Origin of the sequence: Alkalimonas amylolytica (assembly GCF_900107845.1) — a bacterium.
GTDB classification, from domain to species: domain Bacteria; phylum Pseudomonadota; class Gammaproteobacteria; order Enterobacterales; family Alteromonadaceae; genus Alkalimonas; species Alkalimonas amylolytica.
In genome coordinates this window covers 445,198-560,540 of record NZ_FNRM01000002.1, presented here as the reverse complement: position 1 = coordinate 560,540, position 115,343 = coordinate 445,198, and the positions used below count along the sequence as shown (strand labels likewise).

Here is a 115,343-nt window from a genome sequence, read left to right as displayed (position 1 = left end):
GAGGGCTCATCCAGTCAGCAAACCCAACAAGCGCTGGATGAAATGGAAGCCGCGTTAATGCGGGCCAATGAGCGGCTCAAATCGGAATACAATGCCGATGTGATTCAACACCGCTTGGTATTTTTAAACAGCGATACCCGCGGCCAGATGGTACTGGAGCTGGAGAAAAGTGAAGGACGTGAAATTGATGGCTTTGAAATTGCCCGTATCTGGCGTGAAGAAATGCCAGAGATTGCTGGCTTGCGTTCATTTAACATCAATGCTTCGACCGGCGCTGGCGGTGGTGGTGCCGACATTGCACTGCAAATCCGCGGCGATAATCTGGCCATGCTGGAAGCTGCAGCTGAAGAGTTGAAGCGGGCGCTGGAGCAATACGAAGGGGTGTACGATATCCAGGATAACTTAAGTGGCGGCAATGACGAGGTGGTGCTGACACTGAAACCAGAAGCCGACTTGTTGGGGCTGACGCTGGCCGATGTGGCACGCCAGGTGCGCTATGGCTTTTACGGTGCTGAAGCGCAGCGGGTGCAGCGCGATGGCGAAGAAGTCAAAGTGATGGTGCGCTACCCGAAAGAGGAGCGTAACTCACTGGGTAATCTGGAACAGATGCGGATCCGCACGGCCGACGGTGGCGAGGTGCCCTTTAGCATGGTCGCCAGTTATCAGTTGCAACCGGCTTTTAATGCCATCAATCGGGTCAATGGCGAACGGGCGGTCACTATTACTGCAGCAGCCGATAAAGATCGCATCGAGCCCGGCCGGGTGGTGCGTGAAGTGCGTCAGGGCATTATGAAAGAATTGCCACACCGCTATCCAGGGGTAACCACAGCACTGGAAGGCAGCAGCCAGGATGAAATGGATGCGCAGCGTGATATGCTCAAAGCCGCCGTGCTGGCGCTGTTTTTGATTTATGCGTTAATGGCAATTCCGCTCAAATCCTACAGCCAGCCGCTGATTATTATGAGCGTGATCCCCTTCGGCTTGATTGGTGCTGTGGTCGGTCATATGGTGCTGGGGCTTAGCATGAGCATTATGTCGGTGTTTGGCCTGATTGCCCTGGCCGGGGTGGTGGTGAACGACAGTCTGATTATGGTGGACTTCGTCAATAAAGCCCGAGCGGCCGGGCACAGCATTCGTCAGGCAGTGGAGGAGGCGGGTACCATGCGTTTTCGCGCCATTGTGCTGACCTCGATGACCACCTTCCTGGGCTTAACGCCCATTGTGCTGGAGCGCAGCCTGCAAGCGCAAATCGTGGTACCGATGGCGGTATCACTGGCTTTTGGTATTTTGTTTGCCACCGTGATCACCCTGATCCTGATCCCGGCGCTTTATGTCATCCTCGAAGACGTGAAGAACTTATTTCGCAGCAAAGAACAAAAAATCGACACCCGGTTAGGTGAACTTAGCTAAATACAGCCAGTACAAAAAAGCCCCTGCTGTCAGGGGCTTATTTTTAACACTCAATAATATTCACGGCCAGACCACCGCGTGAGGTTTCCTTGTACTTGGTCTGCATGTCTTTACCGGTGTCCCACATGGTTTTAATCACTTTATCCAGCGATACCTTGTGATCGCCACTGCCACGCAGCGCCAGCCGTGAGGCATTGATGGCTTTCACCGAGCCCATGGCATTGCGCTCAATGCAGGGTACCTGCACCAGGCCGCCGACCGGATCGCAGGTTAAGCCCAGGTTATGCTCCATGCCAATCTCTGCCGCATTTTCTACATGGCTGACGGTACCGCCCAGGATCTCCGTTAAAGCCCCGGCAGCCATCGAGCAGGCAACGCCAACTTCCCCCTGACAACCGACTTCAGCACCAGAGATGGAGGCATTTTTCTTGTACAAAATACCAATGGCGGCGGCGCAAAGCAGATAGCGCATGGCGATCTCTGGTGTCACCGGCTGAATAAACTTGTCGTAGTACATCAGCACGGCAGGGATAATGCCAGCGGCACCATTGGTTGGTGCGGTAACGACCCGGCCACCGGCGGCATTTTCTTCATTCACAGCCAAAGCAAATAAATTCACCCAGTCTATCACCTGCAAGGGATCCGAACTTTTTTCGACACTCAGGCGACGATACAGCGAAGGAGCCCGTCGTCTAACTTTTAATCCACCGGGCAAGATACCTTCGGTACGGATGCCACGCTCGACGCAATCCCGCATGGTCTGCCAGATATGAAACAGTTCATCTTTGATTTGCTCTGGCTTACGCAGGACTTTCTCGTTCTCCAGCATCAGGCTGGAAATCGATAAGCCATGCTCTTTGCAAAGCGCCAGTAGTTCAGCCGCACTTTCAAACGGATAGGGGGGCGGGTTATCGGCGGCGAACTGACTGGCGGCCTCTTTTTCTTTGGCGAAATCTTCGGCTTTAACAATAAAGCCACCGCCGATGGAAAAATACACTTCACGCAGCAGTTCGTTGTCACCGTCCCAGGCTACTAACTCCATGCCATTGGAATGCTCTTTCAAGGTTTTGCGCCGATGAAAGGTAATGGCACCCTCACGCGGGAATTTAACGGGCTGCTGCTTTGCCAACAGCAGGCTCTGCTCGGTATGCACCTGATGCAGCAGTTCAGGGATCAGATCCGGATCGATGTTTTCTGGCAAATAGCCGCTCAGCCCCAGGATCACAGCTTTGCCGGTACCGTGGCCAATGCCGGTTTGCCCAAGCGAACCATAGAGCTCGACCTTAATACGATTGACGGATTCAAGTTTACCCAGTTGTTTCAGCTGTTCGGTAAACTGGTGGGCAGCCCGCATGGGCCCGACAGTATGTGAGCTGGAGGGGCCTATACCGATGCTGAACATATCAAAAGCGCTGATAATCATAAGTTAAATAAACTGATTAAACCAAGATAGATGGATTGTATACCAAAGCTGGGCAGGCTGTAAGTGCGGTTGGAACTGGTCAGGTCAGGTTTCAGCTGCAACCCCTGTCAGTGCTGTATCTAAAGATTTACATGAAATTTTCTAAGGGAAAAGGCTGCCGTCCAGTCTCGGCTGAACGGCAGTTGGTACCATAAGTAGGTGGTTAGTACTTGGCTGCTGCCTCGACGGCACGCATCACCCGCAGCACATTACCAGACCAAAGCGCACGAATGTCATCTTCACTGTAACCACGGCGCATTAGCTCCCAGGTGACGTTGATGGTTTCAGTGGCATCATCCCAACCTTCCACGCCGCCGCCGCCATCAAAATCCGACACAATACCAACGTGCTCAATGCCAATGCGATCAACGGCGTAATCAATGTGATCAACAAACTGCGCCAATGTTACATCCTGATAAGTACGGCGCAGCTCGGTCAGGCCAGTCATGTAAGCTTTCACATCGGCATCGCTGGCGCCACCCCAGCCAGCCGCTAGGTATTGCTGGCGTAACGCTTCCTGGCCTTTTTGAATGCGTGGGTCAACGGTGGCAACATAACTGCGAAAAGCCACCATTTGCGCTACGCCACCATTGGCCTTGATGGCATCCAGCTGTTCATCGTCCAGATTGCGCAGGTTTGGGTGCACGCCGGTTACACCAGAGTGCGAGGCGATAACAGGCGCACGCGACAGCGCCATGGCTTCCAGTGAGCTGCGTTTACCGACATGCGAAATATCCACCATAATGCCGTAATCATTCAGTGCCTGCACCAACTGCCGGCCAAGGTCGGTTAAACCCTGATTGGGTGTATCGCCCTGATCCAACCGTGGGTTGGAGCTGCCGCCAAACTGATTGTTGCCCATATGGGTAATGCTGGCGTAGCGGACACCACGCTCCGCCCACAGCGGAATCTCTTCCACGCTGGTACCCAGTGGGTAGGCGTTTTCCATGCCAATTAACGCCACCAGCTTGCCCGCGGCATGCAGTGCTTCCACTTCATCAGCGGTGCGAGCCAGGCCAATTTGCTCCGGATAAGCCCGGGTCATGCGTTTAATGGCCTGGTAGCTTTCTTCGGCCCGCTGCCTTGCATTGGCATAGCCTTGCTCCGTCATGGAGCCCTGGCCAACGTACACAATGAAAAAGGCCGCATCCAAGCCGCCAGCACGCATTTTCGGCAGATCCACCTGTGCGGTGGTAAAACGGCCTGGATCCAGCAGATGGGTGGCATAACCGCGACCAATATCAACATGGGTATCTAAGGTCAGCACCCGGGAATGGACTGCCCAGGCTTCGCGTTCGCTGACATCGCGGGGCTGGCGCTCGGCCAGGGCAGAGCCCATCAGCAGCAATGAACCGGCTGCAAGGGCGCTGATTAGTTTGGACATGGTGTGCTCCTGTTCCTGAGGTATTTTCTTAGTATATGTTCGCCAACAGGATAACGGGCCTGCAGCCAAAGTACCATCCTCTTTATCCTCAGAATCAGGGCATTAACAGCAAGGCTAATGATTCATCTGCCGGGCAGCGAGGGTAATCGCCAGAATTACAAAACCAACGGCCAGGCCAAAATAGAGGGTTTCCAGCGTGGCGCCAATCTCCACCGCCTGTTCCAGAAACAATATCACCAGAATGACAGAGGCAACCTGCATCAGGGTGATTTTCAGATCATGAAAATTTTTAATATCCAGCGCTTTTAACAAGCCTTTGTCTTTGCTTTCTTCCTTGGTCAAAAATAAACGATAGAGCGCAGAGGCGATAATCTGAAAGGTCAGGGCGATCAGCAAAGTATCCAGTACTTTTAGCAGCTTCACCGCCAGCCGTTTGCCTTCATCGGCTTTGACCGGGATATTCAGCACCGTCTCAAGGGTAATGCCATAGATGATGGCAACACTGGATGCATACAACAGGCAAGCTGATGCTGCGCACACCACAATGGTGAGGATCACCAAGATACGACTGCTTTGCAGAATTTTTTCCAAAGCGGCTCTCCCAAAAATGCAGCAATAAATTGAACAATTTGAACCCGGCCCACCTGCTTGGTTCCCAGGCTGGCTCGGTTTTTAACCAGGCTGCCCGAGTTGCTGCTTTAACCGGTGCAGGATGGCGGCAGTGGCGCCCCAAATCAATTGCTGGCGCCAGTGCAGAAAATGCACCGGGTACTGCCGGCCCTGATGCTGCCAGTTCCATTGCTGCCAGCGCTGTTCTTGCCATAATTCTTCTAAAGGTGCGTGAAAGATATCGGCCACTTCATCCAATTGCAATTGCCAGCGGGGTGGGGCATGCACCAGCCCAAGCCAGGGTTCAATCACAAAGCCGGTGCTGGTAGCCTGTGGCGGCAATTGGCCCACAATGGTCACATCACTGGGATTAAGCCCAACTTCTTCTTCGGCTTCGCGCAGCGCTGCCATTTTACTGCTTTCACCGGCTTCAATACGGCCACCAGGAAAACTGATTTGGCCGGGGTGATGTTTTAAATGCGCGGCACGCTTGGTCAGCACTAACTCCAAACCCTGAGGGCCTTGCAAAAAAGGCAGCAGCACCGCAGCGCGTTGTGCTCCGCTCTGGTTTTGCAAGGTTCGCGCCGCCGGTGGCGGCAAATGGGTGTTAAAGCGGGCGAGCAGCCAGTCGGGTGAGTAAATCATGGGCTGATTCTGTAGAAGCTGGCTGTTGTGGCGACTTGCATGGTTAGCACCATCATTTAGTGATGCTCCCTGGTATGCCATAGCCTGAGCAGGTAAATGGTTGCATCCTGGATTTCGTAGCGAACCTCATACTCTGCCACAAAAATTCGCCTGACTTCGCGAGGCTCGAACTGAAAAATCTGCTCGCCAAGGCGGGGATTGGTTCGTAAACAAGTGGGTGCTTTAGTCAATGACTGAACTGCCCGTGCCGCAGCAAGCGGATTGGTTTGCGCCAGAAAGTCATACAGCCGCACCACATCCGACAGCGCCTTACTGGTCCACTTCAGCTCCATCATCGGGGCAGTGGCAAAGGCTGCTCAGTAGCAAGGCTTTTAGCCCAGGCTTGCACCGCCTGATGATCAACCAGCCGGCCAGCATCTACATCCGCCAGTGCCTCGCGTGTCAGACGGTCATGCTCTTCTTCCTGCGCGACCCAGGCTGCTAATGCTTGTTTGATGATCCAGCCGCGCGAACGCTCCAGCCGGTTTGCCAGTTGGTCCACTTTCTCGGCCAGCGGTAAGGGCACATGGGCAGTCAGCACCTTGGTTTCTGATGGTGAGCTATTGTTTTTCATAAGGCATGCCCCTGCTGATTAATTCTGATTCAAAGTTAATCATAGTGATTCATTTGCTGTTGTTCAATACGCCCTGCTAAAAACAACCTCACCGTAAGTTGGGAAGTATTTTGGACACTTTATCCAGTACTCGCTGTGGCGACGATGTCGCTGCAGCCTGCATGACTGGACGACGATGCTTGTGTGCTTGGGCCTAGTGAAAAAAATCATAACTTTATCATTTTAGGCATTATGCAACTCCTCATATTTGAGCAAAAATTAAAGATGCGGTGCAATCTACTCCTAAAATTTTGGTCAGAAGGTCTTCGATTTAAGTTTGCATTGGGAGGCGTCTATTTATTAACGTTAAATGGAGACTTTAACTATGAATCCCAAATATTGGATGATTTCTAACCGGAGTGAACCAAAACGAGTACGGATTGGTTCAAGAGGAAACAACCTGTTAGGAGAAAAAATTGCCCAAGATCTCTCTTATTGGGTTGCTGAGAAAGGGCCGCTCGATAAGATGTCAGCATGGCAGAAAGCCAGTTATAGAGATTTCAAGAAAGCTCTTATGGAACAAGCAAATTCGTTTCCTTTGATCTCTGATCTTGCTGACCATGATGTTCAGAAACATGTGACCCTGTTTGTTCATGGGTATAACAACACCTGGGCTAGCGCCGCACGAAGATATGAAAAGCTATGTGCTGATTTATTTCTTAGCAAAAAAAACCTAGGAGTTTGTGTGTTGTTTACCTGGCCTTCAAATGGGCGCCGAACTAGTTATTATCCTGATCGGGCTGATGCTCGCCGCTCAGCCATTCATTTATCAGAGGTCTTAAATAACTTATACGATTATCTGCTGATGAAACAGAACGAAGTCGATGAGGAAAGACGTTGCCGTGCTAAGACTTCAATCATTGCTCATAGTATGGGAAGTTATGTTTTGCAAGAGGCGTTAAACCTAACATGGCAACATAACAATCAGCCTATGTTAGTGAGTTTAATTAATCAGCTGGTATTAGTGGCGGCTGATGTTGACAATGACTTGTTTAAGAGTGGAGAGAGTGTTGATTTAAGCCTTGGTGATGCGATGGCCCAGCTTACATATCGCATTACTTCCCTGTATACCGGTCGGGATCAAATTTTAGGCATGTCAGCAGGTTTTAAGCACTTTGGTAAAAGGCGGTTAGGAAGAAGTGGCATCGATCGTCGTTATGATGTTCCGGACAATGTGTGGGATATTGATTGCAGTGAGCTCATCGCAAAAAATGAAAAAAACATTCATTCAGCGTATTTTGAAACAGAAACGGTGATTAATTTAATGGAGAAAATCCTTCGAGGTGTTGACCGCCATGAGCTCCTCCGGCAGGGGACAGTTCACAGAGATAATGAACCGATTTTAGCAATTTCTCATTTGACAGCAATACCGCCTCTAAGCACCTAGGTACTAGCAGATAGCACCCAGGCGATAACAGAAAGCAAGTAACGTTTAAGCTGTATGAATTACTTGATTACAACAGAACGGGCAGAATTTTGTGCACTTTATCCAGCGTTTCCTGGTATTCGCTGTTGACTTCGGAGTCGGCAACAATGCCACCACCGGCCCAGCAGTGCAGCTGGCCGTTGCAGGCCACCAGGGTACGGATGGCGATGTTGGTGTCCATATCGCCGCCATGGTCGATGTAACCAATGGAGCCGCAGTACACCGAGCGACGATGAGGCTCCAACTGCTCAATAATGGTCATGGCACTGATTTTTGGTGCGCCGGTAATAGAGCCGCCTGGAAAAGCCGCTAGCAATAAGTCGGTGGCATCGGCGTCGGCTCTAAGGGTGGCGGTCACAGTGCTCACCAGATGGTGCACCGCCGGGTAGCTTTCAATGGCAAACAAATCCGGTACCCGCACACTGCCAGGCTCGGCCACCCGGCCTAAATCATTGCGCAGCAAATCAACAATCATCACATTTTCGGCGCGGTCTTTTGGCGAGTTGCGCAGTGCTTCGGCCGCCTCAGCATCCAGTGTGGCGTCGCTGTGCCGTGGTTTGGTGCCTTTAATCGGCTTGGTTTCTACCTCGTGGCCGTGTAGTTGCAAAAAACGCTCCGGCGAAATACTCAGCACGCAGCCTTCGGGCAAGCGCATAAAGGCAGAAAAAGGCGCGGCATTGGCGGCGCGCAGTTTCCGGTAGGCTTGCCATTCACTGCCCTGGTAGCTGGCACTAAAGCGCTGCGCCAGATTAATCTGATAGCAGTCACCAGCCAATAGGTGTTCATGCACCTTATCAAAACGGGCCTGGTAGCCAGCCTTGTCCATATTGGCCTGCCAGTCGCTGGTTAATGCAAAGGAGGCGGCTTGTTCCCGATACTGACTAAGCCGGTTATTGAGCTTGCTCCAGTTTTGTTCGGCATCGCCGCGATAATCCAGGTACCACAGCTGCTGCTTTTCTTTATCCAGCACCAAAGCCCAGAGGTAAATGCCGATGGCCATATCGGGCAATGGCAAATCCTTGGTTGCAACATTCGGCATCTGCTCGCTGTAGCGGCCAAGATCATAACCGAAGTAACCCAGAGCACCGCCCTGAAAGGGCAAATCGAGCTTGGGAGCAGGTTCAGGAAAGTAGCAGCGCAGCGCTGCTTTAAGCACCGCAAGTGGATGCTGCTGATAGTGATGGGTGCCTTTGTCATCGGTCAGTACCGTATGGCCGTCTTTGGCTTCAATGGTGCAAACCGGCTCTGCTGCCAGCACATCAAAGCGGTTGTTTTTACCCACCGGCCCGGCCGAGTCCAGCAAAATCGCCCAAGGTTGCTGTGCCAGCGGGGCAAAGTAATCCAGCAAATTGGTTGGGGCGTCGCCACTAATATGGTAATGCTGCATGTAAATACCCAAGGTTGCGATCAGGGAAGGTGTATGAAACTCTGGCCGCTGTTTTTGATGCGTTGTATGATATACCCAGTACACCCGCCGGACAAAAAAGTTTGAACGACTGCCTGTGCAGTTACTACGACAGAGGACCGATTCCAGATGACCGTGATCCGCCAGCAAGATTTTATCGACAGCATCGAAGATGCGCTGCAGTACATTTCCTATTACCACCCGCTGGATTTTATCCAGGCGCTGGAAAAAGCCTACCACAAAGAGCAAAACAAGGCGGCTAAAGATGCCATCGCACAAATTCTGATCAACTCCCGGATGTCGGCTGAAGGCCACCGGCCTATTTGCCAGGATACCGGCATTGTCACCTGCTTTGTCAAAGTGGGTATGGATGTAAAGTGGGACAAAACCGACTTGACGGTACAGCAGATGGTGGATGAAGGCACCCGCCGTGCCTACAACAACCCGGATAACCCGCTGCGTGCCTCCATTGTGGCCGATCCGGCCGGTGCCCGTAAAAACACCCGCGACAACACTCCAGCGGTAGTGCATCTTGACCTGGTGCCAGGTGGCGAAGTGGAAGTGATGATAGCTGCTAAAGGCGGTGGCTCTGAGAATAAAACCAAGATGGCGATGCTCAATCCATCCGACTCCATCGTCGACTGGGTGCTGGAATCCCTGCCGAAAATGGGGGCTGGCTGGTGTCCGCCGGGCATGCTCGGCATCGGCATTGGTGGCACCGCCGAGAAAGCGGCGGTACTGGCCAAAGAATCGCTGATGGATCCGGTCGATATTCAGCAGCTGATCGATAAAGGCGCGGAAACGGCCGAAGAGAAACTGCGTCTGGAGCTGTACGAGAAAGTCAATAATCTGGGTATAGGTGCCCAGGGCCTGGGCGGCCTGACCACCGTAGTGGATATCAAAATCAAAAGCGTGCCGACCCATGCTGCCTCCTTGCCGGTGGTGATGATCCCCAACTGCGCCGCCACCCGCCATGTGCATTTCCATCTGGATGGCAGTGGTCCGGCTGATATCAAGCCACCCAAACTGGAAGACTGGCCAGAGGTTACCTGGGAGCTTGGCAGCAATGTGCGTCGGGTCAACCTGGATTCCGTAACACCTGAAGAGGTTCAGAGCTGGCAAGCCGGTGAAACCGTGCTTTTAAGCGGCAAGATGCTGACCGGCCGCGATGCCGCCCATAAGCGCATTGCCGATCGCTTAAATAAGGGTGAGGGCTTACCAGAAGGCGTTGATTTGAAAAATAAATTTATCTACTACGTAGGTCCGGTCGATGCGGTTGGCGATGAAGTAGTAGGCCCGGCAGGCCCAACCACAGCGACCCGGATGGACAAGTTCACCGAGATGATGCTGTCGCAAACCGGCTTGCTTGGCATGATTGGTAAATCCGAGCGCGGTGATGCTACTGTGGAAAGCATCAAACAGCACAAAGCAGTGTACTTAATGGCGGTCGGCGGTGCTGCATATCTGGTATCCAAAGCCATCAAAAAGGCTCGTGTGGTGGCCTTTGAGGACCTGGGGATGGAAGCCATCTACGAGTTTGAAGTGGAAGACATGCCGGTCACCGTCGCGGTAGATAGCCAGGGCAATAACGTCCACAAACAAGGCCCGGCCATCTGGAAAGTAAAAATCGAAGAAATGGCTGGCGCAAAGTAAAAGCGCAGCAAAGCATCCAAACCTGCAAGCCATGCTTGCAGGTTTTTTTTAATCAGGGGAAGCATGCTATGAAAATTAGTTCCTTAACACTCTCAGCCGTGCTGATGGCAGGGTTAGGCGCTCACGCCAGTGCCAAAACGCCGCTGCAGGTGGAGCATCTGGCCCAGCTCAATCAGCTGAGCGACATCGTGCTGGCACCGGGTGGCAATCAAGTGGTATTTGCGCAAAAAAATGGTGGCGTTCAGCCTGCCGATAGCAGCCACGATCTGTACATCATGGATTTAACCACCAACAACAGCATTCGTCGGCTCACCCAAAGCAGCAGCCGTGAGCATCAGGTACGTTGGTCGGCCGATGGCAGTGCCATTTACTTTCTGGCCGACCGTACCGGCTCCAATCAGGTATGGCGGCTAAGTCTTAGCGGTGGCGAAGCCATGCAGCTTACCGACTTACCTCTGCCGGTGCAGGGCTTTCAGGTGTCACGCAATGGCCAAAAACTGGCACTGGCGCTGCAACACAAGCCAGGTTGCGGCGATATTGCCTGCACGCTCAAAGCCAAGGCAGCCGATGCTGCGCGCAAAGATACGGCTATGGTGTACGATCAGCTGATGGTGCGTCATTGGGACCGCTGGCTCGATGGCTACCGTAACCATTTGTTTGTCGCCACCCTGGGTGATAAGCCGGTGACCGATGCGCGGAATTTGATGCCGGATTGGAACAGCGACATTGCTGGTATCAACGAAGTGGCCTTTACGCCGGATCAGCAGCATCTGGTATTTAGCGCCAAAATGCCGGGCGTGGATGAAAGCTGGCACACCAACTTTGATATTTTTGAAGTGAGTATTCAGGGGGGGGAGAAGAAAAACCTCACCGCCGACAACCCAGCCTGGGACTCGCACCCATCGTTCTCGCCGGATGGCCGCTTTATGGCGTATCTGGCGATGCAAACCCCGCAGGCCGAGTCTGACCGACGCCGGCTGGTATTGCTCGATCAGGTCACCAATCAGCGAACGGTGTTAACCGAAGACTGGGACCGCTCTATCTATTCCTATCAGTTTGGTTCGGACAACCGCACCATCTATGTGACGACGCAAGATGTAGGACAGGTCAGTATTTACGCCATCAATACCAGCTTTGGTGATGTGCGCAAGATCTATGGCGATGGCACGGCTGGCCATTTGAATGTGGCGGGTGAGCGCATTGTGTTTAGCAACCACCGGCTGAATCAACCGACTGAAATGTATCAAATCCAAACCGATGGCAATCGGCTGCAGCAACTGACCAATGTCAACGGCCCTTTGCTTGAGAACATTGCATTCGGTGATTTTGAGCAGTTCAGTTTCTCTGGTTGGGACGGTAATACCGTCTATGGCTATCTGGTAAAGCCGGTTAACTTTAATGCCAATCAGCGTTATCCACTGGCCTATCTGGTGCATGGTGGCCCGCAGGGCAGCTTTGGCAATATGTTCCATTATCGTTGGAATGCCCAACTATGGGCAGCCCAGGGCTATGCCGTGGTGATGGTCGATTTTCATGGCTCCACCGGTTATGGTCAGGCCTTTACCGATTCCATCAGCCGTGACTGGGGCGGTAAGCCGCTGGTTGATTTGCAAAAAGGCTTTGAGTACGTGCAAAGCGCCTACCCATGGATTGATGGCAACCGCGCCTGTGCACTCGGCGCTTCCTATGGCGGCTACATGATGAACTGGTTTGCCGGTAAATGGCCGGATGCTTTCCGTTGCCTGGTTAACCATGCTGGCCTGTACGATATGCCAAGCTTTTACGGCAGCACCGAAGAGCTGTTTTTCCCGGAGTTTGATTTAGGCGGTACCGCCTGGGATGAGGATGCCGATTACCATAAATTCAACCCGGCAGCTTATGCTGATAACTGGCAAACACCGATGCTGGTGATCCACGGTTTAAAAGATTACCGGGTGCCTTACGCGCAGGGCCTGGGTGCCTTTACCAACCTGCAGCGCAAAGGCATCGAATCGCGGCTGGTGATCTTCCCGGATGAAAATCACTGGATCCAAAAACCAGAGAACCGGGTGCGCTGGTACAACGAAGTGTTCGACTGGATGAAGCGTTTTACCGCCGAGTAAATCAACCGGTCCATTAAAAAGGGCGCTCAATTGAGCGCCCTTTGTGTATTAACGCCGGGATATTCTTTTACGGAACCACGGCATCAGCAGCAATCCGGCAAACAATGATATGCTTGCTGGTTCTGGGATGCTGGTTACACAATTACCCTGGCCGACACTGATGCAGGCACCCTGAACATTAAGCGGTAAACTCAGGCCATCGCGGCCTACCACATTGCGTTCAAAGTTTGGATCAGCCCCAAAGGTGACCCAGCTAAAGCCATCGGTCAAGGCTTCAAAAGTGAGTGTAAATAAAAGCACAGGTCCGGTTTGCAGATCGAACAGTTCATCATCCAACAGGAAGGAGGTCATAAAACTGTTGACCGAACTGGCCTGCAATTCACTGTCGTATATCGCATCCCAATCTGGATCGAAGGTATAGTTCGACAGGGCAAACTCAAGATTATTTGCTTGCAGGATCAAGCCACTAAAAAGTAACTGAATATCCCAGCCTGCAACAATTTCATCGTTATCGCTCAGGCCACTGACCAGCACATCAATCGATACCAGCTCACCAACATTAACATGTTGGCTGGAAGGCGACAGGTACAACAGGCCTGCCTGTACCGGGGACAATGCCAGTACCAGCAGCAGGGACATCATGGGTAGTATCGTTTTCATCACAGTATCCTCATTTTTCAGCTCAGGCTAGGGTGTGGCACAGCGAGGCAGATCACACTTCATAGTGCACAAGCGCACATCATTCACCGTAATAAGTCCATCGTTGTTCTGGTCTCGTAAATCACCTGGTAAAGCTGCCTGACCAACCGCAGCACGTACCAGGGCAACATCCAGCAAGTCAGTAACGCCATTGCCATTGATGTCGCAGCCCATCACAGCGCCGGCAATGGTCAGATCGAACAGAATTGGCGAGTTGCCGGAGTCATTTCCATTCAGCCGTGTTTGAACCTGCACAAAACGACCTGAGATCCCAAGTGGTGAGGCATTGGCTGTCGGAACATAAGGAAGTGCTGTCAGATTATCGGCTGAGTCGGAAGCCCTGGCAGAAACCTTAATCGAGGTGCCTGCCGGCACGGACTCAGTCCAACTTATGGCATCCCACTCCATGCCGGCACTGTTGCTGTCATAAATAACAGTCCAGGTGCCGGTTGGGCTGGTCACATTTCTCGCAACCAGGCCGGTCGCATCGCTGTAGGTATAGGGCATATTGCCAACCGGAAAGATACCTAATGGCGCCCCATCCGAGCCCCGGTACTTTTGAATGCGTCCGGCACTGGTAAAGCCAATTTGCAGCACATCGTTGTTGGCATCCACCTGGATCCCAACGGATGAACTGCCGCCTGCCTGCAATGGTGCTTGCCATAACAAGCTTCCATCCGGCGCTACTTTGCGGATGGTGGATGAGCCGGCAATAATATTGCCACTGCCATCGGCAACGATACCCGCTGAACCAACGGTCATGTTCGGGATGGCCTGAAACGTATTGGTGGCAGGGTCAAATACCTGATTGCTGCTGCCCAGATACACCTTGTTATTGGCCAGAGCGATGCCGTAATTAAAGTTCCCGCTGAAAGAAGCCACCTGATATGGACCGGTATCGCTCTGAGTATTGGTAATTTTCCCCAGAATGCCACTGAGGGAAGCGCTCCAGAGGGTACCATTGCTGTCAATCAGGCAGCCATAAGGGGTCCAGGAGCCGACGCTCGGCTGGCCCGCAGTTGGCACTGTAGAGATGGGGCCAGCCAGGGTGGAGCCATCCGCAGCACTTACTTTGTAGTAGGTACGGTCATTAAATAAACCTACCCAGAGGTTGCCATCGGTGCCAATACAGAGCGCTCGGCCAAGCACACCGGTTGGCCGCAGTGGCGCACCAATGCCATCTGGCACACGTTTTACCCAAGCAATGCGTTCATCGAGGATTTCATTGTCATCAATAATGCCATTGCCATTTAGATCCGCCAGCGGCATCATCTCACTGGCATCAATGATGCCATCGTCATTGGCATCGAAGGAGGTATCCATAACGCCATTACCATTGCGATCGATAAAGCCTTCCGCCAGAATTTTAATCAGTACGGCTGCACTTTGCGTACCCTGGCTAAAATGCCGGTTTAACACATAAGCATTGCCCTGAATATCGACCGCTGTGCGCGAAGGGGCTGCACCGGCGTAAGCATTGCCTAAATGGTTAAAGTGCCCAGCTTGGCCGGCAGGGCCAAACCAGGTACGGTAACGGGCGATTTCCCGGTTGCTGTTGGTATCAAACTTAGACACCGTATCCTCACCCGCATTGGCAATCCAGGCAATCGGGAAGGTGGTACCTACCTCATTCAGCTGCAATTGATTACTGTTGGGGGCATTGTAGTTAACACCATCTAAAATGCCTAAGGCAAAGTCGGCATCCAGGGTGTAGGTTTTACTGCTGGCAACAGCGGCACTGGAGCAAGCCAGCACCATGGCAAGCGCCAGATGCCGGGCCAAAGATACAGTCCCTGTTGTGTGGTTAGTCGGTTTCATGACGCATTACTCCGTGTAAGTCAGATGCCGCAGTGTGCAGGAACAACACTGATGCAGGCTGTGGTACCTGATCCATATCGTGGAATTGGTTGTTGGTTAGCCGCCCGCTTTGCTGGCTGGGTAGATGGAACGTCCAGAGCTGGGCCGTACCGGTTCTCAGACTCATAAAAACAATGGTCTGATTGTCTGGCATCCATTGCGGATTAAAGTCCTCCCCAGGATGCTGGGTCAGGTTGCGAACAGCCGTGCCATCGGCGTTCATGACGAAAATGTCCATGCGTGTTTTGTCTGGATCATCGCGTGAGCTGGCAAAGGCCAGCATCGACCCATCGGAAGACCAGCGCGGTGTTTCATAGGCCGCCGGATACTCGGATGTCAGGTTGCTGACCTCCCCTGTTACCAGATCTGCTTTCATCAGCGCAGAGTGGCCTCGCATATCGGCGATAAACGCCAGATAACGCCCATCGGGCGACAGTGCTGGCTGGGCTTTCTTGCGTGACGATACCGCTGTACTGATGGGGGTTAAGCCAGAGCCATCGCTGGCGACCAGCCAGATCTCGCTGGAACCGCCCTGGTGGTCACCAACAAAAGCCAGGTATCTGCCATCGTTCGACCATACCGGGGCTCCAGGCCCTTTATCGTAGCCATCTTGTGCCAGCACGGTAAGGTGACCATCGACGACGTCGACTGCATGGATAGCAGCACCAGGCTGATCTGGCGTACTGGCAATAAAGGCGATAGTACGGCCGTCAGGGGACCAGGAAGGGGAGGTCTGCCAATCCGAAGTCGCATGCAAGCGCGAAGTGCTTTTCTGTGCCAGATCCAGCAAATAAATAGCCGACACACCATCCCGTACCGAACTAAAGGCGATGTGGCGGCCATCAGGTGACCACACGGGTTGCAGGTCATTGTATTGCCCTTCAGTTAATGCTTGCTCTTTACCTATACCTAAGGTGGTAAAGATCTGCACATGCTCGTGCCGCATTGAGATGAAGGCAACCGGATGATCCAATAGGGAGGCCTCTGTGCTCAGGACACAACCAGGCACCAGCCCTGTCGAAATAGACAGAAGCACTAGGTAACGAAGCATGGTTAGTCTCCTGCCGGCCGCACCAGCACCAGAGTTGAAGTGATAAGCTGATGTTGCTCATCAAACATCAACACCCGGTAAGTCCCTTCCACACTGGTGTACAGCTGGAAATTGGTACTACCATCCGCACCGACCTCAATCAACTCGCTGTGTGAGCTATCGTCGGAGTGCACTTCAATCCGTAACGAGCTGTTGAGTGGGAGGTGGTGGCCTTTCAGTTGGACAATATCGCCAGCAACCGCTTGGGATGGGCCTGATAAACTTGGTGTTGTCGCCAGTACCATGCTGCTGAATACACAGCTGATGGCGATGGCAAGGGGCTTTATGCAGCCCATACTGATTCGAGTGTTGTGTTTAGGTTTCATCGCTAAGTTTCTCCTTTTAACAAAGCAGAAACCCGCATTAATGCTGAATATGCAGGTAATTACAGCAGTTGCTAATAAGCATCAAACGCGCCAAAGTGATAACCAATTGCTTTTGATAGACTTATTGACAGCGAGGGACAGTTTAGCGGGGGCTTATGTAAAGCAAGCTGACATGCGAAAGTGGCACAGCTGCTAAGCAGTTAAGTAAAAATAGTTCATTTTCAAGGGTTTGAAATAAACACAGGCTGCGCCGTTAGCAACAGCCTGTGTCAATCAATGGCTAGTAAGCCTCGGTATGCACGTCGCGCACCGCACGGCCGGATGGATCGGTCATTTCCGCCATTTTGGCATCCCAGGCCAGGGCTTCCGGTGTGGAGCAGGCCACCGATTTGCCACCTGGTACACAGGCAATGGCACCTGCATGCGGGAAATGCTCTTCAAAGATCACCCGGTAGTAATAGCCTTCTTTGGTATCCGGTGTATTCACCGGGAAGCGGAAGCTGGCCGTGGCCATTTGCTGATCGCTGATTTCATGCTCGGCATGGGCTTTTAAGCTGTCAATCCAGCTGTAGCCTACGCCATCGGAGAACTGCTCTTTTTGCCGCCATAAAATTTCATCCGGCAATAAGCCATCAAAGGCCTGGCGCAAAATGTGTTTTTCCATTTTGCCTTTGCCACACATCTTCGCTTCCGGGTTCAGGCGCATCGCCACATCCATAAAGGTTTTGTCCAAAAACGGTACCCGGGCTTCAATACCCCAGGCCGACATCGCCTTGTTGGCGCGGTTGCAGTCGAACATATGCAAGCGGCTGATTTTGCGCAAGGTTTCCTCATGGAACTCTTTGGCATTCGGTGCTTTATGGAAATACAGGTAGCCGCCAAAGATTTCATCCGAGCCTTCACCCGACAGCACCATCTTAATGCCCATGGCTTTGATTTTACGCGCCATCAGGTACATCGGGGTAGAGGCCCGAATGGTGGTGACATCGTAGGTTTCCAGGAAGTAGATCACATCACGCAGTGCATCCAGGGCTTCCTGTATTGTAAAGTGTACCGAGTGGTGCACCGTACCAATGGCATCGGCCACTTTTTGCGCGGCTACCAGATCCGGTGAGCCGGGCAGGCCGACCGCAAAGGAGTGCAGCCGCGGCCACCAGGCTTCGGTTTGGTCGTCATCTTCCACCCGGCGCTTGGCAAACTGCTGGGCAATGGCAGAAATTAAAGACGAATCCAGGCCGCCGGATAACAACACGCCGTAAGGCACATCCGACATCAGGTGGCTTTTCACACTTTGTTCCAGCGCTTTACGCAGCTCTGTTTCATCGGCCGGGTTGTCTTTCACCGCATCAAAACTTTGCCAGTCACGCTGGTAGTAGGATTCGAGCTTGCCCACCTTGCTGTCAAAAATATGCCCTGGCGGGAACTCTTTAATTTGCTTACAGACCGGCACCAAAGCCTTTAGCTCGGAAGATACAAACAGCTGGCCATGCTCATCGTAGCCGTAATACAGCGGAATAATACCAATGTGATCGCGGGCAATCAGGTAGCGCTCTTGCTCGGCATCGTACAGCACAAAAGCAAACATGCCGTGTAGCTTATCGACAAAGTTTACACCATGCTCTAAGTACAGTGGCAGAATGACTTCGCAATCCGACTTGGTTTTGAACGGATACGGCGATATCAGCTCTTTTTCCAACTGCTTATGATTATAGATCTCACCATTCACTGCCAGAATGTGATTTCGTTGCTCATTAATCAGAGGTTGGGCACCATTTTCAGTATCTACGATGGCCAGGCGCTCGTGCGCGAGGATGGCATTATTGTCATTCCAGATCCCAGACCAGTCCGGACCACGATGACGTAACAACTTAGATAACTGCAGCGCCTGCTGGCGCAATGCTTTCACATCAGTTTTGATGTCAAGCACCCCAAATATCGAACACATGTTCACCTCTGTAGAATTAGTTTAATTTCGTTTGGCAGTATGTACGGCTATCCGTACCCCCTGAATGTGCCATGCCCAGCACAAAAAGCAAGTGCTTTTTGCAGCTTTGTTTCATGGTAAACTTTCAAAGCAAACGACAACAAAGTGAGCTTATGCAACCGACCCGAATAAAACCCCGTTTTAGCCCACCGGCTTATTGGCAAGCGGAGCTGTTTCAAAGCAATCCAATTTTCCAGGACTTGCAGCAATTATTTCAACCCGGCAGCTGCCGCGACTGGCCTGAGCCAGATTGGCTGAATACCTTGCGTAGCAGCACCGACTTTTGCTTTGTCGCCAACGAGCTGCTGGAGCAGGATGGCCGTTATTACGAAGACTATATTTATGCAACGCAGCAAATTCCCACCCGGGCAGAAAATTGGCATGATTTATTCGGTGCCTTGATCTGGTGTTTATTCCCAAACACCAAGGCGTTGCTCAATCAGCTACATATTCAGGAGATAGCACGGGCAGGGCATAGCCCGCGCACGGTACTGCGCAATAAAATCACCTTGCTCGATGAATGCGGCGTACTGATTGCCTTCACCCCATCCCAGCGCAGCATGGTGCAGCAGCTGCAACAGCATCAGTGGACCGGCGCTTTCTGGCAGCAGCGAGCGCAGTGGTGGCAGCAAATCCGCCCTGTGGTGTTTGGCCATGCCATTTATGAAATGGCCACACAGCCTTTTATCGGTTTAACGGCCAAGTGTTGGTTTATCGAGGTGCCGGAAGACTTTTGTCACTGGCCGCTGTGCAAAAGTTATGCATTTTTGGATCAGCAACTGTGCCAGCAAATCAGTCAGCAATCAGAGTACTTATTGCAAAAGACACAGCTGACACCACTGCCACTGCTTGGTGTGCCAGGGTGGCATGCGGACAATCAGCAGCTGGCGTTTTACAGCAATACCGATTATTTCCGCCCAAAAAGGCAACACTAGCGCAATAACAGCGAGCGTCGGCAAAGCCCCATTGGCTGGCCTCTATAACGGGATTGAAGTAATAATTTTTTTGCTTAAATGCTTCAATTGAAATATCATCGATTTTTTTTGTTAATGATTGGTTTTTTCGGCTTTTAGGGAGTTTTTACGTGAAAAGGAGCTTCTGAATGAACAGAATCACCCTTACTGAGACAGCACAAACAAACCCACATTACCTCTGACAGAGTTCAAAAAATGAATATAAACATATCTTTATCAACTCCTGCCATGATGCTGTTGGGGGTTTTTACTGGCTTCATCTTTATTGGCTGCAGCGATGCCAGTTTTGACAACTACGAGCCGGACAGCGAAACATCAGCTTTTATTGATGATGACTACCATTGGGAACTGGATGGTCATCCAGATGATACAGCGGTGGTACCTGATGCAGCAGGACCATCGGCTCAGCAGTTAGTGCAGCAACACGATATCCAGCGCACCCACATGCTGTATTTCCCGCTTGATTCTTTCAATACCACGGACCCCATGCAGTTGGCCCAGATGTCGCATCATCGTCTCAATAGCCTCACAACCAATACGAATGTGATTGAGCAAATAAAACTCTGCCATAAAACTGCGATGCAATCGGATGGAATAATGGCCAGCACCTATTTGCATGGTTCGAAGGATGCTGAGGATGAAGCCACCCGGCAGTATGGGCAACAACTCTATCAAGCTTACCTAAACAAGTATGCTCCTAACAAAGGACAATCGTTAGAAAATGATCTGCATCTGTATTACATAGAGTTGGCGCCCAACTTCAGCTTCGACAGTAATGGACGGCTTGATGCTTTGTACGATGCCTTTTGGCAGTGGTGCATCGCATTACCCAATACGCATTGGACCGGTCGCTATCAGGATAACCCGATACAGCAGCTGTAATGTCATACGAGACCAATAGACGATACGCTGATGGCACATTCCACTTGGTTTTTTCTGGTTATTTTACTGTGGAGCTCAGGGGCATCTGCACCCTGTTTTTTGCGCGATGGGGCTATACCCAACGTTGTCGTCTTTAATGCCTACGAACAAACGCCGAAACTTACGGAATCGGCTTTGCAAAAGGCAGGGATTTTTATTCAAGGCGATGAAACGGATATTTATGTCCGTTTGCAAAACAGGTCAGGTGAGCAGGTCGACAGCTGGATTGGGCAAGACCCAAGGCGTGAAGACCCGTCGTTGTTGGACGCTTTTTATAGCCAGGTTTGTCAAAAGGAAGTGCTGGTACTGGTGATCCAAAAGCGCATCAATACTGCCATCACCAGCGGCAATAGCTACTTCAATGCATTATTTGATCCTGGATCTGGTGGCTGGATCGCGACCCTTCGCGGTGCCAAAGTGAAAGACAAGGAAACTGACGAGTGGTTTGTCGACAGTCAAAAGGCGTTGTTAGCAACCTTAGCAACCGGTATGGAGTTGGACTGCTCGCTCTTACCAGCGGAAAGATAATATCTATTTGGGGTAGGAAATTCGGATAATGCCATTCGCTATGTCACGATAAGTTATCAGGCACACAGTACAAACAACCCTATGAGCCGATCATCTACCAACAGTACTTTTTGATTACAATGGCGATGGTAACTGGCAACGTAACACCATACGCTGGACCAGATAAGCAGGGCTGTATCTTCATAGCAAAACCTTTTTAACCGCAGTAAAAGGCAGCCTCTAAAATCTGCTTACATTTTTGCAAGCGGAAAACGTCGAAAGCAAATTGCTATTCATTCGCCCCTCTTGAATAATACAGTCTCGTTTTATGACTGGATTGAGCAAGCTTGCTGTGCCAGCTGAAGCCAGTCATCATTGCTTCATCATTATGACTTTACACCCCAGAAGGACTCGAGGATGATCGAAATTAACAACCTGGCCAAGGCCTTTGCGCTTGGTAAGGGATCCAAACTGTCTGAAAGTGAAAAGCAGGATGTTCGATACAGTAAGACGGCCTTTCATTCGGTACGTGATGTCAGCTTTCATTGCGACCAGGGTGAGGTGCTTGGTTTGCTTGGACCCAATGGGGCCGGTAAAACCACCACTTTGCGCATGCTCTCCACCGCCTTAAAACCAGATGGCGGTACGGTCCTGATCAATGGTGTCGATGTCCTGAAACAACCCCTGAAAGCACGCCAGCAAATTGGTTTTTTATCCGCTGATACTGGCCTGTATGGCAAGTTAACGGCATTTGAGAATATTGCTTACTTTGGCCGCTTGCACGGCATGAAAGAGTCCGCTTTGCGCCAGCGCATCGATGAGCTGTTCACGTTGCTGAACATGCATGATTTTGCCAATCGCCGCGCCGACAATATGTCCACCGGCATGAAGCAAAAAACCGCCATCGCGCGGGCTGTGGTACACAGTCCCAAGGTGGTGATTCTGGATGAGCCGACCACCGGCCTCGATATTATGACGGTGCAAACCGTACTGGATTTTATTCAGTCACTTAAAGCACTGAAAACACCGGTTATCTTCTCAACCCATCACCTGGACGAAGTGGCTGCCCTGTGTGATCGGGTGGTGGTGATTGATAAAGGCATCAGCACCTTTTCCGGCAGCATCGAAGCCTTCCGGCAGTGCACTCCCAGTGGCGATCTGCGCGAAGCCTTTTTATCTGTGATTAATCAGCCGGAAACAGCAACGGCACAAGGAGTAGCCTGATGTGGCAAGTGTATTTTAAAGAACTCACCGAGCTAATGCGTGACAAGAAAACACTGATTTTTGTTATTTTGCTGCCAATCCTGATTTTCCCGGTGCTGTTTGGCGTGATGGGGCTGGTGCTCAGCACCACCACCAGTAAGGCGATGCAGGAAGAGCACCGCTATGTAATCGTCAATGCCGATCAGGCACCGCAGTTTGCTGAAGCGCTGTTTTACCATAAAAACTTTCGCCGGATAGAATCCGACCTGGCTGAACCGAGCCAGCTGATTGCGGCAATCCGGGCCGGTGATTTTGATATGGCGCTGGTGATCCCGGCTGATTTTAAACAACGTCAGTCTGCGGTAGAGCAAAGCGAGTGGCAATTGATTTACAATCAATCCTCGCAGCTGGACTTTATGTTTCAGTACTTTAATGAGCTGATGCGTAAATTTACCGAAGATCTGCAAATGACCAACCTAAGTCAACTTGGGGTGGATCCGGAACGCTTACAAGCCATTTTAAAGCCGGTCGAAGTGCGCCGCATCGATACCGCGGATACCCGAGAAAACATCGGAGAGAAAATCGGCGCCTTTATTGCCTATATTCTGATCCCGATTTGCCTGATGGGTGCTTCTTATCCGGCCATTGATATGGGCGCTGGCGAAAAAGAGCGCGGTACCCTGGAAACCTTATTGATCTGTCCGGTGAGCCGAACGGCCATTGTGCTGGGTAAGTTTCTGACGGTATTGACCACAGGTTTGGCGACAACCCTGATTACAGTCGTCAGTCTGGGGGTCTGGACAGCGGTGATAAGTTCTTTTGCTGGCCTGGATGTAGTGGCTAATGTGATGTCGAGTATCTCTATCACCGATTTGCTGCTGATCTTCCTGATGCTGCTGCCCATCTCGGCTATTTTTGCTTCTTTACTACTGGCGATTTCCATCTATGCCAAAACCTTTAAAGAAGCACAAAATTACATGAGTCCCTTGTCCTTTATCGTGTTAATGCCATTGGTGGCTGCTATTTTGCCAGGTGTGAATTTGACCACTACCACAGCCATGATTCCACTGACCAATGTAGCGCTAGCCATCAAAGAGTTGATTAAAGGCACTGTTGATTATGGTTTGCTGATGATGATCTTTGCATCCACCGTGGTACTGGCCGGCGCTTTAGTCGCTTTCTGTGTCCACTGGTTTCAGCAAGAGAAGGTGTTGTTTCGGTAACTCTGCCCCTAACCCCCTCTTTATGAAAGAGGGGGTGATTTATCACAAACAGAGAACGATGAGAGCTTCAATCGATAAATACTATTGATAATAGTTATTAATTAGATTATGATCACCCTATCAACTGAGGAGTGATCCTATGTACGTTTGCCTGTGCAAAGCTGTGACCGACAAAGCCATTAAGCAACATGTTGCCAATGGTGTGCGCTCGATGCGTGAACTGCGTGCCTGCAGCGGTTTAGGCAGCCAGTGCGGTCAGTGTACCTGCCAAGCCAGTCAAATTTTGCATAATGAAACTTTGCTACACACACAGCAAGATTTTGACTTAGCTCACGAAGTTGCCTAGTAATACAGCTTTTTTTGGCTTAAAATTCTTTTTTTCTGCATTTTTATTCTTTTCTTTTTGCGCTGGTTCTCAAGCCAATGCTTTTGCGGCATACTGCATAACATCTTAGTAAAGCGGAGTTTCTTATGCAGCCTATCCAGCAAGTGGCCATCGTTGGTGGCACTCATGGTAATGAGTTTTCCGGTATTTATTTAATCCGTCAGTACCAGCGCCAACCTGAGCTTCTGCAACGGCAGAGCTTTCATGCCTGGACACTGTTTGCCAATCCACAAGCGCATAGCGCCAACAAGCGCTACCTGGATGCTGATTTAAACCGCCAGTTCCGCCGCGAAGATTTGGACAACCCCAGTCATAGCAATTACGAGCAAAGCCGGGCCAAAGTGATTGATGCCGTGCTTGGGCCCAAAGGCAATCCGAAAGTGGATCTGGTGATTGACTTGCACAACACCACCAGCAATATGGGGCCGGTGCTGATCCTGACCCAGGCTGGTGATTTTTACAACCAACTGGCCGGTTACGTCAAAATGAAAATGCCGGAAGCGGTGATCAGCTGTGACGAAGATCACTTGCCCGCTGAAGAGCATAAACTGCTCTGCACTACAGGCCGCTATGGCGTCATTGTCGAAGTGGGGCCGCAGCCACAGTCAGTACTTCGGCAAGACGTGCTGGAACAAATGCACAGCATGACGCAACACATTCTGGATTTTACCGACTTATACAACCGCCAGCAGTTGCCTGAGCTGCCTGCTGCAGTAGAAGCCTACCGTTACCTGCACAGCATCACCCTGCCGGTCAATGAGCAGGGCGAGCGTCTTGGTATGGTGCATAAAAACGTGCAGGACCAGGATTTTAAACCGATCAAACCGGGTGACCCCATCTTTAAGCTGTTTGATGGCCAAGAGCTGGCCTATGAAGGGCAGAGCGAAGTTTACCCAAGTTTTATCAACGAAGCAGCCTATTACGACAACAACCTGGCGATGTCGTTGAATGAGAAGATTATACTGCAGGTAGCGCCTGTGCGACCCTCGGAATGACGTCAGCTTTGCTGCCTGATAACCATCTGGCGTTGCCAGCGTCATGACGAGGCTTTACCTGTGGTAACCAGAGCCGTTGGCGCCTTATCACAGCAAGTTACTTGTCAGTAGCTTGCTCCAGCTCCCTGCGAATCGCCGGCAAATCCGGCCGGCACAACAGGTAGGTCAGTGGCCGGGTAATGGCCGGATACACAACAATCAGCGCAATGGCGTAGGGGATAATGCGCCAGTCATTGGCCTCTGCCATCATCAGAAAGAACACAAACAAAATCACCAGCTTGATAATATTTAGTAGCAACTTCTTCGGTACCGGCAAGCGATCGGCTGCTGTACGCATCACCTGCATCCGCTCGGCAAAGTTCAGCCCTTCAAGTTCGGGAATACGTTGACTGTTAAAAAACATCTGGGACCTCATTTTGATGCATTGCTACCGGAACATATGCTCTTTACACTAAGTGTTAGTTTATCAGATGGGATACATGCTGTCGTGTCTGGCACTCTGTTGTGATACTTCACTACATAAATTGTTTATAATTGTTGCAGCTATACTGGCAACTGGATTTGATACTGGCATCAATGAAGTTGAAGTGATACTATTTTTGCACTGTTCTGGACGCCAGATAAACCCCTATAAAAAGCTCAGACTGCGGTTGCTAAGCGGCAGTTTATGCTTAATGAAGATGGATTTTATGCACAACACCCGAACCAGCTTTTTGCGTCTGCTGCTGATAGCTGCAGCCGTCTCGGTAAGTGCTGCCTGTGTCAGCACCAACTCAAACAGCACTTCTGTGCTGTCAGCTGACTCCATTGCAGCGATGCCCTTGTTACCAGCCAGCAGTTTTTCGGTGTTGGCGCTGGCCAACAGTGGCGATCAACTGCAATTAACAGAATCACCCTGGGGCAACCCGGTACAGGCGACGGTAAGAGATCGCTATATTTCAGCCAGCAACCGGCTTTGCCTGGCGCTAGACCTTGCTTTAGCGCAGCGCAGTGAAACCGCGCTGGTTTGCCAGAATGAAGCGCAACAATGGTACCAGAGCAGGGCTTTGGCATTCTGAACAAGGTAGAGAAACTTTATGCCTGCTTCAGGCACGGCAGCAAACGGATGAACACGATGAAACAAATTTCTTTGCGCCTTGGCCGGTTTGCTGTGGCAGCATTTGCCGGCTTTTTATGTTGCAGCACTATGGTACTCGCTAACTCCTTTGCTGATCAGGCTCAACAAGCTCAGATACGGCAGGCTCAAGCCATGCAAGCGCAGCAGACACTTCAAGAGCCGGTTTCAAGCGTCAATTGGCAGCAAGGCGGGTATGGCCCTATCCCCACTATGGCGCAGGGTGCAGGCAAAGACATACGCCCGTTTGGTGCTGAGTTATTCAGTGGCGGTTTTCGAGGTACCCGAGCCGATGGTCTGAACCCAGATTATAGGATTCTTCCCGGTGATCAGATCACCTTACGTGTGTGGGGAGCCATCGATATTGATCGTATTTTGCCGGTGGATGCGCAAGGCAATATTTTTATTCCCAGCATTGGCCCGGTGCAGGTGCAGGGGGTCAGTCACAATCAGCTCGATAGTATTGTGCGCAATGCCGTTCGCAAAGTCTATCCGGACAATGTGTATGTATACACCAACTTGCAGGGTGTGCAGCCGGTGGCAGTGTTCGTCACTGGCTTCGTCAATAAGCCGGGCCGTTACGCTGGCGTTCCTAACGACTCCATTCTTTATTTCCTTGACCAAGCGAGCGGCATTGATGAAGAGCAGGGAAGTTATCGCCGCATTCGTTTGCTACGTAATGGTGAAACCCTGGCAAAAATGGATTTGTACGATTTTTTGCTTGAAGGTAAGTTAGAACATGCCCAGTTACAAAATGGTGACACCATTCTGGTGGAACGGCGGGGGCCCCAGATTGCAGTGCATGGTCAAGTTGGCAGGGCATATTACTACGAGCTAAACGATGACGTGCTCTATGGCGCCACTCTGATGCAACTGGCACAACTGGATGCCGGGGCATCCCATGCCTTGGTGCGTGGCCAGCGTGCCAATGGCCCCTATGCCAATTATCAGGCTTTGGAGGCTTTTGCCGAACTGACTATCGCCAATGGCGATGAGGTGGTTTTTGTCGCCGATCGTCAGGCTGATACCATCGTTGTGCAACTGGAAGGCAGTTACTATGGGCCATCCTTCTTTATTTTACCGAAAAATGTCACTTTGCATCAGTTGTTGGATAATATCCCGGTTGATCAAGTGATTGCTGAAACCCGCAGCATCTCCATTCGTCGGGTCAGTGTAGCCGAGCGTCAGCGTGAATCCCTGCTCGAGTCTTTACGGCGGCTGGAAACCACCTACCTTGGAGCCTCGTCATCAACGGCCGAAGAGTCTGCCATTCGGGTACGTGAAGCCGAGCTCATCAGTGCTTTTGTGGCCCGCGCCCGCGAAGTAGAACCCAATGGTCGCCTGGTCGTTAGCCATCGTGACCAACTGTTGGATGTGCGTTTGCAAGATGGCGATATAATCACTATCCCGGAGAGGTCGGATTCTATTTTAGTCAGCGGCGAAGTTTATATCCCGCAAGCCTCGATTTTTGTTCCGAGTATGAGTGCCTGGGATTACATCGAAGCTGCTGGTGGATTTAGCCAGCATGCCGACAAACGACGTGTTCTGATTGTGCGGCAAAATGGCGAAGTGAGAAATGCGCGTGATGTTGAATTGCGTGCGGGTGATGAGATCTTGGTGTTACCAGCCGTCACCACCAAGAATTTACAACTGGCATCGACACTTACGCAAATTATCTATCAAATTGCTATTGCTGCCAAAGTGGCGCTGGACATCTAACGGAGCAGGCAGCAAACCGATGAAAGAGCGCAGCTCAGCACAGGTCACCTTGCATGTATGGTATGCACTCTTTATGCGTGAAGCCATGGCCAGAATGTCGGGCGATCGCTTTGGCTGGACCTGGATGCTGTTGGAGCCTGTAGCGCACATTATGCTGATGATTGCCGTGCGCGAATTTATGGGACGGATCCGTTTTATTCCCGGAGCTGACTTTATTCCTTATCTTATCGTGGGCTTGATGGGCTTTTTCATCTTCAGAGATGCAGCCACACGCTCCATGTCAGCCATCAATGCGAATAGCGGTTTATTCGCTTACAGACAGCTTCACCCTGTTGATACCGTCGTCGTTCGGGCTGCACTGGAGGGAGTCCTCAAAACCATCGTATTCATGTTGCTGGTGTTAGGGGCGGCTTTCGTTGGTTTGAATATTCTGCCAGTAGACCCTTTAGGAGTGATGGTTGCCTGGATAACGCTTTGGCTGCTTGGTCTTGGTTTTGGCCTGGTGTTCTCGATTGCTGTGACACTGGTGCAGGAGTCTGAAAAAATCATTCGTATGATGATGTTCCCCTTGTATTTTTTGTCTGGTGTCATTATTCCTGTCCAACTCATGCCATACAGCGTGCAGCAGGTACTTATTTACAACCCCATATTGCATGCCGTTGAAAGCATGCGCTATGCATTTTTTCCGGCTTATCGGAGCATCCATGGCATAGAGTTGGTGTATCCGATGGCATTAAGTCTTAGTATGATTCTGCTTGGCTTGATGCTGCAGATCCGTCTTAAAACTAAGTTGATGGCACGATGATTGAAGTTCGTAATCTATACAAGCGATACCATGGTCCTTTTGGCGGGGATTGGGTATTGAAAGATGTCAACTTTGTGATTCCTCAAGGTGTCAGTGTCGGTTTGATTGGGCGTAATGGAGCTGGGAAGTCCACGCTGTTAAAGCTTCTGGCCCGAATGGATGCACCGGATAGAGGTGAAATCATCACCAATAGCAAGATATCCTGGCCTATTGGCTTAAAGGGTGGTTTTCAAGGCAGCATGACCGGCCGGCAGAATGTGAAGTTTGTGGCCCGCATTCATGGCGGTGAAGATAGGATGCAGCACATTATCGATTATGTTGAAGACTTCGCGGAAATAGGCAAGGCTTTTGACCAGCCAATGAAAACCTACTCCAGTGGTATGCGTAGTCGGTTGGCTTTCGGTTTATCCTTAGCCTTTGATTTTGATGTGTATATTTCCGATGAAGCAACTGCAGTTGGTGATACCGCGTTTAAAAAGAAAGCCAAGAAAGCTTTTCGTAGTCGTATTGGCAAGTCCAGCTTGATTATGGTTTCACACAGCGTAGGAATTTTACAAGATTTGTGTCAGGCCGGTATCTGGTTGCATCAAGGCCAGGCAATTTGGTTTGATAAACTGGACGATGCATTATCAGCTTACAATGAGAGTATAGATAAATGAATAAACTTCAACAACACCCGCAATGGGGCGTTGCGCTGGTAGTCATCTTGGTATCATTTTTTTATTGGATGCTGCTCGCAACTGATCGCTATGTATCAGAAGCGAATATTGTGCTGAAAAGTCCGGAAATATCACCGGCCAGTCTGAATTTCTCTTCTATTTTGTCTGGCACATCCGGAGCTGGTGATCTGTTGCTGTTGCGCGACCACATGTTGTCGGTAGATATGCTGAACGTGTTGGAGGAGCGTCTGCACATTCGTCAGCATTTCGCCAGCAAAGACATCGATCGCTGGTCGCGCCTTAGCAGTGAGGATGCCCCGATAGAGAAATTTCACCGCTATATGCAAAAGCGTATTGATGTTCACTTTGACGATTATGCCAATGTGCTTAGGCTTCGGGTTCAGGCCTATACTCCTGAAATGGCACAACGTATTGCGAAAACCTTATTGCAAGAAGGTGAGTTGCATATGAACCGGATGGGTCAACGCCTGGCAGAAGAACAGGTTGCCTTTATTGAGGGGCAGGTGGAGGTGTTGGAGAGACGATTGTACAGCGCCCGTGAAGCCTTACTGACCTTTCAAAATACCCATGGCCTGGTGTCGCCTACGGGCTCGGTGGAAAGCATTATGATGATTGTTGCCCAGCTGGAGGCGCAAAAAGCGCTGCTGGAAGCTCAGCGTAAAGCAAGCAGTAGCTTTCAAAGCTCCAGTTCGCCGGAAATTTTGCGGTTGGACAGTCAAATTCAGGCATTAAATACGCAAATTCAGCAAGAACGAAATAAGATGGCAACAGCTGATGGCGATGCATTAAACCGCATTTCTGCGGAGTTCGAAACTCTTACCTTGCAAGCACAGTTTGCACTTGAACTGTATTCTAACTCCTTGTTAATGCTTGAAACCACCCGGGTTGAGGCTGCACGCAAACTCAAACAGGTATCGGTACTGCAATACCCTACGATGGCACAATATTCGGTAGAGCCGCGGCGTAGCTATAACTTCGCTGTAGTCTGCTTTTTTGTTATCTTGCTGGCCGGCATCGCTCAATTAACGCGAGCCATCATTCGTGATCACCTGGACTAACGGTATAGCACCATTGAACTTATCCACTGCCGTTTTGCAGGAGCAAACCAGTCGGGCTGATTGGACCTTGCTGACTGCCGCGCCTGCTTTCAGTCGTGCTTTATCCGGACCGGCCGAAGCACTTCTGTACTGGCGAGAGCAAATCAAGGTACCACTCTCTGCCAGCCAACACAGCCAAAGTCTTGCATTTATAAAGCTGTGGCAACAGTTTGAGCTGGCGGTTAGTAACTATTTAAAGCCGCCAGAGTGCCCTCTGGCCCCGTACCAGTTAATTTTAATTGACAGCCAATGCAGTGATCAGCTGTTTTACCAGATGCTGGAACAGGCCGTGACTTATCCGGAGCCGATCCTATGCCTGGCATCGGCTCAACAGAGTGAACAACAGCGCTTGCTGCAATTGCAACAGCAAGTCGCTCAGCATACTGCTGCAAAGTCAGCTTCAGAGCGGTTGCACTTTCAGACCGCCTGTCACACCGCGAGTTTGATGCAAACAGCCCCTCGGGTTTTTTGTAGCCGCTCATTGTTGGGGTTGGAAGCATTACTTTGGCAAAAACCACTGTATTGCCAGACCGACTCACCGTGGGTCAGCTGCACCCTTAGCCAGGGGGTATTTAGTGCTCAACACATAGCCAACGTGGAGTTGGCGGCTTTTGTGCATTACGCCATTCTGGCAGGGGAGCAGGCTTTGCATCCAGAGCGACAGCTACCCTGCGATGTTGCTGATTTGCTGGCATGGGCTGGCTTACAACATAGCACGCGCATGGCCTTGCCTGGGCGCCTGTATGCCGTTGGCTTTTCACGATTCTGGCGCAAAACACTTCAGTGCTTTGTACAGGGCCGCACGATTACCTTTTTGAACAAAGAAGCTGTGTTGCCGAAACAGGGGACTATCTTGGTCTGGGGACGAAGAGCCTTGCCGGTTGTTCAGGCTGGCTTAAGGCTGGTTAGGCTAGAAGATGGTTTTATTCGCTCGGTAGGGCTGGGTGCAGAGTTTGCTCAGCCTATGTCGTGGATCTTTGATCAGCACGGCTTGTACTTTGATGCCACTCAACCATCGGATCTGGAACTGCTATTGCAACAGTTGATATTGTCTGATCAACAGCGTGAGCGGGCTGAGGCGTTACGACAGCGCATTTGCGAACAAGGTGTTACCAAATACAATGTTGGTGATTCCGGTTGGCAGCGCCCAGATACCAATAAGAGAGTCGTGCTGGTACCTGGCCAGGTGGAAACAGATGCATCCATTGAGTTTGGAGCTCACCAGATACGCTCAAATCTGCAATTATTAATGCAGGTACGTCAGAAGAACCCGGATGCCTGGGTGATCTACAAACCACATCCGGATGTGCATTCGGGCGCCAGAGCCAAAGGGGTCGGTGAAGATGACGTTAGCACATACTGCGATGAGCTGGTACTCGATGTCGGCATGGCAGTGCTGCTGGAACAAGTTGATGAAGTGCATCTGCTCACGTCACTCACCGGCTTTGAGGCATTGCTGCGTGGTAAAAAAGTGGTCTGCTATGGCTGGCCATTTTATGCTGGTTGGGGCTTAACCGAAGATACAGCGCCGCCACCCCGGCGAGGTCGAACCTTGGATCTGGCGACTCTTGTTTACGCCACATTGATCGCCTATCCGCGCTATATCAGCGATGTAACGGGTGGTTTCAGCACACCGGAACAAGTTTTAACGGAAATAGAGCAACGCCGGCAGCGATTGCCTACCATAGCAGGTAAGATCATGCTGCGGCTTGGTAGGTGCCTGCGAATGGTGCTGAATTTGTTGTTTGGAAAAAAATGATGCAGCAAAGCGATAACAACCAAGCCGTTGGCGGTCATAGCAAGCGTATCGCTGTGGTGGGCTCATTGACTCAGGCCATGCTGAACTTTCGCAGTGATCTAATTTCTGAGCTGGTGTCTGCCGGTCATGAGGTGTATGCCTTTGCCACCGACTATTCCGAACACAGCCTGAGAGCGGTTCGAGAGCTTGGCGCTATTCCGGTGCCCTATCAACTCAACCGTTTTAGCTATAACCCTTTTAGTGACTTATTGACCACTTGGCAACTCTATCGCCTGTTCAAACAACTACGTATTGATATCAGTTTCTGTTATTTCGTCAAACCCGTTATTTTTGGTACCCTTGCCGCCTGGTTGGCCAAAGTACCCTTTCGGGTGGCGAAAATTGAAGGTTTAGGCAGGGCTTTCATCGAGCCACCCCAAGGGGCAGGACTGCGTTGTCGTTTTGTCCGGCGAGTTCAGGTGGGTCTCTACCGTTTTGTATTACCCAAAACACACCAGGTGTTTTTACTCAACCCAGATGATTATCAGGATCTTATTCATCAGTATCGCATTGCTATCCCCAGGCTGACTGTGCTGAGCGGTATCGGTACCTGCTTGCACCGTTATCCTTACCATCCGCCGCAATTAAAGCCAATACGCTTTATCTTTGTTGGTCGCTTATTGCAGGAAAAAGGTATCCGCTATTTTTTGCAAGCCGCTAAAGAAGTAAAAGCAAAGCACCCGGAGGTAGAGTTCCTGGTGGTCGGTGAGCCAGACACTGCCAAGGGGTCCATAAGCCGTCAAGAGTTGGATGATTGCGTTACAAGTGGATTGATTGTCTATCCAGGCTTAGTGACTAATGTGGTGGATTGGCTGGCGCAATCCAGCGTTTTTGTTCTCCCTTCTTATTACCGCGAAGGGGTACCACGGAGCAGTCAGGAGGCTATGGCTGTGGGGTTGCCGGTCATTACCACCGATATGCCAGGCTGTCGGGAAACGGTCGAGCCAGGGAAAAATGGCTTTTTAATACCACCACACGATGTCGGTGCTTTGGTGAAACAAATGTTGTACTTTATTGACCATCCCCAGCAAATTGATGGCATGGGCCGATATAGCCGGCAACTGGCCGAGCAAAAATTTGATGTGGTGAAAATTAATAAGCAGATTATGGATGCTCTTGATTTAACGAACACATCGACAGCAGGGCCAACAGAGGTTAACAGTATTTGAGCATGAGTGAACGTATTTTGGTGACCGGTGGAGCCGGCTTTATTGGTTCTGCGTTGGTGCGTTATCTGATGAATAGCACCACGCATCAGGTGTTGAATGTCGATAAGCTAACCTATGCTGGCAATCTGACCTCCCTGCAATCTATTGCTGATAACCCACGATATCAGTTTGTGCAGGCAGATATTTGCGATCAGGTTAGGATGGAGCAGTTGTTGCTTCAGTTTCAACCAGATATCATCATGCATTTAGCGGCAGAAAGCCATGTCGATCGCTCCATTGATGGCCCGGCCGCTTTTATCCAAACCAACATTGTGGGTACCTGTAGCTTGTTGGAAGCGGCCCGCAGCTATTGGCAAGGGCTGCCACCTGCAGCCAGGGCGCGTTTTCGTTTTCACCATGTATCTACCGATGAAGTCTATGGCGACCTGGAGCAGACCGACGCGCTCTTTACCGAACAGACACCCTATGCACCAAGTTCACCATACTCGGCCAGTAAAGCCAGCTCGGATCACCTGGTACGAGCCTGGCAGCGAACCTATGGCTTGCCGTGCGTGATCACCAACTGCTCCAACAACTATGGTCCTTACCATTTTCCGGAGAAGCTGATCCCGCTTACCATTATCAATGCGCTGGCAGGCAAACCCTTACCGGTGTATGGCAATGGCAAGCAAGTCCGTGACTGGCTCTACGTCGAAGATCACGCCAAAGCTTTACTTTGCGTGGCAACCAAGGGCCGGGTAGGGGAAACCTACAACATTGGCGGCCACAACGAAAAACAAAACATCGAAGTGGTTAAAACTATCTGTACCATTCTGGAAGAATTGGCGCCCATTCAACATTCAACACTCAACATTCAACACTACGAAAGTTTGCTAACTTTCGTCAAAGATCGCCCCGGCCATGATCTGCGTTACGCCATCGATGCCGGTAAAATAGAGCGGGAGCTGGGTTGGACACCGCAGGAGACCTTTGAAACTGGTCTGCGTAAAACGGTGCAATGGTATCTGGCGCGTAAGGACTGGTGGATGCCGCTGGCAGCGAAGTTGCAATAACTGACAGGCTTTGCCTGCAGGAACGGGTACTTTTCGAAGAGATCGCTTAGTAGGAGCGTCACTTAACCGTCACTGGCGTCTTTCAGTGACAGCACGTATTATAAAGCCGCAGATAACTCAGGGAATGAATACCATGTCGCCATTAAAAATTGCCATTGCCGGTACCGGCTACGTTGGCTTATCAAATGCGATGTTGCTGGCACAGCATCATCAGGTCGTGGCTTTGGATATCCTGCCGGACAAGGTAGCCATGCTCAATGCCGGTCGGTCCCCGATTGAAGACCGGGAAGTTGCGGACTTTCTTAGCCGTAAGGCACTGAACTTTACTGCGACGACAGATAAACGTCAGGCTTACCAAGGTGCTGATTTTGTGGTGATTGCGACACCAACCGACTACGATCCTCAGACCAATTATTTTAATACCAGCAGTGTAGAAGCTGTCATAGCTGATGTTATGGCGATTAATCCGGATGCTGTGATGGTGATTAAGTCAACAGTCCCGGTTGGTTACACCGCCTCGATAAAAGCAAAGCTTGGCCTTGAAAACCTGTTGTTTTCACCAGAGTTTCTGCGCGAAGGCAAGGCCCTGTATGACAACTTACACCCATCGCGTATCATCGTTGGTGAGCGCTCAGAGCGTGCCAGTGTATTCGCGGCTTTGTTGCAGCAAGGTGCTGTCAAGCAAAACATTCCGGTACTTTTTACCGACAGTACCGAAGCTGAAGCGATCAAGCTGTTCTCCAATACCTATTTAGCGATGCGGGTCGCTTTCTTTAACGAGCTGGACTCCTATGCAGAAAGCCATGGACTGGATAGTCGCCAAATTATTGAGGGGGTGGGGCTGGATCCACGTATTGGCAATCACTACAACAATCCCAGCTTTGGTTATGGCGGGTACTGTTTACCGAAAGATACCAAGCAATTGCTGGCAAATTATCAGAATGTACCCAACAACATCATCCAGGCCATTGTGGATGCCAACCAAACACGCAAAGACTTTATCGCCAACTCTATTGTCAACAAAGATCCCAAAGTGGTGGGGATCTACCGGCTGGTAATGAAAGCCGGGTCGGATAACTTCCGGGCTTCCGCCATTCAGGGCATTATGAAACGAATCAAAGCCAAAGGTATTGAGGTAGTGGTGTACGAGCCTGAGCTGAAAGAAACGCACTTCTTTCGCTCTCGCGTGATGAAAGATTTGCAAGAGTTTAAGCAAATTTCGGATGTTATCGTCGCCAATCGCCGGACAGAAGCGCTGGCGGATGTTGCAGACAAGGTCTATACCCGTGATTTGTTTGGCAGTGACTAGCTTGCACCGCAAGCGGTAACGCGGCGACATACTAGCCAAAGGAACCAATGAAACTACTACTCACCGGCAGCTCAGGCCAGGTTGGCACCGAGCTAAAACAACAACTGGCAGGGCAGGCTGGGCTACTCATGCCCTCCAGAGCCGAGCTGGATTTAGCCGATGAGGCGGCCGTGCAAGCCTACCTAAAGCAGCATCAGCCTCAGGTGATTCTCAATGCAGCCGCTTATACGGCTGTGGATTTGGCAGAAACCGAGCAGGCCGCGGCCCTGGCATTAAATGCGCAGCTGCCAGCGTTGTTAGCCCGTTACTGCGCCAAAAGCGGTGCTTACCTGCTGCATTATTCCACCGATTACGTCTATCCGGGCACTGGCTCCGAGCCCTGGCAAGAAGACAGCCCAACCGGGCCGCTGAATTACTATGGACAGACTAAGCTGCAAGGTGATCTGGCTGTACTGGCGCAATGCCCGGCTGCCCTGATCTTTCGTACCAGCTGGGTGTACTCGGTTCATGGCAAAAACTTCCGCAACACCATCCTTCGCTTAGCCAAACAGCAAGCCGAACTACGCATCGTCGCGGATCAAATCGGTGCGCCCACAGCTGCCAGCCTAATTGCTGCCATCAGCCTGCAAGCATTGCAGCGCTTCCAGCAAGGCCAGCCCATGACTGGTGGTGTCTATCATCTGGCGCCACGGGGCTATGGCAGTTGGTACGATTTTGCTCAAGCCATTGTCAAGCAGGCCATGAAGCAAGGGGAAGCTCTTGTGTTGCTTCCAGAGGCCATTCAGCCAATCCCCAGCAGCGATTATCCAACTCCGGCCCAGCGACCACTGAATTCCCGGCTATGTGTCGATAAATTAGAGCGCGCCCTTGGTATTCGTTTGCCAGAATGGCAGGAACTTCTTGCGTTTAAGACGCAGTAACTAGCCGTTTCACGGCGGTCACTAGCTGGCTTCACCAGCGGTAACTAGTTGCCTGCGGCAACGGTCACTAGCCGTTTTTCGGCGCCAGCCGTTTAGCATTTTCTTTAGGTTTGATCACCGAAGGCCAGGTATGGATGGACATGATAGAAAGCCGTAACCGCACGGTTCATACCTACGAAGCGCGTGTGCTGGAGGAAGAGTTTACCAAGGTCCAACAGCTGTACGCACCAGCCTTTACTGCTTTTGCTGTTAAAATGCAGGAATACCTATGAACTTTGGTTTGCCTGCTGATACAGTTCAGCGCATGCAACAGGTATTCGCCCGCTACCCGGAAATCGAAGAAGTCGTTATTTATGGCTCTCGCGCCAAAGGCAATTTCCGGCCTGGTTCTGACATCGATTTAACGCTGAAAGGGCCAAAGCTTGATGCGACACTTTTAAGCAAGCTTCTTGCTGATTTAGATGAGTTAAACACCCCTTACCTGATGGATGTATCGATTTATCACCAGCTGCAAGCGCAAGGCTTGATTGAACACATTCAAGCTTTTGGTCAGGTGTTTTATCGGCGTAATTAGCTGGCTGTGCCCTTAGGGCTTTGCCCGTCATAACAGCAGCTCTGCTGCCCAGTCACCAGCACCAAAGCGCGTCATCACTGCGACAAAGTCGCTCTTGCTCTTTCCCCCCAAAAATCCTAAACTGCGCTTTTAATTTTTCCCGATTATTTAACGGGCAGAGGGCATCGTTTTGCGCAAAGGTATCGTACTGGCAGGAGGCTCTGGTACACGCTTGCATCCTATCACCCTTGGGATCTCCAAGCAGTTATTGCCCATTTACGACAAACCGATGATTTACTATCCCATCTCGGTGCTGATGCTGGCAGGGATCCGCGAGATTCTCATTATCACTACGCCAGAAGATCAACCAGCCTTTCAACGTTTACTCGGCAGTGGCGAGCAGTTTGGTGTACGTTTTGACTACTGCATTCAACCCAAACCAGAAGGATTGGCTCAGGCATTTATTCTGGCCGAAGATTTTTTACAGCAACAGCCTGTGTGTATGGTATTGGGCGATAATATTTTCCATGGTCAAAGCTTTAGTGCGCAGTTAAAGGCTGCCAGCTTGCAACCGCAAGGTGCGACCATCTTTGGTTATCAGGTCAAAAACCCTGAGTGTTTCGGCGTGGTTGCTTTTGATGACGATGGTAAAGTGCTATCCATCGAAGAAAAACCAAAACAACCAAAATCCAATTATGCGGTGACTGGCTTGTATTTTTATGATGCTCAGGTCAGCCAACTGGCCCGACAGCTCACACCATCCGAGCGTGGCGAGCTGGAGATCACCTGCCTGAATAACCTTTACTTAGAGCAAGGTCAACTTCAGGTAGAGCGCTTTGGCCGTGGTTTTGCCTGGCTGGATACTGGTACCCACGATAGTCTGCTGGATGCTGCGCATTACGTGCAAACCATCGAGCAGCGTCAGGGGTTAAAAGTGGCTTGTCTGGAAGAAATCGCCTGGCGACAGGGGTGGGTGGACGATAAGCATTTGCTCAAGCGTGCCCGCGCCTTTGCCAAAACCGGCTATGGCGCCTATTTGCGTCATTTAGTCGATTAATCCCTATTTCAGGAAGAAACTAAGGAATTCGTATGAAAGTCACCAAAGCAGTTATTCCGGTTGCCGGGCTTGGCACCCGCATGTTGCCAGCCACCAAAGCCATTCCGAAAGAGATGCTGCCGGTGGTGGATAAGCCATTGATTCAGTATGTAGTGAATGAATGCATCGCAGCTGGTATCAAAGAAATTGTCCTTGTGACGCACTCATCAAAAAACTCCATTGAAAACCATTTCGATAAAAGCTTTGAGCTCGAGTCCATGCTGGAAAAGCGGGTCAAGCGCCAGCTGCTTGATGAAGTTCAGGCCATTTGCCCGAAAGATGTCACCATCATGCATGTTCGTCAGGGGGAGGCCAAGGGCTTGGGCCATGCGGTGCTTTGCGCTTATCCATTGATTGGAGATAACCCTTTTGCTGTGGTGCTGCCGGATGTGTTGATTGATCATTACGACTGCAATCCTAAGCAGGATAACCTGGCTGAAATGATCACACTATTCGAACTCGATGGCGTCAGCCAGGTCATGGTTGAACCGGTACCAATGGAGCAGGTAAGCAGCTACGGCGTAGCCGATGTTGAAGGGCATCAGATGCAAAGTGGTGAGTCGGTGAAAATGACCGCTATTGTTGAAAAACCTGCAGTCGAAGATGCACCTTCCAATTTATCGGTCGTTGGGCGTTATGTTTTCTCCGCTGATCTCTGGGAAGCTTTGCAATATACCCCGATTGGGGCAGGCGATGAAGTGCAGCTAACCGATGGCATTGCCATTTTAATGAAGCAACAGCCGGTCAATGCCTATCATATTAAAGGGCGTAGCCACGATTGTGGCAATAAGCTGGGGTACATGAAGACTTTTGTTGAGTTCGGTTTGCGCAGTCAGGTTCTTGGGAGCGATTTCAATGCGGCTATGCACGAACTCATGGCCAGATACCCAAAAAACTAAGCGGATCGCTAAGCTATGCACATAGAGAAAACAGCCATTCCTGAGGTATTGTTGATAAAGCCCAGAGTATTTGAAGATGAACGGGGTTTTTTTCTGGAAAGCTTTAATCAGCGTCAGTTCGAGCACGCCTTGGGCAAGCAGGTGAGCTTTGTACAGGATAATCACTCCAGGTCCAAAAAAGGTGTACTGCGTGGTTTGCATTACCAGATAAAGCAGCCACAGGGCAAGTTGGTAAGGGTGGTGCAGGGCGAAGTACTGGATGTCGCTGTGGACCTTCGTTGTTCATCGCCCACCTTTGGGCACTGGGTCAGTGCGCGTTTGTCCGCAGAAAATAAGATGCAGATGTGGCTGCCCCAAGGCTTTGCGCATGGCTTTGTGGTGCTCAGTGATACCGCCGAATTTGTCTACAAGGCTACGGACTATTATGCCCCTGAGTTTGAGCGAGCCATTCGCTGGGACGACCCAGACCTGGCCATCGACTGGCAGTATGAAGCTTTGCCAGACTTATCAAAAAAAGATCAACAGGCGATAAGCTTTGCAAGTGCTGAGTATTATCGATGAAACATCCATGAAGCACGAACTTTAACAGACCAAGCCAACAGGGCTATGTTACAATTCGATGGCAACCGGAATTCATTCCGGTTTTTCAATTGTCAGCACAGGCACTCGGATCGCAGTCAGGAACTCAGGCATGAAAAACATCATTACGTATGGCACCTTCGACCTTTTTCACATTGGTCACTTAAACTTGCTAAAGCGCCTTTCAGAAATGGGTCAGTTAACAGTGGCTGTATCGACCGATGAGTTTAACGAAGGCAAAGGTAAAAAGACCATCATCCCTTTTGAACAGCGCATCGAAATTGTTCGTGGTTGTCGTTATGTGCACCAGGCGATCCCGGAAAGCAGCTGGGAGCAAAAAATTAATGATATTCAAACCTACCATATCGATACCTTTGTGATAGGTGACGACTGGCAGGGCAAGTTCGACTTTTTGCAAGAGTACTGTGAAGTGGTGTATTTGCCAAGAACGGAAGGGATCTCCACCACCCAACTGAAAAAAGCGCTCAGTGCTTTTTCCAGCATCAACAAAGAAGAATTTATGCGGGCCTTTGAAATTCTGGAAATGCTAAAAGCCGACTTAAACTAATAGTTGCAGGAACGAATGATGAAAGTACTCAAGCACCTGCTGAAGAATAATTATGAAAAAAAGAAGCTGCAGCAGCAGCTCGATCTTATTCGTAACAGCGATTATTTTGATGCCAACTACTATCTCCAGCAGAATCAGGATGTGGCAGCGGCTGGCATCGATCCCGCTGAGCACTTTCTGAAGTTTGGCGGTTTTGAAGGCCGCCAGCCGAGTGAGCGTTTTGATCCAGAGTTCTACTTACAGAAGTACGAGGATGTGGCAGAAAGCGGCATGAACCCCTTACTGCATTTCATACAAAGTGGGGCAGAAGAAAACAGGGAACCGTTGTCTGCTTCGGATGTAAACAAAACCGAGGTTGCCGTAGATAATGAGCAGATCGATTGCGGCCTGCAATTACTGCAGCTGCTATTGCTGCAAGGCAATTATGCCGATTTCGATGCACTGATGGCACAATTGCAGCTCAATCAGCTTACCGACCAACCCAATCATGCATTAGCATTGCAGCAGTTACAGCTGGAACGTTGGTTGGCTGCAGGGGAGGCCACAGCATGTGCTTCCTGGTTAAAGAAACATCAAAGTCATGACTTTTACTGGTTTTATCAGGCCAAGCTACAGCTGTTTGCTGGTGATTATCAGGCCGCTTTAAAGGCCGCTCAGAGCTTTCTGTATCGGCAACCTATCGTGGATGAGGGTTTTTATCTGCTGGCTGATGCTGCCGTTGGTCTGAATGAGCCGGAGCAAGCCTGGCAAAGTGTCAATCAATCCATTGCCCACACCAACAGAGCTCGAAGCTTTCAGCATTTGGCGCAGCTGGTACAAACGCCGTCCTCGCTGGATGGCTATTTGACCACGCTTCGGCAATGGTGTTTAAAAAAGCCTAACGCCAAGTACGAACCCGATATTACGGTTGCCACGGCATTGGCTTGCTGTCAAGCTGGGAATCTGGCGCTGGCTAAACAAGTACTGCACGACTGCATTGCCTTTCATCAGAGTCGGAAACATGGCTTTGCGCAGCTTCGGCAGCTCCTGGTAAGTTTTAGTGAGCATCCGCACCTGCCGCTATGGCCCCAGCCTTTCCAGCAGTTACCGGTTGCTAAAGCGCTGGATTGCCAGCGTCGAATGCAACTGGCCCTGCATGAACTTTATCGGCTGACAGAACAGCATTCGCAGCCGCCTTTTTTATTGCTGCACAGTTTACAGGCCGTTTTGCTTGGAACTGGCTTTGATCCCGAGCGATTACTGACGCTAGGGATAGCACCAGAAGCTGATCGTGTTGCGCTCGTACAGTTATTGCACAGCAGTTCGTCCTTTCGTGTGGTGGAGCACAATGATCAACAGCTGCGGTTGCAGCACAGCAACGGTATTGTGGTTATGCTTTACTACCATCAGCAACAGGACAATGGCTGGCAGTTTTGCGATCATGGTGTCCGTTGGCTCAGCCCGGCTGTGCAAGTGCAGGCGCACCCATTGGCAGAAGGTTTTGTTTTTATTCCCGCTGCGGCCGGGGAGTACCTGGCTCACTTTTATGAAGACTGGGCCCAGCCTAAGCTGGATTTTGTGGTGCAAAGCCGCAACCGCAAACTGGTTAATCAGGATCAATACAGCATCTATTGTTACCGCCGCCTGCTGACAGCACTGATGGCAGAGGATGGGCAGACGGAAGTACTGATGCTGCGTGAGCTCAGCCACTATGAAAGTAAGCACAGCTACCAGCAACTGGTGGGCAGCAATTACTGTATTCCAACCTTGCAGAAAATTAAAGCCGATGGTATTGAGCTGGTGCTGTATGTTACCGGGCTGGAAAAAGTCGCTTATCAGGGCAATATGTGGATCCCCGTATTGGAGCAGTTAGCTGTTAAATCCGCCATTGTGATCCGGGAAAAGCAAACGGCACAAGACTTAGTCAAAACCAGGCTGCCGGTGTATTTTATGAATACCATGCGGGAGCTGGAATTGCTGGACCAAGCGGGTGTAAAAACCATTTTGTATCCGGCCAATACCCAAAAAAATGTACAGACCCTGCGCTTTCATTCCATGAATCACTTTTTTATTAATCATGGTGATAGCGATAAAGTCGTTAATCAAAGCAAGTTTTTAATGGCCTACGACAAGCTGCTGGTGGCAGGCCCCTTGGCTGAGCAGCGAATACGTTGCGCTGGCTTACCAGTGCGTGAAGGCCAGATTGAGCATGTAGGTAGGCCCCAGGTAGAACTAATGCTGGAGCGAACCGATGGCGTTTGCCGCAGCATCAAAACGATTTTGTATGCGCCGACTTGGGAGGGCTTCGTAGAGGAGGCCAACTACTCGTCAGTGAATGAGCTGGGCTATGCCATGCTGCAGCAGTTGCTGCAGCATGGTGGCTATAAAATCCTGTTTAAGCCACACCCTTATACAGGTTTCAACCAGGCAGGTGACTGTGGTCTTTACCTTGAAAGAATGCGCGATCTAGCCACACAGTATCCACAATTCGAGCTGGTGGATATCGACAGTGGCATTCACCCCTGGATGAATGCCTCTGATCTGCTGATTACCGATATTTCCAGCGTGCTTAATGATTACCTGCACACGCTGAAACCTATCATCTTAATGAATCCTAAGGGGTTTTCTCAGCAAGAGTTGGCTGGCCAATTTCCCTCCAGTGCTGCTGCGTACCCGTTCAATCGCGAAGCTAATGTACTTAGCTTGCTGCAGCAAATTCAGCAAACGGATGATAAAAGAGAGGCGCGTATACAAACGTGTAAGCTTGCGTTGGGGGACTTTCCAGAGGGAGCTTTGCAGCGATTTTCTCAGGTTGTGACCAGGAGTTTGTCGCTGAAAAGCCGGTAAGGTGCTTTGCTTCGCATACAGCCAAAGCTTACCGAGCCGGATACAGGGCTATGATGTGTTTTTCAGCCACTTTGCATAAGAGCCTGCGTGAGCAGGCCTTTGAAAGACGTGAATTAAGTATGGGGAAATGAAGTGTGTTTTTTTACAGCATAGATGCGTTGAGCCGTGGTTTAACCAATTCATTAAGCAAAATTATTACAAGGGAATGCCGTGATTAATTTTAACCTAACCTCTTCTAAGAACTACATTGGTGTTCAATCACAACTGAACAAACTTATTCAACAGCACTTACCAGCAGGCTCATATACAGAAACAACACTTGAGTATGTCGAAGGTGCGCTAAATTTTACAATGTTTGTAAGGCAGCAGGCCGATGTATTGATGTCGCATGGGGCTGCTGATAAGAATTACCATTGGAAGAAGTACCTTGATAAGAGCTTCGTCAACGAGCAGACACGCAGAAAGCACTTGTTTGTGCCGGGAAATCTGCTCGTTGACCGGATCAGCCAGTCCAGGAAATTACCCAGCTTCAATCGAACGAACGTTCACAGCGTAGGCTGGCCGCGGCTGGATGCGTTGATTGCCTTGCAAAACGAGTACGATAAAGATAAACCTGCAGCAAGAAAAAAAATGTTCTCTGGGCACCAACGCATGATTACAACCGCAAAGGTGTAAATGAAGATATTATATCTTCCTATCCTGATTTTGAGCCCTACCTGGAACAGCTAGCCGCACATTATGATGTGCACGTTTCACTGCACCCACGCAACCGCAAAGACAAAAAGCCCACCTATCAACAGTTGCTGGAAGCCGATGTGGTGATTTCAGATCTTGGCACCATGGTTTGGGAAGCCTGGGCTTTAGGAAAAACGCTTATATTTCCGGATTGGATTATCAAAGAAAGAATGCTCAAGCATAAGAAGAACTCCGCAGAATGGCGGATTTTTGCCGAGGACTATGGGCTTCACGCTTCAAGCATTGAGCATATGAAGGATTTGATTGCAGAATCACCGGCAATGGATACTCGTACCAAAGAGTTCTTTGAATACTACTTAGATCCGAAGTACTTAGGTTGCAGTGGCAAGCGGATTGCTGACTTGCTTTTAGCTTTGGATAAATAATTTTAAGGTTATGGGGTTTTTATGAGTTTTTATATTGAGCGGCATAAACGTGAGTTGGCTGCACTAAAAAGTAACTATCAGGTACGAGACGATATCATTACCATTGATGGCAAAATCCCACTGACGTATTGGATTAATACGGAAAACTTTGGTGACTTATTGTCTCCCTGGTTGTACGAAAAAATGACTGGGCTTCCGGTCGAGTACAGTCCTGGTGACTGTCCTTCATACATTGGTATTGGTTCAATTCTTAAGCGCACAACCGATCATAGTATCGCCTGGGGTACCGGATCTTTTGGAACCGAACCGCGAAAGCAGGTTGCTGTAAAAGCCCGTTATTTAGCGGTAAGAGGACCATTAACACGTGCCCGGATAAGAAATACTGGCGTAGATTGTCCGGCTGTTTACGGTGATCCAGCGCTATTAACGCCGATGTATTACTGGCCTGAAATAGAGAAAAAATACGAGTTAGGCATTGTACTTCGTTGGTCTGAAAAAAAATGGGTGAACAGGGATTTTGGCCCAGGGGTAAAAAAAATCTACCTAAAAACCACCGACATAGAGGGCGTGCTGGATGATATGCTCAGTTGCAAGCGCATTATCACCTCTTCACTGCACGGCTTAATTATCTCAGACGCTTATGGCATTCCCAGCGCCTGGCTTGACTCCCATACGCCAAAAGGGGGAGAGTTTAAATTTTATGACTATTTCTTAACAGTGAACAAAGTCAGGCATGCGCAACGATACGATTTAAGTGACGGGTCTATCGAGTTAATTGATTTGTTAGCGGCCTTTGAATTTGATAGCAAAATCATTGATTTTGATTACGAAGCTCTGCTAGATGCATGCCCACTGTTGTCAAAAATACCTTAACCAGTGATCGTCTTGAAAAGCCGGCGCTAGCGAGCCAGGAAAAACCGCACTTTTCCTGGCGACTCCGCAAAACGTCATGGATGCCGCATCAGGATGGAAACAAACGATCGAGCTATATGTTTAAATTGGTTTCGGGAAAGCCGTGCTGCAGGTGGTCAATTCAGCAACAGCAAATAGCGATTAACAGGTAACCTTTATGAAAAAAATTCATATCAATATCAACGATACCAAGAATTACCACAGTGTTCAGCAGCAGGTGGTCGATGAGATTTGTGGTTATCTTCCAGATGGTGAAAACACCAGCCGCTCCATCAATTATAACCGTCCGGGAGCGGTCAATATCAGTCTCTTTGTGCGCCATCCCGCCGAGGTCTATGTAGGCCATAATCTGGCAGACAAAAACTACCTTTGGTCGAAAACAGACACCGGTGATCGCTTTATCAATCAGTTTGAGCTGGTGTTTGTGCCCGGGGCCTGGCTGAAAAAGCGTCTGCTGCAAAGTAAAACTGTGCGTTTGCACCCCAGTCAGATTGTAGTGGCAGGCTCCCCCCGGGTGGACTACTTAAAGCGCCTGCAGTCACAAATGCCCGCAGTATCCGGCAAGCTGCGAGTCTTGTGGGCACCGGGGCATGATAACTGGAAAGACAAAGATGGCTCGGCCATGGGCAGCTACCCACAATTTCAGGGCTATCTGGATAAACTGAGGCGGGACTTTGAGGTGACCTCGGTAGTACACCCCCGCAACCGCAAAGACAAAACCGCCATTACCGAAGCTTTGTTGCAAGCCGATGTGGTGATTTCAGATTTCAGCTCGGTGATCTATGAAGCCTGGGCACTGGGTAAGCCCGTGATTTTCCCGCGTTGGCTGCTTGGTGATAAGGTATTAAAGCGTGCCCCCACTTCGGCCGAGGCCTATATTTTCGCTGAAGGTCTTGGCTATCATCCTCAGAGCATGGAGGAACTGATTCAGATTCTGCAACAGGGGCCAGTCATTTGCGAGCGCACCCAGCAGTTTATTGAAGAATACATTTATCAGGACGACCACCTGAGTGCCGGGCAAATCATAGCGCAGCATGTCATCAATCTTGCCGATGCCGACAGCAAAGCAGGGCGTGCTACTCTGGAAGCAACCGCTACCAGTTTGCTGCGGCAAAAAGAGTGGCTGCAAGCGGAGCAAGCTTACCGCCAGCTTATAGAGCAATCCTTAGGGCAGGCCGACTACTATCGGCAACTTGCCCTGTGTCTGAACCGGCAAAACAAAACCTGGCAGGAAGTCGAAGCTTTAACCGCGGCCCTGGCCATTGAAAATCTGGATGCGTTGCTGAATATTCAGCTTGCCCAGGCACAGGAAAAAATGCGGCGTTACCGCGAGGCAGCACAATCCTTTGCCAAAGCCATTGAGCTGGATCCTAAGCATCAGGATGTCAGCTTGTGGTATTTTCAGCAAGCCGCCGCTTTGCAGCAATGCGGTGAGGCAGCTGACGGAATGTCGATCAGGCAATTACAGGCGCAGGCTATCGCCAGTGATAAAATGCTCAACAGTGCAGAGCTGGGGCTAGGCATCTTTTATCAGGCATTAGAGCGTTGGCACGAGGGCTATCGGACCTTTGTTGCCGAGATCTCAGCCAAACCCGGCCATGCCGTCTTGCATGCGCACGCTGCCTATTGTGCCATGCGCAGTTATCAATGGGCAGATGCAGTGCAACACTGGCAATTGGCGTTAGCCATGCAGCCCACTCAAGCCGAATGGCACTACCGTCTGGCCATTAGCTATGAACAATTGGCCAGCTTGGCTGAGGCTGCCGATGCCTTTGCACTGGCTGTTGCGTTAAAGCCAGAGCAGCGGTACTGGCATTATCGTTATGCCCGTTGTTTAACCGCTCAGCAGCGTTGGCAAGAAGCCCTGCAGGTGTTTGCAGCCATGCCGGCTGCAGTGCTAACAACCACCGAAGATAAAGCTACCGACGCCTTGGTACTGGCCGCCGTATCGCCCGCCCGCCAGCTGCCCGCCAACCAGCATCTGTTATCCATGCCGGCCAACCCGGCCTGGCAGCAAAAAGCCACCGCCGCTCGTGATCTACTGCGCCAGCAACTGCAGCAGGATACGGTGTCGGCTGAAGTCTGGTTTGGTTTGGCGCAGGCCCATGCCGTTTTGGCCGAATGGCCAGAGGCCGCCGAAGCGGCAGCACAGGCCATCGCCCGTTCGGCAGAGCACCAGCCGCTTTATTTTGAGTTGCTGGCAGCCTGCCAGGCGAAGCAGGGGCTGCAGCAGCAGGCCTGCCACAGCTACCTGCAATGTTATAATCTAGAGCCGCCGTTTGGCGATGAGCCAGCCAGCACCCCACTCAGTGCCACCGTCTCGTTGCTGGCGCGTTATGCCCATTACCGGGAAACCTTGCCGCTGCAGCCGCGCTGCATTGTGTATGAAAGCTTTAACGGCAATGGCATGTCGTGCAATCCGTACGGCCTCTTTGTCGAGCTGTTGCAAAGCGAAGACTTTGCCCATTACACCCATGTCTGGGTGATCAACGACCTGGCGCGGATCCCGCAGCAATACCGGCAGCAGCCGAACATTGTCTTTGTGCCCAAAGCCAGCGATTTGTATTTACGTTACATTGCCAGCGCCGCTTATTTGATCAACAACAGTGGCTTCCCGCCGTACTTCTCTACCCGGCCGGATCAGCGTTATCTTGCCACCTGGCACGGCACGCCATTAAAGACCCTTGGCAAAGAACAAAAGTACAAGTTTTTTGATCACAAGCGAACGCAGCGTAACTTCCTGCAAGCGACGCATCTGATCACGCCTAATCCTCACACCACCGGCATCACCATCAACAGCTACGACTTAAAGCCGTTGTTTCAGGGCAAGCTGGCAGAAACAGGCTACCCGCGCATTGATCGCACCCTGAATCTGACGGAGCAGGAAAAGCAGCAGCTAAAAATCAGCCTTGGGTTGCAGCCGGAGCTGCCGGTGGTGCTCTATGCCCCCACCTGGCGCGGCACTCTGACCGATGTGCGCTTCGATACCCGTAAACTGGCCGATGACATGACCCTACTCAGCCAGCAACCCTGCCAACTGCTGTTTCGCGGACACAGTCTGATGGAAGCCTTGCTGGCAGAGTCAGCGCTCAATTGCCAGGTGGTGCCGGAGTCTATTGATACCAATGAGTTGCTGGCCATCGTCGATGTCTTGATCACCGATTACTCCAGCATTTTCTTCGACTTCCTGCCCAGACAAAAGCCGATCCTTTACTACGCCTATGATCTGGCTGAATACGAACAGGAGCGGGGCCTGTACTTTGGCATGGAGCAAATGCCTGGTGCATTGTGTCAAAGCATTGATGAACTTAGCCAGGCACTGCAGCAAGCGTTAGCGCAGGGGCTGGCTGACCAGGAAGCCGCCTTTGCTGCCGCCAAAGCCGAGTTCTGCCCGCATGAAGATGGCCGGGCTGCCGTCAGGGTGATCGACTTCTTTATGCGCGATCAGCATCAGGCTGTGCAGTACGATGGGGCGCAATGGTCGCAAAAAATTGCACTGATTTGCCCGGGATCTTTTGCGCCCAATGGCATTACCAGTTCGTTTCAGAACCTGCTCGCTGCAACCGGGGATTCTGATTACCAGCTGGTGATCCCATTTTTGCCACACTCCATTGAGTCGGTACCGGCCAACCTGGAAAAGTTTTATGAATTTCCGCAGACACTCAGTTATCTGCCCCGCTATGGCAGCGTGGTGATGACCCTGCAGGAGCGCGAAGTTCGTTTACGGGCAGAAAAACAGTATTATCAGCACCTGACCGAGCAGGAATGGCGCATTCTGGCCGGCATGTATGCCCGCGACTTTACCCGTATCTTTGGTCCACGCCCCATTGATGTGGCCATCCACTTCTCTGGCTACGATTTGCTCTGGGCGAATTTGTTTGCTTTTGGTCAACAGATTAAGCAGCGGGTGATTTATTTGCATAACGATTTGCATGCTGAGTGGCAGGCGCGCTTTCCCTACCTGCAAAACATTTTCCATTTGTACCGCTTTTATCACAAACTGGTCTCCGTATCCGAGCAAACCAGCGCGTTAAACCAACAGAATCTGGCCGCTGCCTTTGGCCTGGACCCGGCACGTTTTTGCTTTAGCAACAACCTGCAAGATCCGGAGCGCGTCAAGCGCCTGGCAGCGGAACCCTTTGAACTGGCCAGTGATCAGGCGCTGTTCCGTCCCGGCTGCACTACCTTTATCACCATGGGGCGCTTATCGGTCGAAAAAGACCACCACAAGTTGATCGAAGCTTTTAGCCAGCTGCACGCCCGTTATCCGGCTACCCAGCTGATCATTCTTGGCAGTGGCCCTCTGCAAAGCGAGTTGTCACAGCAGATCCTGGCGAAGAAACTGCAAGGATCGGTGCATTTGCTGGGGCAGCGGAAAAATCCATTTCCACTGCTCAAAGCAGCGGACTGCTTTGTGTTATCGTCCAACCACGAAGGCCAGCCCATGGTGTTGTTTGAAGCCATGATCCTGCAAAAGCCAATACTCTCCACCGATATCACCGGTTCGCGCAGTGCGCTGCAAGGCCGTACCGGCACCCTGGTAGAAAACTCCGTGGCTGGCCTGTTGCAGGGCATGGAGCTTTTTTTAACCGGTCAGGATCAGCAGGAGCTGTTCGATATTCAGCATTATCAGCAGGAAGCACTCGCTATGTTTTACCGCACCATCGCTGAAGATAGCGATGCTTCGGAGTGAGCCATGACTAGCAAATCCCTGATCTTTGCAGGCCAGGCCGGTGTCGGCTACTACCCGCAAAACAGCCTGGAAGCCGCTGCTTTTAGTACGGCCCTTGGCGTCGATGGCATTGAGATTAGCGTGCAGTGGACGCGCGACCAGCAGTTGGTTTGTCACCAGCATCAGCGACTGGACCCGGCATTTACCCGCTCGCCGGATGGCTGTTGGCTGAACCAGGCCGAGCAATGGCCAATCGGGCAGCTTAGCTATGCCGAGCTGATGGAGTTTCGTCTTGGCGAGCTCAATCCCGAGCGGCAAGACCAGCGCAAACCACGCCGGCAAATGGCATTGGCGCATCCGATCCCGTTACTCAGTGACATGCTGAGCCAGCTAAGCCAGCAGTCCAGCGGCCAGCCCTTGCAACTGTTAATCCACTTGCCTTCGTTGCTGGATGAAATCGCGGTGGAGCCTGCCCTTATCCGGGCGGTGCTGCAGCAGGTGCTTGATTATCGCACCCGTCTGCACATTATATTCACCAGCTACGATTGGCGATTGCTGGCATTGATCAAACAAGCCGAGCCAGCGCAAATCTGTTGGTACCGGCTGCATCCCCCAGCCTGGTATCATCCGGACTGGGGGCAGCCCGTTTCGTTAAGCGAACCACAGTCGCAGGCACTGCTAGTGCAGCAAGGCTGGCACCAGCAGCAGCTGCCTTGGCTGGATGGGCTAAGCCCCGTTGATTACCATGATTTGATTGCGCAGGCGAAAGGCCGCGGCTGGCGTTTGTACTGCCATCACACCGCCTTGCCGTATCTGTCTGATGCGTCCGATGTCGCCCTTTGGACCGAGCAGCAGCACCAGCCAGAGATCTGCCAGCTGCTTGCGAACACAGCAGCTTATGCCGTGGTTAGCGACAGCCCCTTTAGTTACAGCCATCTGGCAACAGCAAAGTGTCGTGAACTGGTTGCTTTTGGTAAAGCTTGCCTCGAGAAAAAAAAATGGCAAGCCTTGATCGATAGTTATCTGCCAATAGTGCAAAGCAGTCAGGCGCGCTGCCATTTTGAGCTGGTGTATCGCCTGGCCATTGCACTACGACGTGAACAGCGCTTTAACGAATCGGAGCAGGTGCTGCAACTTGGCTTGAAAGCTTATCCGCACCATCACAATTTGTACATTGAGCTGGCCGCTCTGGAAAATCAGCGCGAAAACTGGAGCCAGGCGCTCAATTATTGGTACAAAGCTTTTCATATCGCGGAAGGTTTCTCGGTAATGAGTTATCAGCGCTTAACCAAAGCCATCATCATGAGTACCGAACAGCGCCCTGGTTTGCCAAAGCGTTTTATAAAGCCAGCAGCACAGCGCACAGCAACCCGTATTTTTCGGCGTATTTTTCCTATTTCTTAGTGACTCATCAGGTGCCGGATGAAGCTTTAGCGGCTGCCATCGACAAGCTCAGTGCCATGCAGGCGTCGAATTTTCTGTACCAGTACGGTGTGCCACACCTATACCAATTGCAGCAGCTGCGTTTACGTCAGGCCTTGCTGCAAAATCCACAGTTGCCTCAGCAGCCAGCGGCCTGGAACGAGCTGCTTAAAACCGACAAGCCAACCCGTCTGATGCCGCAGGATATCGCCAGCCTGACGGTGTTGCTGGAACAGTTATCGGATGCGAACGCCCGGCCATTCTACCAGGCGGTGTTGCAGGCCATTGAACCGCTGCAAGGCATGGCCAAACGCGCTTTAGTCAACCTTTGTACTGGTGATGCCAGCCAAAATCCAGAGGTGATGGCAACGGTTGAGGCATTATTGCCAGCCACAGCCAGCCAGCTGCAGGCGCACTGGCTGCCGGAGCAAGCCTGGTTGATTCTCAGCAATATTTTGCTGTTGCGTTTTCAGATTGCCGCCGCTTATCGTCTGCGCCAGCTGGCATTGGCTTGCCATCAGCAAGACAAGCAGCAACAGGGGCTGGCAGCCTTGGTGCTGGAGTCCACCAGTCCGGTCAGCGCCTTGCCAGCCGGCTGTGATCGCAAGCAACAGCAACAGCATGCCCTGGCGCAACTGCTGCGCGGTCAACCCGACCCATTCCGGCAAAGCTTTGCTTACCTGCGCGACCCGGCCTTTGCCGCCGCCATTGCCGGCAAGCGCATTGCCCTGGTAGGTCCGGTCGATGTGGGCGAGCGGCAAGGCGAGCTGATTGACCAACACGATTTGGTGATCCGACTGAATTACCAGTTGCCAGCCTACTGGGACCCGGCGCAGGCCGGTAGCCGCACCGACATCAGCTATTACGCCAATGACCTGATCAAAGGCGAAGACACCGATGCCGCTCTGGTGCAGGGCATGCAGCAATTGCAGTGGGTGGTCTTCGATACCCAAACCAGTCTGCCGGCCGGGGTCAAATTGGCCCGCGCGCGCTGTCAGCTGCCATACCGAGATTGCAACCCGGCTTACAAGGGCTATGTCAATGCCATCCAGAAAGTGATACTGGATTTACTGCTGCATCAGCCGGCCAGCATTCGCGTGTTTAACACCAACCTGTGGCTGGCCGACAGCACCATTGCCGGCTATCATACCGGCCACAAGCGCAACCAGGTGTCCCGCTTTATCTGGCACGATCCGGCCAGCAATTTCCGGTTTTTAAAGTGCTGCTTGCGGCATGGTTACATTCAGGCCGATCCGGTGTTAAGCCGCATTTTGCAACAAGATGAATCCGATTACATTCAACAACTGGATACCGTGATCCAGGCTCAGGAAGCTTCATGAAAAAAGTACGTATTTTAGGCGATCATTCCAATCTGCACTGCGGCTGCCAGGCTGTCATGGCGTATTTGCATCAGCTGCTGGATGGCCGTTATCAGCGGGTTGGTGATGGTGAGGACTACGATATCCTGCTGGTGAATGGCGAAGGCTCCATGCACGACAATGCCAAAGATCACAAAACCAAGCTCAATGCCATCAAAAGCGCGCAGGACGAAGGCAAGCAGGCATTTCTGATCAACAGCGTTTGGCAGAACAACAACAAAAGCTACAACAAGGTGCTGCAACAAATCCCGTCTATTGTGGTCAGAGAAGCTGCCAGTCAGCGCGATTTGCGCTTAAATCATGGCATTGAAAGTAGGGTGCGGCTGGATTTGTCCTATGCGGCAGCGGTGGATGCCAGTGCCAAAGTGACCGATTACGCCGGTGCTCAGTTGATCACCGATTTTTACTCAAAGGATTTTGGCGGTTGGGTCAAGTTTACTGCCGGCGGTGCCGGCAAAGCCCGCTCGCCGTACATTGATATGAAAAAATTCAGCTGGAGTGAACTGGTACGCTCCATGCAAACGGCCAGCTTATTGGTCACCGGCCGGCATCATGCCGTGTTTGCTGCCTGCAAAGCCAGGCTGCCTTTTGTCGCGCTGGAAAGCAACACCCATAAAATTTCTGGTTTTGTCAGCATGTCGAAATTGCCGGTACCTGTGTGCGATAGCCCAAGGCAGTTGAACAACGCCATCAAGTGGGCCAAAGAAAACCCGGCCGTGTACCAGGAATTTTTTGACTTCCTTGACGAGCAGCCAAGGTTTACACTGGCCGATATTGGCCTCTAAATACAACATGATCCAACAACGCAATGAGATACTGCCAGCATGTCTGAGTTAACGGCAACACTGATGGAAAGCTTTCACATCCCGGCCGAGGATGTGCAAAAAGCGCTGCAATACCAGCAACGCAATGGCGGCCGGCTGGAACAAATTCTGGTGCGGATGGGCGCTTTTTCCACCGAGCTGCTGCCTGCCTATTATGCCCGTTTGTTGCAGCTGTCCTTGCTAAGCGATAGTCAGTACCAGCAGTTATTGGACGATACCGACTGGCCGACACGTACCCGTCAGCAGTTGTCGTCGCAGCAACTTCACGCACTCCTGGAAAAGCATTGGCTGCCGGTGTACGCCAGCTGCCTGAATGGCGACACAGCCTTAACGCTGTTAAGTGCCAGCCCGGCAGAAATCGATGGCCTGGAGCGTGTAAGCCTGCTGTTTGGCGATGCGCTGCCAGCCATGCTGGTAGCCACCGAAGAGCAATGTCTGCAATTGCAGCAACGGCTGCAGGATGAACCCAGCCAAAGCAATGATGGCGATCTGAGCCTGCTGGAAGAAGATCGGCTCAGGGAACTGGCCAGCGAGGCGCCCACCGTCAACCTGCTGAATAATCTGATAGCCAAAGGCTTGCGCCGCCGTGCTTCCGATATGCATATCGAGCCGTGGAAAGGCAAGGGCCGGGTTCGTTACCGCATCGATGGCGTGTTGCAAGAAGCCGACAGCATCCCGATGAACCTGCTGTTGCCGGTGGTGACCCGCTTAAAGCTGCTATCCAAAATGGACATCGCCGAAAAGCGCCGGCCGCAGGATGGTAAAATCGAAATGCGGGTCGATGGCCGCACCGTCGATATCCGGGTATCGGCCTTGCCGGTGGGCGAAGGCGAAAGCGTGGTGATGCGTTTCCTGTTGCAGGATGCCTTGTCGTACGACATTGGCACTTTAGGCATCGAGCCCGATATCGAACAACTGCTGCTGCAGGACTTGCAGGCCACTTCGGGTGTTATTTTAATGACTGGCCCTACCGGCTCCGGTAAAACCACCAGCTTGTACTCGTTTTTATCGCGCCGCAACGAACCCGGTGTCAAAATCATCACCATCGAAGATCCGGTCGAATACCAACTCGATGGCATCAATCAGGTGCATGTTCAGGCCGATATCGGCTTTACCTTTGCCAATGCACTGCGCAGCGTGGTGCGCCAAGATCCGGACATCATCATGGTGGGGGAGATCCGCGATAAAGAAACCGCCGGTATCGCGTTGCAATCGGCCTTAACCGGTCACCTGGTGTTCAGTACCTTGCACACCAACGATGCCCCCTCCGCCTATACCCGCTTGCTGGATTTAGGCGTCGAGCCCTTTTTGTTAAGTGCCGCCGTCAAAGTGGTGTTAGCGCAGCGGCTGGTGCGTCAGTTGTGTTCACACTGCAGCGTGCCGGATCCCGAGGCGGCAGCAAAAGCGGGGCTCTTGGGGCTTGACTGGCTTGCCGGGCAGCAGGGCATTACCCCGGATTACCGCAAAGCCCAGGGTTGCGAGCACTGCAATCACACCGGCTACCGCGGCCGGGTCGCCATTATTGAGTACCTGCGCTGCGACAATGAATTACGTGCCTTGCTCGGCCACAGCAACTTTTTAATGGAAGCGGCCCGGTTAAACCGTGAACGTGGTTTTCGTAACTTACTGGAAGATGGTGCGCTAAAAGCCATGCGCGGCCAAACCAGCTTAGAAGAAGTGATCAGGGTGGCCGGCTGATGCAGCGCTTTGTCTACACCGCCTACAACCGCTCCGGGGTCAAACAGCAAGGCACCCTGGAAGCTGCCAGCGAAACCGAGGCACGGCAGCGCCTGCTGGACGACCAATTGCTGATTGCCGAACTTAGCCTGCAGCAAAGCAGCGCCGGAGCTCCATTGCTTGGCGGTAGCCGTCTTAGCACGCAGGACATCGAGTTTTTTACCAGCGAACTGGCGCTGCTGCTGCGCTCAGGTTTAAAACTGGATAAAGGCCTGGCAATTTTGCGGCACAATGTGCAAAAACCGGCCTTGCGCGACTTATTAAACCGCCTGTTGCAAAAACTTAAGCAAGGCGAGCAGCTGTCGGCTGCTTTGGATGGTGAACCCGGCTTTAGCAGCCTTTATGTTGGTCTGGTGAAAATTGCCGAGGAAACCGGCGATCTCACCGGCGTGTTCGAGCGCCTGTCCGGCGAACTCAAATACCAGCTCGAACTCAGCGGTAAAATCAAGCAGGCGCTGGTGTATCCATCGGTGATCCTGGTGGTCTGCCTGTTGGCACTGGCTTTTATTTTTAATTTTGTCATTCCCAACCTAAGCAGCATGTTCCGTGAGGGGCAGGAGCTGCCAGGCTATACTCAGGCGCTACTGGCTATCACCCACTTTATGCAAAGTTACCAGTGGTATCTGTTGGCGGTGCTGTTGCTGGGCGGTTACCTGCTGTGGCAGCAGCGTCAGTCCCCCTGGGTGCAGCAGTTGTTAGAGGGGCTGCGTGAAAAAGCACCGGTCTTTGCCAGTGCCAATTTGCTGGTCGAGCGCATTCGCTTTAATGCCGCCCTGGGCACCATGCTGGCCTCGGGCGTTGCCATCGACCGGGCACTGCGTTTTGCCTGCCAAACTCTGCGCACCCGCAGCTTGCAATACGAAGTACAAAGTGCTCAGGAACAGATCCGCCGCGGTAATGGCCTGGCCAAAAGCCTCAGCGAAACACGGCTGTACCCGCCATATTACGCTGCCTTACTGGCCATCGGAGAAGAGAGTGGTGCCCTGGCCGGCGTGTTTCAGGAAATCGCCGATCGTTCGCGCAAGGTGTTCTACGAATGGGTAACCCGTTTCACCAACCTGCTCGAACCCTTGTTGATTATGTTTATGGGCCTGGTGGTGGGCAGCATTGTGGTGGTGATGATGCTCAGCATTACCGCCGTCACCGATATGCCACTATGAATTTGCCATGAGAAAGCGCGGCTTTACCCTGATAGAGTTGTTGATAGTGATGGTGATAGGCGCCGTCTTACTGAGTTTTGTCGGGCCGGTCGGTTTTCACCAGTATCAGCGTAGCCAGCAGCTAAAAGAGCGCGAGCAGCTGTACCGCATTCTCGATCACAGTCAGTTCGAAGCCCAGCTTGCGCGCAGCCCCCGCCAACTGCTGCTTGAAGACAACCGGGTAAAGCTGCTTGATGGCGACAACAGCCGCGAATGGCTGTTTGAGCATCTGCTGTTTGAACCCCAGCAATTGCGGGTCAACGGCAACGGCTTCTGGCAACAACCGGCCTTGTACTGGAGTGAGCACGACCAGCCCTGGCGTCTGCAACTCAATCCATCGTCGATCCAGCATGAGCAGCTCATCAGCCGGCCTGTGGGCGAACGCTTGCCAGGCCATGCCGGGAAACTGCCATGAATCAGCGTCTGCACCAGGGAACAGGGTTTACCCTGATAGAAATTCTGATAGCGCTGACCATTTTGTTCAGTGTCGTTACCACCGGTTTTATCGCTTATCAGACAGCCCTGGCGGCCAGTGACCGCGCCAATCAAACCACGGTGCTATTGACCGCCTTGCCTTTTATACAGCAACAGATCCGCAACGACTTATTGCAGCAACCTACCCAAGGTGAGGGTCAGGGGACTATGCTGCTGGTTGGCTACCGTTTTCGCAATCAGGCTGGCGAGCTAACCGCTGCCCCTGAATTTGCCGATGAGCTGGAGATAGGTGCTGAGCCACACCGGCCACGTTTTCGCCTGCATCACATCGAGCTGGAGCTTAGCTACCAGCAGCAAGTGCGTACTTTTTCATATCGGGAGCTGACATGGATCGAGTAAATCCTCACCCATGCAGCCCCACCAGATGCCGGGCAAACTGCGCCACCAGAGCAATCAGAGCACAGCGTGGTTTTACCCTGATTGAAGTGCTGCTAGCCATTACCCTGCTCAGCCTGTTAATGCTTTCTGCCGTCATGGCCTATGACTTTATGCAGCAAAACTGGCAACGCAACCAGGCCAGCCAGCAGCGCAGCCAGCAGCATCATGCGCAGTGGCAGCTGTTGTACGATGTACTGGTGAATACTTTCCCTAAGCTGGTGCAGCAGCAATCGCTGCAAAGCCAGCGTGGTGACAGCGGTGCGGTCGGTTTTTACTTTTTGGGCCGTGAGAATGGTTTTACTGCCGTCAGTGCCACCAGCATGCAGGACCCAGCCAGCGCAGCAGTATACCGCTTGTTTAAAGAGCCGGATCCGGCTCAGCCGGGTTTATGGCAACTGGTGTACGAAGAAGCCTTGCTCAAAGAGCAGCTGCTGGCTTACGCCGAGCAGGAACTGCCGTTTGCCTTTCGCCGGGTATTGCTGACAGGCCAGCAGCAGCTGGAGTTTGCCTATCGGGGTTATGCATCGTTGCAACAAAAACTGCAGGCGCAGGATGATCCAGCAACATCTTTATCCTGGCAGAGCGAATACGACGGTATACAAGCACTGTTGCAGCCTGAGCAATTGCACATAAGCAGCGATAGCTGGCAATGGCAGCAAAGGTTTGATCACAGCGGCAATGAGCAGTTGTCGCAACTGGATGGTGGCTTATGAGCATGGCCAGTGCAAGTGTGCAAAGGGGCATCGCCCTGTTTCAGGTGTTGCTGATGACGGCGATTTTCAGCATGCTGTTATTGCTGATGGTGGCCAGTGTGCAGCAACACCAGCGCCAGGTACAACAGCTGCTGGATGCCAGTACGCAGCAACTGGCGTTGTACTCGGCTGCTAATACGCTTAGTTTTGCCTTACTAACCGAAGAATGGCAGGGGCCTGACAGCGGCGAGCAGGCGTATGGCTGGAATTTTTACAGCTATCCATTCGACTGGTTTGTCCCGGCCAGTTCAGAGGGTAGCCAGGACAATCACAGCCAGGCCGTAGTAGCGATAGAAGCCCGGTTACAGGATCTGAATGGCTTGCTGGATTTGCGCTTTCCATCCCCGCTGCATCAACAATGGTTGCAACAACAAGGCATCGACAGTTTGTCTGCCAGCCAGATGGTAAACACCCTGCGCGATGCTCAGCGGTCAGAGCCGGCCGCCCGTTTGCCGTTTGCAGCACCAGGCTTTCACCTGCAACATGCCAGTGAAGCCATTGCCTTACCCGGCTGGCAACCAATGGCAGACAGCCAGCTGTGGCAGTACACCCGAGTGCTGGGCGACGAGTTCAACTACCTGACGGCACCCGATCCCATTCTGGCTGCGTTGCTCCCACCTGCACAGTTCGATATACTCCGCCAGTGGCGACAGCAGGGCAGGGTTGATAGGTTTCGCTTTAGCGAACTTACCGGCATCGAACCGGATGAAGGAGCCACATTTTTTGCAAGCCGCGAACTTATCATGGTGCTGCGCTTGGGCCAGCAACAACGCCAACTGCAACTGCGTATTGATGCCGGGGCCGATATCCCGGTGCTTATCCGTCAGCAGCACCGTGGGGCCCGGTAATGCAGCCCCGGCAATCGGCGCAATGGCCAGCTCAGTACACAGGAGAGAGCAACACGTGAATCCAAGGGGAACCATTATGGCCGGGAGCCAACCGTATGCCTGAAACGCACACTGCCACTACCCCTGCCTATGTGCTAAAGGCGCCAGCCTGGCTGCAAAGTCAGCTGCAGTACCTGGCCCGGGATGGTCAGCGTTACAGCTGGCAACAAGGCCAGCTGCAGCCAGTGCAGCGACCGGTTGGCTCTGTGCTGGTGTTATCGCGCCATGGCTACGACGAGCAACACGAAAGCTTTCAGATCGCCTCTCGCAGCGCTTTGAAAAAAATTCTGCACCAGCGCGATCAGGGCCGGCTGTGTTATCATTTGATTGGTGACTTGCACCATGGCCAGCGCCGGGTGGTAAGCATCACGCCAAAAGCCGAGCTGGCGGATAGCTGCCGGCAGGCCCGGCTGGTACTGCCCATCAGTCTGTTGGTGCATGCCAGCCGCCAGCCAGGCTTGCACAGCCTGGCTATGCCCGATGGCCATTTTTATCAGTTCAACCAAAACAATCACGAATTCAGTTCCTTGCCAGCCAATGCCCTGGTTGCTACCGAAGAGCGGGCTTTGCAGCTGCTGGGTGGTCATAGTGCCGTGCCCAAATACCAGTGGGCCGGGCCCGGGCTAGCCAGGCTTTGGCAGTTTGTCTTGCGGCTGCCTGCCAGTAGCTGGTTGGATTGCCGCAATAGCCGGGCGGGCAATCAGTCATTGCGTGCCTGGCTGCCTTTTGCTGGGTTAAGTGCGGTGTTGGCATTGATGTATCTTTATGGCAGCACCGCCTTGCTATCGCAGCAGCTTGAGAGCCGCCAACAGCAATTAAACCGGCTGAACACCGAGGTGGCCAGTGTGCTGGATGCCCGCTCGTCCTTGCAGCAGGCCGAAGCTCTGGTGCAGGCACTGAGCCGCTACCAGCAAGATAACCTGGCCGGTGAAGGGCTCTGGACCCTTGTTGCCCTGGCCCAACTCAACAACATCAACCTGACCCTGGTAGAAGGCGACAGCGAAGCCTTGCGTCTGCAGGGGCATGCAGCCAGTGCGACCGATTGGTTGCAATTGCTGTTAAGCACAGAAGAAGTGCAAAGTGCCGACTTTTTTGCACCGGTACGCCGTGATACCCAGGGCCGGGAGCAATTTTCCATTGTGCTGGAATTAAAGCCGGTGCAGGCGCTGTCTGCAGAGCCCGCGGCTAGCAGCAGCGCTGACCTAACTGAGGAAGCAACAGTGGTGGAGGCGCCATGACCAGCAGCAAACAACAGGCTTTACTGGCTATCGCCGCCGTACTGGCCCTGCTGCAATTTGTGGTGGTGCCCAAGATTCAGCAACAGAACCAGTTGCAGCAAGAGCTCAACCAGGTCAGCCAGCAGTTGGCCAGGGTGCAGGCGATGGTGGCCAGTGAAGCCGAGCTGCAACGCGCACTGGCAGAACTGCCCGCCCTGCAGCAGCAGTTGGCCAATCGCTATCCGCAGCAACAAGCCGGCCAGTCGATGGGGCAGGTGCGGCTTAATTTGCAGCAGCAGTTGCAGCAGCAGCTGGCCAGCCATCAGCTGGAGCTCACCGTGTTTGACTGGGTGGGGCAGCGCAGCGAAGCGGATTTAGGGCTGGAGCTCAACCAGGCCAGGCTGCTGGTGCGCGGCCAGCCCGTCCAACTGATGCAGGGGTATCTTGCTTTGTTTGGCGGTCAAAACGGGTTATCCGTTCAGCACGCAGAGCTGCGTACTACCGCTGCCAGTGGGCAGCGTAGCCAGCCCGAAGCGACTTTAACCCTATTGGTGCAAGCCATTGTGCTGCAACCAGCGGCGCTGGATGCAGCCTTGCCGCAAGGAGATGACTAATGGGCGCTGTACTCAGGCAGGCCTGGCAAAGCCTTAGCGCGCAGCCGGCCAAAACCACACTGGTGCTTGTGCTTACCCTGCTGCTGCTTGGTAGTGATTTTCGCAGCCGTTTATACACCCCCATTGATCTTAGCAATCAGCAGGGCTTTGCATCGCTGCAATTGCCAGCGACTGCCACCGCACCACGCCAGAGTGAGCCTATGCAGCGTTGGCTGGCACAAAGCAGCGCCCATCATGCCCAGCAAGCGGCAGAGGCAGAAAGCACGGCAGAGGCCAACAGCAGCCAGGTTGCACTGCCCGGTGCTACCGAGCTGGATGATAGCCGTTTGGTGGTACGAGCTACCTTTATATCCCGCTCGCTCAATCAGCGGCTGGCATTGATCGAACTGCAACAAGGCGATGGACCGGCCCGGCTTATCACCGCCCGCGAGCAGGATACCTTTGGCCGTTTTCAATTAACGCAGATAGGCGTGCATCAACTGCGCTTTACCGACCCGGCGAAGCCGGATCAAGCCGCCATCATTGCCCCGGTGTTTGCCGGTGCTTCTACTTTGCAACAAGGACCGAACGATGCATCTGAGAACTAACCGTGCTTTTTCATTGTTGGCTGGCTTTTGTCTGCTGGCGTTAACCGGCTGTGCTACCCAGTCGGTCAACTACCCGGTCAATCCATCCCGCATGGCGGCACCGGCACCGGAATACCAGGCGGAGGATCTGCCCGAGTCCGATGCGATGGATGTATCTGCTGGCTTTACCCGCTTAACGCCATTGCCGGCCGATACCAGGGCTTTGCAGCAACAAACCGATTTGGCGCAGCAATTCTCCAGCCGCGATCAGCATCAACTGGCGCTCAATCAGTTGCCGTTGCCGGAATTTATTCAGCAGGTATTTGGCGAAGTCCTTAAAGTCAATTATGTGATTGCCGATCAGGCGGCCAGCAGCAAGCGACTGAACCTGAATGTGCAGGAGCCCATCAGCTCACGCCGTTTATTTTTACTGACCAGCCAGCTGCTGGATGAGCAGAACCTGCAGGTTTCCCAGCGCGAAGAGGTATTTTACATTCACCCCAAAGATCGCCAGAGCACCGCCAATGTAGTGATAGGCTTTGGCCGCCGGGCCGGCGATGTACCCGATACCATTCAGCAGGTGCTGCAGGTGGTGCCGCAACGTTATGGCATTAAAACCAGCGTGGAGCGCACCTTACGCAGTTTAACCAGTGCGCAGATTACCGCCGATTTTGAGCAAAATGCCTTTTTTATTCAGGGCAGCCGCTCGGAAGTGCTGCGGGCCCTGGATTTACTGTCGTTGTTGGATACGCCGTCGAGCCGAGGCCGTTACGTTGGCCTGATGCAGCTTACCTACATCACACCAAACGAGTTCAACAGCCAACTGACCGAGCTGATGCAAGCCGAGGGCTTTAATGTCAGCACCAGAGCCGCAGCTGGCCCGGCCCTGTTGTTGGTGCCCATTAACCAGATTGGTGCCATCGCACTCTTTGCCGGCGATGCCTTTGTGCTGGACAGAGCCGAGTACTGGGCCAGTCAAATCGACCGGCCAGGCCGCGGCAACGATAAACGCTACTTTCTTTACCACCCACGCTACGCCCGGGCCTCGGATCTGGGCCAATCGGTGGCCCCCTTAATTGGTGCCAGCTTGCCCGGTACCGGTAGTAGCCGGCGTGATACCCAAAGTGCGCAGCAGGGCATGGAGCAAGGTACTCAGGGCCGCGAGAGCCGCGCTCAGAGTGGGGCGGCTTCCGGCAGTACGGCCGATGGTGATATCCGTTTAACGGTGGATGAGCGCTCCAACACCTTGTTGTTCTATACCACCGGCACCGCTTATCAGTCGTTGCTGCCGATTATTGAGCGGCTGGATGTACTGCCCAAGCAAATTTTGCTGGATGCCACCATTGCCGAAGTGACCCTAACCGACGAGTTTGCCCAGGGCTTTGAATTTGCCTTTCGCAGTGGCCGCTTAACCGGCGGCACCCGGGGCGCTTTTGGCACCCTCGGTATGGGGGGCTTTGCGCTCAACTGGGGCGATGGCGTCTCGCAAATCCTGGCCCGGCTTTCGGCCAGCAGCAGCCTGGTCAATATCTTATCCAACCCCACCCTGGTAGTGCGGGATGGCGTTGCTGCTACCATCAATGTTGGCGAAGAAATCCCTACCGTAGGCAGCACCAGTGTCAACCCCAATACTGGCGCCGAGACGGTCTCCATTGTCTATCGTAAAACCGGTGTTAAGCTAACAGTAACGCCGACCATCAATGCTCAGGGCCTGGTGGTGCTGGAAATTGATCAAAGCATTTCCAATACCAGTCCTGGCGGGCCGCAGCTGGCCGGGACCTCCAGTATTTTTGACCGTAGCATTCAAACCGAGGTGCTGGCACAAAGCGGTCAGACCGTGCTGTTGGGCGGGCTGATTTCAGAGCGCAACACCGAAGGCAGCAGCCATGTGCCGGGCTTAGCGCGGGTTCCGTTGCTGGGTCACTTATTTAAAGGCCAGGAGCAGGGGCAGGTAAAGACCGAACTGGTGATATTTATTACGCCCCGGGTGATCGACAGTGTAGACGACTGGCAGCATATCCGTGCTACAATAGCGGAAGGCTTGACAAACATCCGGCTTTCGGATTAAAAAGGGCAGGCTCACTGTCGGGTTTTTTGACAGTGTTGGTTTTGGGACAGCGCAAACACACTATTTGGGGAGTTTTGCTGCAATTTTCGGCATTTACTTCTGGTTTGTCGTTCTATAATAAAAAATTGCTTTTTATTTGATTGACATAGTAAAAAGCATTCATGATAATCAATTCGCACCGTTCTAGAGCGGTTGTTTTTACTAAAGAGAAAAAGGGCACGAAGCCTGAAATCTCAAATTTCATGAAATTGGAGAAAGACATGACAAACATGTTTAAGAAAACCTTAATTGCTTCAGCGGTGCTGGCATTTGCTGGTGCAGTTCAAGCAGCTGAGTTGAGTGGTACCACACATGAGGTCACTGCACCGTACCTTGCGTCAACTGGTGCAAACCATACAGCAGCAAGTTTTACTATTGAGCTGGGTGCTGATTATATACCCTGAATGATACCCTGACACTGACCTTTACTGCGCCAGTAGCAACTGCATTACCAAGCAGCTTTGTAGCAGCGACTGGTACCACAGCAGCTGTAACCTTCAGCTTAATCTCTGGTGGCGCAGCAAACAGCACGTCAGCGACTTACCGTGTAACCGCTATTGATACTTCCAATGGCAACAGCAGCATTGGTTCTGTTGGCACTATCCCTGCACTGGAATTTGCTAAGTCAAATCTGGCCGCTGGTGCTACAGTGCATTTTTCTGCAAAAACCAATACAGGTCTTGATCTGGACACTGGTGGTACTAATGACGAGCGTAAGGTTGATCTGGTAAAAGTAGTTTCTCAGTTCACAACAACTGCTCCTTCGTTTGCACGGGTGATCGATGTTGAGCAGCAACGTCGTCGCTTTACAGACGCAGATGCACCGAATGGTGATTACACTGTTGATGGTCAGTTCAACATCGTGTCTTTAGTGACTGGTGGTAATGTCTACGCCCGTCCTATTACTGGTGTTAAGCACACTTTAGCCGGTGACTTCAGCTGGGTACGTGATACCGATGCTAACACTGCTGGCATTCAACCTGCAGCTGGTGTGTTCGTAGTAGATCCTGCAACCTGCCCTGGCTTGGCCAACTTAACAGTTACTGTTAATGCAGTAAGCTTTGAGTGTACTGCTGTCGCAGCTAACACCACGTTGACTATCGATCCAGAAGCCAACCGTACTGCAACTCACAACCCAGTGCTGCCTACTCAGACTTTCAGTGCAACGTCTGAAGTAACTTACTCTGGCCCAGTTGCTACTGGTAAAGTGTTTGATGCTGTTGGTGCTGGCAGCTGGACCCTGAACGGTTCTTCAGTCTACATCCCGTACATGCTGTACGGACCGACTGCTGAGCAAACCATTCAGCTGACCAACAAAGGCAACCAGAATGGTGATATCTTCGCTACTGCAGTAGTTGGTGGTAACACTTTGGATCTGGGTAAAGTTGGTACTTCGAATGCTCGTACTGTGACCTCACTGAACGCAGCTATCCGTAATGCTATGGTTGCTAAAGGTGTGAACCTGGCTGGCCCGGGCAACTTCGCAGTAGGTCTGACTCTGGTAACCAACGTTCCAGAGCAAGACGTAACTGTGTACTCTGCTTACCAGCGTGGCAACGGCGACCGTCTGGTTGTTGTAAACGATTCTAACGGCAAGTAATTGCTGCTTTAGTTTCACGCTTTTAAAAACGCCCTGCGGGGCGTTTTTTTATGCCTGCAAGGCTGCACGTTGCCGCTTAAACGCAGCGATAGGCTGTAAAAATAAGGCAAAGCACCGTACAATAGCCTTTTCTGTTTCCGGGGTTCTTGCATGACGCTGTACCTGCATATTGGCAGCCATAAAACCGGTTCTACCTCGCTGCAGCGCTGGCTGAATTCACAGCGCAGCTGGCTGCTGGACAATGGCCGGCACTATTACCGTGGCCTGCATTTTCCGAACAACCACATTGAATGTTACCTCGCTACCATGCGGCCAAACCGCGACTCTTTTGCCCGCCAGGCGATAAAAGCATTTCCGGCCGATTACTACAGCCAGGTAAAACAGCGGCTGGCTGCTTTTGCTGCCGAACAACCGGGGCTGGATAAGGTGATCAGCACCGAGGGCCTGTCTTTGCTGCGCTTTGAAGACGAGCTGGTGCTGCTAAACGATCTACTGGCTGCAGTGAGCTGCGAGATTAAGATTGTGCTGTACCTGCGCGATAAAGCGCAGTATCTGGCGTCCTACCGGGCGCAGCTGGCGAAAAAACCGGGCCGGCGGCCATCCAAAGATTATTGGTCGGCACTTTATGTCGAAGACGATACCTGGCTGACCGATTACGATGCGCTAATTGCTGCTTACACCGCGGCCTTTGGCCCGGAGGCCATCACCATCATCGATTACGATGCGCAGATGCAGCAGCAGGGCGATATTATTCCGTCTTTTATCCACTGGCTGGGGCTGGATGCCAGCGACGAGCTGCGCGATAGCATGCAGGCCTTTCAGTTAAACCGAACCTTGAGTGCCGGCTGATGCATGCATCCCATCTTGCTGTACTGGAAAGTGAAGCCATCCATATCTTCCGCGAAGTAGCGGCCGAATTCGACAAGCCGGTGATGCTGTACTCGGTGGGCAAGGACTCCTCCGTATTGCTGCATCTGGCGCGCAAAGCCTTTTATCCGGCAAAAATTCCTTTCCCGCTGCTGCACATCGATACCACCTGGAAATTTGCGGAGATGATTGCCTTTCGCGATCGGATGGCGCGTGAGCTGGGTTTTGAGCTGCTGGTGCATACCAATCCGGATGGGCTGGCGCAGGGCATAGGGCCTTTTAGCCATGGCTCGGCCAAACACACCGATGTGATGAAAACCCAGGCACTGAAACAGGCGCTAAAGCAGCATGGCTTTGATGCTGCGTTTGGCGGCGCGCGCCGGGATGAAGAAAAATCCCGCGCCAAGGAGCGGGTATTTTCGTTTCGTGATAAGCAGCAGCGCTGGGATCCCAAAAACCAGCGGCCGGAGCTGTGGTCTATTTACAACACCAGGGTTGATAAAGGCGAGAGCATCCGGGTGTTTCCGTTATCCAACTGGACCGAGCTCGATATCTGGCAATACATTTACCAGCAGCAGATCCCGATCCCGGAGCTGTATTTTGCCAAAGAGCGTCCGGTGGTGGCGCGCGATGGCGGCTGGATCATGGTCGATGACGAGCGGATGCCGCTGTTGCCGGGGGAGACGCCACAATTGAAAAAAGTGCGTTTTCGCACCCTGGGTTGCTACCCGTTGACCGGCGCTATTGCATCAGACGCCGATACGCTGCCGGCCATTATTCAGGAAATGCTGCTGACCAAAACTTCCGAGCGTCAGGGCCGGGTCATTGACCGTGATAGCAGTGGCAGCATGGAAAAGAAAAAAATGGAGGGGTACTTTTAGTACTCAAAGCACCGATGAGCCATGCATCCCCGTTGATTGAACAGGATATTCTGAGTTATTTGCAGCAGCATGAACGCAAACAGCTGCTGCGCTTTATTACTTGCGGCAGTGTCGATGACGGCAAAAGCACCCTGATTGGCCGCTTGCTGCACGACAGCCAACTGATTTTTGATGACCAGCTGGCAGCTATTACCGCCGATAGCAAGAAAGTCGGCACCCAGGGCGATGCGCTGGATTTGGCGCTGCTGGTGGATGGCTTGCAGGCAGAGCGGGAGCAGGGCATTACCATCGATGTGGCCTACCGTTATTTTTCCACCGATAAGCGCAAGTTTATTATTGCCGATACACCGGGCCATGAGCAGTACACCCGCAACATGGTGACCGGTGCATCCAATTGTGATCTGGCCATTATTCTGGTGGATGCGCGTTATGGCGTACAGGTGCAGACCCGCCGCCACAGTTTTATTTGTTCCTTGCTGGGCATTAAACATGTGATCGTAGCGGTGAATAAAATGGATTTGGTGAACTATTCGCAGGCACGGTACAAAGAAATTCAGCAGGATTACCTGCAGCTGGCAGGCGCACTGGATATTCCGGACATTCGTTTTGTGCCTATTTCGGCGCTAAAGGGCGACAATGTGGTACACCCGAGTAAGGAACTGGGTTGGTTTCGTGGTTCTACCTTAATGACTTATCTGGAGCAGCTGGATGTAAGCAGCAGCGCGACACCGCAGGACTTTCGTTTGCCGGTGCAGTTGGTATGCCGTCCCCATGCCGATTTTCGTGGTTTTCAGGGCCGTATTGTCTCGGGCTCGGTGCGGGTAGGGGATACGCTGCGGGTATTGCCGGCCGGTACCGTGAGCCGGGTGCAATCCATTCTGACCTTCGATGGCGAGCTGGCGGTGGCCGAAGCCCCGCAGTCGGTGACCCTCACGCTGGCGGATGAAGTGGATGTCAGCCGCGGCTGCATGCTGGTGGCGAAAGATGCCTTGCCGCATCAGGCCAGTCGTTTACGTGCCCGTATGGTATGGCTGCACCAGCAGGCACTGGAACCAGGCCGTGAGTACTGGTTTAAGTTTGGCTGCAAGCTGACCAGCGGGCAGGTGGAGACCGTGCACTACCGGGTGGATGTGAACTCGCTGCAGGAAACCCCCGCCAGCACCCTGGGCTTGAATGAAATTGGCCAGCTGGATGTGCAGTTGTCTGAAACCGTGGTGTTTGATGCCTATGCCAGCAACAAGCAGACCGGTGCTTTTATTGTGATCGATCGTTTAAACAACCAAACTGTTGGGGCGGGCATGGTGGAGTCGGCATTGCTGCAGCCGGATGAGCCGCAACAGCACACCAGGCTGGTGGCGCTGTCGCCGTTCGAGCAAGAGGTGATTGCCCTGCTGCGCAAGCACTATCCCGAGCTGCGCAAGCCCACTGCCGCAACGGATAAGTCCTGAGTCCATGAGCATATCAGCCTATGGGCTGCTGGCCTTGATGCTGTTGTTGGTAGCCAGCTTGATCCGCTGGCCACAGCGCGCGGTGACGGCTTTTGGTGTGGTATTGCTGCTGTTGTTGCTAAGCGGTCTGATTGATGCCGCCACCTTGCTGCAAAGTGCCAGCAACCCTGGCCTGGCCAGCCTGGTGCTGCTCCTGCTGATTGCGGTGGCGCTGGAAAAAACCAGTGTGCTACGCCGGCTGTCCCGCTGGTTAATTACTGGCTCAGCCAGGGGCTCGCTGGCACGGGTGCTGGGCTTTTCTGCGTTGTCCTCTTCGATGCTCAATAACACGGCTGTGGTGGCAGCCATGCTAAGCACCATTCAGGCCAATACCCGCCAACCCGCCAGCAAGCTGCTGTTGCCGATGTCGTACGCCGCTATTTTGGGCGGCACCCTGACGCTGATTGGCACCTCCACCAACCTGATTGTGCACAGCATGCTGTTGGACAGAGGCCATGCTGGTTTTGCTTTCTTTGATTTCACGCTGATTGGCCTGGCATTGGTACTGGCCTGTGGTCTGGTACTCTTTGTACTGGCACCCTGGTTACCGGCATTGAGCCAGGCGAAACAGACAGCACCTGCCAGCCTGCTGGAAGCCCGTGTATTGCCGGGCTCTGCACTGGCTGGTAAAACCGTGGAACAGGCCGGTTTGCGCCATTTGCAGGATCTGTTTTTGCTGGCGATTGTCCGCGCTCAGGAGCGGATTTGCCCGGTGGCTCCGCACGATGTGCTGGCGGCAGATGATCGGTTGATGTTCAGTGGCGATGTCCGCCAGGTGCAGCTCTTGTCGCAGTTTGATGGCCTGGTTTTGTACGCTGAGCGAACCGGCTTATCCGCCGATGCCATGACCGAAGTGATGGTCAAGCAGGATGCGGCCATTGTGGGGGATACCTTAAAAAGCGCTGATTTTCGTGCCCGCTTTGATGCCGCTGTGGTTGCTATTCGCCGCGATGGTGTGGCACTGCAAGCACGGCTTGGTGAGATTGAGTTGCAGGGCGGCGATGTGCTGTTGCTGGCCACCGGGCCGGACTTTTCCCGCCGGCACAACCTGGCACGCAACTTCTTTATCCTTTCCGGCCTGCGTCCACACTCGGTGCTCAGTGGCTGGCGTGAGCAGCTGGCCTGGTGGGGCTTTGCGGCCATGGTCGTTGCCACGGCAGTGCTGGGTGTGCCGTTATTTACGGCAGCAGCTACGTTGTTGGCTGCGTTGCTGCTCACCGGTTGCCTGAGTGCGGCTGAGATAAAGCGGCGTTTCCCGACAGACATTTGGCTGATTGTGACAGCGGCGCTTTGTCTGGCCAGTGCTTTGACGGGCAGCGGACTGGCGAACAACATCAGTGAGCTGGCCGCGCTGCACCTGGGGCAGGGCTCTGCCTGGCTGGCGTTTGCCGGTGTCTTACTGCTAACCTATTTGTTGACGGAGCTGATCACCAACAATGCGGCGGCTGCTCTGATGTTTCCGGTGGCGTACAGCCTGGCGCTTGGTATGGGCATCGAGGTGATGCCGATGGCGCTGGCGGTTGCCTTTGCTGCTTCTGCCAGTTTTATCACACCTTATGGCTATCAGACCAATCTGATGGTCTTTAACGCGGGATCGTACCGCCTGCGGCATTTTGTGCTGACTGGCTTGCCGGTAGCTGCGACCTATTTGCTGGTTTGCCTGCTGTTGATCCCGCAGTTGTTTCCTTTTTAAAGCGAATAGAGGCTTTGTATGCAAACGAATCTGGTATGGCATCCGACAGCGGTTCAGAGCCGGGAGCGCCGGGACCTTTATGGACATCATCCCTGCCTGTTGTGGTATACCGGTTTATCAGCGTCAGGTAAATCAAGCATTGCCAATGCAGTAGACCGTATATTGTTTGAACGCGGCTGCGCTACCTATTTGTTGGATGGTGATAATGTGCGCCATGGCCTCAATGCAGATTTGGGCTTTGATCCTGACTCGCGCAGTGAGAATATTCGTCGTGTGGGCGAAGTGGCCGCTTTGATGCTGGATGCTGGTCTTATTGTCGGATGTGCCTTTATTTCACCCTATGCGGCTGAGCGTCAGCGTGTCCGCGCTTTGGCCAAGGGGTACTTTGTGGAAGTTTATGTCGATACGCCGCTGGAACTTTGTGAGCAGCGCGATCCCAAAGGCATGTACCGACGGGCCAGGGCTGGTGACATTGCTGATTTTACCGGCATCAGTGCGCCCTACGAAGCGCCCGGCGCACCGGAAATTCATCTGCAGACAGCGTCGTTAGCCATTGATGAGGCTGCCGCTCGAGTGGTGCAGTGGCTGGAGCAGCATCAGCTAATTCCTGCTATTGAAACCGAATAGGGCCTTGGAACCTTCGGGGTAAGAGCCCGACGTGTGTTTGTATAAGTTGCCATAGCACCGTAATAGGTGCATTCCAGGAGTTTAAATGCAATTGATTGCCCACCGTGGTTTTGCTGGCCTGATGCCGGAAAACAGCCTGGCTGCTTTTCAGTTTGCCCTGCAGCAGCCTGGCTGTGTAGGGGTTGAGTGCGATCTGCGCCTCACCGCCGATGGAGCCCTGGTGCTGCATCACGATGGCCGGTTGAACCGGGGCTTTTGCCGCCACCAAGACGGCGATTGGCTGTCTGAGCAAGGCCCAACGCCGGCCATTCATCAGCTAAATTACAACGAACTGCAGCAGTACCGCATTGGTGAGCAAAAGCCGGGCAGCTTGTATGCGAATGCGCATCCATTGAAGGCCGATATTGCCGAGGCGCGTATTCCCTTGTTTCGTGAGCTGCTGGCACTGTGCCGGCAGCGGGCTGATTTTTTGTGCGTGGCCGAGCTAAAAACGCCGGTGCCAGAGCGTGAGGCGCAGGCCTGGTTGCCTTTGGCGCGCAAGGCTTTGGCGGAGATTGCGAACGAGCAAGCCGCAGCGCACACCGTGTTTTGCAGTTTTCATTGGGATGCATTGAACTGGCTGGGCCAGCACAGCAGCTGTCCGCGCTGGTACACCACCCACCCATTGCCCTGGCTTGGGCTGATGCCAGCCAATCCGCATACCCCGGAGCCCTCCCTTCGCCGGCAACAGATCCTGACTGAGGCGGCGAAGCTTGGCGGTGGGCTTTGGCCGGTGGCCCATCATCCAAAGCAGTATCCGGGATCGGCTGCAGAGCGGTTGGCGGCGGCGATTGCCAAACAGGGGGGCCGCGGCTGGTTTATGCACTATAGCGATGTGAATGAGCAGACCGTGGCTGCCTGTAAGGCGGCCGGAATTTTGCTTTGCGCCTGGTCTGGCGGTGTGGTACCACAACCCGTGATACTGCGTTTGCAGCACTGGGGTGTGGCTTATTTTTGTGGCGATGATGTGGGTGCTGCGGGGCGTTGAGCGCCCCTTAGTGTAAGCACAATGCTGTGCATTGCGTGTTGGTCACTGCTTAGCGGTAAACAATATCGGCGTCATCGCCTTCGCCGCCTTCACGCCCATCTGCGCCAAGGCTCTTCAGACTGTACTGATTGTTGCTGATGCGCTGATACACATAGGGGTTATCCCAGGGATCCAGCGGTACTTCGCGTGGCAGGTAAGGACCATCCCAGTTGCGGGCATCGGAGCGCAGCAATTCATCCAGCCGCTCCGGGTAGCGGCCAACGTCGAGCCGGTAGGCATCCAGCGAGGTAGCCAGCATCTGCATCTGGGTTTCTGCGGTATTGCGCTTGGATGAGTCGACTTTCGAGAACATCGCAGGCGCGACCAGGGACGCCAACAAGCCTAAAATGACCATCACTATCAATAACTCAATCAGGGTAAAGCCCGATCGGACACCATGGTTACGCATAAAATAGACCTTATCTCAACAACAATGCGGGTATTTTACATGAATCCTGTGCTATCGTAACCCCCGCTTTAGCTTGCTGCCGTTTGTTTATTCTGCCAGCGGGCAAAGAGGGTGTTCGTCTTTTTTGTTGAGGTTGTTTTGAGCTTGGATCCTGATCTGGCGTCTTCTGAATACGAGTTTCTGCACTCGGGTATCTCACTGCCACGCATCGAGCTGCTGCGCCTGCCTGATTTGAAGGGCTTGCGTGTATTGCATCTGATGTGTGGTGATGGCCTGTTGTGCGGCTTTGCCCATTTTTCAGGTGCATCCCGGGTGCTGGGGACTGATCCTTCGGCCGGGTGCATCACCCAGGCGCAAGCCAGCTATCCGGACTGTGAGTTTCGCCAGCAAGCACTGCAACAACTGCCGGATGAACATTTTGATGTGATTGTGCTGTCATCCCTGCATCATGCCAGTGGCAAAAAGCAATTTATTCAGCAGTTGATGCAGCGTCTTAGCAGCTCCGGGGTGTTGGTGCTGGAGCAGGGGATCGCTGCGGGTCGGCGGCGCTGGAGCACACTGAATATCGCTGGGCAGGCATTTCGCTTTCCAAGCCAAAAAGGCCTGGAGACTTTGCTCAGACCATATGCCTGGAAGTTGCAGGGGACGGGGTTTATCCGCTCTTCCGATCCAGTCAGACGTTTTGTCGTGCATGTGCAAAATCTGAGGCCCTATGCCTACTTGTTGTTGCAACCGCCAGGTTTTGGCAAGACCACACTGGCACGACAGGCTTTCTCGCCATCGCGGGCAGTGCTGATTTCCGGTGACTTGCTGTACAGCAAGGTGGCTCGCGGCCGGTTGCAGGCACCTGAGGCGTTATCGGCTTTGATTTGTGCCCGCTATCAGGAGTATCAGTTTGCCGGCGAAACCAAGCGCCAGTACGATTGGGCCGATGTGACACAGCGTATTATCAGTGCCGGTTTATTGCCTGAGTTGGTTGATTTCTGGCTGGCCGAACATGGCGTGACCGATTGCGTGATCGACTCCTTTATCCCGGCAGAACATCACCAGACTGTGCAAGAACTATTGCAACAACGTGGCTTTGTCGCTGTATTGATGCACTGGCAGGTAGAGCAAACACAGCTCAATGTAGCCGATGGGCGTGAGCAACTCCTGCAGTTTCAACAAACACGGCAGGGCATGAGTCCTACCCCTCGCTTGAAGCTCTTGCAACGGCTTTTACAAAGGCTAAAACTTAAGAGTTGAGAAAGTAATGTTGAGTGATGAATGTTGAATGTTGGGTTTTAGTGGGAATTCTTTTCTTTTTTTTGCAGCTCTGCCTTGTTGATCTATAATGTACCTACAATATCTTATTTGGGGGTACATGTATGCCGGTGACTACAGTAACCAGTCGGGAGTTTAATCATGATGCAGCGGCTGCCAAGCGGGCCGCAAAGTCAGGGCCTGTGCATATTACCAACCGTGGTGAGTTGGAGGCGGTGCTGTTATCTGCAGAGGACTATCACAAACTAACCGCTAAAGTTGAGCATATTACTGATTTATTGACCTATCCTGCTGTGGCTGAAATTGATTTTGAGCTGGTTCGGAGCAAAGACAAAGCAAGAGAAGTGCATTTCTGATGTATTTGCTGGATACCAACGTCATTTCTGAACTACGCAAATCGGGCACAGACCGGCTTGATCCCTATGTCAGGCAGTGGGCGCAAACGGTTGCAGCGGACGATCTTTTTATATCAGTGGTTACGTTGACTGAGTTGGAGATTGGTGTGTTGTCATTAGAACGCAAAGATCCAACTCAGGGAGCGCATCTACGAACCTGGCTGGACCACTATGTAAAAGTGCATTTTCATGGTCGGATACTGGATATAACGGCAGCTGTGGCATTGCAGTTTGCCAAAATGAATGTACCTGATCGCGTTGCTGTGATGGATGGCCTGATTGCTGCTACGGCTCAGGTGCATAACATGATGGTTGTTACCCGAAATGTGGCTGATTTTAGTGGGGTGGCTGCGGTTAATCCTTTTCAATGTCAATTATGAATGTTGGATTGTGAATGTTGAATGTTGAATGTTGAATTTTGAATTGTGAATGTTGAATTGTGAATTAAGAGCTGGCTTGGCTGCTTTTGACTATTTTTGTGAGGATTTTTATTAGCGTTCGCTTTGCGAAAGCCCAGTCAATTGTCAAGGATCTGTTCATAAATTAAGCCTCTATTTCGACTTGCTTGAGATTTGGGTATAGAATGTTGGAAAAGGATTGGCAGCCAGAGGTAATCAAAATGTACGCAGTTGAGTTTGAAACTGATATTCAGGGAGGGATTATCCGCATTCCAGAAGAATATCGCAGATTGCAAAACAAGCACGCAAAGGTTGTTATTCTGATTCAAGAAAACACTGTTGATGTGGAGCTTCAGGCTATTTCAAATCACTCTGCAGGCACGGTTGAGGAATGGAGGGATGCTGAAGAGGATGAGGCATGGAATTAAAGCAAGGAGAGCTGGTACTTTGTAAGTTTTATTTCTCTGACTTGCAAGAAAGCAAGTTAAGACCTGTCATCGTTTTTAAAGACAACTTGCCATTTGATGACTTTGTTGGCATTCCCGTCAGTAGCAAAATTGGTGTACTTCATGGAGATGAATCTTTGATTGAGCAAGCCGACTTTTCGTCAGGGTCTTTGCCAAAAAGCTCTAAAGTTATGGTTAGAAAAACTTTTGTCATTTCAAAGCAGGTCGTTATCAAGTCTTATGGTGCGTTAAATCAAAAACGATTTCAGCAACTACAGCTGGACTTCTGTCGCTACTTTGGTTGCGATTGTTTAGCCAAAACAGCTGGCTAGGGTTCTGAGTTTTTTTGAATTTTGAATTGTGAATGTTGAATTGTGAATTAAGAGCTGGCTTGGCTGCTTTTGACTATTTTTGTGAGGATTTTTATTAGCGCTTTGCTTTGTGCAAGCAAACTGAGTACATGAGTTTTGAGTTTTGAGTTTTGAGTTTTGAGTTTTGAGTTTTGAGTTTTGAGTGTTTAGTTTTTGGTGGTGAATTATTGGTTGCTGATGTTTCATTTATGATCTATAAATAGTGCTTTGTATTGAGTTGATGGGGCTTTGGATGCCGGTTGAGTCAAGCAGGGTGCTGAGCAAGTCTTTTGATTTTGCTGTTCGGGTTGTTAAGCTTTATCAGTTCTTGACCAAAGAACACAAAGAATATGTCCTCTCTAAGCAGCTGCTTCGCTGCGGTACTTCCATCGGTGCGAACATCAACGAGGCTCAGGCCGGTCACTCGAGAGCGGATTTATCGCCAAAATGAGTATAGCCAGTAAAGAGTCCAGAGAAACCAAATACTGGTTGGAACTCTTGTGTGTAACCGGCTACCTCGATAACAAACAACCACACGTAGCAAGCTTGTTAGAGCAAACCGATGATCTCGTTAAGCTATTGACCAAAATAGTAAAAACCAGCCAAGCCAACTCAAAACCAAACTAAACACTTAAAACTCAACACTCAAAACCAAAAAAGGCAGACAGGATGTCGACAACCACCAGCTTCCCCAGCTTCCTCCACCACGGCGCAGTAGACGGCGTAACAGGCTCATGCCATCAGTACCAGCTGCGGGATGATTACAGTGTGCTGATCGATTGTGGCTTGTTCCAGGGCGATGAAGCCGGGCCGGGCGGTTCGGCCAGCGAGCCATCGATTGACTTTCCGCTTGCTGGGATCCGCGCTTTGCTGGTTACCCATGTGCATATTGATCATGTCGGGCGGATTCCGTACTTACTGGCCGCCGGTTTTCGCGGCCCTATCTTCTGCACTAAAGCGTCGGCCTTGCTGTTGCCTCTGGTGCTCGAAGATGCACTGAAAGTGGGCGTGACCCGCGACCAGGCTCTGATTGAAACTTTTTTATCCTTATTGCAGCAGCAAATTGTGGCGGTGGATTACAAAACCTGGTTGGATTTGCCTGTGGCTGAGGGGATGCAGGTACAGTGCCGCTTTCAGGTAGCGGGCCATATTCTGGGCTCGGCTTATGTGGAGATCCGCCATCGCACAGTGCCAGCCAGGCGCTGGTTTACCACGGTGTTTTCCGGAGATTTAGGTGCGCCTTATACGCCCTTATTGCCGGCACCTAAGCCGCCTGTTGGAGCCGATATTGTGGTGATTGAGAGCACCTATGGCGATAAAAACCACGAGAACCGTAAAGCACGGACCAAGCGATTAAAAAAAGCGCTGCTGCACTCGTTGCAGGATAATGGCACGGTGATTTTCCCGGCCTTTAGCATTGGCCGTACGCAGGAGTTGCTGTACGAGCTGGAAAGCTTAATCCACCGATTAAAAGGCCAGTCTATTCATCAGCATTTACGCTGGGATGAATTAAAGGTCATAGTCGACTCCCCCTTGGCGGCTCGTTTTACCAGTGCTTACCGCCAACTTAAAGACAGCTGGGATGATGAGGCCAAAGCCAAGGTGATTGCGGGACGGCACCCGCTGAGCTTTGCACAGTTAATTACGGTGGACTCGGCTGCTGAGCATCTGCAGTTGGTACAGCGGCTCACCCAGACCAGGATGCCGGCCATCGTGATTGCTGCCAGCGGTATGTGTCAGGGCGGCCGGGTGGTTAATTACTTAAAGCAGATGTTGCCGGATCCGGTGCATCAGGTGATCTTCGTCGGTTATCAGGCACGCGGCACACTGGGGGCGCAATTGCAGCGTTTTGGCAACAAAGCAGGTGCCTACGTCACCATCGATGGTGAACGGGTTGCGCTCAGGGCGGAAATTTTATCCCTGGGGGGATACTCTGCCCATGCCGATCAGCAAGGCTTATTGAATTTTGTTTGTCGTATGCGGCGCAAGCCGAAGCAGGTGCGGATTGTGCATGGCGATCCGGATGCGAAGCAAGCGTTGCAACAGCAGTTTACAGCGCGGGGTATTGCGGCTGTGGTGGCAAAGTAAGCGAAGTCGTTGCGGGTTGATTACCTGGAGCCGGAAATTTGCTAAGCTACCCAGTCTTTACTAAAAAAGTAGTCTATGGCTGATAAGCGCACTTTTCGCCGACGTGATTTTGTCAAGCTGCTGGGGCTGGTTGCCGCTGCGGCAGCTTTGCCCTATGTGGCCGGTAAAGTTCGCCAGCCGGTGTTTTGGGGCAATCCCTTTCAGTTGGGGGTAGCCAGTGGCTCACCGGATGCAACTGGCTTTGTGCTCTGGACCCGTTTGCATAGTGAGCAATTGACGGATGATGATGTGCTGGTGGAGTGGGAGCTGCTTGATGCGGATGAGCCTGCCAAGGTGGTGCGGCAAGGACAGGCGGTGGCGCTGGCAGCGCTGGCGCACTCCGTTCATGTCGAACTGGATGGGCTTAAAGCGGATCACTGGTACCATTATCGTTTTCGGGTAGCGGGATATCAAAGCCGGCTCGGTAAGGCCAGAACACTTCCCGCCACCGGGCAAGCACTGAGCAGCTTTAGGTTGGCGTATGCATCCTGCCAGCGCTATGAGGATGGCTATTACACGGCCTACCGGCATATGCGTGAGCAGCAGCCGGATCTGGTGTGCTTTGTCGGCGATTACATCTATGAGTACCGCAGCCGGGCTGGAGCGCCCAGGCCACACAGTTTAAGGCGTATTCGGACTCTTGATGACTACCGTGCTCGTTATGCGCTTTATAAGTCCGATCCGGACTTGCAGGCGATGCATGCCGCTTGCCCCTGGTTGGTGACCTGGGATGATCACGAGGTAGAGAACAATTATTTTGGCCAACAGTCGACCGAGGGCCGCGGCGATATATCCAGGTTGCGTGCCGCGGCTTATCAGGCGTTCTATGAGCATATGCCACTTCGCTCCGACAGCCTGATTGCCGGTATTGAAGGCTTATTAAAACATGGCTCCTTGCAGCTGTATCAGACATTGGCTGTCGGCAATCTGGCAAGGCTTTATTTGCTCGATAATCGTCAGTACCGGGCGGCACCCTATTGTGGTGACTCACCTTCGGATGGGGTGGCGGCTGTCTGTGCAGCAGCAGAACCTTACCGCTCTATGCTCGGTGAGGCGCAGGAAGGCTGGCTGGAACAGGCGATGCTCTCTGAGCAGGCACAGCAGGCCCGCTGGCATTTGGTGGTGCAGCAAACCCGCTTTACGCCGGCCAATTACCATGCCGGAGCCTTGCGACATATGAACCGTGATAGCTGGGATGGTTACCCACAGGCCAGAGCCAGGCTGTTGCAGTTGTTTGAGCAAAGCAGCCATGACAACCTTATGGTGCTGGGTGGTGATATTCACCAGAATTGGGTTGCCAAAGTGCATGCGGAGCCTTACAACAACGAGTCGAAAGTGGTGGCCACCGAGTTTACCGGCACCAGCATCAGTTCACGCAGCAATGCAACAGCTGCCGGCATGCGTCGGCATCTGAACCGTAATCCACATCTGCTGTATGCCAATGCCGAGTATCGCGGCTATGGCCTGGTAACGATTCAACACAGCAAAACTGACGTGACCCTCTTTGCCGTTGAAGAGAGTACTAAACCGGACTCAGTGGTGTCGGTATTGGCCAGTTTTTCGGTGCCAGCCGGAAAGCCAGCAGAGTTAAGGCAATTGAGCTAACCGAATGAAATGACAGGACAGACCATGGGAAAACATATTGCAGTTTTAGGTGGTGGTAGCTTTGGTACCGTAATAGCCAATATCATGGCTGCCAATGGCCATCCGGTTCGTTTGTGGTTGCGGGATCAGCATCGGGCTGATGCGATGAATCAGAGCAAAGAAAATACCCGCTATTTACCCGGTTATGCTTTGTCTGACAATCTGGTTGCAGGTACCGATTTAGAGTGGGCTGTGCAGGGCGCTGAAGCTGTCTTTGTTTCCATTCCCAGCAGCAACTTTCGTCAGGTTGCTGAGCAAGCCAAAGCCTTTGTGGTACCATCGCAGCTACTGATCAGCACCACCAAAGGGGTCGAGGCCAGCACCTTTGCCCTGATGAGCGATATTTTAACCGAGCTGTTTCCGCACAACCCCATTGGCGTGCTAAGCGGGCCTAATCTGGCTAAGGAAATTGCCGCGGGTCATATCACTGCATCCGTTATTGCCAGCAAAAATGACGCTTTATGCCAGCGTGTGCAGCAGATTTTATGCAGCAAAACCTTCCGGGCTTATGCCAGTGACGATGTGTTTGGCGTAGAGCTGGGTGGCACTTTGAAAAACATTTATGCCATTGCTTCGGGTTTGAGTGCGGCCCTTGGGGTGGGTGAGAATACCCGCAGCATGCTGATTACCCGCAGCCTGGCCGAGATGAGCCGCTTTGCCGTCGCGGAAGGGGCCAATCCGATGACCTTTTTAGGCCTGTCGGGCATTGGTGATTTGATTGTAACCTGCTCGTCACCGCTCAGCCGCAATTACCGGGTGGGCTTTGCGCTTGGTCAGGGTAAAAGCCTGGCAACGGCTGTGGAGGAGCTTGGTGAAGTGGCTGAAGGGGTCAATACCTTAAAGCAGGTGCGGCAGCAGGCCATTGAAAAAGATATTTATATGCCTTTGGTGATGGGGCTATACGAAGTGGTCTTTAATCAGGCTCCAGTCCGCGAAGTGATTGCCGGTATGATGAGCAATCAGCCGAATGTGGATGTAGAGTTTAGTGCTTCGAATTGATGCTTGCTTCCTGACACGGATTGGTTGATGACAATAACGAAAGAGCTACTGGCAAAACTGACAGCAACCCACTTGTTTGAACCTGACTGGTATGGCCAACAAGCAGGGTTGATGTTTGTGGATGCCGCTGCTGCCTGGCAGCATTATGACGGACAGGGTTGGCGGCAACAGCTGGAGCCCAGTCGTTATTTTTCCACAGCCTGGTATCTTCAGCAGTACCCGGATGTGGCCACTTCCGGGGGTAACCCCATGCTGCATTATCTGCAATTTGGCATCCACGAAGGGCGCAAGCCCAGGCCAGAGCTGCGGCATGTCAGCTTGGATGCCAGTGATCAGGCGTTCATGCAGGGAGACCACGAAGCTGCCGGAAACTTGTTGCAGCAGGTGCCACGGCAAGATGCCGAACTGCAACTTGCTTGCCGGTTTCGCCAGGCTCGTTTGCTGTTTTACCGTGCTGATTATGACCGCTGCCTGGAGGTATGCCGACAGTTGCTGGCTGAAATCAATCGTTATGTTTACCCTGAGTGGGTCACGGAGCTGTGCCGCTACCAGCTGTTTTGCCTTACTGAGCAGGGCAACTACGCAGGGGCCCGCCAGATGGTGATGCACCAGTTTGACCAGCTGCAGCACTGGTCGGTTGGGGTAGAGCTTTACCGTTTTGCGATTGATGATCGCAAAGCATTGGCAGGCTACTGGCAGCTGCTGAAATCTTTTATCAAAAAAGGCAATGAACAGGCGGCCCAGGCGCTGTTCTTGTATGCTATTGCTGCCCGCAAAATTAAGGCTTACCCCGAGGCCCGGCGTGCTTTAACTCAACGCTATCATGCAATGCTGACCCACCCGGATCGGTTTAAAAAATCTGTGGCGGCAGAAAGCCCAATCGACTGGCAGCAAAAAGCGCAGCTTGCCTTGTCGTGTTTGCAGCAGGATTTTCAGCGCATGGGCCAGCAGTTCTTTCTGATTAGCGGTACCCTGCTTGGCTGTATTCGCGAAGGCGGTATTCTGAGCCATGATAAAGACATTGATGTGGGGGTAATGGACCATGTACCGCTTGATCGCCTGGCTCAGGGGCTGCGGCAAAGTGGCCGCTTTTTAGTGCAGCACAGTGCGCATGATAAAGTACTGCAGGTACGCCACGCCAATGGGGTACTGATTGATATTTTTACCCACTGGTTGCAGGGGGGGTTATTGCACCACAGTGGTCAGAAAACCGCTTGGACCAATACACCTTTTAGCCTGACAGAAACGGAGTTTCTTGGTGGGCGCTATGCCATTCCGGCTGAGCCTGAGCGGTACCTGGAGGAAAACTACGGCGACTGGCGCACTCCAAAAACAGAGTACGACACCTTCAGTGATACGCCCAATATGTATGTCACCAATCCGGATGAATTGCACTGTTATTATCTGCGGATGCTGCCAGAGTATTATGTCGCTGGCAAAAGTGTGCAGTACCGTAACTTGTTTGCTGCTTGCAAACAGCGCTTTCCGATCCCCTGGCGTTTGCGCTTTCGTCACTGGCTTAGCCTGCGCCAGCCGTGGGAGCCAGAGTAATGTTGGATGCAATGCGTGCCTTGTTTGATGCCGCCTGGTACCTGCAAGCCAACCCGGATGTTGCTGCTGCCGGTATGGATCCCTGGCAGCACTTTTGCCGCTTTGGTCATACCGAAGGGCGCTTACCCTGCCACCTGCAAGCGGCTGAGCTGGAGCAACACCTGTGGTTTCAAACCGACGACAAAGCAAAACTCAGGTTGGAGCAATTACTGCAGGCAGACAGTACTCCGGAGCAAGCTTTTGCTGCCTGGGCTCTGGCTCGTTGGCATGGCAGTTACCAGCGTTGGCCGCAGGTGCTGGAGGTTTTGCAGCCCTGGTTAAACAATGCATGGCGTCAGGCTTTGCCTGGTCACCATGGCTGTTGGCTTCTTTTGGTGCGCGCTTTGCAGCAGTGCGGTGAGCAAGAGCAAGCACTTACGCGCATTGGGCAGGCGATTGCTGAGCTCGGTGAGCTGCCGGATTTGTTGCTGGCCAGAGCATCTTTGCATAGCGATACGGCCAAATTGCAGGATATCAACCGGGTATTTCGGCAGGCTGGTTTGGCAGAGCTGCTGCCAGTGCCAACCTTGCAGCTGGATCAGCTTCAGACAACACCGGTAGCTGCTCAGCAGCGCAGTGGCTGGCATCGCTACCTGCCTGCCCGCTTGCCTTTGGTTTCGGTGATTATCCCTTGTTTTAATGCGGCGCAAACTTTAGCCACAGCGCTGCGTAGCCTGCAGGCTCAAAGTTGGCCGGCGCTTGAAATTCTGGTGGTTGATGATGCTTCCACCGACAACTCTACTGTGGTGGCTGAGCAATTTGCAGCTGGCGATCGGCGCATCCGTATACTGCGCCAGCCCGAAAATCAGGGCGCCTATGCTGCCCGCAACGCAGGGCTGGCACAAGCGCGCGGCCGTTTTATCACCACCCACGACAGTGATGACTGGTCGCATCCACAAAAGATTGAACAACAGGTGCGGACACTTGAAGCCAACCCTAAAGCCATGGCGTCTATCTCGCATTGGGTACGCACTTTGCCTGAGCTGGTGTTTGAGCGTTGGCGGCCAGAGCCGGGTTGGATCTACCGCAATACCTCATCGTTATTGTTTCGGCGCCAGGTGGTGAAAAGCATCGGTTTTTGGGATCGGGTGTCGGTGAATGCCGATACCGAGTATCTGGAACGCATCCAGGCGGTGTTTGGTTCGCGCGCTCTTGTCGATGTATTGCCTAGTATCCCTTTGTCGTTTGGCCGCAGCGATGTTGCCTCCTTAACACAGCAAAGTGCGACCCATTTGCGCACTCAGTTTGTCGGCTTACGCCAGCGTTATCTGGCATCAGCGCGGCAATGGCATCAAACGGCAAGCAGTGCAAAAGCCTTGTATCTGCCGCAGCTGCCACAGCAGCGGCCTTTTGCGGTGCCTGCGCGTATGTGTCGGGGAACGGCTAAGCAACGAGCACATCGTCAGCTGCAGTTGCTGCGACAAAGTGAGCTGTTTGAGCCCGAGTGGTATGTGACGACGTATCACGATGTTGCCAAAGCGGGCATGGATCCTGGCCTGCACTATCTGCACTATGGCGGCCAGGAAAACCGGGATCCCGGGCCGAACTTCAGCAGCAGTGGCTATCGTTTGCAACAGCGTATTGCAGCCAACCTTAACCCACTGATCCATTATCTGGAAAGTCTGGAACAGGAAGCCTGCCCGCAAGACTATGGTTGCGTGCAGTTAGTGGGGGAGCATGCCATCTGGCCCGGGCGCCCCTGGTTGCTGATCGCTGCTCATGCAGCTGGGCCTGAACTCTATGGCGCTGAGCGCAGTCTGCTGGATGTGTTAAAAGCGCTACAGTCTTTGCAACTGAATGTGCTGGTAACACTACCCGGTGTGCGATCGCAGAGTTACTTAGTGCAACTACAGGCAGTGACACAGCAGCTGGCGGTATTGCCTTATCGTTGGTGGTACCGGGGGCGTCAGGAGTGTGAACAGACCATTGGTCGCTTTAAAACCCTGATGCAGCAGTACAAGCCGGAACTGTGCTATTGCAATACCCTGGTGTTGTCCGAGCCTTTGCATGCTGCACGCCAGTTACTGATCCCGGGCATTGTGCATGTGCGGGAATTGCCCGGCGCTGATGAAGCACTGTGCATGGAGCTGGGCGCGGATGCCAGCCAGATCCGTAGCCATGTGTTGGCGCTGGCCGATGGCTTTATCGCCAACTCCAGGGCCAGTGCAGATTTTTTGACAGCTCCAGAGCGGACCAGGGTGATAGCCAATGTGGTGGATGCAGAGCGCTTTGCACAGATCCCGCAACGAGCTGGGGATTTGCCACTGCGGCTTGGTATGATCAGCAGCAATTTGCCGAAAAAAGGGCTGCAGGATTTTATTCGGCTTAGCCAATTGCTGGCGGCAAAGCAGTTGCCTGTTGAGTGTTGGCTGATTGGGCCGGATAACGACCATACCGCCCAGTTAAAAGCGGAACACGCTGCAGGCCGTCTCCCGGCTTCGTTGCATTTTGCCGGTTATGCTGCATCGCCCGAAGAAGCGCTGGCGCCGCTGGATATGGTGGTGAATTTGTCGCACTTTCAGGAGTCTTTTGGCCGTACCGTGCTCGAAGCTATGGCCGCCGGACGTGCGGTGCTGTGTTATCGCTGGGGCGCTTTACCCGAGCTGGTACAGCACGAACATACCGGCTTGCTGGCAGATTTTGGTGATATTGAGGCGATGGCAACGGCTGCTGAGCGGCTGGTGGTGGATAAACCGCTCCGGCAGCGTTTGATTGCAAACGCTTATCAGCAGGTGACGTCCGCTTATAGTGCAGCAGCCCTCCAGCAACAATTGGCACACTGGCTTGTTGCTCAGGGCATCACCCAACAGGAAGAATTATGACGCAAACTGCGGTCAGCATGCTAAGAGGTGCGGTTTGTCGGGTGCACGCTGCCAGCTGGCAACCGGCGACTGAGAGCTGGCTTGGGGATAGCTCAAGCCGGATTGAATTGAGTGGTCAGCTGGCCGGACGCTGGCTGGCGTTGTCAGGATCTATCCAGGTGCTGGATGGTTCTGCTGAGTTGCAGCTGTGTTTTTTAACACCGGCTGGTGTCGTGCAGCTGCCAGTTCCTACCAGCTTAAAAGGTACTTTGGCTGAAGTGTTTTGTATTCCAGCCGGCACCAGCCAGGCCTGGCTTCAGCCGTTAACCCAGCCGGGACGCTTTGTGCTGGACGAGCTGCAATGGCGAACACTTAGTTTTTGGCAATACCAATGGCGTTTATGGCGACGCATTGCTTTGTTTTGCTGGCGCACCGCCAAACCTAAGCGCCGGCAGGCCGGGATTGATTGGCAGCTGGCGTGGCGTGCGCCTGCTGAGTGTTACCGCCGTATTGGCCAGTTACGCGCCTGTGCGCCAGAAATGGATTATCGGGAATGGCAGCAGCGCTTTGAGTGTCTGACCGCCAGGCAACTGAAAACGGTTCAGCAGCGTTTGCCTGCGCTGCTTGGTAAGCATCGGTTAACCTTGGTAATCGTTGGCCAGAAAGGAACGAGTGAAGCCTGCTGGCAAAGGTCGTTAACCAGCATTGAACAGAGCTTGGGCCTAAATGCGGTGGCAGTGTCCAGCTTGCATTGTTTGTTGCTGGCTACTGGTCCGGAGAAGGACGCACCTTGCCGTTTACCACGACAACCATGCAGCCCAGACAACTTTCAGCAGCACCTTGCTGCGTTGGACCCGGGCCAGCCGGTGTTGATTATGCCTGTCGGTGTTGTGTTGGCACCCATAGCGCTGTGTTGGTGGCTGGAGGTATTTGATGCGTCTGCATCCGGCTGGATCTATAGCGATCATGATCAGCTCGATGACAATGGTCAGCGGACAACTCCGCATTTTAAACCCGATTGGAGCCTGGAGCTGGCACGCTGCAGCCATTATATTGGTGATACTTTGTTGGTGAAGGCTGGCGTTTTGCGGCAATCCGGTTGGCCGGTTGCGAATGGGCAGGGACAGCCTCCATCCATGCAGCAATTGGTGTTGCAGCTGGCAGAGCTGCCGGACTGCAGCGTTGCACATATCCCGGCCATTTTATGGCATCAATCCAGCCAGGCCGCAGGTGCTATGTCAGAGCTAAGAGCTGATGTAGTCGAACAGCATTTACATCGTCAGGGCATTGCTGCCCGGGTGGAGCCAAACGTACATGGCTATCTGGATATTCACTACGCTCCAGCAAGCCCGGCACCTTTGGTGTCGGTGGTGATTCCAACTCGCGATATGCTGCATCTGCTGGAACCCTGTGTGGAAAGTGTACTGAACAGGTCCGATTATCCTGCGGTTGAAGTCTTGATTGTCGATAATCAAAGCTGTGAGCCGGCTACTTTAGACTATTTTACCAGGATCGTACAGGACGCCCGGGTGCGGGTGCTGCGTTACGATAAGCCTTTCAATTATTCGGCCATTAATAACTTTGCGGTGCAGCAGGCACGGGGAGAGCTAATCTGTCTGCTGAACAATGATACCGAGGTGATTCGCCCTGATTGGTTGTCGCAAATGGCAGGGCAGTTAACTCAACCCGGTGTAGGTATTGTCGGTGCTCGTTTGTTGTTTGCTGATGAACGTGTGCAGCATGCCGGCGATGTCATTGGGGTGGGCGGTTGTGCCAGCCATCTGCATTTCCGTTTACCTGCCAGTGCGCCTGGTTACATGGGGCGGGCAGTGCTGTCACAGGATCTATCGGCGGTGACCGCCGCATGTTTACTAACCTGGCGTGCACTCTACCTGGAGTTGGGCGGATTAAATGAAACTGAGCTGACGGTTGCTTTTAACGATGTGGATTACTGCTTAAAAGTGCGTGAAGCTGGGTGGCGGGTACTGTATACCCCGTTGGCGCTATTGTATCATTACGAGTCGGTATCGCGAGGCAAAGACGATAACCCGGTTAAACAACAAAGGGCTGCTTTGGAAGCGGCCTATATGCGTGCGCGTTGGGCTCGGCAGATGCAAGGCGATCCCTTTTATAATCCAAATTTAAATGGTACTGCGGCCGATTTTCGCTTAAGTGCCGCTCCACGGGTATCCAAGCCATGGCAGCCTTGAAACTCAGTCGTATTTTTGTGGTGGAAGAGCGTTCTAATCCGTCTACGGATTTTTTTGTCGCGCCAGAATTGAAGCAAAGTGAGCTGGATGTTGAGCATTTTGGGCTGAACCAGTTACCGCAACTGGTGGCCGGTGAGCAGGTTGCGGTGGTTTTTGTTCGCTATATCAGCAAGCTCTGGCAGCGCTGGATCCGGTTGCATGCCAACCAGGTGCAACGTCTGATCTATTTTATGGATGATGATCTCTTTGATCTATCAGCATTTAATGGCTTGCCCTGGCGTTACCGTTACAAGCTCGCCCGGATGGCCTATACCCGAAAAAAGTGGTTGCAACAAAGCCAGGCCGAACTCTGGGTGTCCACGCCCTACTTGCAGCAAAAGTATCTGGCGTGGCGGCCGCGTTTGGTTCAGGCCTGTCTGCCACCAGCCACTACACAGCAACTGACTCTGTTTTATCACGGCTCTGCGTCTCATCGCCATGAAATCGATTGGCTTAGGCCGGTGGTTGAAGAGGTATTCAGGGCGGAAGCTGGTGTCAGTTTTGAAATCATTGGTGGTGCAGAGGTAAATGTGATGTACCGGGGGCTGGCACGGGTGCATGTGCTGCATCCGATGAGCTGGCCGGCTTACCAGGCGCTGTTGTCCCGGGGGCAGCGTGATATTGGCTTAGCGCCTTTGCTCGGTGGGCGTTTTAACCAGGCACGATCCTACACCAAGTTTTTTGATATTACCCGGGCGGGTGCTGTGGGGATTTATAGCGAAGGCAGTATTTACAGTGAAGTTGTCAGTCATGGTGAGAATGGTTTGTTGCTGCCAAACCTGCCTCAAGTCTGGGCCGATACGGTGGTAGACCTGGTCCGTAAACCTGACTATCGTCAGCAATTGCACCAACAGGCGGTTCGATCATCCAGCCAGTTGGAACGTGTGGTGTGGGACGAATAATGCCAGCATTTTCTGTGGAGCAGTTATCCGCTAAAAGCAGACTGTTGACCTTGTCGCCGGTATTGGCAAAGTTGCCTTATTTATCGCAGTTTTTACAGGGGGCTGCTGTGCATCGGACGGGCCGGCTTCACGTTCGATCCGTTTCGGCAGATGCGGTCCTGGTCTGGGGCAAGAAACCATCGGCAGTCAAAGGCGAGCGTTATGCTGTCAGGCACAAGTTGCCTATCATGCGACTGGAAGATGGCTTTTTGCGCTCGCTTGGGCTGGGCTTGCATAGCCCGCCTTATTCTGTAGTACTGGATGATGAGGGGATTTATTACGATGCCTCTGGTCCATCGCGGCTGGAGCGTTTGATTCAGCAACCGCTATCCAAAACGCAGGCTAAGCGTGCCAGTGCTTTGATGCACGCATGGCAGCAGGGCAGGGTATCTAAGTACAACCATAACCGTGACTTGCTAAAACTGCCTGCAGTGCCTTTTGTGCTGGTGGTTGATCAAACCTATGGTGATGCGTCCATTCGTTTTGGCCTGGCCGATGCTGAGCGCTTTTGGCAGATGCTGGACGCTGCCTTGAGGCAGTATCCGAATCATCCTATTGTGCTGAAAGTGCACCCGGATGTACTGACAGGTAAAAAGCGGGGACATTTCGATGCCTTAGAGCAGCGCTTGTCTGCAACGGATAGGGCCCGGGTGCAATTGCTGGCAGAAGATGCACACCCAGCCAGTTTGCTGCAGGCAGCCACTGCCGTTTTTTGTGTCACCTCGCAAATGGGGTTTGAGGCTTTGCTTTGGCAGAAGCCCGTGTACACCTTCGGCATGCCCTTTTATGCCGGCTGGGGGTTAACAGTGGACGCTATGCCGGCACCGAAGCGACGCTGTGCTATCTCGTTGCAGCAGTTGATCCATGCTGCTTTAATTGATTATCCCCGTTATCTTGATCCGGAAACGTCACAAGCTTGTGAAGTGGAGACTTTGCTGGATTGGTTGGCGTTGCAGCGCGCTCAGCGCGAGCGCTTTCCACGGTCGTTGCAGGCTTTACGCATGCCTCGCTGGAAAAAGCCTGTGCTCAGGCAGTTTTTGCAGGGCAGCCAATTGAGCTTTATTGCGCAGGCAGCTGAACGTGATGCCAATCAGCCTCTGGTTGTTTGGGGAGTAAAGAGTAGCCAGCAGCTGGCGGCACCATTGCTGCATGTGGAAGATGGTTTTATTCGCTCGGTTGGCCTGGGTGCTGATTTGATTCGACCTGCTTCCTGGGTGTTGGATGATGAAGGCATCTATTACGATGCAACCCGTCCGTCGGCTCTGGAGACCATGCTGCGTGAGCAAGACTTTTCTGCCGGGTTGCAGGCAAGAGCACAGCAACTGATTGCTATTTTGCTGCAAAGTAAGGTCACCAAGTACAATCAGGGGCAAAGTTGTTGGCAACGCCCTGACGGACAGCTGCGGGTGATTTTAATTCCGGGCCAGGTCGAGTCCGATGCGTCCATTCAATTGGGGTCACCGGTGCTGAAAACGAATCTGGCATTGATTGAAGCGGTCAGAGCTGCCAACCCGGATGCCTGGCTGGTGTATAAGCCACATCCTGATGTGCAGGCAGGGCTTAGGGTTGCAGGCAGCGCTGAACAACAAGCCGGCATGGTTTGCAACGAGGTGGTCCTTGCTGAAGATATGGCGCATTTACTGACACAAGTGGATGAGGTGCATACCCTAACCTCATTAACCGGTTTTGAAGCATTGCTGCGTCAGCGGAAAGTGGTGTGCTATGGCCAGCCATTTTACGCAGGCTGGGGCCTGACAGAAGACAAGTATCCACCTGCCCGCCGGGGGCGGCAGCGCAGTTTAGCGGAGTTGGTGGCCGCTGCATTGATCCTCTATCCGTGCTATCTGAGCCATCGGACCGATGCCTATGCCACGCCGGAATTGGTGATTGCCCAGATGCAGCAGCAACGCCAGCAACGTGGCGATGCCGCCCCCTGGTGGCGTGTATTGCTTCGTAAATTGATTTCATTGAATAAATTTTAGGAGTAGCTGCAGTTGACGCTTTGGCAAGCTGTGATAAAACGAAGCCTGGATCTGCTATTGGCCCTGCTGGGTCTGTTGCTGCTGGGCTGGTTACTTCTGCTGTGCTGGCTGATTGCCAGCATTGAAACCCGCAGCAATGGTATGTTTGCTCAGCAGCGTATTGGCCGTTTCGGCAGGCCATTTCGGGTGTATAAGATTAAAACCATGTTTGATGCCAGCGGTGAACGCAGCTCCATTACCGCCCATTGCCAGCAAGCGATTACCAGAAGTGGTCGCTTGTTTCGCCGGTTAAAATTGGATGAGCTACCGCAGCTATGGAATGTGCTGTGGGGACAAATGAGCTTCGTAGGCCCAAGGCCTGATGTACCGGGTTATGCCGATTGTCTGCAGGGCGAGGAGCGGTTAATTTTACAACTTCGCCCAGGCATAACAGGGCCTGCATCGATCAAATACCGCAACGAAGAGGCCTTGCTGGCTGCAGCCAGTGATGCCAAAGCATTCAATGATGGGGTGATTTGGCCGGATAAAGTGCGTATTAATCTGGCCTATTATCATCATTACAGTGTCTGGCGTGATCTGGGATACTTGCTGGCTACCTTGGTGCCATCATTCGCCAGCCGACTAGAACGTAGGAGCCCGCCATGCTGAACACCGAATTAGCTCCCTGGCCATGCTATTCAGAAGAAGAAGCAGAAGCCGTGAAGCAAGTGTTGCTATCTAACCGGGTGAATTACTGGACCGGAGAGCAAACCCGCTTGTTTGAGCAAGAGTTTGCCGCTTTTGCCGACTGCCGTTATGCCGTGGCTGTGGCCAATGGGACTTTGGCGCTGGATGCTGCCTTACAAGCCTTACAGCTGGGCCCCGGCGATGAAGTGATTGTGCCACCTCGTACTTTTATCGCAACGGTGTCGGCGGTGGTGAATGCGGGGGCCACGCCGGTATTTGCTGATGTGGATTTGAACACCCAGGCACTTTGCGCTGAGACAATCGCACCTTGTCTGACTACAAAAACCAAAGCCATTGTGGTGGTGCATCTGGCCGGTATGCCTGCGGAGATGGATGCGATCATGGCGCTGGCGAATCAACATGGTTTGTGGGTAATTGAGGATTGTGCCCAGGCGCATGGAGCTCGTTATCATGGCCGTTCGGTTGGCTCACTGGGCCATATAGCTGCATGGTCATTTTGTCAGGATAAAATTATGACCACGGGTGGTGAAGGCGGGATGGTTACCACCAATGATGAAACCTTGTGGCAGCGGATCTGGTCATTAAAGGATCATGGTAAAAGCTATGATGCAGTTTATCATCAGCAACATCCGCCGGGGTTTCGCTGGTTGCACCACAGTTTTGGCCATAATTGGCGGATGATGGAAGTGCAGGCGGTCATAGGCCGTATTCAGTTACAGCGAATGCCAGCATGGAGTGCCAGACGTCGGCAATTGGCAGCACAACTGGATGCCGTCGCCGCCGATTTCCCAGTGCTACGCCGGGTTTTGGTACCCGAAGGTGTGGTACATGCGCAGTACAAGCATTACTTTTTTATCCGGCACGAATGCTTGGCTGCCGGCTGGAGCAGGGATAGCATCTGTCAGCAGTTGATGGCGAAGGGGGTTCCCTGTTATCAGGGAAGTTGCGGTGAAGTTTACCTGGAGCAGGCTTTTGAAAACACCACTTTTCGGCCAGCAATGCGATTGCCACAAGCCAAAGAACTGAGTGAGACCAGCTTGATGTTATTGGTTCACCCTAGTATCACAGAACACCAAATGGAACTTTGCTGTAACCAATTGGCAGAGGTTTTGCAACGGGTGGGACAGCCTTGTTAACTCAGGAAGCACGCTGCTCTGGCCTACACGTGTAAAGCTTAATTAATACGTGTGAATGCGCTATACTGGTTCAAATTTGACTGTGGTATCTCTGGTCAGTCTCGTTAAGGAATTTTCATGTTAGCTTGGCTTCTATCCTTACCCAGGCCGGTAAAGCGTTTTTTTTCGGTAATAGCCGATATTATTTTTCTGATTTTTGCCATGGCCTCGGCTTATTTCCTCACCCAGAATGGTGTGCGCGGACATATACCTGAAATTGCGCTGGCTTTTGCACTGACGGTGCCGTTGACCTTACTCACTTTTACTAAGCTGGGGTTATACCGGGCCGTTATCCGTTACATAGGGCAACATGCTTTTGGGGCTGTGCTGGCTGGCATTGTCGGTAGTGCTTTGGTGATTAGTGTGCTGTTTGCCCTGTTTGGGGTAGAGGATAAAGGCAATCTGATTTTTGTCTACGCGCTGTTAGCGATGTTGCTGTGTGCTGGTTCACGTTTGCTGGCACGTATGTTTCTTGTTCAAATGAATAACTCATTGAAAGAGCGGGTGCTGATTTATGGTGCCGGCTCTTCTGGTCGGCAACTGGCGCAAGCCTTATTAAACGGTGATCAGTATCACCCGATTTTGTTCGTGGATGATGACAGCACCTTGCAAAAATCCACCATTCTGGGCATGCCGGTTGGAAATCCGCACAACATAGCTTTGCTAATCAAGACTCAAAATATTCAACGGGTTTTGCTGGCATTGCCATCCGCCAGCCGGGTGCGCCGGCGTGAAGTGTTGGATGCTTTAGAATCCTTGCCGGTACCGGTGCAATCGGTACCCGGCATGAATGAACTGGTCAATGGCGATATGCGCATTGACGAGTTGCAGGATGTAAAAATCGAAGATTTGTTGGGGCGCGATCCAGAAGCACCCAAGCTGAAACTGATGCATGCCAATATTCATGGCAAGGTGGTTATGGTCACCGGTGCTGGTGGCTCGATTGGTTCTGAGCTGTGTCGCCAGATCCTGAAAAATGAACCAACGATGCTGGTTTTATTTGAGTTGTCTGAGTTTGCTGCGTACAGCGTGGAGCAAGAGCTGCGATTATTGGTCGAGCGTGACAAGCTCGATGTGGAATTACGAACCATTCTGGGGACGGTGCAGGATCAACAACGAATGCGCACCGTGATGCAAAGTTTTGCTGTACAAACGGTTTATCACGCGGCTGCTTATAAACATGTGCCTATGGTCGAATTCAATGTGGTGGAAGGGGTGCGCAACAATGTGTTTGGTACCTGGTACGCTGCCGAAGCCGCTATTGCTGCCAAAGTAGAGACTTTTGTCCTTATTTCGACCGATAAAGCGGTCCGGCCAACCAATGTGATGGGCGCATCCAAACGCATTGCGGAGCTGGTGCTGCAGGCCATCGCGAAGCGACCCGGTGCCAAGACTTGTTTCAGCATGGTGCGTTTTGGCAATGTGCTGGGCTCATCGGGATCGGTGGTACCTCTGTTTCGCGAGCAAATTCGGCGTGGTGGGCCAGTAACGGTGACGCATAAAGACATCATTCGTTACTTTATGACCATTACCGAGGCCGCTCAGCTGGTGATCCAGGCTGGTGCCATGGGGAAAGGTGGTGATGTCTTTGTGTTGGATATGGGCGAGCCGGTTCGTATTGACGATTTAGCACGGCGTATGATCCACTTGATGGGGCTGGAAGTGAAAGATGCTCAGCATCCGGAGGGGGATATTGAAATTCGCTATACTGGTTTACGGCCGGGTGAGAAGTTGTTTGAGGAATTGATTATTGGTCAGAATATCCGGGAAACTGCGCACCCTCGTATTTTGGCGGGTGACGAAGCCAGTCTGGATTGGGCGGCGGTATTAAAATTACTGGGCTCGCTGGAGGCCAGTTGCGATGCATTTGCGGTACAGGATCTGATAACCTGTATGAAGGAAGCACCAATTGACTTTAGCTATCAGGATAAACTGTGCGATCTGGTGCTGGAGGCTCAGCAAAACAACCGCACCGAAGTGGAGCCAACCCCGGTTTCCAGGCTATTGGTGGATACCGCGGCAGCTGTTAATCAGTTGTCTGCCTGATGCTGCCATCAGTTTAATTATTTCGTGGTTTTGCCACAAAGTACTTGCTGGCAAACCTATCTTCGGTTAACCTCATGCATTGAGAGTCTGTTAAGGGAAATAGAGGGATTTCTATGAAAAAGCTTTTAGTAGCAGCCGCAATGGCTGCACTTTTCTCTGGTACTGCCGTTGCTCAGGAGCAAGCTGGTGGTTCTAGTGCTGGTGCTTTAGGTAATGTAAATGGCGAGCACATCGTTGCTGGTGCTGTAGGTCTGGCTGTCGCTGCTGCTATTATTTCCAATAGCCGTGGTACTACGATTGATCCAATTCTTCCACCGCCACCACCACCACTGAGCTGTCAGGGTGATGATGAAATCAACGATGATGGCTTCTGTGTAGGCAGCACCACCATCGTGACCGGTACTGGTGCAAACACCTTTACCCAACTCGTTACCTTTACTTACGCCCCAAGCGCTCAATAATTGTATCGTTGTTGACAAAGCCGCCTGATGGCGGCTTTTTTGTGGAAAAATCGACTGAGAGATGCCATGAATTATTGTCGCCATTTTGTTGTTACCGCTATTCTGGCCTGCTCACTGATTGCTTGCAGTTCAACCCAATATGCTCTGTTGGATACCATCCGGCTTGGTTTTTCTGCCACAGAGGATGTGACCTTGACGCTGGAGGAAGTTGCCGGCTCTGAGTTTGACCTGATTTACATCCAACCAGATAACGGACCAAGAGCCACGATGGTGCTGGCTGAGCTGGAGCATGGTCAGCACAAATGGTTATCGGCCGATAATGTTATGCTGGTGTTGGAACATGGCCGGATCGTGCGTTCGCTTGGTCTGAACAATGATTTAACCTATGTGAGTAACACGGCAGCGGATCCGCTGCGACAGAAGGCCTCACTGGATACCAATGCAGAGTGGCGCCGCCTGACGGACTGGCAGTATCGTCAGCAAAGTGGCTATCAATTGGCCTCTGTTTTTGGCCTGGAGCAGGCTGAAATCACGGTTTTCGAACGAGTATTCAGCACCCGGTTGATACGCGAGCAGGTGACAGTTGCACAGACGAAGGAGACATTTGAGAACCTATTCTGGTTTGATGAGTCTACAGGAGTGTTGCTGCAAAGTCGGCAACAACTGGCACCACATAGCCCGGTATTTCATATCATTTACATCAGCCAGGCGGCTCGTCTGATCAAGGCCAGTACCGCCGCAGTCAGGGATTCGATGGACACCTTATGATGATTTCTGTTCGCTCTCTTTTGCTTGCTGCCACAGCTTTGTTTGGTTTTCAGTTAGTGGCAGCCGAGCCTGTTGTGGTCGTGCAGATTAAAGCCGGTTCAGAGTTATGGCACGCTTACGCTGAGCCCCCTCGCCTAAGTCAGTTGCTGGCAGAAGTACCGCACCCGGAGCAGCAGTACTGGCCTGCGGCAGCACTTTATCGTCAGTCTGAGCACCTGCAGCAGCAAAAGCAGGATTTGCTTAGCCGTTTACAACGATTAGAGCAACACTGGCAGTTACGGAACCATACGCAGAATATCCTGGTGTTGCAATCCATTCGTCAGCAAGTCAGTGGCTGGCAACTGGCGGAGCGACAGGCTGTTCGTATTGATTATGATCTGGCTCGTATCAGCCAGACTGCTAATCCCAGGCTGGACCCTGGTCATTACATTCTGCGATTGGCTCCGAGGCCAGAGCAGGTGTTGTTTGTCGGTGCCATCGCAGAAGAGCGTGGTTTGCTCCATCAGGGGGCAGCTTCAGTGCATAGTTACCTGAAAGCTTTGCCTTCATTGCAACGCACGGACCCGAGTTGGTTATACGTGGTGCAGGCCAATGGCCAGATTCAACAAGTTGGACGTGCTTACTGGAATCGTCAGCATCTGGAGCTGCAGCCCGGCAGTCAGGTGTTTCTGCCTTTGCACCCCCGCATCTTACCGAAAGAATTTCGCAGCCTGAATCAGGAACTTGTTCAGTTAGTCGCGCACAGGATTTTGCTATGAGTTTAGTTGTCAACAAGCGGGGCCCTTTGTTACGCCTGTCGTGTATTGCCCTGGCACTTGGGGTGATTGCGCCTCTTAGTTACGCCCGGCAAGGCTTCCCAACCAAAGCAGAGTCGCTTCATTATAGCCAGGGCAGTCATGGTGGGGTAGGCTTGATCCAGCTACCCACCGCCCGCATGGCTGAGGAAGGCCGCTTGGTTCTGGGGTACAGTGATAATGATGAATACCGCTTCTGGACTGCCAGCCTGACATTGTTTCCCTGGATGGAAACGACCATTCGTTATACGGACATTCGCAACCGTTTATACAGTCCTTTTCCTGGTTTCAGTGGTGATCAGACCTATAAAGACAAAGGCATTGATGCCAAGTTTCGTTTATTGCAGGAGTCGTACTGGTTACCTGAGCTGTCGGTGGGCTTTCGCGACTTTGGTGGTACCGGTACTTTTGAGAGTGAGTTTATTGCCGCCAGCAAGCGGCTAGGCCCTTTGGATCTGCATCTGGGCATGGGTTGGGGCTATCTGGGTGCTGCAGGCAATACCCGTAATCCCTTTTGCGATCTGCGTGATTCATTTTGCCAGCGCCCAACGGGTTTTTCTGGTCAGGGCGGTAAGATTGATTACCAGCAGTTTTTTAAAGGCCCTGCCTCGCTATTTGCTGGCGTAGAATACCAAACCCCATGGCAGCCCCTTCGTTTAAAACTGGAGTATGAGGGCAATGATTACAGTCGTGACAGAGCTGGGATTGAGATCATTCAGCGAAGCCGATGGAACGCCGGTGCTACCTACCAGTGGGGAAACTTTGATTTGAATGCCAGTTACCAGCGTGGCAATACCTTTGCCTTTGGTGTGAACTACAGCTTTGACCTGCACTCAATCAGTCAGATTAAACTGGATCCTCCACCCCGGGAGGTACCCGAGCAATTAACACTGACTTCTGATCAGATTGCCCGCCAGCAATTGGCTGGAATGTTACGTATGGAAGCAGGTTTTGTTCTGCGCCATATTGAGTTGCGTGATGATGAAGTTGTTGTGACTGGCAATCAGCTCGCCTATCGCAATCAGGATGTCGCGATTGAGCGAATTAGCCGGGTGCTTGCCACTGAACTCCCACGGACAGTAAAACAGTACCGGATTGTTGAGTTGGATGGCAACTGGCCTATGGTCGAAACAGTGGTCGATGCCCCTGAGTTTATTGCTGCTGTCACCTATCAATCCCTGCAGCCAGAAGTAAGGTCCAGCTACCGGCGCATAGAACCAGAGTCTGCTCGTGACTGGCATGCGCGCTCGCGTTTTCGCGGCCATTATTATGGTGCTGAAGCATTCTGGATCCAGAGTTTCGGCAGCCCTGAAACCTTTTTTATGTACCAGGCTGGTTTATTGGCTTTGGCTGGGTATCAGTTTGGTTCTGGCATTGCATTCAATGGTACTGCCAAGCTGACACTGTTTGAAAACTTCGATAAATTTAATTTTACTGTTGATAGTCAGGACACCCCTTTACCGCGGGTGCGTACCTATGTGCGTGAGTACGTGACCCGCAGTACTCTGACCATGGAAAACCTCTATGCCAGCTGGCAAGCTAATCCGGCAGCCAGCTGGTATGTTCAGGCTTACGGCGGTTATCTGGAGTCGATGTTTGGTGGGGTGGGTACTGAGGTGTTGTACCGTCCGCTGGACAGTAATCTGGCCGTAGGCTTTGATATCAACTGGGTTCGTCAGCGCTCTTTTGAAAACAACTTTGACTTTATGGATTACAGTGTCGTCACCGGACATGCCAATATCTACTGGCAACCGGAGTTGCTGGATGATGTGGTGCTTACCTTCAATATTGGTCGCTTTCTGGCAGGTGATGATGGGGTGAAAATTGACTTTGCGAAGCGATTTCACAGTGGCATAGTGGTAGGAGCGCACGCGGCATTTACCAATGTGTCATCCGCGGATTATGGCGAGGGTAGTTTTACCAAAGGTTTTTATATCTCTATTCCGTTTGATCTCTTTACCTTACGCTCTGCCCGTGGCCAGGGAATGATTCCTTGGGTACCCATTGCCCGGGATGGCGGCCAGCCATTGATCAGGCCTGCTAACTTATACGATACAACAAGCAGGCGTTCTCGCTTTGGTGGTTGAACAACAGCAGTTACTGATCAGTTGACCGGTAACTGCTGATAAATTCGTTGCCACATCTGCAGGTTTTGCTGGTGCAGGGCTTCTTTGGTTTGCTTAAGCTGCGCAGTGATGGCTTGCTGGTTGGCCAGTAGTTGCGTCATGCTTCGCTGCAGGCTACCCGGTGTTAAGGTTTCAATGCAATACTCTTCCATACCGAAATCCTGCATCATTTGACGGTACTTATGGCTCCAGCTGGTGGCAATGCAGGGTACGCCCTGACTCAGCGCATTGATGGCACCATGAAAGCGTGAGCTGACCACCAGGCTGGCGCCGCCGATATAAGCTTTCACCGCCAGCGGATCTTCCATTTCGATCACTTCGGCATGCTGTGCTCTGGCCTGGATATGCTGACAGAGCTCGGCATCTTCTTTGCCTTCGTGATTGACTAATTTGACTTGATAGCCAGCCTGATGCAGTTGCTCTGCCGCCTGCACAAAGGCCGCCAGGTAATCATCTTTTAACTGATTGGCATTGGCATGATGAAAAGGTGAAATCACTTTGTTGTTTGGGATCAAAGCCGCATAAGGTGCGTCTGCCTTTGGCACTGCTTCGGGTGTCAGCCCTATGGTGAAGTCGGGCGATTGAATCACATGGGCCGGTAATGGCGACAAGCAGGATTCCAGGTGCTGTTTTGATACCGCATCGCGGACGAAAATAAGCCGGGCATGCTGAATGATGGTGCGCATGGCCGTTTTGCTGGCCTCGCTTTTAAAAGGGCCAAAGGCCTGCGGCATAAAAATAAAAGGTTTGCCTGCTTTGGCAAAGCGTTCCACTTCACGGGCGGTATTTTGCAGAAATTGCAGTGGCCATTGGTCGCCATAGGCAAAGCCGCTTGCTTCCAGCACGGCATCGACTTGCCGCTCTGTTACCATGCCATAGCGGTTAAATAAACGAATGCATGGCCCTGGCAGACGGCTGATCCAGCCGGTTAAATCCAGTGATTTGCGGCGAAAAGCCAGCTTTTGCCAGGCACCAAGGCGGGCCCGCTCCGGGTAGGGCAGGTTGGGGCCAGGTGACAGTACCAGTTCCATATTTCTGACTGGCTGCAGGCCTTGCAAACAGGCCAAGAGCATCAGGTAGGCGCCTTTGTTGCGAAACTGCACGCCTTTGATTTCAATGCGGTAGGGCTTGTGGCTCATGATTGATCCTTGTTCGCTTTCGCTGGCAGGCGAAGCACTTGCCAGAGCTGTTTGCGGGTGGTTGCTGAAAAGAATAAAAAGAAAAATGAGGCATAAGCATAGGCTATCAGGGTGGCCCAAGCGGCGCCCTGAATGCCCATAATGGGAATAAGCCACCAGTTCAACCCGACATTAAGCAGGGCGGCGATGCCATGGCTCAGCAGTGACAATGGCTCTTGTTCGGTGATCACCAGGTGCTGGCTAATCAGGTAACGCACAAAGATAAAGCAGCCGGCCCAGATATGAATTTGCAACACGCTGATGGCTGGGGCAAAGTCTGCACCGAATAAGGTAGGCACCAGCCAGCTGGCGGCCAGCGACATCAGCACGGCAATCACCAGCGCGGCACCAAGGAATAACCCGGCAAAGCGGCGCAGCCGGGCCAGGTAACGCGGCCAGCTGTGCTGGTAGGCTTTGAGCATGTCTGGGTAGTAGCGGGCTGCCAGCGTCGCAGGGAAGACGTACCAGAGCTCGGACAGACGACTGGCCGCCGCATAGAGACCTGCTTGTTCCGCACCCGCCATAGCGCCGAGCATCACCACATCAATCTTCAGATAAATCACCGAGACAATGCCAGACAACCAGAGCCAACTGGAACGTTTCAGCAGCGCTTTGGCTTGTTCCAACCGCACAAACCGCCAGGAGAAGCCAGGCCACAGCGGCTCACTCTGTTGCCAGGGCTGCTGTCTACGACGATAAAGCCCATACTGGCTGAGGCCGACCAGCAGAAACTCCAAAGCGGTCATCCAGAGCAAACTGGCGATGCCATAGCCGCTTAGTAATAACAACAACTTGGCTGCAAAGCTCAGGCAGGTAATGGCTATTTTGACCAGCGCCAGGCTGCGAAATGTCCCCTGATAGTGCAGGTAAAATTCAAACAGCAGCAAGCCAAAAAAGCTCTGCAACACAAACAGCATGGGGACAGCCAGCCCTGTATGGCCTTGCATCAGCTCGGGGTAAAACCACCAGAACAGGCCAATAGCCAGCATCGCCGCCAGTAAAGCAGTTCCGAGCCGCAGAGCAACCGCAGTATAAAGCAAGGACATGGCGGCTGCACCCGACGGCTGCTGCTGCATGCGCCGCACTACGATGTTATTCAGGCCCATGCTACCAATAGGCACCAGAAAGGCACTCCAGGCCATCACAATGGCAAAGATACCGAGCTCGGCAGCACCGAGCATGCGAGCCAGTAAAATGGTCAGCACGGCGCCTGCGATAAGCTTGACCATCTTATCGGCCAGCATCACAACAGCACGGGCTTTCAGCAGTTTGGTTAATGTGGCGAGCATGATAAAAGGTACCGTCCCGGGTTATTAGCGATACTTCTTTTTGGCGCGTTGTTGGCGTATTTTTTCGCGCTCAGCTTTCTCTTTGGCTTTGATTGCGGCTTCTTGCTCAGCCTGCTGGCATTCCACGGCAATCATGTCCGGTGTTTCCAGCGTGAGCGGACCGAGCTGGCCGGTGCGTAAGTCGCCAATCAAAATAGTGCCGGCTTTTTGCAGGTCGACCACGCCTCCTTTGCGCATACAACCTCGTTTGGCACCGATGCAATCCATCAGTTCCAGACCTTGCTGTGGTAATTCATCGAGCGCATAGCGTTGTTTGAGTGCTTCCGGGTAATGCTCCAGCAAAAAATCGGCGGCAAAGAGCGCAATATCGGCGTAGTCAAAAGCGGTGTCTTTGATGGCGCCGGTAATGGCCAGCCGGTAACCACAGCTGGCCGGGCTCAGTTTAGGCCAGAGGAAGCCCGGCGTATCGGTGAGCACCACGTTTTGTTCCAGCTTGATACGTTGCTGGCTTTTGGTGACGCCAGCTTCGTTGCCGGTCTTGGCGATGGTGCGCCCAGCCAGGATATTGATAAAGGTCGATTTGCCGACATTCGGAATGCCCATGATCATGGCGCGGGCACCTTTTAAAGCCAGGTTGCGTTCTGGCAATAATTGCTCGCATAAATCCAGCAAGCGCTTAATAGCCTGGGGTTCTTGTTGGCAGGTTGGCAGAGCACGAATACCACGCTCTTGTTCCAGATGCGTTACCCAGAGTTCGGTGCGGCTCGGATCGGCCAAATCGGCTTTATTCAGCACCTTGATGCAAGGTGTATCTTTTCGTAGCTGGCTGACCAAAGGATTTTCACTGGAGTAGGGGATGCGGGCATCCAGCATTTCAATAATGATATCGACCTGAGGCATCACCTCGGCGATTTCTTTACGGGCTTTGTGCATATGGCCCGGGAACCAGTTAATTGACATAGCAGGATGAGTTCGCTCAAAAACAGAATGAGTCAGTATACTGGATATAGTGAGCAGGCAAAACCAAGCATGCCGTTGACAGCAGCAAAAGCACTAAAAAATTTAAAAATAGGAAAGCAGCGGGTAGAGCAGGGCAAAGCTAGCCAACAATGGTAATGTCAGACCAGAGTTCATTAGGTAAGGCTTCAGCTTAATCACACCCCATTGCTCAAACAAAATAACGATAAGTCCAAGACAGGATAATGGTACCAGCACTTGCATGATGGCGTTGTTTAAAAGCTGTTGCATGCCGGGAAATAACCAGCTCAAAATGGACTGTCCTACTGTCGTCATCAACAACAGCAACAACAGGATCACGATTTGCCAGGCAGAAAATTGCGGTTGTGACTCTAGTGGCTCCATGCTTCATCCAGTGTTACTTTCAAAAGTCCGTTCATTCTAGAGGGCAAGAAAAAGTAATGTAAGGCCAAAAATGTGACGTTTTGTTATGCCATGCAGGTTATCCGAAAGTAAATCAGTTGTCAATCTGGGTCCGCTTGAATTTTGAGCTATTGCTCAGCTGAAGTTGGAGGCTGATAACGCCGTATTTGCAGAATCATACCCAGCTTAGGGTGGTCGATGTAATGCATTTCACCGCTGATCACCCGGCGACTGAATTGGATGCGATGCGGTAACAGTTGTTGCTCTGTGACCAGGGTGCTGAGCACGAAATCGGTATTCACAAATAGATAATGATCCAAATGCAGACGGATAAAGCCATCCAGCTGCCACCAGGGCTCGCTGCTTTGCTGCTCATTCAGCATGGTGAGATCGATCAGCATGCTTTGCTCGTCACTATCGGCCGTGTCGGTAACCAGCGCTTGGTAACGCTGCTCAATGCGTTTTAGTAGATTCGGTTGCAGTAAACTGATTTGACCCGGTCGAACGTCACTGCTTGCAGCTGATTGATTGCGTTCAAACGATTGGGTCCGTAAATCCCTGCCAGCATACCAGCGACTGGGGATGCTGCGTCGTTCGGTGACAGGAGCTTGCCGGTAGCCGGCATGCAACAGTAACTGCACATCTCCCTGACGGCGCAGGCGCTGAATAATATCGCCGAATTGCAATTCATCGGCGGCCAGTAAATAAGGGGCATTGCGGTGTTGGCGCTGGCCGGATGGAGTCAGTGCCAGTGCCCTGGGCATTGGCAGGGTATCAATCACTACCGGGCTGGCAAACAGTGGTTGTTGCCAAAGCTTTGGCTGAGGCTCAAACACACAGAGGGCGTTGTGGTGAGGCCATTGAAAGCGGGGCAGGTAATCGGCCAGGTCAGGTTCAGCCTGGTGCGCTATTGGCTGTGGCTTGCTGCTTTGGCACAGCTCTAGCTGGCCCAGCAGTGGCCGGATATCCGGCTGGTAAAAGGGCTTGAGCACATCAAAAAAGCGGGCCGGTTTGGCGGCTTTGGGACTGCTGTCGAAAGACTCAATCAGGCCGGCATCCGGTGTGCGCTGAAACAGAATAAATTCGACCTCAAACCAGCGATCGCCACCAACAACGCGTTCTGGTGCTATCTCTGTGGCAAGCAGCGGCTTCAGCAGACACAGGCTGGCGATGATGCTGACTAATCCGATCCGTTTCATGCAGGCTCCATGTGAAGAGTAGGGCAAGCCCTGGCAAAATTGGCCAGTAACTGCTGAATGTAGCTGAGTCTGGCCTGGCTATCGGTCAGTTCACTGCTAAAGCGCAGTTTTTGACCACCTTCCAGTTTAAATTCACGGCTTTTGGTTTGAATCAATTCAATGATGTAAGCCGGAGCTACCCTGGTTTGTTCCATAAACTCTACTATACCGCCTTTGGCGCTGGCTTCAATGCGTTTGATGCCAAGTGCCTGAGCTTGTAGTTTAAAGGTAGAGAGTGCCACCAGATTTTTACTGGCATCGGGCAATAATCCAAAACGATCGATTAACTCGACCTGAACTTCATCCAGCTCCCGTTCGTTTTTGGCGGAAGCCAGTTTTTTATAAAAGGATAAGCGCATGCTGACATCCGGGATGTAATCTTCCGGCAGCAGGGCCGGGATGCGCAGCTCGATTTCACTTTGCTGGCTGAGCAGTTGATCGAGCGATGGTTCTTTGCCACTTTTCAGTGCTTCGACCGCTTGCTCCAGCATATCCATGTACAGGTTAAAACCAACCGATTCAATCTGGCCGCTTTGTTCGCTACCCAACAGCTCGCCGGCACCACGGATTTCCAGATCGTGCGTGGCCAGGGTAAAGCCAGCACCTAAATCCTCCAGGCTGGCGATGGCATCCAAGCGTTTAACGGCATCGGGTGTTAAGCGCTTGACCGGTGGGGTCAGCAGGTAGGTATAGGCCTGGTGATGCGAGCGACCAACCCGGCCGCGGAGCTGATGCAACTGCGCCAGGCCAAATTTATCGGCCCGGTTGATGATCATGGTGTTGGCGGTTGGCACATCGATGCCGGTCTCAACGATGGTTGAGCACAGCAGCAGGTTAAAGCGCTGATGGTAAAAATCCGCCATGATGCGTTCTAAATCACGCTCGCGCATCTGGCCATGGGCGATGGCGATGCGCGCTTCCGGCAGTAAAGCCGCCAGCTCTTCGGCCATATTTTCGATGGTGGCAACATCGTTGTGCAAAAAGTACACCTGGCCACCACGCATGATTTCCCTAAGCACAGCTTCACGGATCAGGGTATCGTCAAACTCCCGCACAAAGGTTTTCACCGCCAGCCGTTTGGCCGGTGGCGTGGCGATAATGGACAAGTCCCGCATGCCGGACAGCGACATATTCAAAGTGCGCGGAATGGGCGTGGCGGTCAGGGTTAAGATGTCGATGTTGGCGCGCAGTGCTTTGATTTTATCTTTTTGTTTCACACCAAAACGGTGCTCTTCATCGACAATCAGCAGGCCCAGATTGGCAAAACGGATGTCATCCTGCAGCAACTTGTGGGTGCCGATTAATATATCGACTTTGCCATTGGCGGCATCGGCCAGGATTTGCGCCTGTTGCTTCGGGCTGATAAAACGGGAGATCACCTCCACCCGCACCGGCCAGTTGGCGAAGCGATCGCGGAAGTTCTCGTAATGCTGTTGAGCCAGCAAAGTGGTGGGCACCAAAATGGCCACCTGATGGCGGTCATGTACCGCCACAAAGGCTGCTCGCATTGCCACTTCGGTTTTGCCAAAACCAACGTCACCGCAGACCAGCCGGTCCATGGCCTTGGGTTGTTGCATGTCGTTGAGAACAGCAGCGATGGCATCGACCTGATCGGCGGTTTCTTCAAACGGAAAGCTATCGGCAAAGGCTGCGTACTCGGCCTGATCCAACTGAAAGGCGTAGCCGGTTTGCAGCGCCCGCTGGGCATAGATATCCAGCAATTCTGCCGCCACATCCCGCACTTTTTCAGCGGCTTTTTTACGCGCCCGCTCCCAGCTGTCGGTGCCCAGCTTGTGCCAGGGAGCATGCTCGGGCTCGGAGCCACTGTAACGGCTAAGCAGGTGCAAGGAGGCGACCGGTACATAGAGTTTGCTGCCCCCGGCGTATTCGATGGTGACAAATTCAGCGCTGATGCCGCCAGCATCCAGCACTTGCAGGCCCTGATAGCGGCCAATGCCATGCTGCAAGTGCACCACCGGCTGGCCTGGGCTAAGCTCGGCCAGGTTACGGATAATGGTATCGGCCGACACCTGCTGGCTACGTTTTTGCCGGCGGCGCTGGCTGATTTTCTGACCAAAGAGTTCGTTTTCACTAATCAGCGCCAGTGGTGTAGCAAGCTCCAGCAATACGCCTTGTTCCAGCTGGCCCACCAGAATGCCGAGATCCTGTTTACTGCCAATAAAGGCATCCAGGCTATCAAACTGCGGCAGACTGATTTGGATGGTTTTAAGCAGTTGCAACAGGCTTTCACGCCGGCCTTCACTTTCCACACAAAACAGGGCCTGACCTTGCTGTTGTTTGATTTTTAATAAAAAGTCTTTCAGCAATTGCAGCGGCTGTTTTTGTTGGTGCGCTATGCTCAGATCTGGCAGCAACTGGCAAGGAGCATTGTCGGTACCGGCTTTGGCTGGCAGATAGGCAGGTGTTAACTTAATGCGGCCGAAGCGTTTTAACTGGCTAAACAGCTGATCGACCGGCTGATAGAGTTGCTCCGGTGGCAGCAGTGGCCGCAGTGGATCGACACCTCTGTCGTGGAAGCGTTTACCCAGCTCGCGCCAGAATTTATCAGCGCTGTGCTGCAAGTCACCAAGCAGCAGGCACACCGTGTCTGCTGGCAGGTAATCGAACAAAGTTGCGGTGGCTTCACTAAACAGCGGAAAATAATACTCAATACCGGCCGGGAACAGCCCTTTACTGACTTGCTGGTACAGCGACTCAGGCTCGGTGCGGGCAGTAAACTGCTGACGATACTGGCTGCGAAAACGCTCGATGGCGGCCTGATCGGTCGGGAATTCATGGGCTGGTAGCAGCTCTATCTGGCTGACTTTATCCAGCGTGCGCTGGCTGTCCGGATCGAACAAGCGGATACCATCGATTTCATCGTCAAAGAAGTCGATGCGATAGGGCAAGGCACTGCCCATCGGATAGAGATCCAGCAAAGAGCCGCGGGCAGAAAACTCACCATGCTCCATCACTTGCTCTACTGCCCGGTAGCCAACGGCGGTCAGTTGCTGCTTTAATTGCACCAAATCCAGTTGCTGGCCGGTTTGCACCAGCAGGCTGTGCTGGTTCAAATAGGCTGGGCTGCAAACCCGCAACAACAAGGTACTGATCGGCACGATCACCATCGCCTGCTGCTGACGTGGCAACTGGTACAGGGTGCGTAGCCGCTGCGAAATAATGTCCTGATGCGGCGAGAACACATCGTACGGCAGGGTTTCCCAGTCCGGTAAGCTCAGCAGGGTCAGTTCTGGGCCAGCAAAGACTTTGAGCTCTTGCTCCAGCCGCAGTGCGGTCGGGGTATCTGGCACTACCAGCAGGTATACGGCCGGCTGTTGCTGTGCTTGTTCGCTGATCAGCAACGGCAGACCAGCACCAAGCAGCTGGCCCCAGTGGATTAGATCGCCGGCTTTTTTTACGGCAGGCAAACGCTTCAGAATCGAGGTGATCATGCAGGTGACATTCGTCTCTTAGGGTTGAGTGGTTTTCAGCACACCGGCAGGGAGCTGCATGCTAACGCAATGCAGGCTACCGTATTGATGGATCAGCGGCAGGCAATGCACACCTATCACCTGATGATCCGGATACGCACGCTGAATTTGTGCCAGCGCCACGGTATCCTGACTGTCGTGGTAGGTCGGTACCAGCACGGCATCATTCAAGATCAGATAGTTGGCGTAGCTGGCCGGCAGACGCTCACCGTCGGCGCTGAACTTGGCGGCCGGCCAGGGCAATGGGATCAGATGGTACGGTTTGCCATCCAGAGTTTTTAAATCGGTCAACTCAAATGCCATCGCTTGCAGCTCGCGAAAATGTTCATCTTTCGGATCATCGCAGCTGACATACACCAGGGTGTCGTTAGGCGCAAAGCGTACCAGGGTATCAATGTGGGCGTCGGTATCATCGCCAGCCAGATAGCCATGTTCCAGCCACAGCACCCGTTGCATGCCCAGGTGCTGGCACAGTTGCTGTTCAATCTCGGCCTGGCTAAGCTGTGGATTACGGTTGGGGTTGAGCAGGCATTTTTTGGTCACCAGCAGACTGCCTTTGCCATCGGACTCAATGCCACCGCCCTCCAGCACCAGCTCAATTTTGCGTTTGGGGATATCGGCAATGCAATCGGCCTGAAACAGCTGTTGATTGATGTCGTTATCAAGATTGGCGTCGAATTTGTCGCCCCAGGCGGTAAAGGTGAAATCCAGCAGACAGGGGGTGCCGTTTTTATCCAGCACGGTAATAGGGCCGTGATCTCGGGCCCAGGTGTCGTTGCAGGGAGCCTGCACCAGATGAATGCGCCCGGCAGGCAGTTGCAACTCCGCGATGATGGCTGCTACCTGTTGTTGCACTTTGGCATCGTGGCAGATGATCACAAGCTGCTGGCGGCTGGCAATTGCTTTTAGCAGCTCACGATACACCTGTTCAACCTGAGCCAGCATCGGCGCCCAGTCGGTGGCGGCGTGCGGCCAGGTCAGCATAATGGCATCTTGTTTGGCCCATTCAGCCGGTAGTGTATAATCGGACACCTTGATTCTTTCCTTTGTTTTCGACTAGTAACTTGCGTCGCGTTGTTCTTTTTTTAGTTTCAGTTGGCGGGTTTGCTCGTGCAGGCTGGCCCGCACAATCAATTCCTGATCCAGCTCGCGAATATGGCGGTACACCACATCCACTTGGTAGTCGCCGCTATCTGTCATTGGCCTGGACTCCAGCACCTGTCCCAAACAAAACACCGCGCCTTCACCGTGCGCCAGGAATATTTTCAGCTGCAGCCATTCACCTTCTGGCAAAGCGTGTTTGCTGCGAAGACAAAGACCGGAGCCACCATAACTGACCGTATGGTAGCGATGTTCGGCTTGATCCTGTTGCTGCAAAATATAATGCATCATCATATCGACTTTTTTCGCCAACTGCTGCAGGTAGCGGCTGAGTTCGTCGGCGGCATCGCCTAAGCGGGATAGATTACGGATCGAACTGCTGTTTAGTTGCACCATTTCACTGGCCAGACGAAAGGGCTCTGGCATCAGAGCCAGATAATCGTCTTCGGTCAGGGCATCGCCATCGCCGCTATAGGGCTGGGCATTGATGGCAATGCTGTGCTCTATCTGAAAATAATCGGCAAAGTCTTCTTTAAGCCTGGCTAATTGTGCTGGTTCCATGCGGTCGCCTGTTTTGCGGATGCTGAACAAGGATTTGTCTGCTACTATGTCGGTCACTTTACCACTTTACGACTAAATTGTCCTGAAGATCCGATACCGTCTATGCAGCTACCAGTCAGCTTGTGGATCGGCCTGCGTTACAGCCAGAGCCGCAAAGGAAATGCGATTATATCGTTCATGACGTTGTTTTCCATCGCCGGGATTTTTCTCGGTGTGATGGCGTTGACGCTTGTCAGCTCGGTAATGAACGGTTTTGAAGCCGAATTAAAAAAACGCATCTTAGGTGTATTACCGCACTTGATTGTGCAGCCGGTGGCGCAGACGCCAGCCAACTGGCAAAGCGAGCTGTCGGAGCGTTACCCCGGTATTGTTCAGATCAGTCCTTTTATACAGGCTGAAGCCCTGGTGCAATCGCCAAGACAATTGATGCCGGTACAGCTGCAGGGGGTGGATACCGAGCAACTGCCTGATTTTATGGCGCAAAGCCTGGTGCGGGGCCAGTGGCAGCAATTGGCGCAGCAGCGTTTTCCGATTGTGCTTGGCCGTGAGTTAGCCGATGAGCTGGAAGTAGGGCTGGGTGACTCGCTGCGATTATCGCTGGCGCAGGGCGGTAGCTACACGCCGCTTGGCTGGATGCCCCGGCAACGCCTGTTCCAGGTAGTGGGTGTGCTGGAAACCGGCTCTGAACTGGATCAGGTGCTGGCGGTGGTGAAACTGGAAGAATTGCAGCGGCTGGTGCAGCAGCCGGGCGCTGGCAGCGCTGAGTCGGTCCAATGGCGTATTCAGTTGCAGGATCCCTTTGTAGCACCAGCGATGGGGAACCGATTGGTCCGCGATGGGTATTTCCCACAGGTTCAGGATTGGCGACAAAGTCATGGCAAGCTGTTTGCTGCGGTGGCGATGGAAAAAGCCATGATGTGGTTACTGCTGCTGCTGATTGTCGCCGTGGCGGCCTTTAACATTGTCTCGGCTTTGGTGATGATGGTGACGGAAAAACAAGCTGAAGTGGCCATTTTAAAAACCCAGGGCATGCAGAATCATCAGCTTTTTACCATCTTTGCCGTGCAAGGCATGAGCAATGGTGTGATTGGTGCTGTACTGGGGGCCATTGCCGGTATTTTGCTCAGTGGCTCGGTCAATACTTTGCTGGCGTTCTTTGGTTTGCACATTGCCGGTGGGGTTGAGTTGCCGGTCGTGATGAAAGGCTCACAAATTCTTATGATTGTCTGCAGTGCCTTGCTGCTGACCTTTCTGGCCGTCCTGTATCCGGCCTGGCGGGCAGTGCAGATCCAACCCGCGGAAGTGTTGCGTGATGAATAAGCTGTTAGAAGGCCAGCAACTGGTCAAAGCATTTCGTGATGGTGCCTATCAAACGCCTGTGCTCAATGGCGTTGATATTGAACTGGAAGCAGGCGCAATGGTTGCCATTGTCGGCAGTTCTGGCTCGGGCAAAAGTACCTTGTTGCATTTGCTGGGGACATTGGAGCAGCCCGATAGTGGCCGTTTGCTGCTACTGGGCCAGGATGTGGCCAAAGCATCCGAGCGGGACAAGGCAAAGTTGCGTAATCAGCACCTGGGTTTTATTTACCAGTTCCACCATTTGCTGATGGATTTCACTGCACTGGAAAATGTGGCCATGCCGCTGCGTATTCGCGGTGAATCGGCAGCGCAGTCTGAGCAGGCTGCGCAAGCCATGTTGGCGCGGGTTGGTTTGGCGCACCGTGTCAGTCACCGGCCGTCTGAGCTTAGTGGCGGCGAGCGGCAGCGGGTGGCTATTGCCAGGGCGCTGGTAGCCAAGCCAGCCTTGGTGCTGGCCGATGAGCCGACCGGCAATCTGGATCACCACACCGCCGAGTCAATTTATGCGTTATTGCGTGAGCTGAATCAGCAACTTGGCACCAGCTTTGTGATCGTGACGCATGATCAGCAATTGGCCGCTAAATGCGATCGTTTTTATCAAATGCAGGATGGGTTGCTGGAGCAGTCCGATGCGCACTAAGCTGTTTCAATCGTTGTCCTGGCAACTGGCGCGCCGCTACCGGCGTACCCGTTCTGGCAATGCTTTTATTCGCTTTATCTCGGCATCTTCGACCCTCGGTATTGGCCTTGGCGTAGCGGTGCTGATTTTGGCGCTGTCAGTGATGAATGGTTTTGAGCAAGCACTGAAAGACCGGCTGTTGGCGGTGATCCCGCACGTTGAGCTGCATGCGATGGAAGGCCAGCTCAGCGACTGGCCTGATACCTTAACAACTTTATCCTGGCACCCGGCAGTGAGCGCAGCGGCACCCTACATCAAAAGCAACGGCATTTTACGTCAGGGCCAGCAGGTCAAAGGCGCGGCGGTACGTGGCATTTTGCTGCCGGATGAGCTTGGTATTACCAATTTTGACCGTTATCTGCTGGCTGGCACCTTGGTTAGTCTGGCGGATGATCAGATTGTGTTGGGGCTTGGTTTAGCCGATGCCATTGGCGTTAAAGTTGGCGATCAGCTGCAGTTGATGCTACCGCAGTTTAATCCCGATGGCCGACTGGCCCGCAGCCAGACGGTGGTGCTGACGGTCTCGGCCATTATTCAGGTGGGTGGTCAGTTGGATTACCAGCAAGCCTGGGTGGCCATGCCTGCCTTGGCGGGCTGGTTGGCGATGCCCGAGGGGACGGTGCATGGTTTTGCTTTTCAGCTCAATGATGTGTTTGCAGCACCGCAAATCGCGCGTGAGCTTGGCATGCTGTCGATGGAGAATGTTTACCTGCAGGACTGGATGCGTACTCAGGGGCATTTGTATCAGGATATTCAAATGGTACGCAGCATCATTTATTTGGTGCTGGCGCTGGTGATCGCGGTGGCTTGCTTTAATATCGTCGCGACCTTGGTGATGGCGGTACGCGAGAAAGAATCGGATATCGCGATTTTACTGACCATGGGGCTGGCGCCAGGCGCGGTGATCCGCACCTTTATGTGGCTGGGTTGGCTCAATGGTGTGGTGGGGACCAGTATCGGCGCCCTGATTGGCTGGTTGCTCAGTCGTTACATTGAGCCGCTGTTTTATCTGCTGTCCAAAGTCAGTGGTAAAAGCTTCCTGGACCCCAGCATTTACTTTATCGATTTTGTGCCATCGCTGTTTTTATGGCGCGACCTGGTCTGGACGGTGTTGATCGCCCTGAGTTTAAGCCTGCTGGCTACCTTGTACCCAGCCTGGCGTGCCAGCCGGGTGCAACCGGCCCGGGTGTTGGGCCAGAAGTAAGTTTTGGTTGGTTTTTGTCCTGAGACAGCATCCGTAGGCTGCGTCGGTGCCTGCCTTTCAGAACGGAGACTACTTCATACCATTGCCATTGCGGCGGTCGCGTTGCGCCCGCCTGATCGACAGTACCCAAAGCCAGTCAATTAAAAAGTAACCGACGATACTGGCGGTCGTGCCCATCAGCAGGCAGCCCAGCAAGAAGGGCTTGCCGATGGTCGCCATACTGCCGACCAACCATTCAATGCTGGCTTCGAACGCAAAGGGCTCCAGCGGTGCCGCCAGCACGGCGCTGCCCACCAGGTAGCAAAGATAAAACATCACCGGCATGGTCAATGGGTTGGACAACCAGACGCAGCCAACGGCCAGTGGTAAATTCACCCGCATGGGTATGGCGACTGCTGCCGAGGCGACCATTTGAAATGGCATCGGCATCCAGGCCCAAAATAAGCCAATAGCAATAGCCCCGCGCGCCGAGCGGCGGTTTAAATGCCACAGATTGGCATCGTGCAGCAGGGTGCCGAAAATTTGCAGCGCCTTACTTTGACGAATTACCTCTGGATTTGGCAGGTATTTTCGAATAGTCTTCTTTGGCATTACAACTCATTTACTCAAAGTAAACATGGTAGCACTTGGGCTGGGAGTACTGTTTGGTTGCATATTGTCGCTATTTTTACCGGCAGTGCCACCTTTTTTTGTGCTTTGGTTGTTGCTAGCCAGTGTAGCATTTTTCAGCTGGCGCCGCTGCTGGTTTTGTGTTGGTTTGGCGCTGTATTTTCTCAGTTGGCATTGGGGACTGATTAGTCATCAACGAGCCGTGACGGCTTTGCTGCAGACGCCAGTGACTTCACTGGAAGGTCGAATTACCTCTATCCCACGACACTACGAACGCTCCAGTCAGTTTGAACTTACCGTATTGCAAGGTCCAGCTACTGGCTACAAAGTTCAGGTGCATTGGTTTCAACCCAAAGAGCCGCTGTACGCCGGTCAGATTTGGCAGCTGCCGGTACAGTTACATGCACTACGGGATCAGGCCAGTCGTGACGGTTTTTCGGCCGAGCGCCAGGCGCTGGTGCAACAACAGTTAGCCAGGGCCAGTGTCCGCAGCGATCAGCCGGCGGTATTGCTTGGCAATCAGCCACTGTTACGCCAACGTGCTTTTACGGCTATGCAACAGGCAACCGATAGCCTGCCCAGTCAATCCCTGTTATTGGCTCTGACTTTGGGGGAGCGGCAATTTTCGATCAGTGAATGGCAGGGGCTGCGCCATGCTGCGCTGGGGCATTTACTGGCGATCTCTGGTTTGCATATTGGTTTAGTATTTGGCTGGTGTTGTTATCTGTTGCTGCCACTACGCTTGCTTGGCTTGCCACCACACTGGCAACACCGGGCAAAGCTAGTATTGGCGCTGGCTGCTGCAACTACTTATGCGTGGCTCGCAGGCTTTGCCATTCCCACCGTGCGGGCACTGCTTGGCTTGTGCTTGCTGGTGCTGTACAGCTGGCACTGGCAGCGCTTAAGTTATCATCGATTTTGGTTGCTGTTGGTTGCACTGTTATTGCTGATTCAACCACTATGGAGCTTAACCCCTGGGTTTTGGTTATCGGTGGGTGCCGTCGGGCTGATTTTTATCTTCTTATGGCGCTTTCCAGCTCAGGGGGCAGGTTGGTTAGCTAAGCTCAAGCGACTGGTTGGTTTTCACTTGTTTCTTACGCTGTGCATGATGCCCTTTACGGTGTTGTTTTTTGGTGGCATCTCTTTGCTGGCACTGTTGTCGAATCTGCTGTTTGTGCCCTGGTGCTCCTTAGCCGCGATTCCGGTATTACTGGCCACCGCCTGTCTGCAGGCAGTGCAGCCAGCATGGGCCGCCTGGCTTTGGCCCTGGGTGGATGCGTTGTTTGCACCGCTGCTTTGGTGGTTGAATGTAGCTGCCTCAAACCACGAATTGTGGTGGCGACTACCAGAGCTGCCTTGGGCCCTGTTGCTGGTGATGTCGGTTAGTTTGCTTTTGCTGGTGTTACTGCGTCAGCGCTTGATGCTGCTATTTGCCACGTTAAGCTGTCTCCCGGCCTGGTACCTGCTCCAGCAACAACCAGACTGGCGTTTGCATTTGCTGGATGTCGGGCAAGGGCAGGCGGTATTGCTGCAGTATCGCCAGCATGGCATCTTGTATGATGCTGGTCCAGCCTGGGGGCATGGCAGTGCCACCGAACAGTTGGTATTGCCTTATTTGCATCAGGTTGGGGTGAGAGCGCTGCATTATTTGGTACTAAGCCATGAACATGCCGAGGTGCTGGGACATTGGCCTGTTCTGCGGCAGTACTATCCAACCGTGCAGGTGGTAACCGATGTACCGACAGCGCATGCGGCGCTGCCTTGCTCAAACATGCCCCAGCAGTTTTTTAATGCCGAGTTGGTGGTGTTGCAGGACTGGAGCTCGGTTGGCAACGAGCAGCAGCCGTCGTGCGCATTGTGGTTGGATGTTGCAGGCTGGCGTATTTTATTGCCAGGGGCCATGCAACCGGCAGATGAAGCGCGCTTGTTGCAGGATTACCCGGGGTTGCAGGCTGATATTGTGCTGTTGGGGCGTTATGGCCGCAATCAGAGCGCCAGCCTGGACTATTTGCAGCAGCTACAACCCAAGCTGGTGTTAAGCAGCCATGCGCACTCGGAGCGGGTGGCCCGGCCTGCCCCCAGAGTAACTGCTCGGTTGGAAGCCCTGCAAATCCCGCTGCTTAGTACCTCCCGCCAGGGCACGATTCAGATAGCCATGGGCCCTGATTCTGTGCAAATATATAGCAAACGCGCCCACCGGGTCCCATTTTGGCTGGATTCTATGCAGTCAGAGGCTGTGCCGGCACCTGTTAGGCGCTAGAATAAGCACAACAATAAGACAGGAACACAAATTTGCATATCAGTGATGTTTCAAACAAAACGTCCAGGCGTCTGCTTGGCTATTTAAAGCCTTATCGTCTTGGCTTTGTGGTCGCTATTTTAAGCATGATTGGGTATGCATCTGTCGATGTGACCTTTATCTCGCAAGTGAAAAACTTTATTGATGAGGGCATCGATAGCAAAAACCCAGATTTTTTAAAATATGCCCCTGTATTTGTCGTCGTGATGTTTATCTTCAGGGGGATTTTCCATTTTCTGGCAAGTTACTGTTTAAGCTGGGTAGGCACACATATTGTTAAAGATATGCGGCAACAACTGTTCGAACATATGATGCGTTTGCCGGTGTCATTCCATGATAAACACTCGACGGGTGACCTGATCTCGAAAATTACTTACGAAACGGAGCAGCTTAAACAAACAACCAATAAAGCCTTGATTGTGTTGATCCGCGATGGAGCAACGGTCGTTGGTCTGATTGCACTCATGTTTTGGAACAGCTGGCAATTGTCACTGATTTTTTTAGTGATTGCACCGGTGATCGCCATCACAGTTAAATCGGTTTCAAAGCGTTTCAGGCAAATAAGCCAAAACATCAATACGGCTATGGGGCAGGTGACAACGTGTTCTGAACAAATGCTCAATGGCCACAAAGTGATTTTGTCTTTTGGCGGGCAGGCGATTGAGCAAAAACGATTCGACAAGGTCAACAATACAACCCGGCAGCAAGATGTCAAAATGGAGGCCGCCAGAGCGATCAGTACCGGGGTTGTGCAGTTAATCGCTTCGTTTGCGCTGGCATTTGTTATCTTCCTGGCCAGTCAGCCTGCTATGCTGGAGAGTCTGACCGCGGGTAAGTTTGCCACGATCATTACGTCGATGGCCCTGTTATTGCGCCCATTAAAACAACTGACTACTGTGAACGGTGATTTTCAGCGCGGCCTTACAGCGGCTGCCAGCATCTTTAGAATATTGGACCAGCTGCCAGAGCAAGATACCGGTAACAAAGAGCTGGGGCGGATCTCCGGCCATATTCGTTTTGATCATGTCGATTTCAGCTACCCTGGGCATGAAGAAAAGCAGGTACTCAAAGACATCAGTTTTGAAGTGCAACCCGGTGAAACCCTGGCGCTGGTAGGGCGCTCCGGCAGCGGTAAAACCACCATATCCAGTTTGTTGCCGCGCTTTTATGAAATTGAAAAGGGCCGCATCCTGCTGGATGATATTTCAATAAAAAGTTGCACTTTAAGCTCGTTACGAGCCCAGATGGCCATTGTATCGCAACACGTCACCCTGTTTAACGACAGCATCGCCAACAATATTATGTATGGCCTGGCTGAGCCGGTTCCTGAGGAGCGGTTGCTGGAGGTTGCTGAGAAAGCCCATGTGCTGGAGTTTGCCAGTCAGATGAAAGAGGGTCTCAATACGCTGATCGGGGAGAATGGCGTATCACTGAGTGGTGGTCAGCGTCAGCGCATTGCCATAGCCCGGGCCTTGCTGCGCCAGGCGCCGATGTTGATCCTGGATGAAGCTACCTCGGCGCTGGATACCGAGTCGGAACGTAAAATTCAGGCGGCATTGGATGAACTGCTTAAAGGCCGAACCAATATCGTTATAGCGCACCGTCTGTCTACCATCGAAAATGCCGATCAGATCCTGGTGATGGAGCAAGGGCAAATCATCGAGCGAGGCAACCATCAGAGCTTGCTGGCGAAAGATGGTGCCTA

General features: G+C 52.4%; 100 protein-coding genes and 2 pseudogenes (2 of these 102 only partly in view). 79 read left to right on the top strand and 23 right to left on the bottom strand.

Translation table 11 applies throughout. The features are described from left to right. On the top strand, positions 1-1,410 hold the end of the coding sequence (locus BLW37_RS06010) for an efflux RND transporter permease subunit (RefSeq protein WP_091340951.1). 1,761 nt of this gene lie to the left of the window's left edge; 1,410 of the gene's 3,171 nt are visible here — the last part of the coding sequence; the start codon falls outside the window, past its left edge; the stop codon is at positions 1,408-1,410. A gap of 43 nt (positions 1,411-1,453) precedes the next feature. Here the strand turns inward: BLW37_RS06010 and BLW37_RS06005 are convergent, their stop codons facing one another. The 6 genes from BLW37_RS06005 to BLW37_RS05980 form a co-directional block, all read right to left on the bottom strand. Beyond that, a complete protein-coding gene (locus BLW37_RS06005) occupies positions 1,454-2,830 on the bottom strand; it encodes an L-serine ammonia-lyase (protein ID WP_171907563.1) in 1,377 nt (458 codons plus the stop codon). 205 nt (positions 2,831-3,035) lie between these two features. Then, positions 3,036-4,256, bottom strand: a complete 1,221-nt coding sequence (locus tag BLW37_RS06000) for a dipeptidase (RefSeq protein ID WP_091340948.1) — start codon at positions 4,254-4,256, stop codon at positions 3,036-3,038. 114 nt (positions 4,257-4,370) lie between these two features. Further along, positions 4,371-4,838 (bottom strand): YqhA family protein, encoded by a 468-nt coding sequence (locus BLW37_RS05995; RefSeq protein ID WP_091341106.1) that lies wholly within the window; start codon positions 4,836-4,838, stop codon positions 4,371-4,373. A gap of 90 nt (positions 4,839-4,928) precedes the next feature. Further along, a complete protein-coding gene (locus BLW37_RS05990) occupies positions 4,929-5,510 on the bottom strand; it encodes a CoA pyrophosphatase (protein WP_171907559.1) in 582 nt (193 codons plus the stop codon). 56 nt (positions 5,511-5,566) lie between these two features. Next, positions 5,567-5,842 carry a type II toxin-antitoxin system RelE/ParE family toxin gene (locus tag BLW37_RS05985; RefSeq protein ID WP_091340945.1) on the bottom strand — a complete coding sequence of 92 codons (276 nt, stop codon included), beginning with the start codon at positions 5,840-5,842 and terminating at the stop codon, positions 5,567-5,569. Continuing rightward, positions 5,842-6,123 (bottom strand): CopG family ribbon-helix-helix protein, encoded by a 282-nt coding sequence (locus BLW37_RS05980; protein WP_091340943.1) that lies wholly within the window; start codon positions 6,121-6,123, stop codon positions 5,842-5,844. The genes BLW37_RS05985 and BLW37_RS05980 overlap by 1 nt, the downstream gene beginning before the upstream one ends. 364 nt (positions 6,124-6,487) lie before the next feature. Here BLW37_RS05980 and BLW37_RS05975 point away from each other — a divergent pair, with 364 nt between their 5' ends. Beyond that, positions 6,488-7,549 carry an alpha/beta hydrolase gene (locus BLW37_RS05975; protein ID WP_171907558.1) on the top strand — a complete coding sequence of 354 codons (1,062 nt, stop codon included), beginning with the start codon at positions 6,488-6,490 and terminating at the stop codon, positions 7,547-7,549. Positions 7,550-7,616: 67 nt separating this feature from the next. On the opposite strand, the gene pabB is transcribed toward BLW37_RS05975, so the two are convergent. Further along, the gene (gene pabB, locus BLW37_RS05970) at positions 7,617-8,975 is read right to left on the bottom strand and encodes an aminodeoxychorismate synthase component I (RefSeq protein WP_091341104.1); all 1,359 of its coding nucleotides are present in this window, start codon (positions 8,973-8,975) and stop codon (positions 7,617-7,619) included. A 147-nt stretch (positions 8,976-9,122) separates the two neighbouring features. On the opposite strand from pabB, the gene BLW37_RS05965 reads away from it, so the two are divergent. Both BLW37_RS05965 and BLW37_RS05960 read left to right on the top strand, forming a co-directional pair. Then, entirely contained in the window at positions 9,123-10,646 is a 1,524-nt protein-coding gene (locus BLW37_RS05965; protein WP_091340940.1) for a fumarate hydratase, read from the top strand. Between the two features lie 68 nt (positions 10,647-10,714). Then, positions 10,715-12,748 carry a dipeptidyl-peptidase 5 gene (locus BLW37_RS05960; protein WP_091340938.1) on the top strand — a complete coding sequence of 678 codons (2,034 nt, stop codon included), beginning with the start codon at positions 10,715-10,717 and terminating at the stop codon, positions 12,746-12,748. Between the two features lie 48 nt (positions 12,749-12,796). Here the strand turns inward: BLW37_RS05960 and BLW37_RS05955 are convergent, their stop codons facing one another. From BLW37_RS05955 to asnB, 5 genes are all read right to left on the bottom strand, one after another. Further along, complete coding sequence (locus BLW37_RS05955) at positions 12,797-13,408, bottom strand: hypothetical protein (RefSeq protein WP_091340937.1); 612 nt, start codon at positions 13,406-13,408, stop codon at positions 12,797-12,799. A gap of 27 nt (positions 13,409-13,435) precedes the next feature. Continuing rightward, on the bottom strand, positions 13,436-15,265 hold the full coding sequence (locus tag BLW37_RS05950) for a hypothetical protein (protein WP_139243669.1): 1,830 nt from the start codon (positions 15,263-15,265) through the stop codon (positions 13,436-13,438). Further along, positions 15,252-16,355 (bottom strand): TolB family protein, encoded by a 1,104-nt coding sequence (locus BLW37_RS05945; RefSeq protein ID WP_091340933.1) that lies wholly within the window; start codon positions 16,353-16,355, stop codon positions 15,252-15,254. Before BLW37_RS05945 ends, BLW37_RS05950 begins: the two co-directional genes overlap by 14 nt. Before the next feature lie 2 nt (positions 16,356-16,357). Beyond that, entirely contained in the window at positions 16,358-16,720 is a 363-nt protein-coding gene (locus BLW37_RS05940) for a hypothetical protein (RefSeq protein WP_139243668.1), read from the bottom strand. Positions 16,721-17,000: 280 nt separating this feature from the next. After that, a complete protein-coding gene (asnB, locus tag BLW37_RS05930; protein WP_091340928.1) occupies positions 17,001-18,665 on the bottom strand; it encodes an asparagine synthase B in 1,665 nt (554 codons plus the stop codon). A gap of 113 nt (positions 18,666-18,778) precedes the next feature. Here asnB and BLW37_RS05925 point away from each other — a divergent pair, with 113 nt between their 5' ends. The 7 genes from BLW37_RS05925 to BLW37_RS05895 all read left to right on the top strand — a co-directional run bounded on the left by BLW37_RS05925 (position 18,779) and on the right by BLW37_RS05895 (position 24,912). Then, the gene (locus BLW37_RS05925) at positions 18,779-19,639 is read left to right on the top strand and encodes a DUF3025 domain-containing protein (RefSeq protein WP_245785628.1); all 861 of its coding nucleotides are present in this window, start codon (positions 18,779-18,781) and stop codon (positions 19,637-19,639) included. A 234-nt stretch (positions 19,640-19,873) separates the two neighbouring features. After that, complete coding sequence (locus tag BLW37_RS05920) at positions 19,874-20,560, top strand: hypothetical protein (protein WP_139243667.1); 687 nt, start codon at positions 19,874-19,876, stop codon at positions 20,558-20,560. A gap of 99 nt (positions 20,561-20,659) precedes the next feature. After that, entirely contained in the window at positions 20,660-21,127 is a 468-nt protein-coding gene (locus BLW37_RS05915) for a hypothetical protein (protein ID WP_139243666.1), read from the top strand. A gap of 396 nt (positions 21,128-21,523) precedes the next feature. Further along, complete coding sequence (locus BLW37_RS05910; protein WP_091340922.1) at positions 21,524-22,330, top strand: ABC transporter ATP-binding protein; 807 nt, start codon at positions 21,524-21,526, stop codon at positions 22,328-22,330. Further along, positions 22,330-23,532 (top strand): ABC transporter permease, encoded by a 1,203-nt coding sequence (locus BLW37_RS05905; RefSeq protein WP_091340921.1) that lies wholly within the window; start codon positions 22,330-22,332, stop codon positions 23,530-23,532. The genes BLW37_RS05910 and BLW37_RS05905 overlap by 1 nt, the downstream gene beginning before the upstream one ends. Before the next feature lie 139 nt (positions 23,533-23,671). Further along, entirely contained in the window at positions 23,672-23,878 is a 207-nt protein-coding gene (locus tag BLW37_RS05900; protein ID WP_091340919.1) for a bacterioferritin-associated ferredoxin, read from the top strand. Positions 23,879-24,003: 125 nt separating this feature from the next. After that, complete coding sequence (locus BLW37_RS05895; protein ID WP_091340917.1) at positions 24,004-24,912, top strand: aspartoacylase; 909 nt, start codon at positions 24,004-24,006, stop codon at positions 24,910-24,912. A gap of 97 nt (positions 24,913-25,009) precedes the next feature. Here BLW37_RS05895 and BLW37_RS05890 read toward each other — a convergent pair whose 3' ends face one another. Beyond that, the gene (locus BLW37_RS05890; RefSeq protein WP_091340915.1) at positions 25,010-25,315 is read right to left on the bottom strand and encodes a DUF6170 family protein; all 306 of its coding nucleotides are present in this window, start codon (positions 25,313-25,315) and stop codon (positions 25,010-25,012) included. 286 nt (positions 25,316-25,601) lie between these two features. Here BLW37_RS05890 and BLW37_RS18705 point away from each other — a divergent pair, with 286 nt between their 5' ends. From BLW37_RS18705 to BLW37_RS05680, 42 genes and pseudogenes are all read left to right on the top strand, one after another. After that, on the top strand, positions 25,602-25,970 hold the full coding sequence (locus BLW37_RS18705) for a DVU3141 family protein (RefSeq protein ID WP_171907557.1): 369 nt from the start codon (positions 25,602-25,604) through the stop codon (positions 25,968-25,970). Between the two features lie 56 nt (positions 25,971-26,026). Then, positions 26,027-27,745: a polysaccharide biosynthesis/export family protein gene (locus BLW37_RS05880; RefSeq protein ID WP_425426602.1), complete on the top strand. Its 1,719-nt coding sequence runs from the start codon at positions 26,027-26,029 to the stop codon at positions 27,743-27,745. 19 nt (positions 27,746-27,764) lie between these two features. After that, on the top strand, positions 27,765-28,550 hold the full coding sequence (locus tag BLW37_RS05875) for an ABC transporter permease (RefSeq protein WP_091340912.1): 786 nt from the start codon (positions 27,765-27,767) through the stop codon (positions 28,548-28,550). Then, entirely contained in the window at positions 28,547-29,209 is a 663-nt protein-coding gene (locus BLW37_RS05870; protein ID WP_091340910.1) for an ABC transporter ATP-binding protein, read from the top strand. Before BLW37_RS05875 ends, BLW37_RS05870 begins: the two co-directional genes overlap by 4 nt. Beyond that, positions 29,206-30,288, top strand: a complete 1,083-nt coding sequence (locus BLW37_RS05865) for a KpsE/RkpR family capsule polysaccharide export protein (RefSeq protein WP_091340907.1) — start codon at positions 29,206-29,208, stop codon at positions 30,286-30,288. Before BLW37_RS05870 ends, BLW37_RS05865 begins: the two co-directional genes overlap by 4 nt. A gap of 13 nt (positions 30,289-30,301) precedes the next feature. Further along, positions 30,302-32,086 (top strand): capsular polysaccharide export protein, LipB/KpsS family, encoded by a 1,785-nt coding sequence (locus BLW37_RS05860; RefSeq protein ID WP_139243665.1) that lies wholly within the window; start codon positions 30,302-30,304, stop codon positions 32,084-32,086. Next, positions 32,083-33,294, top strand: a complete 1,212-nt coding sequence (locus BLW37_RS05855; RefSeq protein ID WP_091340903.1) for a glycosyltransferase family 4 protein — start codon at positions 32,083-32,085, stop codon at positions 33,292-33,294. The genes BLW37_RS05860 and BLW37_RS05855 overlap by 4 nt, the downstream gene beginning before the upstream one ends. A gap of 2 nt (positions 33,295-33,296) precedes the next feature. After that, a pseudogene (gene rfbB / locus BLW37_RS05850) lies at positions 33,297-34,316 on the top strand (dTDP-glucose 4,6-dehydratase); the annotation flags it as partial. A gap of 163 nt (positions 34,317-34,479) precedes the next feature. After that, a complete protein-coding gene (locus tag BLW37_RS05845; protein ID WP_091341098.1) occupies positions 34,480-35,655 on the top strand; it encodes a nucleotide sugar dehydrogenase in 1,176 nt (391 codons plus the stop codon). A 47-nt stretch (positions 35,656-35,702) separates the two neighbouring features. Next, positions 35,703-36,575, top strand: a complete 873-nt coding sequence (gene rfbD / locus BLW37_RS05840) for a dTDP-4-dehydrorhamnose reductase (protein ID WP_091340900.1) — start codon at positions 35,703-35,705, stop codon at positions 36,573-36,575. A 140-nt stretch (positions 36,576-36,715) separates the two neighbouring features. After that, a complete protein-coding gene (locus tag BLW37_RS05835; RefSeq protein WP_245785627.1) occupies positions 36,716-36,847 on the top strand; it encodes a nucleotidyltransferase substrate binding protein in 132 nt (43 codons plus the stop codon). Next, positions 36,844-37,149, top strand: coding sequence for a nucleotidyltransferase domain-containing protein (locus BLW37_RS05830; RefSeq protein ID WP_091340898.1), 306 nt, complete (start codon positions 36,844-36,846; stop codon positions 37,147-37,149). The genes BLW37_RS05835 and BLW37_RS05830 overlap by 4 nt, the downstream gene beginning before the upstream one ends. 169 nt (positions 37,150-37,318) lie before the next feature. Then, positions 37,319-38,185 carry a glucose-1-phosphate thymidylyltransferase RfbA gene (gene rfbA, locus BLW37_RS05825; protein WP_091340897.1) on the top strand — a complete coding sequence of 289 codons (867 nt, stop codon included), beginning with the start codon at positions 37,319-37,321 and terminating at the stop codon, positions 38,183-38,185. A gap of 32 nt (positions 38,186-38,217) precedes the next feature. Next, positions 38,218-39,123, top strand: coding sequence for a UTP--glucose-1-phosphate uridylyltransferase GalU (gene galU, locus BLW37_RS05820; RefSeq protein ID WP_091340895.1), 906 nt, complete (start codon positions 38,218-38,220; stop codon positions 39,121-39,123). Positions 39,124-39,138: 15 nt separating this feature from the next. Beyond that, positions 39,139-39,684 (top strand): dTDP-4-dehydrorhamnose 3,5-epimerase, encoded by a 546-nt coding sequence (gene rfbC, locus BLW37_RS05815; RefSeq protein ID WP_091340893.1) that lies wholly within the window; start codon positions 39,139-39,141, stop codon positions 39,682-39,684. A 130-nt stretch (positions 39,685-39,814) separates the two neighbouring features. Next, entirely contained in the window at positions 39,815-40,270 is a 456-nt protein-coding gene (locus tag BLW37_RS05810) for an adenylyltransferase/cytidyltransferase family protein (RefSeq protein WP_091340891.1), read from the top strand. 18 nt (positions 40,271-40,288) lie between these two features. After that, positions 40,289-43,096, top strand: a complete 2,808-nt coding sequence (locus tag BLW37_RS05805) for a CDP-glycerol glycerophosphotransferase family protein (RefSeq protein ID WP_171907556.1) — start codon at positions 40,289-40,291, stop codon at positions 43,094-43,096. A gap of 210 nt (positions 43,097-43,306) precedes the next feature. Continuing rightward, complete coding sequence (locus BLW37_RS05800) at positions 43,307-43,771, top strand: hypothetical protein (protein WP_091340887.1); 465 nt, start codon at positions 43,307-43,309, stop codon at positions 43,769-43,771. A gap of 68 nt (positions 43,772-43,839) precedes the next feature. Next, the gene (locus BLW37_RS05795) at positions 43,840-44,217 is read left to right on the top strand and encodes a hypothetical protein (protein WP_091340885.1); all 378 of its coding nucleotides are present in this window, start codon (positions 43,840-43,842) and stop codon (positions 44,215-44,217) included. 21 nt (positions 44,218-44,238) lie between these two features. After that, positions 44,239-45,090, top strand: a complete 852-nt coding sequence (locus BLW37_RS05790; protein ID WP_091340883.1) for a polysaccharide pyruvyl transferase family protein — start codon at positions 44,239-44,241, stop codon at positions 45,088-45,090. Positions 45,091-45,286: 196 nt separating this feature from the next. Next, on the top strand, positions 45,287-49,822 hold the full coding sequence (locus BLW37_RS05785) for a CDP-glycerol glycerophosphotransferase family protein (RefSeq protein ID WP_091340881.1): 4,536 nt from the start codon (positions 45,287-45,289) through the stop codon (positions 49,820-49,822). Between the two features lie 3 nt (positions 49,823-49,825). Continuing rightward, complete coding sequence (locus BLW37_RS05780) at positions 49,826-51,205, top strand: glycerophosphodiester phosphodiesterase family protein (RefSeq protein WP_091340879.1); 1,380 nt, start codon at positions 49,826-49,828, stop codon at positions 51,203-51,205. 11 nt (positions 51,206-51,216) lie between these two features. After that, a complete protein-coding gene (locus tag BLW37_RS05775; protein ID WP_139243664.1) occupies positions 51,217-52,563 on the top strand; it encodes a glycosyltransferase family 29 protein in 1,347 nt (448 codons plus the stop codon). Next, entirely contained in the window at positions 52,560-53,387 is an 828-nt protein-coding gene (locus tag BLW37_RS05770) for a polysaccharide pyruvyl transferase family protein (RefSeq protein ID WP_091340875.1), read from the top strand. Before BLW37_RS05775 ends, BLW37_RS05770 begins: the two co-directional genes overlap by 4 nt. 39 nt (positions 53,388-53,426) lie before the next feature. Beyond that, positions 53,427-55,124, top strand: a complete 1,698-nt coding sequence (locus BLW37_RS05765; RefSeq protein WP_091340873.1) for a GspE/PulE family protein — start codon at positions 53,427-53,429, stop codon at positions 55,122-55,124. Next, positions 55,124-56,323, top strand: coding sequence for a type II secretion system F family protein (locus tag BLW37_RS05760; RefSeq protein ID WP_091340871.1), 1,200 nt, complete (start codon positions 55,124-55,126; stop codon positions 56,321-56,323). The genes BLW37_RS05765 and BLW37_RS05760 overlap by 1 nt, the downstream gene beginning before the upstream one ends. A 7-nt stretch (positions 56,324-56,330) precedes the next feature. Then, the gene (locus tag BLW37_RS05755; protein WP_091340869.1) at positions 56,331-56,777 is read left to right on the top strand and encodes a type II secretion system protein; all 447 of its coding nucleotides are present in this window, start codon (positions 56,331-56,333) and stop codon (positions 56,775-56,777) included. Continuing rightward, the gene (locus BLW37_RS05750) at positions 56,774-57,196 is read left to right on the top strand and encodes a PulJ/GspJ family protein (RefSeq protein WP_091340866.1); all 423 of its coding nucleotides are present in this window, start codon (positions 56,774-56,776) and stop codon (positions 57,194-57,196) included. Before BLW37_RS05755 ends, BLW37_RS05750 begins: the two co-directional genes overlap by 4 nt. After that, on the top strand, positions 57,184-57,948 hold the full coding sequence (locus tag BLW37_RS05745) for a prepilin-type N-terminal cleavage/methylation domain-containing protein (RefSeq protein ID WP_091340864.1): 765 nt from the start codon (positions 57,184-57,186) through the stop codon (positions 57,946-57,948). Before BLW37_RS05750 ends, BLW37_RS05745 begins: the two co-directional genes overlap by 13 nt. Further along, entirely contained in the window at positions 57,945-58,835 is an 891-nt protein-coding gene (locus BLW37_RS05740) for a hypothetical protein (RefSeq protein WP_091340862.1), read from the top strand. The genes BLW37_RS05745 and BLW37_RS05740 overlap by 4 nt, the downstream gene beginning before the upstream one ends. Before the next feature lie 95 nt (positions 58,836-58,930). Further along, positions 58,931-60,112: a hypothetical protein gene (locus tag BLW37_RS05735; protein WP_091340859.1), complete on the top strand. Its 1,182-nt coding sequence runs from the start codon at positions 58,931-58,933 to the stop codon at positions 60,110-60,112. Next, positions 60,109-60,705 carry a hypothetical protein gene (locus BLW37_RS05730; protein ID WP_091340856.1) on the top strand — a complete coding sequence of 199 codons (597 nt, stop codon included), beginning with the start codon at positions 60,109-60,111 and terminating at the stop codon, positions 60,703-60,705. Before BLW37_RS05735 ends, BLW37_RS05730 begins: the two co-directional genes overlap by 4 nt. Next, complete coding sequence (locus tag BLW37_RS05725; RefSeq protein WP_091340853.1) at positions 60,705-61,292, top strand: hypothetical protein; 588 nt, start codon at positions 60,705-60,707, stop codon at positions 61,290-61,292. The genes BLW37_RS05730 and BLW37_RS05725 overlap by 1 nt, the downstream gene beginning before the upstream one ends. After that, positions 61,276-63,339 carry a secretin N-terminal domain-containing protein gene (locus BLW37_RS05720; RefSeq protein WP_091340850.1) on the top strand — a complete coding sequence of 688 codons (2,064 nt, stop codon included), beginning with the start codon at positions 61,276-61,278 and terminating at the stop codon, positions 63,337-63,339. The genes BLW37_RS05725 and BLW37_RS05720 overlap by 17 nt, the downstream gene beginning before the upstream one ends. A gap of 161 nt (positions 63,340-63,500) precedes the next feature. After that, positions 63,501-63,782 carry a hypothetical protein gene (locus tag BLW37_RS18595; RefSeq protein WP_139243663.1) on the top strand — a complete coding sequence of 94 codons (282 nt, stop codon included), beginning with the start codon at positions 63,501-63,503 and terminating at the stop codon, positions 63,780-63,782. After that, positions 63,779-64,978 (top strand): hypothetical protein, encoded by a 1,200-nt coding sequence (locus tag BLW37_RS05710; protein ID WP_342744200.1) that lies wholly within the window; start codon positions 63,779-63,781, stop codon positions 64,976-64,978. Before BLW37_RS18595 ends, BLW37_RS05710 begins: the two co-directional genes overlap by 4 nt. A gap of 150 nt (positions 64,979-65,128) precedes the next feature. Next, on the top strand, positions 65,129-65,827 hold the full coding sequence (locus tag BLW37_RS05705) for a hypothetical protein (protein WP_091340844.1): 699 nt from the start codon (positions 65,129-65,131) through the stop codon (positions 65,825-65,827). Further along, complete coding sequence (gene cysD, locus BLW37_RS05700; RefSeq protein ID WP_091340843.1) at positions 65,827-66,726, top strand: sulfate adenylyltransferase subunit CysD; 900 nt, start codon at positions 65,827-65,829, stop codon at positions 66,724-66,726. Before BLW37_RS05705 ends, cysD begins: the two co-directional genes overlap by 1 nt. A gap of 14 nt (positions 66,727-66,740) precedes the next feature. Then, positions 66,741-68,174 (top strand): sulfate adenylyltransferase subunit CysN, encoded by a 1,434-nt coding sequence (gene cysN, locus BLW37_RS05695; protein ID WP_091340841.1) that lies wholly within the window; start codon positions 66,741-66,743, stop codon positions 68,172-68,174. 4 nt (positions 68,175-68,178) lie between these two features. Beyond that, the gene (locus BLW37_RS05690; RefSeq protein WP_091340839.1) at positions 68,179-69,906 is read left to right on the top strand and encodes an SLC13 family permease; all 1,728 of its coding nucleotides are present in this window, start codon (positions 68,179-68,181) and stop codon (positions 69,904-69,906) included. A gap of 18 nt (positions 69,907-69,924) precedes the next feature. Continuing rightward, positions 69,925-70,533, top strand: a complete 609-nt coding sequence (cysC, locus tag BLW37_RS05685) for an adenylyl-sulfate kinase (protein ID WP_091340837.1) — start codon at positions 69,925-69,927, stop codon at positions 70,531-70,533. Positions 70,534-70,618: 85 nt separating this feature from the next. Beyond that, positions 70,619-71,560, top strand: a complete 942-nt coding sequence (locus BLW37_RS05680; protein ID WP_091340835.1) for a glycerophosphodiester phosphodiesterase — start codon at positions 70,619-70,621, stop codon at positions 71,558-71,560. Between the two features lie 49 nt (positions 71,561-71,609). On the opposite strand, the gene gspG is transcribed toward BLW37_RS05680, so the two are convergent. Beyond that, the gene (gene gspG / locus BLW37_RS05675; protein ID WP_091340833.1) at positions 71,610-72,008 is read right to left on the bottom strand and encodes a type II secretion system major pseudopilin GspG; all 399 of its coding nucleotides are present in this window, start codon (positions 72,006-72,008) and stop codon (positions 71,610-71,612) included. Between the two features lie 138 nt (positions 72,009-72,146). Between gspG and BLW37_RS05670 the strand changes: the two genes are divergently transcribed. The 21 genes and pseudogenes from BLW37_RS05670 to BLW37_RS05570 all read left to right on the top strand — a co-directional run bounded on the left by BLW37_RS05670 (position 72,147) and on the right by BLW37_RS05570 (position 97,211). Next, positions 72,147-73,253: a class I SAM-dependent methyltransferase gene (locus BLW37_RS05670; RefSeq protein WP_139243662.1), complete on the top strand. Its 1,107-nt coding sequence runs from the start codon at positions 72,147-72,149 to the stop codon at positions 73,251-73,253. Positions 73,254-73,375: 122 nt separating this feature from the next. Beyond that, positions 73,376-73,627: a type II toxin-antitoxin system prevent-host-death family antitoxin gene (locus BLW37_RS05665; protein WP_091340829.1), complete on the top strand. Its 252-nt coding sequence runs from the start codon at positions 73,376-73,378 to the stop codon at positions 73,625-73,627. After that, a complete protein-coding gene (locus BLW37_RS05660) occupies positions 73,627-74,046 on the top strand; it encodes a type II toxin-antitoxin system VapC family toxin (RefSeq protein WP_091340827.1) in 420 nt (139 codons plus the stop codon). The genes BLW37_RS05665 and BLW37_RS05660 overlap by 1 nt, the downstream gene beginning before the upstream one ends. A 203-nt stretch (positions 74,047-74,249) precedes the next feature. Next, positions 74,250-74,492 carry a hypothetical protein gene (locus BLW37_RS05655; protein ID WP_245785626.1) on the top strand — a complete coding sequence of 81 codons (243 nt, stop codon included), beginning with the start codon at positions 74,250-74,252 and terminating at the stop codon, positions 74,490-74,492. Next, a complete protein-coding gene (locus BLW37_RS05650; RefSeq protein WP_091340825.1) occupies positions 74,483-74,842 on the top strand; it encodes a type II toxin-antitoxin system PemK/MazF family toxin in 360 nt (119 codons plus the stop codon). The genes BLW37_RS05655 and BLW37_RS05650 overlap by 10 nt, the downstream gene beginning before the upstream one ends. A 259-nt stretch (positions 74,843-75,101) precedes the next feature. Further along, positions 75,102-75,487: pseudogene (locus BLW37_RS19015) on the top strand (four helix bundle protein). A gap of 42 nt (positions 75,488-75,529) precedes the next feature. Next, entirely contained in the window at positions 75,530-76,948 is a 1,419-nt protein-coding gene (locus tag BLW37_RS05640; protein ID WP_091340824.1) for an MBL fold metallo-hydrolase RNA specificity domain-containing protein, read from the top strand. Positions 76,949-77,023: 75 nt separating this feature from the next. Beyond that, positions 77,024-78,592 (top strand): alkaline phosphatase D family protein, encoded by a 1,569-nt coding sequence (locus BLW37_RS05635; protein ID WP_091340822.1) that lies wholly within the window; start codon positions 77,024-77,026, stop codon positions 78,590-78,592. A gap of 24 nt (positions 78,593-78,616) precedes the next feature. Next, complete coding sequence (locus BLW37_RS05630; RefSeq protein WP_091340820.1) at positions 78,617-79,630, top strand: NAD(P)H-dependent glycerol-3-phosphate dehydrogenase; 1,014 nt, start codon at positions 78,617-78,619, stop codon at positions 79,628-79,630. Between the two features lie 27 nt (positions 79,631-79,657). Next, the gene (locus BLW37_RS05625) at positions 79,658-81,181 is read left to right on the top strand and encodes a hypothetical protein (RefSeq protein ID WP_091340819.1); all 1,524 of its coding nucleotides are present in this window, start codon (positions 79,658-79,660) and stop codon (positions 81,179-81,181) included. Then, positions 81,181-84,042: a glycosyltransferase gene (locus BLW37_RS05620; RefSeq protein ID WP_091340817.1), complete on the top strand. Its 2,862-nt coding sequence runs from the start codon at positions 81,181-81,183 to the stop codon at positions 84,040-84,042. Before BLW37_RS05625 ends, BLW37_RS05620 begins: the two co-directional genes overlap by 1 nt. Next, positions 84,039-86,231 carry a glycosyltransferase family 2 protein gene (locus BLW37_RS05615; protein ID WP_091340815.1) on the top strand — a complete coding sequence of 731 codons (2,193 nt, stop codon included), beginning with the start codon at positions 84,039-84,041 and terminating at the stop codon, positions 86,229-86,231. Before BLW37_RS05620 ends, BLW37_RS05615 begins: the two co-directional genes overlap by 4 nt. Further along, the gene (locus BLW37_RS05610) at positions 86,219-87,172 is read left to right on the top strand and encodes a glycosyltransferase family protein (protein ID WP_216351822.1); all 954 of its coding nucleotides are present in this window, start codon (positions 86,219-86,221) and stop codon (positions 87,170-87,172) included. Before BLW37_RS05615 ends, BLW37_RS05610 begins: the two co-directional genes overlap by 13 nt. Then, complete coding sequence (locus tag BLW37_RS05605; RefSeq protein WP_245785625.1) at positions 87,172-89,193, top strand: capsular polysaccharide biosynthesis protein; 2,022 nt, start codon at positions 87,172-87,174, stop codon at positions 89,191-89,193. The genes BLW37_RS05610 and BLW37_RS05605 overlap by 1 nt, the downstream gene beginning before the upstream one ends. A 12-nt stretch (positions 89,194-89,205) precedes the next feature. Then, positions 89,206-89,841 carry a sugar transferase gene (locus tag BLW37_RS05600; RefSeq protein ID WP_091340813.1) on the top strand — a complete coding sequence of 212 codons (636 nt, stop codon included), beginning with the start codon at positions 89,206-89,208 and terminating at the stop codon, positions 89,839-89,841. Next, a complete protein-coding gene (locus tag BLW37_RS05595) occupies positions 89,835-91,016 on the top strand; it encodes a DegT/DnrJ/EryC1/StrS family aminotransferase (RefSeq protein WP_091340812.1) in 1,182 nt (393 codons plus the stop codon). The genes BLW37_RS05600 and BLW37_RS05595 overlap by 7 nt, the downstream gene beginning before the upstream one ends. A gap of 117 nt (positions 91,017-91,133) precedes the next feature. Beyond that, positions 91,134-93,101, top strand: coding sequence for a nucleoside-diphosphate sugar epimerase/dehydratase (locus tag BLW37_RS05590; protein WP_091340810.1), 1,968 nt, complete (start codon positions 91,134-91,136; stop codon positions 93,099-93,101). Positions 93,102-93,214: 113 nt separating this feature from the next. Next, positions 93,215-93,562, top strand: coding sequence for a hypothetical protein (locus tag BLW37_RS05585; RefSeq protein ID WP_091340808.1), 348 nt, complete (start codon positions 93,215-93,217; stop codon positions 93,560-93,562). Positions 93,563-93,628: 66 nt separating this feature from the next. Continuing rightward, complete coding sequence (locus tag BLW37_RS05580; RefSeq protein WP_171907555.1) at positions 93,629-94,330, top strand: YjbF family lipoprotein; 702 nt, start codon at positions 93,629-93,631, stop codon at positions 94,328-94,330. After that, a complete protein-coding gene (locus tag BLW37_RS05575; RefSeq protein ID WP_091340804.1) occupies positions 94,327-95,088 on the top strand; it encodes a capsule biosynthesis GfcC family protein in 762 nt (253 codons plus the stop codon). The genes BLW37_RS05580 and BLW37_RS05575 overlap by 4 nt, the downstream gene beginning before the upstream one ends. Further along, entirely contained in the window at positions 95,085-97,211 is a 2,127-nt protein-coding gene (locus BLW37_RS05570; RefSeq protein ID WP_091340802.1) for a YjbH domain-containing protein, read from the top strand. Before BLW37_RS05575 ends, BLW37_RS05570 begins: the two co-directional genes overlap by 4 nt. Positions 97,212-97,228: 17 nt before the next feature. Here the strand turns inward: BLW37_RS05570 and BLW37_RS05565 are convergent, their stop codons facing one another. The 8 genes from BLW37_RS05565 to BLW37_RS05530 form a co-directional block, all read right to left on the bottom strand. Beyond that, entirely contained in the window at positions 97,229-98,389 is a 1,161-nt protein-coding gene (locus BLW37_RS05565) for a polysaccharide pyruvyl transferase family protein (protein ID WP_091340800.1), read from the bottom strand. Next, complete coding sequence (locus BLW37_RS05560; RefSeq protein WP_245785624.1) at positions 98,386-99,717, bottom strand: flippase; 1,332 nt, start codon at positions 99,715-99,717, stop codon at positions 98,386-98,388. Before BLW37_RS05560 ends, BLW37_RS05565 begins: the two co-directional genes overlap by 4 nt. 24 nt (positions 99,718-99,741) lie before the next feature. Beyond that, positions 99,742-100,677, bottom strand: coding sequence for a ribosome biogenesis GTPase YlqF (gene ylqF / locus BLW37_RS05555; protein ID WP_091340798.1), 936 nt, complete (start codon positions 100,675-100,677; stop codon positions 99,742-99,744). Positions 100,678-100,779: 102 nt separating this feature from the next. Next, positions 100,780-101,079, bottom strand: a complete 300-nt coding sequence (locus BLW37_RS05550; protein WP_091340797.1) for a hypothetical protein — start codon at positions 101,077-101,079, stop codon at positions 100,780-100,782. Between the two features lie 146 nt (positions 101,080-101,225). Then, complete coding sequence (locus BLW37_RS05545; RefSeq protein WP_091340795.1) at positions 101,226-102,296, bottom strand: CsiV family protein; 1,071 nt, start codon at positions 102,294-102,296, stop codon at positions 101,226-101,228. Beyond that, the gene (gene mfd, locus BLW37_RS05540; protein WP_091340793.1) at positions 102,293-105,787 is read right to left on the bottom strand and encodes a transcription-repair coupling factor; all 3,495 of its coding nucleotides are present in this window, start codon (positions 105,785-105,787) and stop codon (positions 102,293-102,295) included. Before mfd ends, BLW37_RS05545 begins: the two co-directional genes overlap by 4 nt. A gap of 18 nt (positions 105,788-105,805) precedes the next feature. Beyond that, positions 105,806-106,858, bottom strand: coding sequence for an agmatine deiminase family protein (locus BLW37_RS05535; RefSeq protein WP_091340790.1), 1,053 nt, complete (start codon positions 106,856-106,858; stop codon positions 105,806-105,808). A gap of 24 nt (positions 106,859-106,882) precedes the next feature. Beyond that, positions 106,883-107,488: a PilZ domain-containing protein gene (locus BLW37_RS05530; RefSeq protein ID WP_091340788.1), complete on the bottom strand. Its 606-nt coding sequence runs from the start codon at positions 107,486-107,488 to the stop codon at positions 106,883-106,885. A gap of 102 nt (positions 107,489-107,590) precedes the next feature. Here BLW37_RS05530 and BLW37_RS05525 point away from each other — a divergent pair, with 102 nt between their 5' ends. Genes BLW37_RS05525 through BLW37_RS05515 form a run of 3 tightly spaced genes read left to right on the top strand, consistent with a single transcriptional unit; the run spans position 107,591 to position 110,730 of the window. Next, positions 107,591-108,808 carry a lipoprotein-releasing ABC transporter permease subunit gene (locus BLW37_RS05525; protein WP_091340786.1) on the top strand — a complete coding sequence of 406 codons (1,218 nt, stop codon included), beginning with the start codon at positions 107,591-107,593 and terminating at the stop codon, positions 108,806-108,808. Beyond that, on the top strand, positions 108,801-109,487 hold the full coding sequence (gene lolD / locus BLW37_RS05520) for a lipoprotein-releasing ABC transporter ATP-binding protein LolD (protein WP_091340785.1): 687 nt from the start codon (positions 108,801-108,803) through the stop codon (positions 109,485-109,487). The genes BLW37_RS05525 and lolD overlap by 8 nt, the downstream gene beginning before the upstream one ends. Continuing rightward, the gene (locus BLW37_RS05515; protein ID WP_091340783.1) at positions 109,477-110,730 is read left to right on the top strand and encodes a lipoprotein-releasing ABC transporter permease subunit; all 1,254 of its coding nucleotides are present in this window, start codon (positions 109,477-109,479) and stop codon (positions 110,728-110,730) included. Before lolD ends, BLW37_RS05515 begins: the two co-directional genes overlap by 11 nt. 69 nt (positions 110,731-110,799) lie before the next feature. Here the strand turns inward: BLW37_RS05515 and BLW37_RS05510 are convergent, their stop codons facing one another. Then, positions 110,800-111,321, bottom strand: a complete 522-nt coding sequence (locus BLW37_RS05510; RefSeq protein ID WP_091340781.1) for a DUF2062 domain-containing protein — start codon at positions 111,319-111,321, stop codon at positions 110,800-110,802. A 64-nt stretch (positions 111,322-111,385) separates the two neighbouring features. Here BLW37_RS05510 and BLW37_RS05505 point away from each other — a divergent pair, with 64 nt between their 5' ends. Together BLW37_RS05505 and msbA are read left to right on the top strand one after the other, a co-directional pair. After that, positions 111,386-113,599: a DNA internalization-related competence protein ComEC/Rec2 gene (locus BLW37_RS05505; protein ID WP_171907554.1), complete on the top strand. Its 2,214-nt coding sequence runs from the start codon at positions 111,386-111,388 to the stop codon at positions 113,597-113,599. A 32-nt stretch (positions 113,600-113,631) separates the two neighbouring features. Continuing rightward, positions 113,632-115,343, top strand: the 5' portion of a protein-coding gene (msbA, locus tag BLW37_RS05500; RefSeq protein WP_091340777.1) for a lipid A export permease/ATP-binding protein MsbA. 43 nt of this gene lie beyond the right edge of the window; 1,712 of the gene's 1,755 nt are visible here — the first part of the coding sequence; the start codon lies at positions 113,632-113,634; its stop codon lies beyond the right edge, outside the window.

What these genes read in the sequence shown, in the direction of transcription:
- BLW37_RS06000 (WP_091340948.1), bottom strand. Translation starts at nt 4,256, where the DNA reads ATGTCCAAACTAATCAGCGCCCTTGCAGCCGGTTCATTGCTGCTGATG.
- BLW37_RS05990 (WP_171907559.1), bottom strand. Translation starts at nt 5,510, where the DNA reads ATGATTTACTCACCCGACTGGCTGCTCGCCCGCTTTAACACCCATTTG.
- BLW37_RS05985 (WP_091340945.1), bottom strand. Translation starts at nt 5,842, where the DNA reads ATGGAGCTGAAGTGGACCAGTAAGGCGCTGTCGGATGTGGTGCGGCTG.
- BLW37_RS05980 (WP_091340943.1), bottom strand. Translation starts at nt 6,123, where the DNA reads ATGAAAAACAATAGCTCACCATCAGAAACCAAGGTGCTGACTGCCCAT.
- BLW37_RS05975 (WP_171907558.1), top strand. Translation starts at nt 6,488, where the DNA reads ATGAATCCCAAATATTGGATGATTTCTAACCGGAGTGAACCAAAACGA.
- pabB (WP_091341104.1), bottom strand. Translation starts at nt 8,975, where the DNA reads ATGCAGCATTACCATATTAGTGGCGACGCCCCAACCAATTTGCTGGAT.
- BLW37_RS05965 (WP_091340940.1), top strand. Translation starts at nt 9,123, where the DNA reads ATGACCGTGATCCGCCAGCAAGATTTTATCGACAGCATCGAAGATGCG.
- BLW37_RS05960 (WP_091340938.1), top strand. Translation starts at nt 10,715, where the DNA reads ATGAAAATTAGTTCCTTAACACTCTCAGCCGTGCTGATGGCAGGGTTA.
- BLW37_RS05955 (WP_091340937.1), bottom strand. Translation starts at nt 13,408, where the DNA reads ATGAAAACGATACTACCCATGATGTCCCTGCTGCTGGTACTGGCATTG.
- BLW37_RS05950 (WP_139243669.1), bottom strand. Translation starts at nt 15,265, where the DNA reads ATGAAACCGACTAACCACACAACAGGGACTGTATCTTTGGCCCGGCAT.
- BLW37_RS05945 (WP_091340933.1), bottom strand. Translation starts at nt 16,355, where the DNA reads ATGCTTCGTTACCTAGTGCTTCTGTCTATTTCGACAGGGCTGGTGCCT.
- BLW37_RS05940 (WP_139243668.1), bottom strand. Translation starts at nt 16,720, where the DNA reads ATGAAACCTAAACACAACACTCGAATCAGTATGGGCTGCATAAAGCCC.
- asnB (WP_091340928.1), bottom strand. Translation starts at nt 18,665, where the DNA reads ATGTGTTCGATATTTGGGGTGCTTGACATCAAAACTGATGTGAAAGCA.
- BLW37_RS05925 (WP_245785628.1), top strand. Translation starts at nt 18,779, where the DNA reads ATGGTAAACTTTCAAAGCAAACGACAACAAAGTGAGCTTATGCAACCG.
- BLW37_RS05920 (WP_139243667.1), top strand. Translation starts at nt 19,874, where the DNA reads ATGAATATAAACATATCTTTATCAACTCCTGCCATGATGCTGTTGGGG.
- BLW37_RS05910 (WP_091340922.1), top strand. Translation starts at nt 21,524, where the DNA reads ATGATCGAAATTAACAACCTGGCCAAGGCCTTTGCGCTTGGTAAGGGA.
- BLW37_RS05905 (WP_091340921.1), top strand. Translation starts at nt 22,330, where the DNA reads ATGTGGCAAGTGTATTTTAAAGAACTCACCGAGCTAATGCGTGACAAG.
- BLW37_RS05900 (WP_091340919.1), top strand. Translation starts at nt 23,672, where the DNA reads ATGTACGTTTGCCTGTGCAAAGCTGTGACCGACAAAGCCATTAAGCAA.
- BLW37_RS05895 (WP_091340917.1), top strand. Translation starts at nt 24,004, where the DNA reads ATGCAGCCTATCCAGCAAGTGGCCATCGTTGGTGGCACTCATGGTAAT.
- BLW37_RS05890 (WP_091340915.1), bottom strand. Translation starts at nt 25,315, where the DNA reads ATGTTTTTTAACAGTCAACGTATTCCCGAACTTGAAGGGCTGAACTTT.
- BLW37_RS18705 (WP_171907557.1), top strand. Translation starts at nt 25,602, where the DNA reads ATGCACAACACCCGAACCAGCTTTTTGCGTCTGCTGCTGATAGCTGCA.
- BLW37_RS05880 (WP_425426602.1), top strand. Translation starts at nt 26,027, where the DNA reads ATGAAACAAATTTCTTTGCGCCTTGGCCGGTTTGCTGTGGCAGCATTT.
- BLW37_RS05875 (WP_091340912.1), top strand. Translation starts at nt 27,765, where the DNA reads ATGAAAGAGCGCAGCTCAGCACAGGTCACCTTGCATGTATGGTATGCA.
- BLW37_RS05870 (WP_091340910.1), top strand. Translation starts at nt 28,547, where the DNA reads ATGATTGAAGTTCGTAATCTATACAAGCGATACCATGGTCCTTTTGGC.
- BLW37_RS05865 (WP_091340907.1), top strand. Translation starts at nt 29,206, where the DNA reads ATGAATAAACTTCAACAACACCCGCAATGGGGCGTTGCGCTGGTAGTC.
- BLW37_RS05855 (WP_091340903.1), top strand. Translation starts at nt 32,083, where the DNA reads ATGATGCAGCAAAGCGATAACAACCAAGCCGTTGGCGGTCATAGCAAG.
- BLW37_RS05845 (WP_091341098.1), top strand. Translation starts at nt 34,480, where the DNA reads ATGTCGCCATTAAAAATTGCCATTGCCGGTACCGGCTACGTTGGCTTA.
- rfbD (WP_091340900.1), top strand. Translation starts at nt 35,703, where the DNA reads ATGAAACTACTACTCACCGGCAGCTCAGGCCAGGTTGGCACCGAGCTA.
- BLW37_RS05835 (WP_245785627.1), top strand. Translation starts at nt 36,716, where the DNA reads ATGATAGAAAGCCGTAACCGCACGGTTCATACCTACGAAGCGCGTGTG.
- BLW37_RS05830 (WP_091340898.1), top strand. Translation starts at nt 36,844, where the DNA reads ATGAACTTTGGTTTGCCTGCTGATACAGTTCAGCGCATGCAACAGGTA.
- galU (WP_091340895.1), top strand. Translation starts at nt 38,218, where the DNA reads ATGAAAGTCACCAAAGCAGTTATTCCGGTTGCCGGGCTTGGCACCCGC.
- rfbC (WP_091340893.1), top strand. Translation starts at nt 39,139, where the DNA reads ATGCACATAGAGAAAACAGCCATTCCTGAGGTATTGTTGATAAAGCCC.
- BLW37_RS05810 (WP_091340891.1), top strand. Translation starts at nt 39,815, where the DNA reads ATGAAAAACATCATTACGTATGGCACCTTCGACCTTTTTCACATTGGT.
- BLW37_RS05805 (WP_171907556.1), top strand. Translation starts at nt 40,289, where the DNA reads ATGAAAGTACTCAAGCACCTGCTGAAGAATAATTATGAAAAAAAGAAG.
- BLW37_RS05790 (WP_091340883.1), top strand. Translation starts at nt 44,239, where the DNA reads ATGAGTTTTTATATTGAGCGGCATAAACGTGAGTTGGCTGCACTAAAA.
- BLW37_RS05785 (WP_091340881.1), top strand. Translation starts at nt 45,287, where the DNA reads ATGAAAAAAATTCATATCAATATCAACGATACCAAGAATTACCACAGT.
- BLW37_RS05780 (WP_091340879.1), top strand. Translation starts at nt 49,826, where the DNA reads ATGACTAGCAAATCCCTGATCTTTGCAGGCCAGGCCGGTGTCGGCTAC.
- BLW37_RS05770 (WP_091340875.1), top strand. Translation starts at nt 52,560, where the DNA reads ATGAAAAAAGTACGTATTTTAGGCGATCATTCCAATCTGCACTGCGGC.
- BLW37_RS05765 (WP_091340873.1), top strand. Translation starts at nt 53,427, where the DNA reads ATGTCTGAGTTAACGGCAACACTGATGGAAAGCTTTCACATCCCGGCC.
- BLW37_RS05760 (WP_091340871.1), top strand. Translation starts at nt 55,124, where the DNA reads ATGCAGCGCTTTGTCTACACCGCCTACAACCGCTCCGGGGTCAAACAG.
- BLW37_RS05755 (WP_091340869.1), top strand. Translation starts at nt 56,331, where the DNA reads ATGAGAAAGCGCGGCTTTACCCTGATAGAGTTGTTGATAGTGATGGTG.
- BLW37_RS05750 (WP_091340866.1), top strand. Translation starts at nt 56,774, where the DNA reads ATGAATCAGCGTCTGCACCAGGGAACAGGGTTTACCCTGATAGAAATT.
- BLW37_RS05745 (WP_091340864.1), top strand. Translation starts at nt 57,184, where the DNA reads ATGGATCGAGTAAATCCTCACCCATGCAGCCCCACCAGATGCCGGGCA.
- BLW37_RS05740 (WP_091340862.1), top strand. Translation starts at nt 57,945, where the DNA reads ATGAGCATGGCCAGTGCAAGTGTGCAAAGGGGCATCGCCCTGTTTCAG.
- BLW37_RS05735 (WP_091340859.1), top strand. Translation starts at nt 58,931, where the DNA reads ATGCCTGAAACGCACACTGCCACTACCCCTGCCTATGTGCTAAAGGCG.
- BLW37_RS05730 (WP_091340856.1), top strand. Translation starts at nt 60,109, where the DNA reads ATGACCAGCAGCAAACAACAGGCTTTACTGGCTATCGCCGCCGTACTG.
- BLW37_RS05725 (WP_091340853.1), top strand. Translation starts at nt 60,705, where the DNA reads ATGGGCGCTGTACTCAGGCAGGCCTGGCAAAGCCTTAGCGCGCAGCCG.
- BLW37_RS05720 (WP_091340850.1), top strand. Translation starts at nt 61,276, where the DNA reads ATGCATCTGAGAACTAACCGTGCTTTTTCATTGTTGGCTGGCTTTTGT.
- BLW37_RS18595 (WP_139243663.1), top strand. Translation starts at nt 63,501, where the DNA reads ATGATAATCAATTCGCACCGTTCTAGAGCGGTTGTTTTTACTAAAGAG.
- BLW37_RS05705 (WP_091340844.1), top strand. Translation starts at nt 65,129, where the DNA reads ATGACGCTGTACCTGCATATTGGCAGCCATAAAACCGGTTCTACCTCG.
- cysD (WP_091340843.1), top strand. Translation starts at nt 65,827, where the DNA reads ATGCATGCATCCCATCTTGCTGTACTGGAAAGTGAAGCCATCCATATC.
- cysN (WP_091340841.1), top strand. Translation starts at nt 66,741, where the DNA reads ATGAGCCATGCATCCCCGTTGATTGAACAGGATATTCTGAGTTATTTG.
- BLW37_RS05690 (WP_091340839.1), top strand. Translation starts at nt 68,179, where the DNA reads ATGAGCATATCAGCCTATGGGCTGCTGGCCTTGATGCTGTTGTTGGTA.
- cysC (WP_091340837.1), top strand. Translation starts at nt 69,925, where the DNA reads ATGCAAACGAATCTGGTATGGCATCCGACAGCGGTTCAGAGCCGGGAG.
- BLW37_RS05680 (WP_091340835.1), top strand. Translation starts at nt 70,619, where the DNA reads ATGCAATTGATTGCCCACCGTGGTTTTGCTGGCCTGATGCCGGAAAAC.
- gspG (WP_091340833.1), bottom strand. Translation starts at nt 72,008, where the DNA reads ATGCGTAACCATGGTGTCCGATCGGGCTTTACCCTGATTGAGTTATTG.
- BLW37_RS05665 (WP_091340829.1), top strand. Translation starts at nt 73,376, where the DNA reads ATGCCGGTGACTACAGTAACCAGTCGGGAGTTTAATCATGATGCAGCG.
- BLW37_RS05660 (WP_091340827.1), top strand. Translation starts at nt 73,627, where the DNA reads ATGTATTTGCTGGATACCAACGTCATTTCTGAACTACGCAAATCGGGC.
- BLW37_RS05655 (WP_245785626.1), top strand. Translation starts at nt 74,250, where the DNA reads ATGTTGGAAAAGGATTGGCAGCCAGAGGTAATCAAAATGTACGCAGTT.
- BLW37_RS05650 (WP_091340825.1), top strand. Translation starts at nt 74,483, where the DNA reads ATGGAATTAAAGCAAGGAGAGCTGGTACTTTGTAAGTTTTATTTCTCT.
- BLW37_RS05640 (WP_091340824.1), top strand. Translation starts at nt 75,530, where the DNA reads ATGTCGACAACCACCAGCTTCCCCAGCTTCCTCCACCACGGCGCAGTA.
- BLW37_RS05635 (WP_091340822.1), top strand. Translation starts at nt 77,024, where the DNA reads ATGGCTGATAAGCGCACTTTTCGCCGACGTGATTTTGTCAAGCTGCTG.
- BLW37_RS05630 (WP_091340820.1), top strand. Translation starts at nt 78,617, where the DNA reads ATGGGAAAACATATTGCAGTTTTAGGTGGTGGTAGCTTTGGTACCGTA.
- BLW37_RS05625 (WP_091340819.1), top strand. Translation starts at nt 79,658, where the DNA reads ATGACAATAACGAAAGAGCTACTGGCAAAACTGACAGCAACCCACTTG.
- BLW37_RS05620 (WP_091340817.1), top strand. Translation starts at nt 81,181, where the DNA reads ATGTTGGATGCAATGCGTGCCTTGTTTGATGCCGCCTGGTACCTGCAA.
- BLW37_RS05615 (WP_091340815.1), top strand. Translation starts at nt 84,039, where the DNA reads ATGACGCAAACTGCGGTCAGCATGCTAAGAGGTGCGGTTTGTCGGGTG.
- BLW37_RS05610 (WP_216351822.1), top strand. Translation starts at nt 86,219, where the DNA reads ATGGCAGCCTTGAAACTCAGTCGTATTTTTGTGGTGGAAGAGCGTTCT.
- BLW37_RS05605 (WP_245785625.1), top strand. Translation starts at nt 87,172, where the DNA reads ATGCCAGCATTTTCTGTGGAGCAGTTATCCGCTAAAAGCAGACTGTTG.
- BLW37_RS05595 (WP_091340812.1), top strand. Translation starts at nt 89,835, where the DNA reads ATGCTGAACACCGAATTAGCTCCCTGGCCATGCTATTCAGAAGAAGAA.
- BLW37_RS05590 (WP_091340810.1), top strand. Translation starts at nt 91,134, where the DNA reads ATGTTAGCTTGGCTTCTATCCTTACCCAGGCCGGTAAAGCGTTTTTTT.
- BLW37_RS05585 (WP_091340808.1), top strand. Translation starts at nt 93,215, where the DNA reads ATGAAAAAGCTTTTAGTAGCAGCCGCAATGGCTGCACTTTTCTCTGGT.
- BLW37_RS05580 (WP_171907555.1), top strand. Translation starts at nt 93,629, where the DNA reads ATGAATTATTGTCGCCATTTTGTTGTTACCGCTATTCTGGCCTGCTCA.
- BLW37_RS05575 (WP_091340804.1), top strand. Translation starts at nt 94,327, where the DNA reads ATGATGATTTCTGTTCGCTCTCTTTTGCTTGCTGCCACAGCTTTGTTT.
- BLW37_RS05570 (WP_091340802.1), top strand. Translation starts at nt 95,085, where the DNA reads ATGAGTTTAGTTGTCAACAAGCGGGGCCCTTTGTTACGCCTGTCGTGT.
- BLW37_RS05565 (WP_091340800.1), bottom strand. Translation starts at nt 98,389, where the DNA reads ATGAGCCACAAGCCCTACCGCATTGAAATCAAAGGCGTGCAGTTTCGC.
- BLW37_RS05560 (WP_245785624.1), bottom strand. Translation starts at nt 99,717, where the DNA reads ATGCTCGCCACATTAACCAAACTGCTGAAAGCCCGTGCTGTTGTGATG.
- ylqF (WP_091340798.1), bottom strand. Translation starts at nt 100,677, where the DNA reads ATGTCAATTAACTGGTTCCCGGGCCATATGCACAAAGCCCGTAAAGAA.
- BLW37_RS05550 (WP_091340797.1), bottom strand. Translation starts at nt 101,079, where the DNA reads ATGGAGCCACTAGAGTCACAACCGCAATTTTCTGCCTGGCAAATCGTG.
- BLW37_RS05545 (WP_091340795.1), bottom strand. Translation starts at nt 102,296, where the DNA reads ATGAAACGGATCGGATTAGTCAGCATCATCGCCAGCCTGTGTCTGCTG.
- mfd (WP_091340793.1), bottom strand. Translation starts at nt 105,787, where the DNA reads ATGATCACCTCGATTCTGAAGCGTTTGCCTGCCGTAAAAAAAGCCGGC.
- BLW37_RS05530 (WP_091340788.1), bottom strand. Translation starts at nt 107,488, where the DNA reads ATGGAACCAGCACAATTAGCCAGGCTTAAAGAAGACTTTGCCGATTAT.
- BLW37_RS05525 (WP_091340786.1), top strand. Translation starts at nt 107,591, where the DNA reads ATGCAGCTACCAGTCAGCTTGTGGATCGGCCTGCGTTACAGCCAGAGC.
- lolD (WP_091340785.1), top strand. Translation starts at nt 108,801, where the DNA reads ATGAATAAGCTGTTAGAAGGCCAGCAACTGGTCAAAGCATTTCGTGAT.
- BLW37_RS05515 (WP_091340783.1), top strand. Translation starts at nt 109,477, where the DNA reads ATGCGCACTAAGCTGTTTCAATCGTTGTCCTGGCAACTGGCGCGCCGC.
- BLW37_RS05510 (WP_091340781.1), bottom strand. Translation starts at nt 111,321, where the DNA reads ATGCCAAAGAAGACTATTCGAAAATACCTGCCAAATCCAGAGGTAATT.